The sequence below is a fragment of the Serratia sp. PF-27 genome, from assembly GCF_030053255.1.
Taxonomy (GTDB): Bacteria; Pseudomonadota; Gammaproteobacteria; order Enterobacterales; family Enterobacteriaceae; genus Serratia; species Serratia bockelmannii.
This window is the reverse complement of the sequence record NZ_JASGBT010000018.1, coordinates 42527-157869: the sequence shown is the minus strand read 5'-3', so window position 1 is coordinate 157869 and position 115343 is coordinate 42527. Positions and strand designations below refer to the sequence as shown.

The window sequence follows — 115343 nt, the reverse complement described above, 5'->3', positions numbered from 1 at the left end:
AAATGATCGACGGCGGCAAGGTGCATTACAACGGCCAGCGCGGCAAACCGAGCAAGATTGTCGAACTCAATGCCGAGCTTAAGCTGCGGCAGGGCAACGAAGAACGTACGGTGATCGTGCTGGCGCTGACCAGCCAACGCCGCGGTGCCAACGAGGCGCAGCAAATGTATCAGGAAACCGAAGCCAGCATCGCCAACCGCGAAAAAATGGCGCTGGCGCGCAAGATGAACGCGTTGACCATGCCGCATCCGGACCGTCGTCCGGACAAAAAGGAGCGGCGCGACCTGATGAAATTTAAATTTGGTGAGCCGGAATAACCCCTCACCGTAATGAGAGAAGATTATGTCCAACCATGACCAATTGCACCGTTACCTGTTTGAAAACTACGCGGTGCGCGGCGAGCTGGTTACCGTCAGCGAAACCTATCAGCAGATCCTGAACAACCACGATTACCCGGCACCGGTGCAAAAACTGCTGGGCGAGCTGCTGGTCGCCACCAGTCTGTTGACCGCAACCCTGAAGTTCGACGGCGACATCACCGTGCAGCTGCAGGGCGACGGCCCGCTGAAGCTGGCGGTGATCAACGGCAACAACCGCCAGGAGATGCGTGGCGTTGCGCGCACCCAGGCGCCTATCGCCGACGACAGCACCCTGCATCAGATGATCGGCAACGGCGTCATGGTCATCACCATTTCCCCGACGGAAGGCGAGCGCTATCAGGGCGTGGTCGGCCTGGAAGGTGAAACCCTGGCAGAATGCCTGGAAGCCTACTTCCGCCAGTCCGAGCAGCTGCCAACCCGCCTGTTCATCCGCACCGGCGAAGTGGAAGGCAATGCCGCAGCGGCCGGTATGCTGCTGCAGGTGCTGCCGGCGCAGGACGGCAACCTCGATGATTTCGATCATCTGGTGCAACTGACCAACACGGTCAAAAGCGAAGAGCTGTTCGGCCTGCCGGCCAACGAAGTGTTGTACCGCCTGTACCATCAGGAAGAGGTCACCTTGTACGAACCGCAGGACGTGCAGTTCCGCTGCACCTGTTCGCGCCAGCGTTGCGCCGACGCGCTGATGACCCTGCCGACCGATGAAGTGGCGGACATGCTGGAGCAGGACGGCAACATCGACATGCACTGCGACTACTGCGGAAGCCACTATGTCTTTGACCCGGTTGATGTTGCCGCGTTGTATGCGGGTAACACCGGCGAAAGCGACCAGTTGCACTAAGTAACACCTTTTCGGCGGGCGCCCCCGGCGCCCGCCAACGCCCGCCGTTTGCACGTTTGCTTTTTTCCGTGTGCTATCTCTCAGATCGTAACGAAATACCGCCTAAAACGTTAAATATTTGATACCCATCGCGGTTACTCACCGTTAGATCCCTACAATTGCCGCCAGAAATTCTGTGACCAAGGAGTAGTAACATGCGCGTTAAAGGTATAACCCCTCAGGATCTGGCCGCTTACGGCATTCACGACGTTAGCGAAATCGTTCACAACCCGAGCTATGAACTGCTGTTTAAGGAAGAAACAGACCCATCTCTGGAAGGTTTTGAGCGTGGGGTAGTCACCAAGCTGGGTGCCGTCTCCGTCGATACCGGCATCTTCACCGGTCGTTCGCCGAAAGACAAATACATCGTCCGCGACGACATCACCCGCGATACCGTGTGGTGGGCCGATCAGGGCAAAGGCAAAAACGACAACAAACCTCTCAGCCCGGAAGTGTGGGCCGATCTGAAACACCTGGTCACCGAGCAGCTTTCCGGCAAACGTCTGTTCGTGGTGGATACCTTCTGCGGCGCCAACGCTGACTCGCGCCTGAAAGTGCGTTTCATCACCGAGGTGGCCTGGCAGGCGCACTTCGTGAAAAACATGTTCATCCGCCCGAGCGACGACGAGCTGGCTGACTTCGAGCCGGACTTCGTGGTGATGAACGGCGCCAAATGCACCAACCCGAACTGGCAGCAGCAAGGCCTGAACTCGGAGAACTTCGTCGCCTTCAACCTGACCGAGCGCATGCAGCTAATCGGCGGCACCTGGTACGGCGGCGAAATGAAGAAAGGCATGTTCTCGATGATGAACTACCTGCTGCCGCTGAAAGGCATCGCTTCGATGCACTGCTCGGCCAACGTGGGCGAGAAAGGCGACGTGGCGGTGTTCTTCGGCCTGTCCGGTACCGGCAAGACCACCCTTTCCACCGATCCTAAGCGTCAGCTGATCGGCGATGACGAGCACGGCTGGGACGACGACGGCGTGTTTAACTTCGAAGGCGGCTGCTACGCCAAGACCATCAAGCTCTCTGAAGAAGCCGAGCCGGACATCTATCACGCCATCAAACGCGACGCGCTGCTGGAAAACGTCACCGTGCTGGCCGACGGCAGCATCGACTTCAACGACGGTTCGAAAACCGAGAACACCCGCGTTTCTTACCCGATCTACCATATCCAAAACATCGTCAAGCCGGTGTCCAAAGCGGGTCACGCCACCAAAGTGATCTTCCTGACCGCCGACGCCTTCGGCGTGTTGCCGCCGGTATCGCGTCTGACCGCCAACCAGACTCAGTATCACTTCCTGTCCGGTTTCACCGCCAAATTGGCCGGCACCGAACGCGGCGTAACCGAGCCAACGCCAACCTTCTCCGCCTGCTTCGGCGCTGCGTTCCTGTCACTGCACCCGACGCAGTACGCCGAAGTGTTGGTGAAACGCATGCAGGCCGCCGGCGCCCAGGCTTACCTGGTCAACACCGGCTGGAACGGCACCGGCAAACGCATCTCGATCAAAGATACGCGCGGCATCATCGACGCCATCCTGAGCGGTGAAATCGACAAGGCGGAAACCGTTACCCTGCCAATCTTCGATCTGGCGATGCCGACCGCGCTGCCGGGCGTGAACCCAGAGATCCTCGATCCGCGCAATACCTACGCCAGCCTCGAGCAGTGGCAGGAAAAAGCGCAGGATCTGGCCGAGCGCTTCATCACCAACTTCGACAAATACACCGACACGCCTGCGGGCGCCGCGCTGGTTAGCGCCGGCCCGAAGCTGTAATTCGGTAGCGTTACCTCTTCAGCTAAGGCGCGGATCCCGCGCCTTTTTTTATTTTCATCGATTGCTTTTTAACCAGCAAGGCGAGAAAATAAGTCAATGCAATCATTGATAGCAAAGGAGGTTTAAATGGCGACTATCACCGTCAGAAATCTGGACGACGAAATCAAAGAGCTGCTGCGTATCTCAGCGGCGAAAAACGGCCATTCTATGGAAGAGGAAGCGCGCATGATCCTGAAACAGGCGCTGGTGAAAAAGCCGCCGCGCTATGGATTGGGTACCTGGATGCATCAGCACTTCGCCGAATTCGGCGGCGTTGAGCTGGAGATCCCACCGCGTGACGCCGTGCCGCCACGCATCGTCACCTTTGATGATGAAGATGACAACGCATGATCATTATCGACACCAACGTCATTTCAGAAACGCTGCGTCCCAGCCCGTACTACAACGTCATTAACTGGTTAAATGAAAAGGACAATGACGAGCTCTATCTCAGCGCCATTGTCCTCGCCGAACTGTTCAGCGGTGTCGCCTGCATGCCTGACGGCAAGCGCCAGCGGGATCTCAAGCTGAAATTGGCGGACGCCATTGAATTGAAGTTCGAGGGGCAGATATTGCCGTTTGATGGGCTGTGCGCGATGCAATACGCGGAATTGACGGCAAGGAATCGGCTGCTGGGTAAAGCGATGAGCGTGCCGGATATCCAAATCGCCGCCACCTGCCTGCATTACGGCGCCGCCCTGGCCACCCGCAATACCAAAGACTTCCTCCACTGCGGCATCGAGTTAATCGACCCGTGGCAGGCGCCGACCGGCCGTCGGTTGCATGAAGATGCGGCGGAATACTACGTGATGAGCAGGAAGTCCTGACGGGGCCGCAGCGGCGCGGCCCGCGCCAGGAGCGTCAGGCGTTGTCCCTGGCCGTCTGATGGCCGTTGGCCGACTCTTTTTTCTCCATCGGCAACGGAATATACGCGCGGATCAATAGCCCGCCGCGCTCGCTGGTGCCGATATCGAGTTCGCCGTCGTGCGCGTCGATAATACGCTGCACGATAGCCAGCCCCAGACCGGTGCCGCTGGTACTGCGCGCGCTGTCGCCACGTACGAACGGCTGCAACAGGTGCTTCAACTCTTCCGGCTTGATGCCCGGGCCGTCATCTTCCACCTGGAACCAGCCGCGCTGCAGCTCGCGGCCGCTGCTGACCTTGATCCAGCCGTTGCCGTAACGCGCCGCATTCACCACCATGTTCACCGCCGCCCGCTTAATCGACAGCGGATGCACGTTCATCATCAGTTCGCCCGGCGACAGCGCAGTTTCAATCACCCGCTCATAGCCGCTCTCCGCCGCGACCACCTCACCCAAAATAGCGTTCAGATCGCTGCTTTCTGTCGGCATCTCCTGCCCGGTGCGCAAATAATCGATGAACTGCTCGATGATGGCGTTGCACTCTTCGATGTCTTTATTGATCGACTCTGCCAGATAGCCGTCTTCGGCGCTCATCATCTCCGTCGCCAGCCGGATGCGCGTCAACGGCGTACGCAGGTCGTGGCTGACCCCGGCCATCAGCAAGGTGCGATCGTCCGCCAGTTGCTTGACGCCCGACGCCATCTGATTGAATGCGCGCGTCACCGACCGCACTTCGGAAGCGCCATACTCGCGCAGCGGCGGCGGAATAATGCCCTTGCCCACCTGCAGCGCCGCATGTTCCAGCTCCACCAGCGGGCGGTTTTGAATACGGATAAACAGCCAGGCGCCGCCGATCGCCAGCAGCATAATCGCCAGCGTATAGCGGAACAGCGGCGAGAAATCGCCCTGGTGGATTTCCGTCAGCGGCACGCGCACCCAGATATCGGGCTGCAGCCAGGTTTTCAGCCACACCACCGGGGAGTTCTTGTTCACCTCCACCCGCACATCGGTCGGCCCGCCGAGCTGCTGCGCCATCTGCTGGCTGAGGAACTGGTAGTGCTGCGCCCAGCGCAGGCCGCTCTCCTCCGCCGCCGAGTTGGTGTAGAGAGAAATGCCCAACTCGCGGTAGATCTCACGACGGAACGCCGGCGGCACTTCCAACAGCGTGCCGTCCTCCAGCTGCAGCCGATCGGTCATCAGCATACGCACTTCGTAAGCCAGTACCTTGTTGAACTGCTGCAGGCTGGGCAGGATGGCGAAGTTCAGCACCACCAGATAGGTCGTCACCAGGCTGACGAACAGCAAAGTGACGATCAACAACAGGGTTCGGGCAAACGAGCTACGCGGTGAAAAGCGCAATCGCCTCATGCCTTGCTGCCGTCCGGGACGAAGACGTAGCCGAGACCCCACACGGTCTGGATATAACGCGGATGCGCCGGATCTTCTTCAACCATGCGGCGCAGACGAGAGATCTGCACGTCGATGGAGCGCTCCATGGCGCTGTATTCGCGGCCACGCGCCAGATTCATCAGCTTATCGCGCGACAGCGGTTCACGCGGGTGGCTGACCAGCGCCTTCAGTACCGCGAATTCGCCGCTGGTCAACGGCATCGGCTCGTCTTCGCGGAACATCTCGCGGGTGCCGAGGTTCAGTTTGAATTTGCCGAAAGCGATCACCGCCTCTTCCTGCGAAGGCGCGCCCGGCAGTTCGTTCGCCTGGCGGCGCAGCACCGCGCGGATACGAGCCAACAGCTCACGCGGGTTGAACGGTTTAGGAATGTAGTCGTCGGCGCCGATTTCCAGCCCCACGATGCGATCGACCTCTTCGCCTTTCGCGGTGACCATAATGATCGGCATCGGGTTGCTCTGGCTACGCAGACGGCGGCAGATGGACAGGCCGTCTTCGCCCGGCAACATCAGATCGAGCACCATCAAATGGAAGGATTCACGGGTCAGCAAGCGATCCATTTGCTCAGCGTTGGCAACGCTGCGAACCTGGAAGCCCTGTTCGGTTAAATAACGTTCTAAAAGCGCGCGCAGGCGCATGTCATCATCGACAACCAGGATCTTATGATTCTCTTGCATGGTATTACTCCCAAAGGCTTTATTGCCTGACTCGAATATTGTTAGAAAACCTTGCCATTTGAGACAGCGTTTAATGGTATGTATTCTAGACGAAATTGTTACAAAGCTTATTCTTTTCCCCATTTATCAACAATTTTCAGTGAATGTCGACGGGGGTTCGTCAAAATTTCGCCCTTTATCGGCGCAATGTGGGGCAGCGGCCCAATTTTGTGCAATTTCGCCACCGGGGAAGCGCCCGGTGGCGTTCAGCTGTCGGGTCAGGAAGTCTGCAGGAAACGTGCCAGCTGCCTACGCAGCTGCCGGTTCTCTTGCTGTAGCGCATCAACCCGATCGAGCAGCGTCAGCGCCATGGCGATCCCCGGCCAGTCCAGATCCAGCTCGGCCCGCAGCCTGCGCGCGCGCTGCAGATGGCTCAGCGCCGGATAATCAAACTCCCAGCGCGGCTGCGCCGGCTCCAGCGGCACGATAACGCCCAGGCCGACGATCTCGACCAGCTCGTCCTCTGAAATCTCCACTCGCTGACACAACTCCACCACGGTGAAAGTGATCTCTTTTTTCATCATCTGCTTTACTCCCATTCCGCGCGCGGGTTGAACGCCGCCTGTTCAGCCAGTTCCCGCCACAGGGCGCTGGCCTTCTCGTTCGGCTTCGGCGGCATCACCACCTTGAGAATAACGTACAGGTCACCGGGCTCTTTCTTGCCCGCCAACCCTTTGCCTTTGACCCGCAGCCGTTTGCCGCTCTGGCTGCCGGCCGGCACAGTCAGCGCGATTTTGCCGGTCAGCGTCGGCACCTCAATGCTGGCGCCGAGCGCCGCTTCCCACGGAGCGAGCGGCGCCACGATGCTCAGGTTGTGGCCATCTATCTCAAACAGCGGGTGCGGCGCGAGGCGGATGACCAGATACAGATCGCCGTTTTGGCCGCCGCCCACGCCGGCAACGCCCTGCCCCTTGAGGCGAATGCGCTCGCCATCGCCCACGCCGGCCGGGATTTTCACGTTCAACGTTTTGTTGGCTTCGCTCACCTGCCGCCCCAGCTCGTCATACACCGGCAGCGTATAGGAGATCTCGCGGCTTTGGCCATGCAGCGTTTCCTCGAGGAACAGCGGCACCTCCATCTCCAGATCCTGGCCGCGGAAGCCATGCCCGCCGTGCGAGTGCGAAGCGGAGCGGTGCCCGCCCGCCGCACGCCCGCCGAACATGCTCTCGAAGAAGTCGGAGAAGTCTTGCGCGTCGGCGCCGCCGCCGTGCCATGAAGCGCTCTGCTGATAGCCGCCGTGATCGCCGCGCGCCTGGCGGCCAAAGTTCGGATCGTTGCGGTGCAGCCGGATCTGATCGTACTCGGCGCGGCGCTCGTCGTCCTTCAGCACCTCATAGGCTTCGGCCAGCTCCTTGAACTTGCTCTCGGCGTCGTCTTCAGTGCTCACGTCAGGGTGATATTTACGCGCCAGCCGGCGGTAGGCCGTTTTGATGGTTTTCAGATCGGCGTTGGGCTCAACGCCCATCGTGGCGTAGTAATCTTTAAATTCCATGCGGTAATACCTTCAATGTGTTGGGTTGTGCGCCAAAATTCCTTGTCTCTCTCGCCAGATATCCTCCTTTCGTCACATTCCTTTTCCGCTATCGCTAAGCATACTCCCGATTGTTAAAAGCTGCGCAAACTGAATAAAAACCGTGCGACAAGGCGCAGGCCCGCGCGCCATTTCTAAAGCCCCCCGCATTCACGTACACTGTGGCGGTGGCCCCATAAAGATAAATCACGATGAGAACTCAACTGATAACCCGTGAAGGGTATGACAAGCTCAAACAAGAGCTGGATTACCTCTGGCGTGAAGAACGCCCCGAGGTGACCAAAAAAGTGACCTGGGCCGCCAGCCTGGGCGACAGAAGCGAAAACGCCGACTACCAGTACAACAAGAAGCGGCTGCGCGAAATTGACCGCCGCGTCCGCTATCTGACCAAATGCCTGGAGCAGTTGAAGATCGTCGATTACTCCCCGCAGCAGGAAGGCAAGGTGTTCTTCGGTGCCTGGGTGGAGGTGGAGAATGACGACGGCGAGACCAAACGCTTTCGCATCGTCGGTTACGACGAGATTTTCGGCCGCAAGGATTACATCTCCATCGATGCGCCGATGGCGCGCGCCCTGCTGAAAAAAGAGGTCGGGGACATCGCCACCGTCAATACGCCGCTGGGCGAGGCACAGTGGTACGTAAATGAGATAAACTACCCGAAGTAAGCTTTCAGCTTTTTCCGAACCGCCGCCAACGCCGCCGCCTGAGCTGTTCTCCACGCCGCGGCCGCGCGGCGGCGGCCCGCCCCACTGGCATTTTCCGCGATCAATCCGTATAACTGTCCCCTGTTTATTCACCGTTCTCAATACAGATACCAGACCTATGAATGACCCACTGAGCCGCATTATTGCAACAGAACTGCAGGCCCGGCCGGAGCAAGTCGACTCCGCCATCCGTCTGCTGGATGAAGGTAATACCGTGCCCTTTATTGCACGCTATCGTAAGGAAGTCACCGGGGGCCTGGACGACACCCAACTGCGCCAGCTGGAAACCCGCCTGGGTTATCTGCGTGAACTGGAAGATCGTCGTCAGACCATCCTGAAGTCGATCGATGAACAGGGCAAACTGACCGAACAGCTGGCGGGGGCGATCAACGCCACGCTGAGCAAGACCGAACTCGAAGACCTCTACCTGCCGTACAAACCGAAGCGCCGCACCCGTGGCCAGATCGCCATCGAAGCCGGTCTGGAACCGCTGGCGGACACGCTGTGGCAGGATCCGCAACAGCAGCCGGAACAGCTGGCTGAACGCTACGTCGACGCCGACAAGGGCGTGGCGGACGTGAAAGCCGCCCTCGACGGCGCGCGCTATATCCTGATGGAGCGCTTCGCCGAAGACGCCACGCTGCTGGCCAAGGTGCGCGACTACCTGTGGAAAAACGCCCATCTGGTGTCCAAAGTGGTCGAGGGCAAGGAAGACGAAGGCGCCAAGTTCCGCGACTACTTCGATCACCACGAACCGATTTCCCAGGTGCCTTCGCACCGCGCGCTGGCGATGTTCCGCGGCCGCAACGAAGGTGTGCTGCAGCTGGCGCTGAACGCCGATCCGCAATTTGAGGAAGCGCCGCGCGAAAGCCAGGCGGAGCTGATCATCATCAATCACCTCAACCTGCGCCTGAACAACGCCCCGGCCGACGCCTGGCGCAAGGCGGTGGTCAACTGGACCTGGCGTATCAAAGTGCTGCTGCACCTGGAAACCGAGCTGATGGGCACGGTGCGCGAGCGCGCGGAAGACGAAGCGATCAACGTATTCGCCCGCAACATGCATGATCTGCTGATGGCCGCGCCGGCCGGCATGCGCGCCACCATGGGCCTCGATCCAGGCCTGCGCACCGGGGTGAAAGTCGCCGTGGTCGACGCGACCGGTAAACTGGTGGCCACCGACACCGTTTACCCGCACACCGGGCAAGCGGCCAAAGCCGCCGCCATCGTCGCGGCACTGTGCATCAAACACAATGTAGAGCTGGTGGCCATCGGCAACGGCACCGCTTCGCGTGAGACCGAGCGTTTCTATCTCGACCTGCAAAAGCAGTTCAGCGACGTCCGAGCGCAGAAAGTGATCGTCAGCGAAGCGGGCGCATCGGTGTACTCCGCGTCAGAACTGGCGGCGCTGGAATTCCCGGATCTCGACGTGTCGCTGCGCGGCGCGGTATCCATTGCCCGTCGCCTGCAGGATCCGCTGGCGGAGCTGGTGAAGATCGATCCGAAATCCATCGGCGTCGGCCAGTATCAGCACGACGTCAGCCAGAGCCAGTTGGCGAAGAAGCTGGATTCGGTGGTGGAAGACTGCGTGAACGCCGTCGGCGTCGATCTGAACACCGCATCGGTACCATTGCTGACCCGCGTGGCCGGCCTGACACGCATGATGGCGCAGAACATCGTCAACTGGCGCGACGAGAACGGCCGCTTCAGCAACCGTGAACAGCTGCTGAAAGTCAGCCGTCTGGGGCCGAAGGCCTTCGAACAGTGCGCCGGCTTCCTGCGCATCAACCACGGCGACAACCCGCTGGATGCCTCCACCGTTCACCCGGAAGCCTACCCGGTGGTGCAGCGCATCCTGGCCGCCACCGAGCAGGCGCTGCAGGACCTGATGGGCAACGCCTCGGCGGTGCGCAGCCTGAAAGCGGTCGATTTCACCGACGACAAGTTCGGCGTGCCGACGGTCACCGACATTCTGAAAGAGCTGGAGAAGCCGGGCCGCGACCCGCGTCCTGAGTTCAAAACCGCCACCTTTGCCGAAGGCGTGGAAACCCTCAACGATCTGCAGCCGGGGATGATCCTGGAAGGGTCGGTCACTAACGTCACCAACTTCGGCGCCTTCGTGGATATCGGCGTGCATCAGGATGGCCTGGTGCACATCTCCTCGCTGGCGGACAAGTTCGTCGAAGATCCGCACACCGTGGTGAAGGCCGGCGACATCGTCAAAGTGAAGGTGATGGAAGTCGATCTGCAGCGTAAACGCATCGCGCTGAGCATGCGCCTGGATGAGCAACCGGGCGAAGGTTCACCGCGCCGCGGCGGCAACGCGCCGGCACAGGCACGCGACAACGCCAACCGTTCGGCAGGCGGCAACAAGGCCAAACCGCGCAATGCGGCGCCGGCCGGCAACAGCGCCATGGGCGACGCGCTGGCGGCGGCATTCGGCAAGAAACGCTAAGTCAGAGCCAATAGGGCGGAGCCTGCTCCGCCCTTTCTGATGAATAAAACTTGCTGCATTTCTTGACCCGTCTCAATAAACCATCATCTTTTTATTTCCCGTTCCTGCGTGACCGCCCTCCCATTATTCAGGCAACAAAAATGCCTTCTGCAGCCATTTATTAACAACTCCGTTAACACGCATTTTTCATCTCGCGAATTGTGAGAGAAACACAAATGGTTACCGCTCGCATTACGGTGGAATAATGTTATCGAATTGCCTTTCAGCGGAAATAAATAAAGGGAAAAAGCCATCGATATTTGCAAACGAGAAAACTCGGCTACAAATACGTAACTGATTTAACTCGCCATTCTCATTTGTTCCCAAGTGCAAGCAGTGATAAAACATCGTTAATCAAGACAACGCCATTAAAAACTGCCGTCACCATAATAATTGGTTACAATACCCTTACTTTTTGTATTGAACGCGATAATGATAATTACTATTATTTGCGCTCACTTTATTGCATGACCTTATGGATGAATACCGCCGACGGCGTGGCATTTTCGCCGGCAACGTCCAATTATCATCAGCCCGATGTTCATCGGCACCCGGAAGGTTAATCACATGCAGCTTCAACCTAAACGCACGTATAAGATTGTCGGCTTTTCCGGTGAAATTGCGCCGGCCTACCGCCAGAAATTGTTATCGCTCGGCATGCTGCCTGGCTCTTCATTCGACGTAGTGCGCGTCGCGCCACTGGGCGATCCGATAGAAATTAAAACTCGCCGCGTCAGCCTGGTGCTGCGCAAGAAGGATCTGGCGCTGCTGCAGCTCGACGGCCAGCCCTGACCTCCGTTTGCCGACGCGCTCTTGCGCCGGCGCTGTTCTCCTTGAAGACGACACGCTGAACTATGAAAAAACTCACCATCGGCTTAATCGGTAACCCGAACTCCGGCAAAACCACGCTGTTCAACCAGCTGACCGGCGCACGCCAACGGGTCGGCAACTGGGCGGGCGTGACGGTCGAACGCAAAGAAGGCCATTTCACCACCCCGCAGTCCGACGTGCGGCTAGTCGATTTGCCCGGCACCTACTCCCTGACCACCATTTCAGAGCAAACGTCGCTCGATGAGCAGATCGCCTGCCATTACATTTTGAGCGGCGACGCCGATCTGCTGATCAACGTGGTCGACGCCTCCAACCTGGAGCGCAACCTCTACCTGACGCTGCAATTGCTGGAGCTGGGCATCCCCTGCATCGTGGCGCTGAACATGCTCGACATCGCCAAAAGCCAGCATATCGATATCGACGTCGCCGCGCTGTCGGCGCGCCTCGGCTGCCCGGTAGTACCGATGATCTCCACCCGCGCCGACGGCATCGGCGTGCTGAAACAGATGATCGACAATCATCGCATCAACGAACAGCAGGCGCTGGTGAACTACCCGCCGTTGCTGCTGAAAGCGGTCGCCACGCTGAGCAACGCCATGCCGCAAACGCTGCCGGCAGTGCAACGCCGCTGGCTGGCATTGCAGATGCTGGAGGGCGACATCTACAGCCACCGGCTGGCCGGTCCCGCCGTCGCGCTGCTGCCTGCGGCCATTCAGACGTTGCAACAGCAGGAGCAAGAAGACCCGGCGCTGGTGATCGCCGACGCGCGCTACCAGTCTATCGCCACCCTGAGCGACGCGGTCAGCAACTCGCAGCAGGCGATGCCCAACCGCCTGACCGATATGCTGGATAAAGTGATCCTCAACCGCTGGCTGGGCGTGCCGATCTTCCTGTTGGTGATGTACCTGATGTTCCTGCTGGCGATCAATATCGGCGGCGCGCTGCAGCCGATCTTCGATATCGGCTCGGCGGCGATCTTCATTCAGGGCATTCAGTGGCTCGGCTACACCCTGCACTTCCCCGGCTGGCTGACCGTATTCCTGGCGCAGGGCGTCGGCGGCGGCATCAACACCGTGCTGCCGCTGGTGCCGCAGATCGGCATGATGTACCTGTTCCTGTCATTCCTGGAAGACTCCGGCTACATGGCGCGCGCGGCGTTCGTGATGGATCGCCTGATGCAGGCGCTCGGGCTGCCGGGCAAATCCTTCGTGCCGCTGATCGTCGGCTTCGGTTGCAACGTGCCGTCCATCATGGGCGCCCGTACGCTGGACGCCCAGCGCGAGCGCCTGATCACCATCATGATGGCGCCGTTCATGTCGTGCGGCGCCCGTCTGGCGATCTTCGCGGTGTTCGCCGCCGCCTTCTTCGGCCAGGACGGTGCTGGGGTGGTGTTCTCGCTATACATGCTCGGCATCGCGGTGGCGATCCTGACCGGCCTGGTACTCAAATATACCCTCATGCGCGGCGAAGCCTCACCGTTCGTCATGGAGCTGCCGGTTTACCACGTGCCGCACCTGAAAAGCCTGCTGCTGCAAACCTGGCAGCGGTTGAAAGGCTTCGTGTTGCGCGCCGGTAAGGTGATCGTGGTGGCCAGCATATTCATTGGCGGCCTGAACAGCTTCTCGTTCAGCGGCAAAACGGTCGACAACATCAACGACTCCGCGCTGGCCTCGGTCTCCAAGGTGTTGACGCCGCTGCTGCAGCCGATGGGCGTCCACAGCGATAACTGGCAGGCCACCGTCGGCCTGGTGACCGGCGCGATGGCGAAAGAAGTGGTGGTCGGCACGCTGAATACGCTGTATACCGCCGAGCACATCAACAAAGAGGCGTTCGACGCCGCCAACTTCAACCTGCTCGATGAGCTGGGCGGCGCGCTGCAGGAAACCTGGGACGGCCTGAAAAACACCTTCAGCCTGAGCGTGCTGTCCAACCCGATCGAAGCCAGCAAGGGCGACGGCGAGATGGGCGTCGGTTCGATGGGCGTGATGAGCAGCAAATTCGGCTCCGGCATTTCCGCCTACAGCTACCTGATCTTCGTGCTGCTGTATGTGCCTTGCGTTTCGGTGATGGGCGCCATCGCCCGTGAATCTAGCCGCGGCTGGATGACCTTCTCTATCCTGTGGGGGCTGAACGTCGCCTACTCGCTGGCGACGCTGTTCTATCAGGCGGCGACCTTCAACCAACACCCGCAGTACAGCCTGACGGCGATCCTGGCGGTGGTGGTGGTGAACCTGCTGGTGCTGTTCGGACTGCGCCGGGCGCGCAGCCGCGTCACGGTGCGCCTGGGCAACGCCACGCCGGCGGCCTGTTGCCAGAGCGCCAAAGGGAGCTGTCACTGATGGCCAGGCTGCTGCAGGTGCGCGATGCGCTGGCGCTGCGCGGCAGCGCCCAGGCGCAGCAGCTCAGCCAATCGCTGGCGACGCCGTTGCCGCTGGTGCAGGCGATGCTGGATCGTTTGACGGCAATGGGGAAAGTGGAACGTATCGAACAGGATGGCGGCGCCTGTCTGAGCGGCAGTTGCAAAAGCTGCCCGCAGGGCCAGGGATGCAGCACGGTGTTCTACCGGCTGAAGGCCTGACGATCAGGGGCGCCGCAGCGGCGCCCCTTGCCGTTCAAGGCTTATTGCTTGTCTTTGTAAACTTCGGCGATGGCGCTGAATTTACCGTGTTCGCGGCCCGCCAGGATCACGTAGTATTGACCGCCCTTTTCGTCTGCCAGTTTGGACAGCTCTTCCTTGGCATCCATCGGTGACGTGGTTTCCGCCGTCGTGGTGACGGTGCCGATCTTCTCGTATTTACCCGGATTCTTATCCAGATCTTCCTTGGTCAGCAGGGTTGCCGCCATGGAGCCGAAAGACACCGAACCCAGCACTGCCGCTGCAATAATCATCTTCAATGATTTCATGACACTAACCTCTCAATGGATAATTTATCTGTTATGAAAGCCGTCAAGGATCCATGCGTAGTACCGCAGGCTGCCGCGACATCCTCAGGCCTCGTTGCTTTCCCTGACGGGGCCTGTTTCCCAGAGACGAAACGCCAAAATGAAAATCGCCGCACGCGGTCTTTTCATTTTGCAGCCAACGCATTGACTCACTAAGTATTGAACAGCTTTGTCTTTTATCCACCCGGCGGCGTTTTTTTTCGCGCTCTATCGTGCGTTTTCACGCTGCATTCAATGTGCTGCAATAAACGCTTCGATCATCGTCACAAATTCATCGGGATGAGAGATAAATGGCGCATGGGCGGCTTTGGCCACGATCTGCGACGTAGAGTTCGGCCAGTCGGCGTCGAGCAGCTCGGCGACCTTGCGCGGCACCAGCCCGTCCAGATAGCCGTAGATCCGCAGCAGCGGCAGCGTCAACTCCGCCAGCGGTGCACGCAGATCGGCTGTGCGCAAGATCTCCAGCCCACCGTTCAGCACCTCGACGCTCGGCGTCGGTTGGTTGAGCACCACCGCTTTCAGTTGGCGCGCATCCTGACGCGCGCTCTCGGTGCCCAGCGTCTGCAGCGCCAGAAAACGCTCGACGGTGCGCTGGAAATCCAGGCTCAGCTGATGCTGGAAACCGCTCAGCACGTCCGGGCGGATCCCCGGCCACTCATCGCGGGCGGCAAAGCACGGCGAGGAGGCTACGGTGATAAGCCCCTTGACTCGCTCGGGCTGCATCAGCGCCGCCTGGCTGGCCACCAGCCCACCGAGCGACCAGCCAAGCCACCAGGACTGCGGCGGGGCAGCCGCCAGCACGATTTCCGTCATCTGCTCCAGCGACAGGGCACCGAACCCCTGGCTACGGCCGTACCCCGGCAGATCGACCAGGTGCAGGCGAAAATGCGGCGTCAGTCGCGCCTGAATGCAACTCCACACTTCGGCGTTCAATCCCCAGCCGTGCAGCAGCACAAGATCGCGTTTGCCTTCGCCTATTGTTTGCCAGTACAGCGCTGTCATTGGTTATTGTCCTTTCATACTTATCCGTCACGGAGACGCTATGCTATCAATCCGCAGCCGTTGTTGGCTATGCCGACAACCGTTGAGCCTGATCCGTCATGGCATCTGCAGCTGTTGCCTGCGTCATCTGCCGGCCCACCCGCCGTGTTGCCCGCGCTGCGGATTGCCCGCCGGGAAGACGCGAACGCCCTGCGGCCGCTGCCTGCAACGGCCACCGCCCTGGCAACGGCTGGTGTTCGTCGGCGACTACGTTGCGCCCCTCAGCCAACTGGTAAAAAGGTTCAAGTTCCACCGCGCGCCCGAGCTGGCGCCGACGCTAGCGCGCCTGATGTTGTTGCGGTGGCAGCAGGCGCGCAGAGAGCAGTATCTGAACAGACCCGACCTGATTTTAGCGGTACCCTTGTATGCAACACGCTGCTGGCACCGTGGTTATAACCAGAGCGATCTGTTGGCCCGGCCGCTGGCGCGCTGGCTGGGCTGCACCTATCAGCCCGCCGCCTTGCGCCGGGTGCGCAAAACCGCCCCGCAACAGCGGCTGAGCGCCGGGGTACGCAGGCGCAATCTGCAACGCGCGTTCGTTTGCGTGGCATCGGTCGCCGGCCGGCATATCGCCCTGGTGGATGACGTGGTGACCACCGGCAGCACCGTCGCGCAGATAGCGGCGCTGCTGCAGCGGCAAGGCGCCGCCTCGGTGCAGATATGGTGCATTTGCCGCACGTTGTAGTGCCACGGCAATGGGCGTATTATAACCGACTATAGAAGTCAACTATTGAGCTAATGCTATGATCCGTATAACAGATACTGCACAGGAACACTTTGCCAAACTGCTGGCAAATCAAGAAGAAGGCACCCAAATCCGCGTATTCGTGATCAACCCGGGCACGCCGACGGCCGAATGCGGTGTCTCTTATTGCCCGCCGGACGCGGTAGAAGCGACGGATACCGAACTAAAGTTCGACAAACTGTCCGCCTATGTCGATGAGCTGAGCGCGCCGTATCTGGAAGACGCCGAAATCGACTTCGTGACCGACCAACTGGGTTCCCAGCTGACGCTGAAAGCGCCAAACGCCAAAATGCGCAAGGTCGATGACGACGCGCCGCTGATGGAGCGCGTGGAATACGTGCTGCAGTCGCAGATCAACCCACAGCTGGCGGGCCACGGCGGCCGCGTAACGCTGATGGAGATCACCGACGACAACATGGCAATCCTGCAGTTCGGCGGCGGTTGCAACGGTTGTTCGATGGTCGACGTCACGCTGAAAGAAGGCATCGAGAAAGAGCTGCTGCAGAAATTCCCGGAGCTGAAAGGCGTGCGTGATTTGACCGAGCACCAACGCGGCGAGCACTCCTACTACTAATCTCCGGCGCTCGCGCCGCGGTAGAGAACACAATGCCGGAAGGGGGAATCCGTTCCGGCATTGTCGTTTTCACCCCACCGACACCTTGCGGCGCCGCTTGTCCAAATCCTTCAGTAAGCGGTTTATGTGCGGGTCGGCAAACATCTCCTCCAGCGTCTGGGTCAGCTTGCGCCGCCAGTTAGGGTACTGATCGCTGGTACCGGGAATATTGACCGGATCGGCCATATCCAGCCAGTCTTCCGGCTGCAGGCCGAGCAAGGCGCTGGCGCTGTCGGCGACATAACGCTGCAGGCCGCGGTTGAGCAGCGGGCTCATGCCGAGCAGCGTCGCCTTCTTGCCCACCTTCTGCGGCACGCAGCCATAGCGATGCAATCCGTCCAGCAATCCCTGCTTGGCGCGTTCCCGATCGGCGAACAGCGTCCGCAGGATCTCCGCGTCCGGGTAAAGACCCAGCCGGTTGCCGAGCGTCAGGTCGTCGCTTTGCCAGTAGCCGCGCAGCGTCGGCAGATCGTGGGTAGTGATGGTCGCCATCGCCTGCACCGGATAGGCCTGCGGCGCGCGGAAATGGTGTTCGCCGTCGCTTTCGAAATAGAGCACTTTGTAGGAATAGACGCCGCTGTCGCGCAGCTTGCCGACGATTTCCACCGGCACCGTGCCGAGATCCTCACCGATCACCATGCAGCGGTGGCGCTGGCTTTCCAGCGCCAGCACCGCCAGCAGATCGTCCACCGGGTATTTGACGTAGGCGCCGCGATCGGCGGTTTCGCCATACGGGATCCACCACAGCCGCAACAGCGCCATGACGTGATCGATGCGCAGCGCGCCGCAGCTGGTCATGTTGGCGCGCAAAAGATCGATGAACGGCTGATACCCGCGCGCCGCCATCACGTGCGGATCCATCGGCGGCAGGCCCCAGTTTTGCCCCAGCGGCCCCAGAATATCCGGCGGCGCCCCGACCGACGCTTTCAGGCAGTACAGCTCACGGTCACACCAGGTTTCCGCCCCGCCTTCCGCCACCCCGACCGCCAGATCGCGATACAGGCCAATCGGCATCTGCTGCTGTTGACTCTGGTCAAAACACTGCGCGAACTGCGTGCCCGCCAACCATTGCAGCCACAGGTAAAAGCGAACCGCGTCCTGATGTTCAGCGCAGAACTGCCGCACCGCTTCGCTCTGCCCCTGCCGATAACGTTCGGGCCAGGCCGGCCAGCCCCACTGGCTGGCGTCTTTGGCCGCCAGATGGGCGTGCAGCGCATCAAACGCCGCCTGCTGATACAGGCTGTCGCCGCCCTCAGCCACAAACAGCTCGAACGCCTGACGCTGCGCGTCGTTCGGCTGGCGCGCCTGAAACAGCGGGAACGCCAGCTTCAGCGCCGCCAGCTTCAGCTGCATCACGGCGGTGTAATCCACCCACTCCGCGGCGCGCGCCTTGGCCAGCTGCTTCTGCGTCGCCGGCTTCTGCCACCAGCGCTGTGCCGCGTCGCTGCGCTGGAAATCCTCCACCGCGTTGACGTCGATATACGCCAGATTCAGCCAGCGGCGCGACGAGGGGCTGTAAGGGCTGGCGCTCTCCGGATTAGCCGGATACAGCGCATGGATCGGGTTGAGGCCAACGAAGGCGCCGCCGCGCTCCCCGACCTGCTCCACCATCAGACGCAGATCGCCGAAATCGCCGATGCCCCAGTTGCGATCGGAGCGCAACGTATACAGCTGAACGCAAGCGCCCCACAGCTTCTTACCGGTCAGCAAGGCGTCCGGCTCGAAGCAGCGTCTCGGCGCGACGATCACGCGGCATGGCCACTGCTGCTCGCCCTGGCTCAGCGTCAATTGGTGGTAACCCACCGGCAGATCGCCGGGCAGCGTCAGGGTCTTGCGCGCGCCGATGCGCCCCTGCAGGCATTCGCCGTCTTCACGTTGCAACGCCCACAGGTACTCGCCTTCACCCGCCGGGGTCAGCGCCAGCGGCGCGCCCTGATAGAACACCTTGACCGCCGGTAACGGCGGCGCCGCTCCTTCCTGCTCGGCATCGGTTCGGTTCATGGCCGCCAGCAGCTTGCGCTTGGTCTGCGGTTCAATCGCCTGCCGCTTGCCGTGGGCATTGATGAAATCGGCGGCGATCCCCGCCTGCGCTGCCGCCTGATCGATACGCTTGCGATCCATTCGCTCTCCTTAACGTTTGGCTTGCCAGATACGCTGCTGGTAATCGCGGATCGAGCGATCCGAGCTGAACATGCCGACGCGCGCGGTGTTAAGGATAGTCCGCCGCGTCCATTCGTCCCGATCGCGATACAGCTCGTCGACCCGGCGCTGCGCCTGGCAGTACGAGGCAAAGTCCGCCAGCACCAGGTAGGGATCGCCGCCTTCCAGCAGGCTGTGCAGCATCATGTCGAACGCGTGCTTGTCGCCGTGGCTGAAGGTGCCGCTCGCCAGCTCGTCCAGAATCGCCTTCAGGTGCTTGTCTTTCTTGCGGTAGCTGAGCGGATCGTAACCCTTCGCCACTATCGCCTTCACCTGCTCCACGGTATTGCCGAAGATAAAGATATTGTCTTCGCCCACCTGCTCGGCGATTTCGACGTTGGCGCCGTCCAGCGTGCCGACCGTCAGCGCGCCGTTCAACGCCAGCTTCATGTTGCCGGTGCCGGAGGCCTCTTTGCCGGCGGTGGAGATCTGTTCGGAGATATCCGCCGCCGGGATCATCAGTTCGGCCACCGACACGCGGTAGTCAGGGATGAACGCCACTTTCAGGCGATCTTTCACCAACGGATCGTTATTGATCTTCTCGGCCGCCTGATTGATGGCGTAGATGATGTTCTTCGCCAGGTAGTAGCCCGGCGCCGCCTTGGCGCCGAACAGGAAGACGCGCGGCACGATGTCCAGGTTGGGGTTGTCGCGCAGCTGACGATACAGCGACAGGATGTGCAGCAGGTTCAGGTGCTGGCGTTTGTACTCGTGCAGACGCTTGATCTGCACGTCGAAGATCGCGTCCGGGTCAAGTGTCAGCCCCATTACGCCGTGTACGTAATGGGCCAGCGCCACCTTGTTGTCGCGTTTGATCTGCTGATAACGCTGGCGGAACGCCGCGTCGTCGGCGAATTTTTCCAGCCCGCGCAGCGCGTCGAGATCGCTCGCCCACTCCACCTTCAGCGTCTCGTCGATCAGGCCCGACAGCGCCGGGTTGCACTGTTTCAGCCAGCGGCGCGGCGTGATGCCGTTGGTGACGTTATGGAATTTGTTCGGCCACAGCTGGTGATATTCCGGGAACAGATCTTTCACCACCAGATCCGAATGCAGCTGCGCCACGCCATTGACCGCAAAGCCACTGACCACGCACAGGTTGGCCATGCGCACCTGCTTGTCATGGTGCACCGCCAGTTTGGCCCACACCGCCTCGTCGCCCGGCCAGTGCTTATCCACCAATTTTTTAAACCTGGCGTTGATCTGTTTGATGATGGAGAAATGGCGCGGCAGCAGGCTGCGCACCAGTTTTTCATCCCAGCACTCCAGCGCTTCCGGCATCAGGGTGTGGTTGGTATAGGCGAAGGTGTTGCTGGTGATCGCCCAGGCCGCCTCCCATTCCAGCTGGTGCTCGTCCAGCAGAATGCGCAGCATTTCCGGAATGGCGATGGTCGGGTGGGTGTCGTTCAGCTGGATCACTTCGTACTTCGGCAGCTCTTCAATCTTGCGGCCGGCCTGATGGTGCTTGCGCAAAATGTCCGCCACCGAGCAGGCGCACTGGAAATACTGCTGCATCAGGCGCAGGCGCTTGCCGGCCTGATGGTTGTCGTTCGGGTAAAGCACCTTGGTCAGCTTGTCGGCTTCTACGCCCTGCTTCTCCGCCTGCAAGAATTTGCCGTCGTTGAAATCGCTCAGGTTGAACGGATGCTGATGGGTCGCCTGCCACAGGCGCAGCGGCTGCGCCACGCCGTTGCGATACCCCAGCACCGGCAGATCCCAGGCTTCGCCGCGCAGGGTGAAGGCCGGGCGCCACCGTTCGCGGCCGTCGGCCTGCTTTTCCAGCTTGCCGCCGATGCCCACGTCCACCGCCAGCGCGGCGTTGTGGCGGAACCACGGGTAGCTCTCGCGTTGCCAGTTATCCGGCGCCTCTTGCTGTTGCCCTTCGCGGAACGACTGGCGGAACAGCCCGTACTGGTAATTCAGCCCATAGCCGGTGGCCGGTTGTTCCACCGTCGCCATCGAGTCGAGGAAACAGGCCGCCAGACGCCCCAGCCCGCCGTTGCCCAGCGCCGGATCGGTTTCCTGCTCCAGCAAATCCGCCAGCTTGACGTTCTGCTCGGCCAGCGCCTGCTCGACGGTGTCGTACCAGCCCAGGTTGATCAGGTTGTTCGCCGTCAGCCGGCCGATCAGAAACTCCATCGAGATGTAGTTCACGTGGCGCAGCGGTTTGGCGCTTTTGCGCGGCGCCGGCTGTGCGGCCAACTGCTCGGCCAGCGCCGCACTGACGGCTTCCCACCATTGATGTTGCGTCATCTGCTGTGCGGAACTGAGGCCGAACCGTTGCCACTGACGGGCGAGCGCCGCCAGAAAAGCATCCTTCTTGAGCGTAGGCTGTGACATAAGGAAAACTCTCTATCCAGTAAGTGGGTCAAATTGCCGCTATCGTGCCGGTGAGAAAGTCTGACGGCATCATCCCGCCTGGGGATTAGCTGGGGAGGAGGATTGGGGCGTAGCTGGAATTGTGATCTCAGGCACTGTTTGACTCCCTTGCAACGATGCAAAAAAGCCCGCCAACGCGTGCGGCGAGCACTGAGAACGTTAACCATGACGTTAGCACAAGTATTCGCGCTGCTGAAGTTTTGTCCATGGCCGGAAATGCGATCCGCGACCGCATCGCCGCGCGCCGGCGCCAAACGTAAAAAAGTGTGATCGATAGCAACTTAACTCCAAGCCGATGCGGAAGCTTGTTGCAATACGTTTAGGGTTGGCAGAAGTTAGGGGGAGCTATTAATTACGAACCATAAAATAATTAGCGCCACTCCAATCCCGGCGGGAACCGCGATTTATACCCTGGAATACTATGCTGATCCCATCAAAACTGAGCCGCCCGGTACGGCTGCAAAATACCGTGATCCGCGATCGCCTGCTGGCCAAACTGGCCAGCGCGGGCAACTATCGCCTGACACTGGTCAATTGCCCGGCGGGATACGGGAAAACCACGCTGATCGCCCAATGGGCGGCCGGCAAGGCCGATCTGGGCTGGTATTCGCTGGATGAGAGCGACAACCAGCCGGAGCGCTTCGCCAGCTACCTGATTGCCGCGCTGCAGCAGGCCAGCGGCGGCCGCTGCGTCAAGAGCGAGGTGCTGAGCCAGAAACACCAGTACGCCAGCCTGTCGGCGTTGTTCGCCCAGCTGTTTATCGAGCTGGCCGACTGGCACCAGCCGCTGTACCTGGTGATCGACGACTACCACCTGATCACCAACGACGCCATCCACGAAGCCATGCGCTTCTTCCTGCGCCATCAGCCGGAAAACCTGACGCTGATCCTGCTCTCACGCACCCTGCCGCCGCTCGGCATCGCCAATTTGCGGGTGCGCGATCAGCTGCTGGAAATGGGCACGCAGCAGCTGGCGTTCACCCACCAGGAAGCCAAACAGTTCTTCGACTGCCGCCTGGAGGCGCCGATGGAACAGCAGGACAGCAGCCGCCTGTGCGACGAAGTCGAAGGCTGGGCCACCGCGCTGCAGCTGATCGCGCTGTCGGCCCGCCAGTCCGCCTCGTCGGCTCAGCTGTCGGCCAAGCGCCTGGCGGGGCTGAACGCCAGTCACCTGTCCGACTACCTGGTAGACGAAGTGCTGGACCACGTCGATGCCGATGCGCGCGCTTTCCTTCTGCGCTGTTCGGTGCTGCGTTCGATGAACGATGCGCTGATCGTGCGACTGACCGGCGAAGACAACGGCCAGCAGCGGCTGGAGGAGCTGGAGCGCCAGGGGCTGTTTATCCACCGCATGGACGACACCGGCGAATGGTTCAACTTCCACCCGCTGTTCGCCTCTTTCCTGCGCCAGCGTTGCCAGTGGGAACTGGCGCTGGAGCTGCCGGGGTTGCACCGCGCCGCCGCCGAGGGCTGGCTGGCGCTGGGGTATCCGGCGGAGGCCATTCACCACGCGTTGGCGGCCAGCGACGTCAGCATGCTGCGCGACATCCTGCTGCAACACGCCTGGTCGCTGTTCCACCACAGCGAACTGGCCTTGCTGGAGGAGTGCCTCAACGCGCTGCCCTATGAGCGCCTGATCCAAAACCCCAAGCTGGCGCTGCTGCAGGCCTGGCTGGCGCAGAGCCAGCACCGCTACAGCGAGGTCAATACCCTGCTGGAGCGCGCCGAGCGCACCATGCGCGAACAGAAAATCGAGATAGACCAAACGCTGCACGCCGAGTTCGACGCCCTGCGCGCCCAGGTGGCGATCAACGCCGGCAAACCGGAAGAAGCCGAGCGGCTGGCGACCGAAGCGTTAAAATTCCTGCCGCTGTCCAGCTACTACAGCCGCATCGTCGCCACCTCGGTGACCGGCGAAGTGCACCACTGCAAGGGCGAGCTGGCGCGCGCGCTGCCGATGATGCAGCAAACCGAACAGATGGCGCGTCGTCATCAGGCCAACCATTACGCGCTCTGGGCGCTGCTGCAGCAGAGCGAAATTCTTATCGCCCAAGGCTACCTGCAGGCCGCTTACGAAACCCAGGATAAGGCCTTCGAACTGATCCGCGAACAGCACCTGGAACAGCTGCCGATGCACGAATTCCTGCTGCGCATTCGCGCGCAGATCCTGTGGTCGTGGTCGCGGCTGGACGAAGCGGAAGACGCGGCGCGCACCGGGCTGAAAATTCTGGCGAACTACCAACCGCAACAGCAGCTGCAGTGCATCGCCATGTTAGCAAAATGCTCGCTGGCGCGCGGCGACCTGGACAACGCCAATACCCATCTGCAGCGGTGCGAAGCCCTTCTGCACGGCGCCCACTACCATCGCGACTGGCTGACCAACACCGACAAATCGCGGGTGATCCACTGGCAGATGACCGGCGATACCGCCGCCGCCGCCCAGTGGCTGCGCCATACCGAAAAACCCGGCATGGCGGACAACCACTTCACACAGGGCCAATGGCGCAACATCGCGCGGGTGCAGATCCTACTCGGCCAGTATGAAGAGGCCGGCGTAGTGCTGGATGAACTGAACGAAAATGCCCGCCGCCTGCGGCTGGTGAGCGATCTCAACCGCAATCTGCTGCTCAGCAACCAGCTGTACTGGCTGCAAGAGCGCAAGGGCGAAGCGCAGCAGGCGCTGATCGAAGCACTGTCGCTGGCTAACCGCACCGGCTTTATCAGCCACTTCGTCATCGAAGGCGAAGCGATGGCGCAGCAGCTGCGCCAGCTGATCCAGCTCAACACGCTGCCGGAGCTGGAGCAGCATCGCGCCCAGCGTATCCTGCGCGACATCAACCAGCATCATCGGCACAAATTCGCGCATTTCGACGAGAACTTCGTCGATAAGTTGCTGACCCACCCGCAGGTGCCGGAGCTGATCCGCACCAGCCCGCTCACCCAGCGCGAATGGCAGGTGCTGGGGCTGATCTATTCCGGTTACAGCAACGACCAGATCGCCGGCGAGCTGGACGTGGCGGCCACCACCATCAAGACGCACATCCGCAACCTGTACCAGAAGCTCGGCGTGGCCCATCGCCAGGAGGCGGTGCAGCAGGCGCAGCAGCTGCTGAAGATGATGGGGTACGGCGCGTAAAAACCCTGATATCCCTCTGGTCTTAAACGCCGCCGAGTTGGTTACAATAGCGGCGTCCCCCAATAACGAGGCAGTCAGCAGTATGGAACAGTTCGAAGCGATCAACGTTGAGCAGGCGTACACCCGCTGGAAAGAGGGCAGCGCCGCCCTGGTCGACATCCGCGATCCGCAAAGTTTTGAAGCCGGGCATACGCCGGGCGCCTTTCACCTCACCAACGCCACCCTGTCGGCCTTTATGCAGCAAAACGACTTCGAGCGGCCGGTGATGGTGATGTGCTACCACGGCAACAGCAGCCGCAGCGCGGCGCAATACCTGCTGCACCAGGGGTTCGACGCGGTCTACAGCATCGACGGCGGTTTCGAAGCCTGGGCCCGCCAGTACCCGCAAGACGTGGAAACCTCTGCCTGATCCCCGCCGCCCGCTGCGCATCGGCGGGCTTTCCCTTCGATTTTATGCGCGTTTTCGCGGGTTTTTCGCAGATCCGTTTGCCAGCGCTCAGGATTTCGACGTTATAATCGGCCGTCAGGGTCATCGGCGAGCAAGCCGCGGCCAAAATCATTCACTTACGACGGAAGAGCAATGGTTAGAGTAATCGCCATATCCAACCCGCGCTTGGCGCTGGCCTTTGTCGACTATATGGCGACCCAGGGCATCCGGCTTGAGCTGCGCAACAGCGGCGAGGCGGCGGAAATCTGGCTGGCCGACGACAGCCACCTCGAGCAGGTGCAACACGAGCTGCAGCAGTTTCTGGTCGATCCGCTCAACCGCCGTTATCAGGCCGCCAGTTGGCAGACCGGCCATACCGACGCCGGCCTGCACTATCAGAGCGAATCCTACCTGCACACCCTGCGCAGCAAGGCCGGGCCGCTGACGCTCGGCGTGATGGTACTGTGCATCGCGGTCTACATCCTGATGCAGGTGCTGGGTGACGATACCGTGATGTACTGGCTCTCCTGGCCGCAAGACAGCAGCCAATACACGCAGCTGTGGCGCTGGGTCAGCCATGCGTTCCTGCACTTCTCCCTGCTGCATATTCTGTTCAACCTGATGTGGTGGTGGTATCTCGGCGGCCAGATGGAAAAACGCCTCGGCGCCGGCAAGCTGTTCGTGCTGGCGGTAGTGTCGGCCTTCTTCAGCGGCTGGGCGCAATCGCTGTTCAGCGGCGCGCTGTTCGGCGGACTTTCCGGCGTGGTCTATGCGCTGATGGGCTATGTGTGGCTGACGGGGGAACGGGCGCCGGAGCGCGGCCTGATGCTGCCGCGCGGCCTGATGGTGTTCTCGGTGCTGTGGCTGGTGGCCGGATATTTCGATATTTTAGGAATGTCGATCGCCAACGCGGCACACGTAGCCGGTTTAGTGTTAGGGTTATTGATGGCATTTTGGGATACGCGTCATCGCGCACACAACGAACAATAACAGCCGGGAGCTGTGCCCAGCGGGCATGGCGGGCGTTTTAGGGGATTATCGTGAAGCAAACACAGCGTCATGACGCAATTATCGAGCTGGTGCGCCTGCAGGGTTACGTCAGCACGGAAGAGCTGGTGGAACATTTTGACGTCAGCCCGCAAACGATTCGCCGCGATTTGAATGACCTGGCCGACCAGAACAAGATCCAGCGTCACCACGGCGGCGCGGCGCTGCCTTCCAGCTCGGTCAACGCTGCCTATAACGATCGCAAGGTGATGTGGTCGGAAGAGAAAGCCCGCATCGCGCAGCGCGTCGCCAGCCAGATCCCGGACGGCGCCACGCTGTTCATCGATATCGGCACCACGCCGGAAGCGGTGGCCCATGCGCTGATGAACCACAAGAACCTGCGCGTGGTCACCAACAACCTCAACGTCGCCACCCTGCTGACCGCCAAGGAAGACTTCCGCCTGATCCTGGCCGGCGGCGAAGTGCGCACCCGTGACGGCGGCATCATGGGCGAAGCCACCCTGGACTTTATCTCTCAATTCCGCCTCGATTACGGCATTCTCGGCATCAGCGGCATCGATATGGACGGCTCGCTGCTCGAATTCGACTATCACGAAGTGCGCACCAAACGCGCGATTATCGAAAATTCCCGCTGCGTGATGCTGGTCACCGACCACTCTAAATTCGGCCGCAACGCCATGGTCAACCTGGGCAACATGAACCTGATCGACTACCTGTTTACCGACCAGCTGCCGCCGCCGAGCGTGATGAAAATCATCGAGCAGTACGACGTGCAACTGGAGCTGTGCTGATCCGCTGTTAACCTGCGGGGCGCGCCGCCGCCCCGTTTCCTACTCCCCGCCCTCTTCATCGACAGCCGTTTGCGCGCTCGCGCCATATCCACATCATTTATGTGACTATCATCACCAAACTGTTACCTCTATCACGCCTAAATGTTTTTGTTTGGTTAAGTCTTGGCTTGCTTGTTGGTTTTTGATTACAATCATGAGCGAAAACGAACATGAAAGAGCTATTTCGAACATCTGGAGGAAGATGACGTGGAAACCAAAGACTTGATCGTTATCGGTGGCGGCATCAACGGTGCCGGCATCGCGGCGGATGCTGCCGGGCGCGGGCTGTCGGTACTGCTACTGGAAGCGCAAGACTTGGCCTGTGCTACGTCTTCCGCCAGTTCCAAACTGATCCACGGTGGCCTGCGCTACCTGGAACACTACGAATTCCGTCTGGTGAGCGAAGCGCTGGCCGAGCGTGAAGTGCTGCTGAAGCTGGCACCGCACATCGCGTTCCCGATGCGTTTCCGCCTGCCGCACCAGCCGCATCTGCGTCCGGCCTGGATGATCCGTATCGGCCTGTTCCTGTACGATCACTTGGGCAAACGCACCAGCCTGCCGGGCAGCAAGGGGTTGCGCTTTGGACCAGAGTCGGTGCTGAAGCCTGAACTGAAGCGCGGTTTCGAATATTCCGACTGCTGGGTTGACGATGCTCGCCTGGTGGTGCTGAACGCGCAGGAAGTGGAAAAACGCGGCGGCGAAGTGCGCACCCGCACCAAAGTGACCCGCGCATGGCGTGAAAACGGCCTGTGGATGGTGGAAGCGGTCGATATCGACAGCGGCAAAACCTTCACCTGGCGCGCCAAAGGCCTGGTGAACGCCACCGGCCCGTGGGTGAAAAACTTCTTCGACGACGGCCTGAAGCTGAAATCGCCTTACGGCATCCGTCTGATCAAAGGCAGCCACATCGTGGTGCCGCGCGTGCACGATCAGCCGCAGTCTTACATTCTGCAGAACGAAGACCACCGCATCGTGTTCGTGATCCCGTGGAATGACGAGTTCTCCATCATCGGCACCACCGACGTGGAGTACAAAGGCGATCCGAAGGACGTGAAGATCGACGAGAACGAAATCGCTTATCTGCTGAAAGTGTACAACGATCACTTCAAGAAGCAGCTGGGCCGCGACGACATCGTCTGGACTTACTCCGGCGTGCGTCCGCTGTGCGACGACGAGTCCGATTCACCGCAGGCGATCACCCGCGATTACACGCTGGACGTGCACGATGAGCAGGGCAAAGCGCCGCTGCTGTCGGTCTTCGGCGGCAAGCTGACCACCTACCGCAAGCTGGCCGAGCATGCGATGGAAAAACTGGCCCACTACTACCCAGGCTGCGGCCCGGCGTGGACCAAAAACGCCACGCTGCCGGGCGGTGACATCGACGGCGACCGCGACGGCTACGCGGCCAAACTGCGCCGTGCGCACGGCTGGTTGCCGGAAGCTCTCGCGCGCCGCTATGCCCGCACCTACGGCAGCCAGAGCGAGCTGATCCTGGCCGGCGCCAACGGCCTCGCCGATCTGGGCGAAGATTTCGGCCACGGTCTGTATGAAGCCGAGCTGCGCTACCTGACCGAGAAAGAGTGGGTCGTAGAACTGGCCGACGCCATCTGGCGCCGTACCAAGCTGGGTATGTGGCTGGACGAGGCGCAGCAGGCGCGAGTGAAAGCCTGGCTGGCAGAACACGCGAAAACGAAAGCGCTGTCTCTGGCTTCCTGAGCCGCAGCGTAACGAAAAAGGGCCGGTTATCCGGCCCTTTGCTTTTTTCCTGTCCCGCTTTACAGCTTCACCGGCTGAATGTGCCAGATTTCGTCCGCGTATTCCTGAATGGTGCGATCGGAGGAGAAGTAGCCCATGTTGGCGATGTTCAGCACCGCACGCCGCGTCCATTCGTCCTGATTGAGATAGACCTCGTCCACCTTGTCCTGCGTGTCCACATAGCTGCGGTAATCCGCCAACAGCTGATAGTGGTCGCCGAGGTTGACCAGCGAGTCGAACAGATTGCCATAGCGTTTCGGCTCTTCCGGGCTGAACACGCCGGTAGCGATCTGCGTCAGCGCCTGATGCAGCTCCGGGTCTTGCTCATAGTACTGGCGCGGGTTGTAACCGTTGCGGCGCAGCTCCTCGACCTGCTCGGCGGTATTGCCGAAGATAAAGATGTTCTCCTCCCCCACATGCTCGCGCATCTCGACGTTGGCGCCGTCCAGCGTGCCGATGGTCAGCGCGCCGTTCAGCGCGAACTTCATATTGCTGGTGCCCGAGGCCTCGGTGCCCGCCAGCGAGATCTGTTCGGACAGATCCGCCGCCGGGATGATGATCTGCGCCAGGCTGACGCCGTAGTTCGGAATGAACACCACCTTCAGTTGGGTATGCACGCGCGGATCGTTGTTGATCACTTTGGCCACGTCGTTGATCAAGCGGATGATCTGCTTGGCGGCATAGTAGGCCGAGGCCGCCTTGCCGGCGAAGATCACCACCCGCGGCACGCGCTCGATCTCCGGATCGTCCAGCAAACGGTTATACAGCGTGATGACGTGCAGCACGTTGAGCAGCTGCCGTTTGTACTCGTGGATGCGCTTGATCTGCACGTCGAACAACGCATCCGGGTTAACCACCACGTTGAGCGTTTTGGCGATATACAGCGCCAGCCGCTCCTTGTTCTGCCGCTTGGCACGCTGTACCGCCTGCAGGAAGCTCGGGTAGTCGATATTGGCCTGGATCTCACTCAGCTGGCTGAGATCGGTGCGCCAGGTTTGGCCGATGCAGTCGTCCAGCACCGCCGCCAGCGGCGGGTTGGCCAGCGCCAGCCAACGACGCGGCGTTACCCCGTTGGTTTTGTTGCAGAAACGAGTCGGGAACAGCCGGGCGAAGTCGGCGAACAACGACTGCACCATCAGTTCGGAATGCAGAGCGGAAACGCCGTTGACCTTGTGGCTGGCCACCACCGCCAGCCACGCCATGCGCACCCGGCGGCCGTTGGTTTCGTCGATGATCGAGACCCGCGCCAGCAGATCGTTGTCGCCCGGCGCCACTTCCTGCACCATCTTGAGGAAGTGATCGTTGATTTCGAAAATCAGCTGCAGGTGGCGCGGCAAGATGCGGCCTATCATGTCCAGCGGCCAGGTTTCCAGCGCTTCGCTCATCAGCGTGTGGTTAGTGTAAGAGAACACCTGCTCCACCACTTCCCAGGCGTCGAGCCACTTGAATTTGTGCTCGTCGATCAGCCGGTGCATCAGCTCGGGAATCGACAAGACCGGGTGGGTGTCGTTGAGGTGAATGGCGATCTTGTCCGCCAGGTTGTCGAAGGTTTTGTGCATCAGCCAATGGCGATTGAGGATATCCTGTACCGTGGCCGACACCAGGAAATACTCCTGCCGCAGCCGCAGTTCGCGCCCGGAGGAGGTCGAATCGTCCGGATACAGCACGCGCGACACGTTCTCCGAATGGTTTTTATCTTCCACCGCCGCGAAGTAATCGCCCTGGTTGAACTTGCCGAGGTTGATCTCGTTACTGGCCTGCGCGCCCCATAACCGCAGCGTGTTGGTGGCGTCGGTGTCAAAACCGGGGATCACCTGATCGTAGGCGATGGCCACGACCTCTTCGGTCTCCAGCCAACGCGCCTTGGCGCCCTCCTGCTGCACGCGGCCGCCGAAGCGCACCTTGTAGCGGGTGTTATGGCGCGGAAACTCCCACGGATTGCCGTACTCCAGCCAGTAGTCCGGCGATTCCATCTGTTGGCCGTTGACGATGTTCTGCTTGAACATGCCGTATTCATAGCGAATGCCGTAGCCGCGCCCCGGCAGCGCCAGCGTGGCCAGCGAGTCGAGGAAGCAGGCCGCCAGCCGGCCCAGACCGCCGTTACCGAGCCCGGGGTCGTTCTCTTCCTCCAGCAGCTCCGCCAGGTTCAGCCCCATCTCATTCAGCGCATTGTCGATATCCTGATAGATGCCCATCGACAGCAGCGCGTTAGACAGAGTGCGGCCGATCAGGAACTCCATCGACAGGTAATACACCTGCCGCACGTCTTGAGACAGCTGGGCGCGGTTGGAACGCAGCCAGCGCTCCACCATGCGATCGCGCACCGCGAACAGCACGGCGTTCAGCCAATCGTGCCGGTTGGCGATAGCCGGATCCTTGCCGACGATAAACATCAGCTTATAGGCGATGGAGTGTTTCAGCGCTTCCACACTGACCGTAGGTGAGGTGTAACTAAACGGTGAAGTCATGGCTTTTTAATCCCTTGTAGGGAGCCCCGCCATTCGCCGCGGAATAGCGGGCTCCGCTGAACATGGACGCGGTACACCGCGCCCCGACAATCTACCCTTACGGCTGCCCGCCGTGCGTCAACCCGAGACGCGAAACGCGGGCTACAAGCGTTGATAAAGCGATAAATACTCTTTCGCCGCCACCGGCCAGCCGAAGTCCACACTCATGGCGTGGCGCTGAACGTGGCGCCAGTGTTTCGGCCGGCTCCACAGCACCATGGCGCGGCGGATGGCGTTGCCCAGCGCGACGGCGTCGCAATCGTCGAACACGAAGCCGCTGGCGGTGCCGTCGGCCAGGTTCTCTAGGGCGCAGTCCACGACCGTGTCCGCCAGCCCGCCGGTACGGCGCACCAGCGGCAGCGTGCCGTATTTCAGGCCGTAGAGCTGCGTCAGGCCGCAGGGCTCGAAGCGGCTCGGCACCAGAATGACGTCGGCGCCGCCGATGATGCGGTGGGAGAAGGATTCGTGATAACCGATCTGCACGCCGACCTGCTCAGGGTAGTCGGCGGCGGCGGCCAGAAACGCCTGCTGCAGCACCGCGTCGCCGGCGCCCAGCAGCGCCAACTGCCCGCCCTGCGCCAGCAATTCGGGCAACGCCTGCAGCACCAGATCGAGGCCTTTCTGGTTGGTCAATCGGCTCACCACCGCGAACACCGGCAGCGATTCGTCCACCTTCAGCCCCATGGCCTTTTGCAGATGCAGCTTGTTTTTGACCTTGCTTTTCAGATCGTCGGCGTCATAGCGGGCGCTCAGCCGCGGGTCGTGGGCCGGATCCCAAATCTTGTCGTCCACGCCGTTGAGGATGCCGCTCAGCCTGCCCTGCCGCTGCCGCTCCTGCAGCAGCCCCTCCATGCCGTAGCCGAACTCCGGCCGGGTGATCTCGCGCGCATAGGTCGGGCTGACGGCGGTCACGTGGTCGGCATAAAACAACCCGGCCTTGAGGAACGACATCTGGCCGTAGAACTCCAGGCCATAGACGTTGTAAAACGACGCCGGCAGCCACAGCTCGGTCACGTGATGGGCGGAGAACAGCCCCTGGTAGGCCAGGTTGTGCACCGTGAACACCGAACGCGCCGGGTGGCCGTTGGCGGCCAGATAGGCGCAGCTGAGACCGGCGTGCCAGTCGTGGGCGTGCACCAGCTGCGGGCGCCAGTAGCGATCCAGCCCCTTGGCCAGCTCGCAGGCCATCCAGCCCAGCAGCGCAAAGCGCCGGTGGTTGTCGGGGTAGGCGTACATGGACTGATCGTGGTACGGGCTGCCCGGCCGGTCATACAGCCAGGGCGCATCGATCAGGTAAATGCCCACGCCATGATAGGTGCCGTAACGCAGGCCCACCCGGCCGGCGAACGAATCGATTTCCGCCACCAGCACGGTGTCCGGAATGCCGTTGCGTACGTCAGGGAAAGCGGGCAATAGCACCCGAACATCGGCGCCTTCGGCGATTTGCGCCGCCGGCAGTGCGCCAACCACGTCTGCGAGTCCGCCCGTTTTCAGCAGGGGGAACATTTCAGAACATACGTGTAAGACCTGCATTATCACTCCTGAAAGTCGGCCGAAGGCCTCTGGATAAGAAATAAAGCAGGCTTGCCGCTGTTATGTGTGCCGCGTTGCGCAAGCCATCGAACCGTTCATCGGGCGGCAGGCTATCGTTCTGCCGCCCACGTTAACTCACAATTTTGACAACATTTCGCGCGTCACCAGCACGATGCCGCCTTCCGAGCGATAAAAACGCTTGCTGTCCTCATCGGCGTTTTCCCCGATCACCATGCCCTCCGGAATGTGGCAGGCGCGGTCGATGATGCAGCGCCGCAGGCGGCAGGAACGGCCGACGTTCACGTCCGGCAACAATACGGTAGAGTCGATGGTGCAAAACGAGTTCACTCGCACGCGCGGGAACAGCACCGAATGCACCACCACCGAGCCCGAGACGATACAGCCACCGGACACCAGCGAGTTCATGGTCATGCCGTGGCTGCCGGAGCGATCCTGCACAAACTTGGCCGGCGGCAGCGGTTCCATGTGGGTGCGGATCGGCCAGGCGCGGTCGTACATGTCCAGCTCCGGCGTCACCGACGCCAGATCGAGATTGGCGCGCCAGTAGGCGTCCAGCGTGCCCACGTCGCGCCAGTACGGCGGCAAGTCGGGGTTGGACGTCACGCAGGATAAGGTAAACGGATGTGCCCACGCCGCCTGCTGCGCGGTGATTTTCGGGATCAGATCCTTGCCGAAGTCGTGGCTGGAGCCGGGGGTCGACATATCCTCCTCCAATAGCTGGAACAGGTAGGCGGCATTAAAAATATAGATGCCCATGCTGGCCAGCGACATATCCGGGTTGCCCGGCATCGCCGGCGGATCGGTGGGTTTTTCCAGAAACTCGATGATGCGATCGCTTTCATCCACCTTCATCACGCCGAATTCACCGGCCTCGCTGCGCGGCACCGGCAGGCAAGCCACAGTGCACTGAGCGCCCTTCTCGACGTGGTCGATCAGCATGCGCGAATAATCCATCTTGTAGATGTGATCGCCCGCCAGGATCACCACGTATTCGGCCTCGTAGCGGCGGATGATATCCAGGTTCTGGTACACCGCGTCGGCGGTGCCCTTGTACCAATGCTCGGTGCTGAGGCGCTGCTGGGCCGGCAGCAGATCGACGAACTCATTCATCTCCTCGTTGAGGAACGACCAGCCGCGCTGAATGTGCTGCACCAGCGTGTGCGACTGGTATTGGGTGATCACGCCGATGCGGCGGATGCCGGAGTTCAGGCAGTTCGACAAGGCGAAGTCGATGATGCGGAATTTGCCGCCAAAGTGGACGGCGGGCTTGGCGCGGGTGGAGGTCAAATCTTTCAGACGTGAACCGCGGCCGCCGGCCAGGATCAGCGCTACGGATTTAATCGGCAACTGGCGCGCCAACATCAGGGGGTCTTTATTTTCAAACCTAACCATAGCGGACTCCTTTTATTATTTCCGTACCAGTACGCAAAGCGAGCGCGCGGCCTGGTGCCAGGCGGGCAATACCGCCCGTGAGTCTTCCTGAGTGAACGGGGCGACAACCTGCCAATCGCCTTCCGGCAACCTCATCTCCGTCGTTTGCGGCGTGGCGTTGATCAGCAGCAGCCAGCGCTGCGACAGCAGGATCTGCATGAGCGGCTCGCCCTGCTCCCACTGCTGCGCGTCGAGCGCCTGCCCTTGCGCGTTCAGCCACTGCACGCTGCCGTCATCCTGCTGCCACCAGCGGTCCTGCTGCAGCGCGGGGATCTGGCGGCGCAGCGCGATCAGCGCCGCGACGTAATCGGTTAGCGCATCGTCCGCCGTGGCCCAATCGAGCCAGGTGGTGGCGTTGTCCTGACAATAGGCATTGTTGTTCCCCTGCTGGCTGTGTCCCTGTTCATCGCCGGCCAGCAGCATCGGCGTTCCCTGGGACAGCAACAGCGTAGCGAGCATCGCCCGCTGGCTGGCCCTGCGGCGTTGCACAATGGCGTCGTCGGCGACCAGGCCTTCCACGCCGTGGTTGTTGCTGAAATTGCGATCGCTGCCGTCGCGGTTGCCTTCACCGTTCGGCTGATTGTGTTTCTCGTTGAAGCTGACCACGTCCTGCAGGGTAAAACCGTCATGAGCGGTCAGCATGTTGACGGTGGCGTAAGGCGCCCGCCCGCGCTGGTTATACAGATCGCTGGAGGCGGCAAAACGCCGGGCGAACTGGCCGAGCGACACGCCGCTCTGCAGCCAGAAACGGCGCATGTCGTCGCGATAATGGTCGTTCCATTCGGCGAAGCGGCCGGGGAACGCCCCCACCTGATAGCCGCCGGGGCCAACGTCCCAAGGTTCGGCGATCAGCTTGCAGCGCGACAGCACATCGTCCGCCAGCATCGCCTGGAACAGCGGCGCATCACGATCGAACCCCGGCGTGCGGCCGAGCACGCTGCCCAGATCGAAACGGAAGCCGTCGACGTGGCACTCCCGCACCCAAAAACGCAGGCAATCCATCACCCAGGCCACGCCCTGCGGCTGATCCAATCGCAGGGTGTTGCCGCAGCCGGTGTCGTTGACGTAGTCCCCTTCGGGCGTCAGCCAGTAGTAGCTCAGGTTATCGATGCCGCTCAGCGACAGCATCGGTCCGTCCCTGTCCAGCTCGGCGCTGTGGTTAAACACCACGTCGAGGATCACCTCGATGCCGGCTTGGTGCAGCGCCTTGACCGCATCGCGAAATTCGTTCAGCGGCGTGCCCTCGGTGCTCAGGCTGGCGTAGCGGTTGTCCGGCGCATAGGGCGCCAGCACGTTATAGCCCCAGTAGTTGATCAGCCCCAGCCGCTGCAGGCGCGGTTCGGAGGTATGTTGCTGCACCGGCAGCAGTTCCAGCGCGGTGATGCCGAGGCGTTTGAAGTGGGCGATCATCGCCGGGTGCCCCAATGCGGCGAAGCTGCCGCGCAGCGCCGGGGGGATCTTCGGGTGCAGCAGCGTCAGGCCGCGCACGTGCGCTTCGTAAATCACCGTCTGCCCCCAGGGCGTGGCAGGCGGGCGATCGTCCTGCCAGTCGTACCGTTCGTCCACCACCACACATTTCGGCATCAGTTCGGCGCTGTCATGCGGGTCCGGCTGCTCGTAACCGCCGTGCAGATGCGGGTGGTCCCCCACCGGCCCTTCCACCGCGCGCGCGGCCGGATCGAGCGCCAGCTTGTTGGGGTTGAAACGCTGTCCATTTGCCGGGTCGAACGGGCCGTAGACCCGGTAACCGTAACGTTGTCCCGGCTTACCGCCCGGCAAATAGCCATGCCAGATATCGCCGCTGCGCGCCGGCAGCGGCAGGCGCACCTCACGCTGCTGGCCGTCGAACAGGCACAGCTCCACCCGCTCGGCGTGCGCCGAGTACAGGGTAAAGTTGATGCCTTCGCCGTCGTAATGCGCGCCCAGCGGCGCGGCGAGGCCGGCTGTCAGCTCCGTCATGACGCCTCCCGCAGCAAATAAATGGTCGCCAGCGGCGGCAGCGTCACGCAGATGGAAAAGTCGCGGCCGTGGCTGCCGACCGCTTCGGAAGAGACCTGCCCCTGATTGCCGGCGTTGCTGCCGTGATAGTGGTGCGAATCGGTATTGAGGATCTCGCGGTAGTCGCCGGCGCGCGAGAGGCCGATGCGGTAGCGGTAGCGCGGCACCGGGGTAAAGTTGCTGATGGCGATCAGCTCATTGCCCTGCGAATCGTAGCGCGCGAAAGCGAACACCGAGTTGTCGTGATCGTCAACCACCAGCCACTCGAAGCCATCCGGGCGATAGTCCCGCTCGTACAGCGGCGCCTGCTGCCGGTAGCAATGGTTCAGATCGCGCACCAGCCGCTGCACGCCGTTGTGCCAATTATCCAACCCCTCCAGCAAATGCCAGTCGAGGCTGGTATCGAAATTCCACTCGCGCCCCTGCGCGAACTCGCAGCCCATAAACAGCAGCTTTTTGCCCGGATGCGCCCACATAAACCCGTAATAGGCGCGCAGGTTGGCGAACTTTTGCCAGGCGTCGCCCGGCATGCGGTCGAGGACCGATTTTTTGCCGTGCACCACTTCATCGTGCGAGATAGGTAACACGAAGTTCTCGGTATAGGCATACAGCATGCCGAAGGTCATCTGGTTGTGGTGATATTTGCGGTGCACCGGATCGCACTTCATATAATTGAGCGTGTCGTGCATCCAGCCGAGGTTCCATTTGTAGTGGAACCCCAGGCCGTTGGCGTCCGGCGGCAGAGTGACGCCAGGATAGTCGGTGGACTCCTCCGCCAGCGTCACCGCGCCCGGCTGCGCCTGGCCAATAGTTTGGTTGGTATAACGCAGGAAGGCGATGGCCTCCAGGTTCTCGTTGCCACCGTAGTAATTCGGCACCCACTCGCCGTCAGCGCGGCTGTAGTCGCGATAAATCATCGACGCCACCGCATCGACCCGCAGCGCATCGATACCGAAACGCTCCAGCCAATACAGCGCGTTGCCCGCCAGGTAGTTGCGCACCTCGTGACGGCCGTAGTTGTAGATCAGCGTATTCCAGTCCTGGTGGTAGCCCTCACGCGGATCGGCGTATTCGTACAGCGCGGTGCCGTCGAAATTCGCCAGGCCGTAGGCGTCGCTCGGGAAGTGCCCCGGCACCCAGTCAAGGATCACGTTGATGCCCGCCTCATGCGCCGCCGCCACGAACGCCCTGAAATCGGCCGGCGTGCCGAAGCGACGGGTCGGCGCATACAGCCCCAGCGGCTGATAGCCCCAGCTGCCGTCGAACGGGTGCTCGTTGATCGGCAACAGCTCGATATGGGTGAATCCCATGTCCTTCACATAGTCGATAAGCTGCACCGCCAGCTCGCCATAGCTAAGCCAGAAGTGATTATCGGTGTGGCGGCGCCATGAGCCAAGATGCACCTCGTAGATGGCGATCGGCTGGTCAAAATCGTTGGCGCGGCGGCGCGCCGGCGTCGACGGCACCCCCTCCGGCAGCGGCGCCACCAGCGAGGCGGTATCCGGGCGCATCTGCGCCTCAAAGGCGTAAGGATCGGCTTTCAGCTGGGTATTGCCGTAGCAATCGACGATTTCATATTTGTACAGCTGGCCGGCCCGCACGCCGGGCAGGAACAGCTCCCAAATGCCGTTCTCACGCCGCAGACGCATCGGATGGCGGCGGCCGTCCCAGAAGTTGAACTCCCCCACCACCGAGACGCGCTGGGCGTTGGGCGCCCAGACCGCAAAACTGACGCCGTCGATGCCATCCAGCGTAACGAGGTGGGCGCCCAGCCGTTCATAGGGACGCAAATGCGTGCCCTCGGCCAATAGCCAACTGTCGATATCCTGCAGCAGCGGGCCAAACCGGTAGGGATCGTCGACAGTCTGTTGGTGATCGCGCCAGCTGACCTGCAGCTGATAGCGGAAAGGATTTTTTCGCCGCGGCACCACGGCGCTGAAGAAACCGCGCGGATCGTCGCAGTTCAGCTGCACCAGCCGCCGGCCGGTTTGCTGTTCTACCAGCCAGACTGCGCCGGCGTCCGGCAGCAGCGCGCGCACCTGCAGACCGTTATCGGTCGCATGCATGCCAAGCAGAGCAAAAGGGTCGGCGTAATGGCCGGAGATGATCTGATCAATCACGTCACGATCGGGAAGTACAGGCATAGTCTTCTTCCTTAGATTAACAGCATGATCTAAGCACGGCTTGTTGGTTATTCCTTGGCCGTTTTGGTCATCATGCAATGCATTCGGACTCTAAAGCGTGATTGCGGTCGGTTATTGACCAATCTTTACTCTGCCGACCTGAATTTCGCTCTTTATGCTTATTTTTTGAAATATTTCAGTCATGGTGAAAAAGTGTTCACCCATGCGTTAAGCATAGCCAATGTCTGTTAAAAACTGCTCAGCATTGCTCAGGAAAATTCTTCATTAAGAAAACTGCCAGCCCGGCGGCGTCTGAATGCGGCGGCCGACGAGGCGATATGCGGGGTGGAGCCCAGTGAAACGAGGCTTGCGGTGACGTTGTCCGACGCGGTGCGCGGCGAACAAAAAGGCGGAAAATAAGGCTTTAGGGGGCTGAAATCAGCCAGCCCCCAGGAAGTGCGGGTTTACAACAGGATGCGCAGCATGCGGCGCAGCGGCTCGGCCGCACCCCACAGCAGCTGGTCGCCCACGGTGAACGCCGACAGGTACTCCGGCCCCATGTTCAGCTTGCGCAGACGGCCGACCGGCGTATTCAGCGTGCCGGTCACCGCCGCCGGCGTCAGTTCGCGCATGGTCAGCTCGCGGTCGTTCGGGATCACGCGCACCCAGTCGTTGTGCGTCGCCAGCATCTGCTCGATGTCTGGCAGCGACACGTCTTTTTTCAGCTTCAGGGTGAACGCCTGGCTGTGGCAGCGCAGCGCGCCGACGCGCACGCACAGGCCATCGACCGGGATCACGCTGCCGGTATTCAGAATCTTGTTGGTTTCCGCCTGGCCTTTCCACTCTTCACGGCTCTGGCCGTTGTCGAGCTGCTTGTCGATCCATGGGATCAGGCTGCCGGCCAGCGGCACGCCGAAGTTATCGGTCGGCAGTTTGCCGCTGCGGGTGGCTTCGGTCACCTTGCGCTCGATATCCAGAATGGCGGAAGCCGGGTCCTGTAGCTCTTTCGCCACGTCGGCGTGCAGCATACCCATTTGGGTCAACAGTTCGCGCATGTGGCGCGCGCCGCCGCCGGAGGCCGCCTGGTAGGTGGCGACCGACGCCCACTCCACCAGATCGTTGGCGAACAGGCCGCCGAGGGACATCAGCATCAGGCTGACGGTGCAGTTGCCGCCGACGAAGGTTTTGATGCCTTTGTCCAGGCCCTGCTGGATCACCGCGTGGTTGACCGGATCCAGGATGATAATGGCGTCGTCCTGCATGCGCAGCGACGAGGCCGCGTCGATCCAGTAACCCTGCCAACCGCTGGCGCGCAGCTTAGGATAGACTTCGTTGGTATAATCGCCGCCCTGACAGGTAATAATGATATCGAGCGCGCTCAGTGCGTCGATGTCATACGCATCCTGCAGCGTGCCTTGCTGGCCGCCGAAGGCCGGCGCGGCAGAACCGTGCTGCGAGGTGGAGAAAAAGACCGGGCGAATGGCGTCGAAATCGCGCTCTTCCGTCATGCGTTGCATGAGAACCGAGCCGACCATTCCGCGCCAACCGATGAAACCAACGTTTTTCATAATATCTGTATCCCGCCCGGATAAGGGCTTATGTAGGTGATAACGAGTTGTGTGCAATATCTCCTCACCTTACAAAATGTCGGCGCGGGCGCAAAGTGAATTTATTCGATGGCTGAGGATTTCTCAGCAATCCTTCTTATAGGCAAGGACGCGGCCGAAAAGGCCGAGGCGTTTTCCCGATCACGAGGTCACCATGACAGAGATGATTTCCGCTACGGTATTGCTGTTTTTAATTATGGATCCGCTGGGCAACTTGCCGATTTTCATGTCGGTGCTCAAGCACCTGGAACCGCGCCGCCGCCGGGTGGTGCTGATCCGCGAGCTGCTGATCGCCCTGCTGCTGATGCTGATCTTCCTGTTCGCCGGCGAGAAAATTCTGGCGTTCCTCAATCTGCGCACCGAAACCGTCTCCATTTCCGGCGGCATCATTCTGTTTCTGATCGCCATCAAGATGATTTTCCCCACGCAGGAGGGGAACAGCTCCGGGCTGTCCGCCGGCGAGGAACCGTTCCTGGTGCCGCTGGCGATCCCGCTGGTGGCCGGGCCGTCGATTCTGGCAGCGCTGATGCTGCTGTCGCACCAGTATCCGCATCAGTTGCCCCATCTGGTGGCGGCGCTGTTGATCGCCTGGGGCCTCTCTGCGGCCATTTTGCTGATGTCGAACCTGTTCCTGCGCCTGCTGGGCAGCAAAGGCGTCAGCGCGCTGGAGCGGTTGATGGGGCTGATTCTGGTGATGCTGTCGACCCAGATGTTCCTGGACGGCGTGCGGGCTTACATGAAGCTGTAGGCGCCTGGCGGCGCCGACAACGGCCCGCGCTCAGCGGGCGGTAACGCGGCGAATATAGGCGAGCGTATCGGCGACCACGCCGTCCAGCGGCTGGTTGATGTCAATCGCTTGCACATCCGGCTCCTGCTCGCCCGGCTCTTCCAACGTGGCGAACTGCGAAACCAGCATCTGCGGTTTGAAGAAGTGACCTTTGCGCTGCTTCAGGCGCTCCTCGATCACCGCCTTGTCGCCTTTCAGGTAGAGGAAATGCAGGTTGCTATTCCCTTCGCGCAGGCGGTCACGATAGCTTTTTTTCAACGCCGAGCAGACCAGCAGCGACACGGGATTGGTGCGTTGCATGGCGAAGATGGCGTCGTTCAAGGCCGCCAGCCACGGGGCGCGATCGTTGTCGTCCAGCGCGTGCCCGGCAGCCATTTTGTTAATGTTGGCGCGCGGATGCAGATAATCGCCGTCCAGCATGGCGGCCTCGGCCTCGTGGGCGACAGTGCTGGCTACGGCGGATTTGCCGCTGCCGGATACGCCCATCAGGATAAATACGTGATTCTGCGGATTGCTCATTGTGTCATGCCCCTATGGGAACTGGCGCGAGCGCGCCAAATGCGTCCCAACTGATAAAGATACTCTGGAACGCCGACGCCCCGCAGGGCGCCGGATAAAGATTATACGACCGTCGCCAGCAGCAGACAGCCCACCAGGCCGCACACCGAGATGATGGTTTCCAGCACCGACCAGGATTTGATGGTTTCCATGATGCTCAGGTTGAAATACTCCTTGAACAGCCAGAAGCCCGGATCGTTGACGTGCGAGAAGATGACGCTGCCGGAGCCGACCGCAATCACCATCAGCTCAGGGCTGACGCCGGTGGTGGCGATCAGCGGCGCGACGATGCCGCCGGCGGTGATTGCCGCCACGGTGGCGGAACCCAGCGCCAGACGCAGCGCGGCGGCGATTGACCAGGCCATCAGAATCGGCGAAACGTTGCTGCCCTCCATCAGGCCGGCGATGTACTGCTCGACGCCGCTGTCCACCAGCACCTGTTTAAAGGCGCCGCCACCGCCGATGATCAACAGCATCATCGCGATGATTTTAATCGAGTCGGTGATGGTGCCCATCACTTCATCCATGGTGCGGCCACGGTTCAGGCCGAAGGTGAAGATGGCGATCAGCACGGCGATCAGGGTCGCCATCACCGGGTCGCCGAAGAACTCGGCGAAGCGCAGCAGGCTGTGGCCCTTCGGCAGCACCATTTCAGCCACCGCGCGCAGCGCCATCAGGATCACCGGCACCAGCGACGTGGCAACGCTGACGCCAAAGCTCGGCATCTCCGCGTCGGTAAAGGTTTTCGGGTTGTACAGGCCTTCCGGCACCGGCTTGTCGATGCCTTTCAGGAAGCGGGCATAGACCGGGCCGGCCAGGATCACCGTCGGGATCGCCAGCAGCGTGCCATACAACAGGGTTTTACCCATGTCAGCATGGAAGATGGTGGCGATGGCGGTCGGGCCTGGATGCGGTGGCAGGAAGCCGTGAGTCACCGACAGCGCGGCGGCCATCGGCACGCCGACGTACAGCAGCGGAATGCGTGCGGAGGCGGCGATGGTGAACACCAACGGCAGCAACAGCACGAAGCCCACTTCGTAGAACAGCGCGAAGCCGACGGTGAAACCGGTCAGCACCACCGCCCATTGAATGTGTTTTCTGCCGAACTTGTCGATCAGCGTGGTGGCGATGCGCTGTGCGCCGCCGCAGTCCGCCAGCAGCTTGCCGAGCATGGCGCCGAAGCCCATGATCAGCGCCAGGCTGCCCAGCGTACCGCCCACGCCGGCCTTGATGGAGCCGATGACCTTATCGACCGGCATACCCTGTGCAATCCCGACCGCCAGGGCAACCAGAACCAGAGAGATAAAGCCGTTCAGCTTGAAGCGGATCATCAGCAGCAGCAGCAGCGCTACGCCGCCTGCAACAATCACTAATGGCATAGTTTTTCTCCAACCTTTTATCGCGACTCTCTTTACGATAGGCGTAAAGCGTGCGGTTGTTTTATTTTTAGGCTCTTTCCCGGTGTTTAAGAAGAGCTGTAGGTGTTGTTGAGTCAGAGGTTCAGTCTTGCAGCAAGATGACCGCACACTCGTTGTTACCGGTATCATGATACCGGTAACAACATGAGCGCCGGAACCGGGTAAGCGGCTAAAATTCGCGTTCTGGGACAGAGATCAAACTTATGTCGGCAACGAGCGGCGGGCTTACAGGCGGGATAACCAGCGCGCCTCAGGGCGCGCTGCAAAAAGAAAGGGTGTTAAAACAGAACGTTAAAATGGCTCAGATACTGCCACCGGGGATCACGGTGAAACCGACGTCCACCATGCGTGGGCACACGGTTTCACCGCGCAGCCGGGCCAGCAAGCGCTCGGCGCCGATCTGCCCCATGCGTTCACGCGGCGTCAGCACGCTGGCCAGCTTCGGCACCATCACCTGGCCGATGTCATGGCCGTGGAAGCCGGCGATCGCCATGTCCTGCGGGATCGACAGCCCCTGCCGCTGGCACTCGAAGGCCGCGCCGATCGCCAGGTCATCGTTGGTGCAGAAGATACTGTCGATCTGCGGATAGTCGCGCTGCGCCACGCGCAGCAGTTCACCGCCGGCGGAATAGGAGGAAGATCGCGCGGTCATGATGCTGTACGGCTCCAGGCCGGATTCACGCATCGCCTGCTCATACCCCTGCTGCTTGATGATGGTACGTTCATCCTGACGGGCGCCGAAATAGACCACGTGACGGTGGCCGTGCGCGATGATCTGCTGGGTCATCTGGCGCGCCGCCTCGAAGTTGTTGAAGCCCACCGCCAGATCGATACACGGCGAGACGCAGTCCATCAGCTCTACCACCGGAATGCCCGCCACCTCGATCATTTTCAGGGTGCGCGGCGTGTGATGGCGCTCAGACAGGATCAGGCCGTCGATATTGTAAGACAGCAGCGAGGTCAGACGCTCTTCTTCACGCTCCGGCAGGTAGCCATAGTGCGCCAGCATGGTCTGGTAGTTGTGCGCGTCGGTCACGCTTTCGATGCCGCGCAGCACTTCGGCGAACACCTGGTTGGTCAACGACGGCAACAGCACGCCAATCGCCCGGCTGGTGGCGTTGGAGAGGATGTCCGGCGCGCGGTTGGGGATGTAGCCCAGCTCATCCAGCGCGACGGCGATTTTTTGCTGCAGGGCGGCGGAAACCTGGTCGGGATTGCGCAGATAACGGCTCACCGTCATCTTGGTCACGCCCACCTTGTCCGCCACATCCTGGAGTACCGGCCGTTTTTTCTTCATTATCAATGAACTGACTAACCGTGAATGGGCAGTCATTTTAGCAAAAAAAACGGCGGGCCGATATTGTCGGTTATGCGACGGCCAACGCAAAAAGGGCTCACATCGTGAGCCCTTCATACGCAGACAAAGGGGGAAAAAGCGTGGTTTCTCCCCCTTTGTGACGATCAGCCGAAAATCAATAAATTGATTTTCCTTGTTTTTATATGTTTTGCCGGCGTTAAGTCAGGCAACGTCGGCAGGCGAGTCACTCACCTCAAGGGCTCACACCGTGAGCCCTTGATATTTACCGCTTAATCACACCGGCGGCAGATCGAACAGCAGGATTTCGCTCTCTTCGTCGGCCTGGATCGTCAGCGCCGATTCATCCCACACTGCGAACGCGTCGCTGATGCCGGCGGTCTGGCCGTTGACCGAGACCTTGCCACGCACCACCTGGATCCAAACGCGACGGCCGGCGGCGATCGGGCATTCCCCCTGCTCGCCTTTATTCAGCGCCCAACGCGACAGCGTCATATCCTGGAACACCTTCAGCGAGCCGTCACGCGCATCCGGCGACAGCACCAGCTGACGGCCCTGCGGCGCGTCGAACATGCGCTGCTCGTAGCGTGGCTCAAGCCCGACCTGATCCGGGATGATCCAAATCTGGTACAGGTGCAATGGACGATCCTGATTGGCATTGTACTCGGAGTGACGCACCCCGGTGCCCGCACTCATGATCTGGAATTCACCGGCCTGGATCTGCTCCTTGTTGCCCATGCTGTCCTGATGTTCCACCGTGCCGCTCAGCACGTAGGTCAGGATTTCCATGTCTTTATGCGGGTGAGTACCGAAACCCTGCCCTGCATCGATCACATCTTCGTTGATCACCCGCAGCGCCGAGAATCCCATAAAGTTCGGATCGTAGTAATCGGCAAATGAGAAGGTGTGCCAGCTATCCAGCCAGCCATGATTGGCGTGGCCGCGGTCTTCCGCTTTACGTACATAAATCATATTCAACTCTCCTCAATGTTTTTTTACAGTCTAGTCCTGCCAGCAGAATAAGAAAGCGTAAAAAACTCATGCCTCTGTTCAAAAATTTCGATGGAATGAAACAGCGGATGGGCAGCGGATTTGTTGAAGGCGGAAACGGCTGAAAAAGGGCAAAAAAAAAGCCAGCACCCGAGCTGGCTAAGTAAACACTGGAAGCAATGTGAGCAATGTCGTGCCTTCGCAGCGAGAGTATCAAGGGTTGATGCCCTCCCCGGAACGCATCGCAATAATAATCATTATCATTCGCACCTGTAAAGCGTTTTTTTTGACCCGTTGAAATAATATTGACTCAAGGCAGTAAACGGATAAATTCAGAGGTTATTCAACCGGTAAGCAAAAGGAGCAGCGACATGAGCGAGATCGTGATACGCCACGTGGAAACAACGGATGCGCAAGCCCTGCATCATCTTTATTCGCAGACGCCCGTCTACCGCGATACGCTGCAGCTCCCGCTACCGTCCGTCGAGTCCTGGCAGAAGCGACTCGCCAATCCCGAACCGGGCACGCATAACCTGGCGGCCATCATCGACGGGCAGCTTGCCGGCCAGTTGGTTGTGATGCTGAATCAGCGCGTTCGCCGCCGCCACGTCGCCACCTTCGGCATCGGCGTCGATCCGCGCTACCACGGCAAAGGCGTCGGCAGCCGCCTGATGCAGGCGATGATCGACCTGTGTGACAACTGGGCGGCCATTGAGCGCATCGAACTGACGGTGTTCACCGACAACCCGGCGGCCATCGCGCTATACCGCAAATTCGGCTTCGAGATAGAGGGCACCAGCCGCGGCTATGCCATGCGCGACGGCGTGCTGGTCGACGCCTACCATATGGCGCGTCTGCGCTCCGGGCAGCCACGCGCAGATGCGTGATCTCATCCCCCCGCAGGGGCCGCTACGCCGGCCCCTTAACATCAACCGCCGAACCTTTTTACACGCGCTGGCCGGCCTGACCGCCGCCGTCGGCATATTCTCTCCTCTCACCCCATTAGGTGCCGCTATGCCAACTCCCGCCGCCGGGCGCCCAGGCGCTCGCAACCTGATTACCGATGTGCCGGGCCTGAAGGTCGGCGTGGCGCAGGACAGCCGGGTGCGCACCGGCGCGACGGTTATCCTGCCGGACAGCCCGGCGATTGCCGCCGTGGACGTGCGCGGCGGCGGCCCCGCCACACGGGAAACCGACGCGCTGGGTGAGGACAATTTGGTACAGACCGTCGATGCGCTGACGTTCAGCGGCGGCTCGGTTTACGGCCTGGCGGCGGCGGACGGCGTCGCGGCCTGGCTGGGGCAACAGGGCCGAGGCTACGCGCTGCGCCCGGCCCCCGGCGTGCCGGTCTCCCCTATCGTGCCCACCGCCTGCCTGTACGATCTGGCCAACGGCGGCGACAAAAACTGGCAGCTCACGCCGCCGTATCGCCAGTTGGGCATCGAGGCGGTCGGCAAAGCCGGCCTGGATTTTCCGCTGGGCACCGTCGGGGCCGGCTACGGCGCCATGACCGGCATGGGCAAGCTGAAAGGCGGCCTCGGTTCGGCGTCGATCGTGGCCACCAACGGCGCTACCGTCGGCGCGCTGGTGGCGGTCAACAGTTTGGGTGCGGTGGTCGCACCCGGCACCCGCGCCTTCTGGGCGACGCCTTATGAAATTAACGGTGAATTTGGCAACGGCGGCGCGGCGGCGCTGGCGCAACTGCATGCGCAGGGTGAAGACGGGATGGTGCAAGAGCCGCAGGGCGGCAGAAAGAACACCACCCTGGCCTGCATCGCCACCGACCTGGCGCTGACGCGAGTGGAGTTGAAACGGGTGGCCATCATGGCGCAAGACGGTATGGCGCGCGCTATTCGCCCGCTGCACAGCCCGTTTGACGGCGACGTGGTGTTCGCTCTGTCCACTGGGCAGCGCGAGGTACAGGGCAGCCGCGAACTGGCGGTGCTGCAAATCGGCGCGCTGGCGGCGGATACCCTCGCTCGGGCGATCGCCCGTGGCGTGCATGCCGCTACACCATGGCCAGGCAGCCAGGTCGCAACCTGGCAAACGCTCGGCGGCTAACGCGCCGCCATCAAAAAAGGGGCGCTGGCAGCGCCCCTCGATCTTTATTCACCCTTACCGCTTAAATACCGGCGGTTTCCCGAATATAGCGGCGCGCTTTCACCGCATACTCGAACGGGTTGGCCAGCGCCGGATCCTGCTCGGCCTCCACCACCATCCATCCCTTGTAACCGCGCTCGTCCAGCAGCTTGAACACCGGCCTGAAGTCGATCACGCCATCACCCGGCACGGTGAAGGTGCCCTTCTTCACGCCATCGAGGAAGCTCAGCTTGTTGGCCTTCACTTCCGCCACCACCTCATCGCGCACGTCCTTCAGATGGACGTGGTTGATGCGCGGCAGATACTTCTCCAGGATCGCCATCATCGCCTGCTGGCTGCCTTCCGAATAGTAGGCGTGCCCGGTATCAAACAACAGGTAAACGTCGTCGTTGACCATGCTCATGTAGCGATCGATTTCGGCGGTAGTCTGAATGCCAGTACCCATGTGGTGGTGCAGACACACCTGCATGCCTTTGCCGGCGGCGATCTTCGCCAGCTCGTTGTAACCGTCGGCCACGCGCTGCCACTCTTCATCGCTGAAATACGGCTTCTCTTCGAACACGCCTTTGGTGGTGCCCTGAATGCTCTTGCTCTGCTCGGAGCAGCCAATCACCCTGGCGCCCATGGCATGCAGGAAATTCATGTGGTTGATAAATTCATCGATGGTTTTGTCTTTTTGGCCGTCGGCGAAAAAGGTGCTGAACCAGGCGTTGCAGATCTGAATGCCGCGAATATCCAGCATCGGTTTCAGCACCGCCGGATCGCGCGGGTATTTGCTGCCCACTTCGCTGCCGGTGAAACCGGCCAGCGCCATTTCGCTGACGCACTGCTGGAAGGTGTTTTCCTTGCCCAGATCGGGCATGTCGTCGTTGGTCCAGCCGATTGGCGCGATGGCCAATTTCACGTTGTCTTTATTCATGGTCTGCCTCGGTCCTTGGAGGGCCGCCGGTGCAAACGCCGCCGGCGAGCCAAATAAGATTATTTGCCCAACAGCTCTCTTTCGATGCGCTCTCTGGTCGCCACCGCCTGGCTCGGCATCTTTTCCGGATAGCCGAACAGAGAGGTGCAGATGATCGATTCGCCGCCGGCCTTGAAGCTGCGGTTGGCAAATTCCATGTCGCGCAGCGTCTGGAACAGGGCGTCGAAATTCACCTCACCTTCGCCGATGCCGACGTGCTGATGCACCGCGGCGTCAACGCCCGGCGGATTGACGATATAACGGCAATGCTTGGTGTGATTCATGGTGTCGGCAATCAGCACGTGGGAAAGATCGTCCCCGGCGTACTGCAACATGCCGGCCACATCGCCTTGCCCCTTGTCGTAGTAGAAGGTGTGCGGCACGCTGTAGAGGTATTTGACGTGGTCGCTGCGCAGCGATTTCACCAGATCGGCGGTTTCGTTACTCAGCTCGCAGAAGTCCCACGGGTGCGACTGGATCTCCATACGGATACCTTCACGCTCGATGATCGGCAGCAGCTCCTCCATCGAGCGATACCACAGCTCCTCGCAGATCTCCGGCTCGTTGGGGTTGCCCGCCAGTTCGGTGTTGATCACCTGCACGCCCATTTCCACCGCGATTTCGATCATCCGCCGCCAGTTTTTGACCGCCGCCTGGCGGCGATCTTCCCCCGGCCCGGACCAGCGATACACCACGATAAATGAGGAGATCTCCACGCCGGTCGCTTTCAGGGCGTTTTTATACTCCGCCATGATTTCGCGGCTGGCCTTCGGATGCTTGTAAAACGGGTTGATCTGCGGGTGCGGCGACTGCTCGATGTATTTATAGCCCCAGTCCGCCACCTGCTGAACCATTTTGGTCACGCCCAAATCCCGGATAACGTCGACATCAAAAGCGATCTTCATGGTCACTCCTCTACAATCTTAGGTATGGGGGACAAGCCGATTACTTGTTGTAAAACGCCGGGCGCGCCGGCAGGGTCACCGGCACGATCTCGCCGCTGAGCTGGGCCGCCACGCAGGCGTCGGCGGTCACCGCGGCGGCGTAGCCGTCCCAGGCGGAAGGCCCGGTCAGCTTGCCCGCGGCCACGTCATTGATGAACCCCTGCAGCTCGACGTCATAGGCGTCGATAAAGCGATCTTTCCAGTCGGTCAGGATTTCGGTCGACAGGCGGGCGCCGCTGCGCATCTGCACCGAGGACGGCTCCGGCAGTTTGGCGATGCCGGTTTCCCCCACCACTTCACACTGAATGTCGTAGCCGTACTGGCAGTTGACGAAAATTTCGACGTCGATGCGCGTACCCTTGGCGGTTTCGAACAGCACAATCTGCGGATCTTTCAGGTGCGGGAACGCCTTCGGGCTCTTGCGTGGGAACACCACCTGCACCGACACATAGTCGTCGTCGAGCAGCCAGCGCAGCACGTCGATTTCGTGGATCAGGGTGTCGGTGATCGCCATATCGGTGGTGTAAGCCTCGCCGACCGTCGGGTTGCGGTGCGCGCAGTGCAACATCAGCGGTTCGCCGATCTGGCCGCTGGTCAGCACCTGTTTCAGCGCGCGATAGCCCTGGTCATAGGGGCGCATAAAGCCGACCTGCACCAGCCGCTTGCCGTGCTTCGCTTCGGCATCGACGATGTTCTTGCAGCCCTGCGCGGTCACCGCCAGCGGCTTCTCGCAGAACACCGGTTTGCCGGCGGCGATGGCCGCAAGCACGAATTCTTCGTGGCTTGGCCCCCAGGAGGTGACCAGCACCGCCTGCACGTCGGCGGCCTTGATCAGATCGTGGCCGTTGTCATACACCCGCGCATCCAGCTGCAGATCGCTCACCACCTTGGCGGCGTTGTCGCGATTGATGTCGTTCACCGCCACGACGCGGGCGCCCTGCAAAACTTTGCTGCAGCGACGGATATGATCGCGGCCGATGGCGCCGGTGCCGATAACCCCAATGTTCAATGTCATTTTCGCTACCCTCTGGAAAGTGTGTTGTGTTCGAAAACGAATCAGTAATCGCGCGCCTTATCGATGTTTTCCTGCAGCTTGCGCGCCACTGCGACGATTTTCTCGCTGTCGGCCACCTGAGCGCCGCCCACGCGCCACCAGCTGAGATACTTGTGCACCATGGTCTTCGGCAGCACCTTGATGTCCAGCAGCGTGGACACGGTCTGCCTGCGGGCGTCGGCCAGCGCATCGAGCAGCTGCTGCTCGGTGGTGACGCGATAGGTTTTACAGCCGTAAGCCGCCGCCAGCATGGCGAAATCGACCGGCACCAGTTTGCCGTCGAGCTTGCCGCCCTCTGGATTGCGGAAGCGGAATTCGGTGGTGTAGCTGTCCATGCCGTGTTCCATCTGCAGGTTGTTGATGCAGCCGTTGGTCATGTTGTCGAACAGCACCACGTTGATCTTGCAACCTTCCTGAATCGAGGTGACCAGTTCGGAATGCAGCATCATGAAGGCGCCATCGCCCACCATCGCGTACACCTCACGCTGCGGCTCGGCCAGCTTGACCCCCAATGCGGCGTTCACCTCGTACCCCATGCAGGAGTAGCCGTATTCCACGTGATAACCGTGCTCGCCGCGGTTGTGCCACACCCGCTGCAGATCGCCCGGCAGGCTGCCAGCGGCGGCCACGATCACGCTGTCCGGCGGGAGCTCGCGGTTCAGCACCCCCAGCACCCGGCTTTGCGTCATCGCCGAGTCGGTCTGAGCGATAAATTCGGCGAACACCCGCTCGCGATCGAGGTGATCGTCGATCTCTGGCACAAAGCCTGCGCCGCTGTATTCCACCGCGTAAACCCGCTCGGTCTCTTCATGCTGGGCAGCGCGCGCCGCGGCGATGGCGTCGCCCCAGCCGGCGCGGTACTCGGTTTGCGTCAGCAGCGCGCCCAGTTCGCTCAGGGCCTCGCGGGCGTCCGCCAGCACCTGCACGCCGTCGAGCTTGCCGGCGTCGAAGGCGCTGACGTTGATATTGAGGAAGCTGACGTCCGGGTGTTGAAACAGCCATTTAGACGAGGTGGTGAAATCGGTGTAACGGGTGCCGACGCCAATCACCAGATCGGCCTGACGGGCCAGCGTGTTGGCCGCCAGGCAGCCGGTTTCGCCGATGCCGCCGAGGTTGAATTCATGGTCACTCGGCACCGCGCCTTTGCCGGCCTGGGTCTCGGCGAACGGAATGCCGAAGCGCTCGGCGAATTCGCGCAGCGCCCGCCCGGCCTGCGAGTATTTCACGCCGCCGCCGCACACCAGCAGCGGTTTGCGTTTGGCCGTCAGCAGCGCCAACGCGTCCGCCAACATGCCGTCGGTCGCCGGACGGCGATCGAGCCGGTGCACGCGTTTTTGGAAGAAATAGTCGGGGTAGTCGTAGGCTTCCCCCTGCACGTCCTGCGGCAGACACAGCGTCACCGCGCCGGTTTCCGCCGGATCGGTCAACACGCGCATCGCATTGATGCAGGCGCTCATCAGCTGTTCCGGTCGCACGATGCGGTCCCAGTATTTGCTCACCGCGCGGAACGCGTCGTTGGTGCTGATGCTGAGATCGTAAGACTGTTCGATTTGCTGCAGCACCGGGTCCGGCTGGCGGGAAGCGTAAACGTCGCCCGGCAGCAGCAATAAAGGAATGCGGTTGGCGGTGGCGGTGGCCGCGGCGGTGATCATATTGGCGGCGCCGGGGCCGACCGATGAAGTGCAGGCGTAGATCTGCCGGCGCAGTTTTTGTTTGGCGAAGCCGATCGCCGCATGGGCCATCCCCTGCTCGTTGCGGCCCTGATGCACCCGCAGATCGCCGCTATCCTGTTCCAGCGCTTGCCCCAGCCCCAGCACGTTGCCGTGGCCGAAAATCGCGAAAATGCCCGCGACGAATTTGGTTTCCACCCCGTCGGCCAGCAGATACTGGTTATCGAGAAATCTGACGAGCGCCTGCGCCATGGTTAGCCTGATCTTGCCCATTTACTCACCCTTTAGATTGAGGGCCGCCCCGGAAAGGGCTCGCGCCGAGCCGACAATCCCGTGTTTGTATTACGCGGCGGCAGCTATTATCTTGAGCAGGCGATGCCCGCTGCTCACGAAGTCGACAACCTGAAACGTGAAGCGATTATAAACAAATATATTTTTCATAAAATCACATTACAGAAGAAACATTTCATTTTGCGATAAAGATCGCATATTACATGAAAAGCCCGTTTCATCTCGTGATTCAGCCTTTACTGGCTTCGCGCCGCGCACCGGCCGATAACAACCGTTACCACACGGGCTGACAGCCTTTTATCCTGATCTAATCCCCTTTTCTGCGCGCGCCCGGTCGCCGTCTTATGGCCGCTTCATCGGCTTTTCCCGTTCTCCTGTCGATGTTTTAAACGCATCACATTTTCGGGGTGTAAATTTCATTCTATATTGAAATTGAAATTTTCATTCCCCATACTATCCACATGCTTCCTGCAGGGCGCCACGCTCGGGCCGCCGCCGGAGTTTTGCTTAAACAGAAGGAAACGGGTATGGCTACACAAGAAAAACAGCTTGATGTCATTTGTCTCGGGCGCATCGCCGTCGATTTCTATGCTCAGCAGATCGGCGCGCGGCTGGAAGACGCCGGCACATTCGCCAAGTACCTCGGCGGATCTTCCGGCAACGTGGCCTACGGCACCGCCATTCAGGGGTTAAAATCCGGCATGCTGGCGCGCGTCGGCGATGAACACATGGGCCGCTTTCTGCGCGAAGAGCTGCAGCGCGTCGGGGCCGATACCCGCTGCCTCATCACCGACAAACGTCGGTTAACCGGCCTGGTGATCCTCGGCATCAAGGATCAGGAAACCTTCCCGCTGATCTTCTACCGCGAAAACTGCGCGGACATGGCGCTGACGCCGGACGACATCGACGAGGCCTACATCGCTTCCTCGCGCGCGCTGGCCATCACCGGCACGCACCTGTCGCACCCGAACACCCGCGCCGCGGTACTGAAGGCGCTGGAATACGCGCGCCGCCACGGCCTGCGCACCGCGCTGGACATCGATTACCGCCCGGTGCTGTGGGGGCTGACGTCGCTGGGCGACGGCGAAACCCGCTTTGTGGAATCGGATCAGGTCACGCGCGAGCTGCAAGAGGTGCTGCACCATTTCGATCTGATCGTCGGCACCGAAGAGGAATTTCATATCGCCGGCGGCAGCACCGACACGCTGACGGCGCTGAAAAACGTACGCCGGGCCACGGCGGCCACGCTGGTGTGCAAGCGCGGCGCGCAGGGCTGCTCGGTGTTCGAAGGCGAAATCGCCGACGACTGGGAGCAGGTGAAGCTGCACGCCGGCGTGCGGGTTGAAGTGCTGAACGTACTGGGAGCCGGCGATGCCTTTATGTCCGGCCTGCTGCGCGGCTACCTGAACGATGAGGGCTGGGATCAGGCCTGCCGCTACGCCAACGCCTGCGGCGCATTGGTGGTGTCGCGCCACGGCTGCGCGCCGGCCATGCCGACCAAACGGGAGCTGGACGACTATCTGCTGCGCGAACGGCAGGTTACGCGCCCGGACCGCGACGCGCGTCTGAACCACCTGCATCGGGTCACCACCCGCAAACAGCAGTGGCCGGAACTGTGCGTGTTCGCCTTCGATCACCGCAAGCAGCTGGCGGACATGGCGCGCGAAGCCGGCGTCAGCGAGGAACGCATTCCGCGCCTGAAAACCCTGCTGTTAACGGCGGCGCAACAGGCTGCCGCGCAGGCCGGCCTCAACGGCAACAGCGGCATTCTGGCCGACACCACCTACGGGCAGGCGGCGCTGAACGAAATCACCGGTCAGGGATGGTGGATTGGCCGGCCGGTGGAGCTGCCCAGCTCGCGCCCGCTGCGCCTGGAGCACGGCAACATCGGTTCGCAATTGATCGACTGGCCGCAGGAGCACGTGGTGAAGTGCCTGGTGTTTTATCATCCGCACGACGCGGCAGAACTGCGCCGCGAACAGGATGAGCTGATCGCCGACGTCTACCGCGGCTGCTGCAAATCCGGCCATGAGCTGCTGCTGGAAGTGATCCTGCCGGACGGCAACGCCGACAAGGACGAGCGCTATTACCTGGAGATGATTGAACACTTCTACCGGTTGGGCATTCAGCCGGACTGGTGGAAACTGCCGCCGCTGAGCGCGGAAAACTGGCAGCAGGTCGGCGCGCTGATCGACGCCTACGATCCCGACTGCCGCGGCGTGCTGATCCTGGGGCTCGACTCCCCAGAGGCGGTGCTGAAGGCGGGCTTTGCCGCCGCCGCAGATGCGCGCTGGGTGAAAGGTTTCGCCGTCGGCCGCACTATTTTCGGCCAACCTTCGCGCCGCTGGCTGCAGGGGGAAATCGACGACGCGGCCCTGATCGAGCAGGTGAAACAAAAATACCTGACGCTGATCGGTTTCTGGCGCCAGTACCGTCCACAGGCGGGCGGCACGCACTGACAGCGAGAGCAGGTTCACGTCCCCTTAAGGCCATTTCGCCGCTTTAAGGGGATTTTTTTGCCCATTTTCTGTGAAGTCGCGCAATGTGCGATCGAATAAATCGCTTTTTGAGGAAATGAAATTTCCGCTCCGTCTGTTAAAATACCCTGTCAATATTTCAGGCGTCAGGCCAATGCGCCTTCACCCCACTGCGAGCCGAATGGATGAACAACCCAACTCAACTTTCGCTGTTACAGGACGAGATTCGCCACCGTTATGAAACGCTGAGTAAGCGTTTGAAGCAGGTGGCGCGCTATATTTTGGATAACAGTAACAGCATCGCTTTCGATACCGTTGCCTCCATCGCCGCACAGGCCAGCGTGCCGCCTTCCACCCTGATCCGTTTCGCCAACGCCTTCGGCTTCAGCGGCTTCAACGAAATGAAGCAGGTGTTCCGTCAGCATCTGATGGAAGAGACGGTGAACTATACCGAGCGCGCGCGCCTGTTCCGCCAAACCTCCACCGACGACAACGTCGCGCCGGAGAAACCGGCGGAAATTCTCAACGTATTTACCATGGTCAACGCGCAGGCGCTGCAGCAGCTGGCGATGCAGATCGCTCCCGAGCAGCTGGATCGCGCCGTCGAGCTGCTCAACAACGCCGAAAATATCTACGTGATCGGCCTGCGCCGTTCGTTCAGCGTCGCCTCCTATCTCACCTATGCGCTGCGCCATCTGGAGCGCCGCGCGTTTCTGATCGACGGCCTGGGCGGCATGTTCACCGAACAGCTGAGCATGGTGAAACCGAAGGACGTGGTGATCGCCATCAGCTATTCGCCGTACGCCCGCGAAGCGGTGGAACTGGTGGAACTGGGCGCCAAGCGCGGCGCGCAGCAGATCGCCATCACCGACAGCCAGGTCAGCCCGCTGGCCGCCTTCAGCGACGTCTGTTTCGTGGTGCGCGAAGCGCAGGTGGACGGGTTCCGCTCGCAGGTGGCTTCGATGTGCCTGGCGCAGACGCTGGCGGTCTCGCTGGCGCTGAATAACGCCCGGGACGAGTAAGGCTGACAAAAAAGCCCGGCAAGCCGGGCCTCAGGCGCTTATTGCGCGGCGGGATAGCCGTCGCCGTTAATCCAGGCGTGGTCTTTTTCCCAGGTGAATTTCCACTGCCGCACCGGCCCGGCCATCACGTTGAGGTAATAGTTGTCGTAACCCGCCAGGGTCGCCACCGGGTGATAACCGCGCGGCACTTTCACCACGTCACGATTGTAGACCGGCATGCACTCATCGAGCGTGCGATCGTCGGTATAGACGCGCTGCATGCAGAACCCCTGCTCCGGCTGTATGCGGTGATAGTACGTCTCTTCGAGATAGGTTTCGTGCGGTGAGTCTTCTTGATCGTGCTTGTGGCTCGGGTAGGAGCTGGTATTGCCCTCGTCGGTGTAAACTTCCACCACCAGTAGACTGTCGGCCGGCTCACTGTCCGGCAGAATGTTATGCACCAACCGCTGGTTACGCCCCTTGCCGCGCCGCTCCACGCCGATATCCGCCGGCGTAATCAGCCGTGAAGGCAGGTGGCCGCTGCCGGGCGCGCTGCACACCGCCAGCTCCAGATCGGTTTCTGCCCGCACGTCGATGCGATCGTGGTGCGGCACATACACTGCGTAAGGCGGCGTACGTTCGAACGGGCTCATGCGTTTACCGATATGCGGGTATTCGGCGCGCAGCGTGGCGACGGAGGCGATACCGGCAACCAGCACCAGGCACAGTTCCTGGTCGCCGCATTCCAGCTGCAGCGACTGCCCGGCGGCCAAGCGGTAAACGTCAAAGCCGACATAGCGCCAACCGGCATTTTCCGGCGTCACGTGCTGAATACGCCCCTCGGCATTCGGCGTCTGACATTTGGCAAGCAGTGAAGACATCTCGATTCTCCTGTTAATGACCCGTGCAAAGGCCGCTGCCCCGAAGGAGCAACGGCCTGGCCTGAATATGACAGCGCTTAGCCCAGCGTCGGCATGCTGAATTCGGACACCGTCTGCTGCCCGGCCGGCCAGCGTGCGGTGGCGGTCTTCATGCGCGTGTAGAAGCGCACGCCGTCGGTGCCGTGCACGTTCAGCGCGCCGAACACCGAGCGCTTCCAGCCGCCGAAGCTGTGGAACGCCATCGGCACCGGCACCGGCACGTTGACGCCGACCATCCCGGCCTGCACTTCCTGCACGAACTGACGCGCGTAGTGGCCGCTGCCGGTAAAGATGGCGCTGCCGTTGCCAAACTCATGGCCGTTGACCGTGTCGATGGCGGTGCGATAGTCCGGCACCCGCACGATGCCCAGCACTGGCCCGAAGATCTCTTCGCGGTAGATGCGCATATTCGGCTTCACATGGTCGAACAGCGTGCCGCCGACGTAGTAGCCTTCAGGGTAGCCCGGCACCTGATAATTGCGGCCGTCGGCCACCAGGGTTGCGCCTTCTTCCACGCCCAGATCGATGTAGCCCAGCACCTTTTTCTGGTGGGCAGACGACACCAGCGGCCCCATTTCATTCTCTTCGCCACCCTGCTGCAAGCCCGGCCCGACGCGCAGCTGCGCGATCAGCGGCTTCAGTTTGGCGATCAGTTTGTCGGCGGTATCGTCACCGACCACCACGGCGATCGGCAGCGCCATGCAACGCTCACCGGCGGAGCCGAACGCGCCGCCCATCAACGCGTTGACCGTGGCGTCCAGATCGGCGTCCGGCATGACGATCGCCTGGTTTTTCGCCGCGCCGAAGGCCTGTACCCGCTTGCCGTGCGCGCTGGCAGTGGTATAGATATGTTCCGCCACGGTGGAGGAACCGACGAAGCTCACCGCCTGAATGCGCGGATCGGTGCACAGCTGCGCCGCATCTTCATTGGCGCAGTGCACCACGTTGAACACGCCGTCCGGCAGGCCGGCTTCTTTCAGCAGCTCCGCCAGGCGCACCGAGGCCGAAGGCACCAGCGCCGGCGGCTTGAGGATAAAGGTGTTGCCGCAGGCCAGTGCGATGGGGAACATCCACATCGGCACCATCGCCGGGAAGTTGAACGGGGTAATGCCCGCCACCACACCCAGCGGCTGCATCAGCGAGAAGCTGTCGACGCCGCTGCCGACGTCCGGCGAATACTCTCCCTTGATCAGATGCGGGATACCGCAGGCGAATTCGACCACTTCCATGCCGCGCGTCAGTTCGCCCAGCGCATCCGAATACACTTTGCCGTGCTCGCTGACGATAAGCTCGGCCAGCTCGTCGCGGTGTTGTTCCAACAGCGCCTTGAAATTGAACATGATGCGCGCACGGCGCAGCGGCGTGGTGCGCGACCAGTCGGCGAACGCCCGATGCGCCACGTCGATGGCCTGTTTGACTTCGGCGGCGGTGCTCTGCGTGACGCGCCGCTCAACCTGCCCGCTGGCTGGGTTGTGCACGTCGATGGTTTGATTGCTGCTGCTCAGGCACACCTGCCCGTCAATAAAATTACCCACGGTTTTCATGTCACGCCCTCTTTTCAAGTCCGCTGTCGCCAGGCCACTCACAGGCGGCGCGGCGTTAATCGTCCCGCTCGCCAAACTCCGTCGGCAAGCCGGCTAAATCCTGACCGGATGCAGCAAACTCTATTTCATTGAAAAAAAAGTTTCAAATAAATTGTTTTGAAAAATTTGTTTTTAGTGCGTGAGGTCGCAATTTTGCGGTGTCGATCGGATTGGCGCTTTCATTGCCGTGCCAGGGAAAGCACAACAGCGGCGGAGAAAACAGAGCTAATACACACTGACTTTGCTACAGAAAACCCGCACTGAGCCTGCTCTGCCGTCGTTACCGTCCGCCCCCGAACGCCCAAGGCGCCTGGCGCAGAGGTGACGGTTTTTTTTGAACTGGATCTAAAAATCAATATTCCATTATTCACTAATTATGAAATAAATGTTCTTGTTTGTTCCAGCATTTATCGACGACATCGCCTTGATGACAGGCACGGTTCACACCCTTCCGCTCGCCCTCTTCCCGACACCCCGACCGTGCGGACGGAAGCCAGGATAAAAATCGGAGCAACACATGTCATATCAGCGTAAGCACAATACCGGCTACATATTGCGAATTTGCGGCATCGCCGCCCTGGGCGGCATTCTGTTCGGCTACGATACCGCCGTGATCTCCGGCGCGATCGAAGCGTTGAAAACCTATTTCGATCTCAGCCCGGCCGAAACCGGTTGGGCCGTCTCCAACGTGGTGATCGGCTGCGTGGTCGGCGCCTTCGCCGCCGGGCCGCTGGCGGCGCGCTGGGGCCGCAAAAAGGCGCTGATGCTGGCGGCGCTGCTGTTCACCGTGTCCGCCGTCGGCGCCGCATTGGCCCCGACCTTCACCTGGTTCGTCATCTACCGCATCATCGGCGGGCTGGCGGTCGGCATTGCCGCCACCGTGTCGCCGATGTACATGTCGGAGGTGTCGCCGAAAGACATGCGCGGGCGGGCGCTCAGCATGCAGCAATTCGCCATCGTCTTTGGCCAGATCGTGATTTTCTACGTCAACTTCAAAATCGCCAGCCTCGCCAGCGAAGCCTGGCTGGTGGAAATGGGCTGGCGCTGGATGTTCGCCTCGGGCGTGATCCCCTGCATTCTGTTCTGCATCCTGGTGTTCGTCATTCCTGAATCGCCGCGCTGGAACGTGATGATGGGCCGCGACGATCAGGCGCTGGCGATGTTGACCAAGGTCTCCAACGCCGCCCACGCGCAGAATCTGCTGAAAGAAATCAAAGACTCGCTGCAGCAGGATCAACAGCAGCAGCACCGGAAGCTGAACTACGGCGATGTGCGGGTGCGGTTTATCCTGTTCGTCGGCTGCATGATCGCCATGTTACAGCAGGTCACCGGCGTCAACGTGATGATGTACTACGCGCCCGTAGTGCTGAAAACCGTCACCGAAAACGCGCAGGAAGCGCTGTTCCAGACCATCTGGATCGGCGTGCTGCAGCTGGTCGGTTCGGTCATCGGCGCCATGCTGATGGATCGCATGGGCCGCATTCCGCTGATGCGTTACGGCACGCTGGGCGCCATCGCCGGCCTGCTGCTCACCTCGTACGCGCTCTACACGCAGGCCACCGGCTATTTCGCGCTGTTCGGCATGCTGTTCTTCATGGTGTTCTATGCGCTGTCCTGGGGCGTCGGCGCCTGGGTGCTGGTGTCGGAAATCTTCCCGAACCGCATGCGCGCGCAGGGGATGAGCATCGCCGTCGGCTGCATGTGGGTCGCCAACTTCGCGGTGTCGCAGTCGTTCCCGATGATCAACGACCACCCTTACCTGTTCTCGCATTTCCACGGCGCCTTCCCGATGTGGATCTTCGCCGCCTGCTGTCTGTTCAGCTACTGGTTTATCGGCCGCTATATTCCGGAAACCAAAGGCGTCTCACTGGAAAAAATGGAGCAGGTGGTGATGGCCAAACGCCACCGCCAATCCCTGCCCGACGGCAAGCCGCTGCCGCTGGAAAACGGCAAATCCTGATCTCTCAATCCTGACCGCTGGAGTCATGCCCATGAACATTGCGCTGGACCGCTTCTGCATTAACCGCAAGATCGCGCCGAATCTCAATCTGGACCATTTTTTCCGCCTGGTGAAACGCTGCGGGCTCAGCAAAGTTGAGCTGCGCAACGACATGCCCAGCGGCAAGGTGACCGACGATCTGAGCGACGCGCAGCTCAACGCGCTCGCCGCGCAATACGGCATGGAAATCGTCACGATCAACGCCCTCGGCATGTTCAATCTGATGGATGACCCGGCGGCGCTGCAGCAGCGCGCCGAAGCGTTGCTGGCGCAGGCGCAGGCCATCCACAGCCGGGCGCTGGTGCTGTGCCCGCACTGCAGCGCCGACGACACGCGCAGCGAGCAGCAAAAACGCGACGACACCCTCGCCGCGTTGCGGCTGCTGGCACCGCTGTTTGCGCGCTATGGCGTACAGGGATACGTCGAACCGTTGGGCTTCGGCATCAGCTCGTTGCGATCGTCGCTGCTGACCCAGGCGCTCATCCGCGACTCGGGCGCGCCGTACCGTATCGTGCTCGATACGTTCCACCACTATCTGAGCGGCGTGACGCAAGCCGACTTCGACGCGCAGATCCAGGTGGCGCAGATCGGCCTGGTGCATCTGTCCGGCGTGGAGGACGGGCGGGATAAAGGCACGTTGAGCGACGAAGAGCGCATTATGCTGAGCGAGGGCGATCGGCTAGAGAGCCGCCGCCAGGTACAGAACCTCGAACGCCTGGGCTACACCGGCGTCTATGCCTTCGAGCCCTTCTCTTCACAACTGGACAGCTGGAGCGAGGCGGATATCGAACGGGAAATCCGCCAGAGCATCGCCCTGCTGCAAGGGTAAAAAAACGGCCTCCGCGGAGGCCGTTTTTCATGGCGTTACTTCAGGTTGCCGACCACCAGCTGGTGGCGCTCGTTGTAAAACTTACGGTAGGCCAAATAGCAGGCGATGATGGTTGACAGGCTGGCAGTAGAAAGCAGCATGAAGGTCACCATAATCTGGTATTTGATCGCTTTCACCGGATCGATACCGGCAAAGATCAGCCCGGACATCATGCCCGGCAAGCTGACCAGCCCAACGGTTTTCGCCGAGTCCACGGTCGGGATCAGCGAAGCACGGATGCTGTCGCGGATCAGCGCCGCCGACGCGAACTTGGGCGTCGCCCCCAGGCTGAGCATCTCCTGAATCTTCTGCTGCTCGCCTTTGAAACGCTGGCCGAGGTTGGTGTAGCACAGCCCCACCGCCACCATGGCGTTACCGGCGATCATCCCGGAGATGGGGATCACCTGCATCGGCGTAAATTCGATGGAGCCGGTCAATACCAGCACCGCCAGCGTCAGCACCGCGCCGGTGGTAATGGCGATAAACGACGTCACGAACGCGTGTTCGATGTACTTGCTGCGTTTCTTGGCGTTGTAGGCCGCGTTAAAGCAGATGAACAGCACCATCAACACGGTGAGAACGGCGTTATCCAGGTCGAAAATATACTTCAGCACGTAGCCGACGATGATCAGCTGCACCACCGCGCGGCAGATGCTCCAGATAATGTCCTTTTCCAGCGCCAGTTTTTCCCGGTGGCTGATCAGGATGGCGACCACCACCAGCACCATCGACAAGCCCAAGGATTCGTTGGTGATGTTATGCTGATTCATGCTGTTGCTCCTGTTGCTCCTGTTGCTCGGCGCCATGCGCGCGCAGGGTGATCACCTCGTCCGCATGCGCTATCTCTTCGGTATCGTGCGTCACCCACAGCACCGCCAGCCGGTGTTCCGCCACCAGTTGATGCACTATTTCGTTGACGTTGCGCTTATTTTCCTCGTCCAACGCGCTGGTGATCTCATCGAGCAACAGCACCCGCGGCATAAACTGCAGGTTGCGGATCAGGGACACGCGCTGCTTCTCCCCGCCGGACAGTTCATTGATGCTTTTGGTCAGCATCGCCTCCGGCAGGCCGAAACGCGCCAGATCGGCCTTCATTTTTCGCTCGGCCGGCGGCTGTTGACGGATCTGGTAGGGCAGCGCCAGATTGTCGTAAACCGTATTGCCGAACAGTGACGGCGTCTGGAAGCAGTAAGAGACCTGCTTGCGATACGCCTCCGGCGACATCTCGTCGATCGCCTGGCCGTCGAAATAGAGCTTTCCGCTGGTCGGATCCATTAAGGAAGAGATGATTTTTAGCAGGGTGCTTTTCCCGCAGCCGGAAGGCCCGGTGATCAGTTTGAACTCACCTTCACCCAGCGTGAAAGAGACGGAATCCAGGATCACCTGGCTGTCTATTTGATAATGAATATCATCCAATCTCAGTATGTCTTTCTTTTCCTTCATTACGATGCCGGCTCCCTACACCTGTTCCCGTCTGAGCGATAAGTATATGGCCGCAAAAAACATCTTAGCAATGGCTGTGCGGATGGCAGTGAACGAAGAGGGAGGATTGACGGAGCGAAACGCCCCGTCAAATGATAAATTTAATTAATGATTAGCTGTGGGAATAGTCAAAAGCGACCACCAAGGTCGAATCACTCTTTTTTTATCGCTGCCTGTTCGTCGCAGCTGTACCAACGGAGAGAATTGTTGATGCTGCGGTGGGTGCAGTGAACCTTGCCCTCCTTTTCCAGCGCCAGCAGCAGGGTGCGGGTGGTATAAATATTTTCGCCGCATTTATCCGCCAGCTCGCGCGTCTTCGGCCACTGTTCCGGCGGGGGATGATGGCCCCCGGATCCTTCCACACGCTCTCTGCACAACCCTTGCAACACATTCAGCATCAGCGATTTTCTGCTTTCAAACGTTTTCGGCGCCTTGGCCATAGCATTCCTCCTGAGTGGTTACTGCTGAGCACCCCGCTCACGGCTGCACGTCAGCGATGCGCAGGGTGTAAATCATGGTGGCATTCGGGGGGATCGCCGGCGGGCTGCCCTGTTTGCCGTACGCCAGCGCCGGCGGCACCACCAGCGTGATCGAGCCGTGGCGCTGCAGCTTCTCGATAGCGGCGCGAAACAGCGGCGGATAGCGCGTCAACGGCTGCGAGATCACCGTCCCCGCCAGCTCCATGTCTTTGACCACCCGCCCGTCGGTCAGGCTTTCGCGCACCACGATATCTACCCGATCGTCGGCGCCGATCGCCCCGCTGCCGGCATAGTCCACCCGGTAGTAGAAACCGAGCGCATCCTGCTTGACGCCCTCCTGGCGGGTAAAAGCGGCCAGATAGTCTTTACCGTCCAGAGGCGGAGCCTGCGTCTGCTGCGCCTGCTGCAAGCGCTGATGCGCCGTGCGCAGCGCGCTGTCGATGGCGGCCTCATCCAGCCGCAACCGCCCGGCCAGGGTATCGGCGATGCCCGCCAACAACAGCGGACTCTCCGCCTCCAGCCCCGCGCGCCGGTTCTCCTGCTGCAGATGCAGAATGTCGCGCCCGAGCGACACGCCGGCGGCATATGCCAGCTTGTCCGCCTCACTGGCCAGCACGGGTGGCTTGGCCGCCTGCTGCCGTTCGGCCAGCAAGGTCTCTACCCGCTGCTGCTGCTGTGCCAGTTGCGCCGCCAAACTTGCGCTGCGCTGTTCGGCCCGCGTGAGCGAAGCGGCCAATGCGCCCACCTCTGGCACCGGCGCAACGGCTTGCCGCAATCCCTTCAGGGCATCGGCCAGCGGCCGAATATCGACGACGACCCGCTCCCGTTTCGCCGCCGCCAACTGCCGCTCCAACTGACGGATTTTCTCCGCCTGTTGTTGCAAAGACTGCTTCAGCGACGTTAAACGAACGCTGTCTGCCCCGACGATGGCGGCCGGTTTGGTGGCCGGTTTGGTGACCGGTGCGGGCGCCGATTTACGCACGGTTTCTTCCCTGGGCGCGGCCGGTGGTGCCTGCCGTTGTTCGGCAAACTTCAACAGCGCGGGAATGCCGTCATCGGCGGCGCAAGCGGCCCCGCTCGCCGCTAACAGCAAAAGAACCATCGCCCATCCCTGCGCGCATCGCTTCATGGCTACAGATTCTCAACCCGGCTGGACAGATCGGACATCAGCTCATGCTCGACGTCGGCGCAGAATTTCTCGGTTTTATATTGATAAAGAGCATCTATCGCTTTACGGGTACTCTCATCCACGTTGCCGCGTACCCCGGCATATCCGGAGGCGTTGGAAAGAAGGCCGTTAAAATAGGCGATGCGTTTTTGGTAACTTTGCGGATTAATATTCTTTAATGAATTAACCCGTTGCTGACAAAGTGCGATGCGTTGCTCATCAGATTTATCATTAGGATTATTCTGTGAGATTTTTTTCACGGAATTCAGTTTTGTCTTGCTCCCGCCCGCACAGCCAGAAAGCGCCATAAAAGACAGCAGAAATATAGCCAAACCCATCCAGCGGCGCCCGCTGCAAGCATTAATCATCGTTATCATTCCGTTTATAATCCTTTAATTGTCACTTAGGTCATCATTATGTGGCGAACGGCAGCAGCACATGCCTTAATTTGATTAATCAAAATGGGTTAGAAGGTGAAAAATCCCTATACCGCAATGCGATAGGATAATTCACTACCGGTGTAATTGTTATTTAATTGTTAATCAATTAGGCTTAAACGCGAACTAAACGCGAATAAGAAACCCAATCTCTCGTGAACAAAAAACCATGAAACAACAATAAAAACAATGAATTATGTTTTATATTTTGTTTCTAAAGGGAAATGCATCATCTGCTGCCTAAGGGCGATATTAGCAAAACAATATTGTGAATTGTAGGTATCACCCTATTTTCCCCGATCTAATATCTCGCATATCGTTATTTATATAGTGATTTATACTGGATAATATTTGTATACGATCTATTGATTTTAAAGCAAATATGTTTCTTTTTCCTTTTGGTTTTATATTCTGAATTTGACTTAATTTAATAAAATCTATTTCCAAGCAATACTATTATTTGCAAGAATATTCCCAGCAACACGCCACACGTAAAACTCGTATTTTATTTACCAGAAAATCCATTGTCGATTTTCCAAATCTCGTTATTTCTCATAAATAACGGATGTCGGCGTATTGCCCAGAGCAAAAGGATCTGGCTCCAACCGCACGGACGGCGACATGGCGTTGCCGCCGCCGCGGGGGATTTAGATGTGCTGTTCTTTTATTTAAAAACTCTCTACAGGAACCTGAGAAATGAAACTGAATAAATTAATGCTGGCAACCGTGATTGCTTTCGCTTCCGCCTCTGTTGCTCATGCCGCATCTAATCAGGGCAGCGGTAAAGTCACCTTTACCGGCGAAATTATCGATGCGCCATGCAGCGTCGCGCCGGAATCCGTTGACCAAACCGTGCCGATGGGCCAGATCAGCAGCCGCATCCTGGCCAACCAGGGTAAATCCAGCATGCAGCCTTTCAACATCGAACTGAAAGATTGCTCCATCTCCACCATGAAAAACGTCAAAGTGACCTTTACCGGCACGCCTGATCCGGTCAACAACAAACTGCTGGCCCTGAGCGGCACGGCAACCGGCGCCGGCATCGTGATCTACGACAACCTGCACTCCAAAGAAGTGGAACTGGGCACCGCGACCGACGGCCAGGGCCTGAACGACGGCGACAACTCGCTGAAATTCGCCGCTTACCTGCAGGGCAGCAGCGCCTCAAGCGCCGTGGTACCAGGCGACTTCACCAGCGTGGCGAACTTCACCCTGGCTTACCTGTAATACCCCACAGGGGATGTCTCAGGGCATCCCCCGCTTTATTGCATGCCGCGGATACCGGCAAGGGAACAGGGAAAGACAGGGAGACGCCAGCATGACTATCCGCCTTTGCGGCCTGTTGCTCATCGCGCTCAGCGTCGGCAGCGCGGCGGCGGCAGCGAAAAATCAGGGCCACGGCAAAGTCAGCCTGGGCGGCACCATCGTTGAAACGCCGTGCGGCATCGCCAGCGACAGCCTGGATCAAACCGTCGATTTCGGTCTGATTTCCATGACCGACGCCTCGCAGGACGGGCAATCGGTGCTGATCGGCAGCCGCCGCCATTTCACGATCAAACTGGTGAACTGCGAGCTGGCCAGTCAGGTGAAACCTGACTTCATCTATCGCGCGGCCAACGTCACGTTCGACGGCACCGCCGACAGCGGGGATCCTTCCCTGCTCGGCGTTTACGGCGAGGCGCAGGGCGTGGCTATCGAGCTGTTGACCGATGCCGGCACCCCAATCCCGCTCGGCAGCACGACGGCGGATTACCAGATCGTCGCCGGCGACAACACGCTGCGCTTTGGCGCGCAGTTGCGCCTGCATCCTGACAAGGCGCGGGCAGGCGGCTTCAGCTCTCTGGCCAAATTCACCCTGTCTTATCTCTAGCGCCGGCGGGCGCTGCACAGCATTACGTATTCAGGTCGTACGGATGACCTGCTATTGGGCGCGGACTTGCCATGAGTGATTATGCTATGACGTCATTACTGACACGGAAACACCTACCTCTCCTCGTCATTCTATCTTTCCTCTGGGTACGTCCGGCATTTTCCGCCACGGAATTCAATACCGACGTCCTGGACATCGGTGAGCGCAGCAAAGTGGACCTTTCGCGCTTCTCCGACGCCGACTACGTCATGCCCGGCGCTTATTTGCTGGACATCAAGATCAACCAGAAAACGCTGCCTCAGCGCAGCATTCAGTATTTCCCGTCACCGGATAACAAGAGCGGCAGCCAGGTGTGCCTGCCGCCTGACCTGGTGGAAAAAATGGCGCTGAAAGAAGAGGCGGCCAAAAAAATCACCCTGTGGCACGACAACCAGTGCGCCGACATTCGCGGCATCAAAGGCGCGACCCTCTCCGATCGCATCGGCGGCGGCGTGCTGGCGATCACCATCCCGCAGGCGTGGATGAAATACTCCGATCCCGACTGGACGCCGCCCGAACAGTGGGACGACGGCATTCCCGGTCTGCTACTGGACTACAACCTGAGCGGCCAGTTAGGCAAGCAGAATCACAACAACAACACCGCCCAGAACCTGAGCAGCTACGGCACGCTGGGCGCCAACCTGGGCCCCTGGCGCCTGCGCACGGACTACCAGGCCAATTACAATCAGCAGGCCGGCGATCGCAGCACCGGCTTCGACTGGAACCAGATCTACGCCTACCGCGCGCTGCCGATGCAGGCCGCCAAGCTGACGCTGGGTGAGATTTATCTCGACTCCAGGGTGTTCGACGCCTATCGCTTCACCGGCCTCAATCTGGCCAGCGACGAGCGCATGCTGCCGCCGAACCTGCAGGGCTACGCGCCGGAAGTGCGCGGCATCGCCAAGAGCAACGCCAAGATCACCGTCTCGCAGGAAGGCCGCACGCTGTACGAAACCACCGTGCCCGCCGGGCCGTTCGCCATTCAGGATCTCAACAGCTCGGTGCGCGGCAAGCTGGACGTCAAGGTGGAAGAGCAGGACGGCACCGTCTCGACCTTCCAGGTGGATACCGCCACCATTCCGTACCTGACCCGCCCGGGCTACGTGCGCTACAACGTGGCGCTCGGCAAAACCTCGGCCTACGACCACCGCACCCAGGGCCCGCTGTTTTCCGCCAGCGACTTCTCCTGGGGGCTGAGCAACGCCTGGTCGTTGTATGGCGGGGCGCTGCTCGGCGGCGACTATAACGCCTGGGCGCTCGGCCTCGGCCGCGATCTGAACGTGTTCGGCGCCATGTCGCTGGACGTCACCCAGTCGATCGCCCGTCTGCCCGGCGAGCCGACCGCCAGCGGTATGTCGTTCAAGCTCAACTACGCCAAACGCTTCGACGAGCTGAACAGCCAGATCACCTTCGCCGGCTACCGCTTCTCGCAGCGCAAGTTCATGAACATGTCGCAGTATTTGCAGGAGCGTTACGGCGATTACGACAAGAATTACAACGGCCGCCAGAAAGAGCTGTACACCATCACCGCCAGCAAAACCTTTATGGCGGAAGACAGCGCCAAGGCGATCACCGCCTACCTGACCTACTCGCACCAGACCTATTGGGATGCGCGAACCCAGGACCGTTACGGGCTGTCGGCCAGCAAGCTGTTCAGCGTCGGCGATATCAGCAACATCACCGCCTCGCTGTCGGCTTACCGCACCTATTACCAGGGCCGCACCGACGACAGCGTGATGCTCAACTTCACCGTGCCGATCGGCGACCGTCGGCGCGTCGGTTATGCGCTGCAAACCAACAACGGCGATGTCACGCAGACCGCGTCGTACAACGACTACAGCGATCCGGACAATACCTGGCAGGTCAGCGGCGGCTTTAATCAGTCCGGCAAATCGCTGGCGCGCGGGTACTACACCCACAACGCCTCGTTTGGCTCACTGAACGCCAGCGCCTCTTACCAGCAGGACAGCTACTCGTCGATCGGCGGCTCGTTCCGCGGCGGCCTCACTGCGACCCGGCACGGCATCGCGGCGCACCAGAACTCGAGCAACGGCGGCAGCCGCATGATGCTCGACACCGACGGCATCGCCGGCGTGCCGATCAACAACGGCCGCGCCTACAGCAACCGTTTCGGGCTGGCGGTGATTTCCGACATCACCAGCTACTACAACACCGACACCCGCATCGACGTCAACAAGCTGGCGGACGACGTCGAGGCCACCCGCGCAGTGGTGCAAGGCACGCTGACCGAAGGCGCCATCGGCTACCGCCACTTCGAGGTGGTGAAAGGCAGCAAGCTGCTGGCCACCATTCGCCTCGCGGACGGCAGCGAACCGCCGTTCGGCGCCGCGGTGCTGAGCGAGAAAGGCCGCGAGGTCGCAGTGGTCAACGACGGCGGCTCGGTCTACCTGACCGGCGTGCAGCCGGAGGAAAAACTGGACGTCGCCTGGGAAGGCCAACGCCGCTGCCGCATCGTGATCCCGGGCGCCGCCAAGCCGCTGGACCAGCTGTTGCTGCCGTGCGCCACCCTGTAATCCGTAACGCTGAGAAATAATGACATGAACACACACCCGATAACGCTACTGACCGCCGCCGGCCTGGCCCTGAGCGCCGTACTGCCTACCGCCGACGCGGCGATATCGCTGGATCGCACGCGCGCCGTCTATGTGAGCGACGCCAAATCGATCAGCCTGAATATCGTCAATGAAAACAAAGAGCTGCCCTTCCTGGCGCAGTCCTGGCTGGAGAACGAGCAGCACCAGAAAATCACCTCGCCGCTGGTGGTGCTGCCGCCGTTGCAGCGCGTGGAGCCAAGCGAGCGCAGCGTGGTACGCATCACCAAGACGCCGGAGGCGGATCGCCTGCCGCAGGATCGCGAGTCGGTGTTCTACTTCAACCTGCGCGAAATTCCGCCGAAAAGCACCAAAACCAACGTGATGCAGCTGGCGCTGCAAACGCAGATCAAGCTGTTCTACCGGCCGAAGGCCATCGTCGCGCCCAAGGGCCAGGTGTGGCAGGAAAAGCTGGTGTTCCGTAAAAGCGGCGGCGCTATCTCCGTCGATAACCCGACGCCGTTTTACATCACCCTGACCGGCATGACGCGGCAGACGCAAAAACAGGGCGGCGGCGCGATCGGCGGTTTTCAGCCGCTGATGCTGAAGCCGAAATCCAGCGAAAGCCTCAAGCTGCACGATACCAGCATGAACAGCTTCGTCATCACCTACATCAACGACTACGGCGGCCATCCGGAGCTGCGCTTCGTCTGCAATGGCGGCGTTTGCACCGCCGTGCCCGAGAAAAAATAAGGAGGTCCAGCATGGCTGAATTCACCGATCGACTGCGCCCGCTGCTGCTCGGCGCACTGCTGTGCGGCGGCAGCACGATGGCGGCAACGCCGCTGGGCGTGATCGAAGGCACCACCGGCACCGTCAGCTTTCACGGCGGCCTGCTCAGCTCCCCCTGCAGCCTGACGCCGGACAGCCGGGATCAGTCCGTCGATCTGGGCGACGTCAGCGCACGCGACTTCCGCAACGCCGGCGATCGCAGCACGCCGGTACGTTTTCGCCTCTCGTTCCGCAACTGCCTGCTGGGCGCGCGCGCGCTGGCGGATAACCCGGCCGGCCCACGCAACGGCGACGCCGGCCGCCTCTACCTGCAGGGTGAGCAGGCCGCCACGCTGGTATTTATTGGCGAAAGCGACGTCGACAACCCGTCGTTGCTGAAGCTGAACGGCGGCGTACAGGGCATCGGCCTGCGGCTGCAAGACCAGCAGGGCCAGGTGCTGGAGCTGAATCAGCGCAGCCGCCCTTACATTCTGCAGCCCGGCAGCAACACCCTGTGGTTCAGCGCCAGCGTGGAATCCACCCAGCGGGCGGTGATGGCCGCCGGGTTCGCCGCCGTGGCGCACATTCAGGTGATTTACCTGTGAGGTTCGAGAACGCGATGAAAACTCAACTGACCAAATTCTGCCTGCCGCTGGCGATCGCGCTGGCGGCCCCCGCCGCCTGGGCCAACGGCTACGTCACGCCGGACGGCGGCCCCAAACAGTTCTATATCGATCTGAATGAAAGCAACATCACCAACCAGGTGGGGTTCACCAAACTGTTTCCCTATGATCTGGGCGGCACCTATACCGGCAAGGTGTATTGCGATACCCCTATTCCCACCAGCCCACACTTTTACAAGTCGGATTCGGCGTTGCCCCCCTCCGACTACGGCAACGGCTATTTAAAACTGAATGACTTTTTGGATTTAAAAGCCGAGGTGTGGATCGCCGGCAACAAGAACGCCTACGTCACCGTGCCTTTTTACAACGAATCGAATTTGCTGAGCCAACACCGTTGCCAGCCGCCGTACTTACAGGTCAACAACTACGGCAGCGGTTCCAAAGGCAAGATCACCTTCCGGGTGCGCAAAAAAATCATTAACGGCGTCGAGATTAACGATCGGCAGATCATCGAGATGTACGGCCGCCTCGGCTCGACCGACGGCGGTTTCGGCCCCAATCCGATGGCGCAGGTGTTTATCCAGTCCGCGATCCTCTATGTACCGGATAAATGCGTGGTGAACGAAGGCCAGCTGATCAACGTCGAGTTCGGCGAGATCGGCGGCAGCGATCTCAACGGTTCGAATTATCCGCAGAGCATTCCGGTGCGCTTCCAGTGCGAGGGCGGCAGCTTCGAGGACGGCACGCTGAACATCAAGCTGGCGGTGTCGGGCACGGCGGCTTCCTTCAGCAACGAGGTGTTCAAAACCGACAAGAACGATCTCGGCATCCGGCTGACGCACAACGGCCAGTTGGTTATCCCGAATGAGTTTTACCCGGTGCCGAACATCGGCAACGGCGGCTCCTGGAACCTGGTGGCGGCGCCGTTCGCCAACGGCGGCGCAGAGATCGGCGAAGGGGAATTCAACGCATCGGCCACCATCGTGGCGGCATTCCAGTAACCGAGGGAGGAACGGAAAATGCGTCTACGCGCTTTAGCGCTGCTGAGCTGCGCGCCCTGGTGGGTTGCCATACCGGCGGCGGCGAACACCGAGCTTATCGGCGCGCCGGTGCAGTTCCACGGCACAGTGGTGAGCCGCCCGTGCAATATCGAACCGCAGTCCGCCGATCAACTGGTGGAGATGGGCACGGTGATCGTCAAAACCCTGTACCGCTACGGCCACACCACGCCGGTGCCGTTCAGCATCAAGCTGACCGACTGCAAGACCACGGTGTTCAAATCCGTCAGCGTGACCTTCAGCGGCACCGAAGACGGAGAGCTGCCGGGCAAGCTGGCGATCAACAACGGCGCGAACGGCGCCGCCATCGCCCTGTTCGATCATCAGGGAGCGGACATCGACCTGAATAAGGCCACCAGTGCCGTCGCGCTGCAAAACGGCCCCAACAGCCTGAACTTCACCGCCTATGTGCAGGGGCAGCCGAGCGCGATCCAGAACCAAAGCATTACCGAAGGCGAATTCACGTCCGTCGCCAATTTTGTGCTGGCGTACCAATAAGCCCGCACCACCCCAGGGAAATCAGGAAAACGACCGGCGCGCGAACGCCGGCAATGGGCCGTCACCGTTCGCTCCGGCGCGGTGCCACGGCCCTTTTAAGGAGCCACCCATGCCAGATATTCGCTTCACGCTGTTCGACAGCGATAACTTCTACCAGCAGGGGCTGCGTCTGCTGCTGCAGGACTATCTGCACTCCCTGAACGAATGCCAGCGTCTGTACCCGCAGTTCTCGCCGCTGGCGCTGCAGGCGTTGGATAACATCGAAATCGTGTTTCGCACGCCGGAAGAGCGCTGGGGTTGCGCCTGCTGCTACCAGAGCGCCTACGGCATCCCGCGCCAGCGGCAGCTGACCCTGCTGATCCTCGACGACACGACCCAGCAACAGGTGAAAAACCTGCCGCCGCTGTTCAGCATCCATCGGCGCGATTCGGCCTATGCCATCCGTCTCAAGCTGCAGATGGCGCTGGAAAAGTTCATCCAGCATCCGTGGGTGGCGCTGCACGCCGCCGGCCTGTGGAAATGCCAGGCCTGCCGCATCGCCGCGCTCAGCCACTGCGAAAAAAAGGTGCTGGGTTTGATGAGCAGCGGCATGTCCGCCTGCAGCATCGCCGGCCTGCTGCAGCGCAGCCAGAAAACCATCAGCGCCCATAAGCGTTCGGCGATGCGCAAGCTTAACGTGCGTAAAAACAGCGAGTTGAATAAGGTGCTGCTGAATCAGCGGGGGCTAAGCTGAGCGACAACAGGCTCGCGAGTGATATCAGAGTGGTTTACTCTGAATATTCATTTTTGTACTGCAAAGCGAGCCGGAATACATGCCCAGAACAGCCCAAGTCGTTGACGTCCCCGCCCTCGGCGAGCTCGATCGCCAGGCGGGGCAGCTTAGCCACCAGCTGGCGCAGGCCCTGCGCCAGGCCATCCATCGGGGCGATCTGAAAGCGGGCGATCTGCTGCCTTCGACACGCCGGCTGTCGGCGGCGCTGAATCTGGCGCGCGGCACGGTAATGGAGGCCTTTGCTCAGCTGACGGCGGAAGGTTTTCTCGAACCGCAGCCCGGTTCCGGCACCCGGGTTGCCCACTATCAGGCGCCGCGCCGCACGCCGCACGCCAACGCGCAGGCGAGTTCGGCGGTAGCGGTTCCGCTTTCTTCACAGGCGCAGCATCTGGCGCGCTTCGCCGCCCAGGCGCGGGCGCTGCCGCCGGTGCCGTTCACCGTCTCGGTGCCGATCGGCGATACCGCGCCCGACGATGTCTGGCGGCGGCTCGGCAACCGCATCCGGGCGCGCGGCCCCGGCGCCCCGTCGGGCTACGGCGATCCTCTGGGCGCGTTGCCGCTGCGCGAAGCCATCTGCGACTATGTGCGCCGTTCCCGCTCGGTCAACTGCACGCCGCAACAAATCCTCATCACCGCCGGCACGCAACAAGGGCTCTATTTGGCCGCGCAGATCCTGCTGGACGCCGGCGACAGCGCCTGGGTCGAGGACCCCGCCTACGCCGGCATCACCGCCCTTTTTAACAGCCTGTTTCGCGATCGGCACATGATCAGGGTACCCGTCGCTAACGACGGCATCGACGTCGCCGCCGGCGTGCGCCTGGCCGCCGACGCCCGAGCCGCCTTTGTCACGCCGTCGCATCAATACCCGCTGGGCATGCCGATGAGCATGGCGAAAAGAAGCGCCCTGCTGGCCTGGGCCAAAGAGCGGCAGGCCTGGATCGTGGAAGACGATTACGACAGCGAGATGCGCTACGCCGGCCACCCGTTCCCCTCGCTACAAGGGTTGGCGCCCGAGCGGACGCTTTATCTCGGCACCTTCAGCAAGGTGCTGTTCCCTTCGCTGCGGCTGGGTTACGCCATCGTGCCGCCGCCGCTGGTCGACGCCTTTTGCGGCGCCCGGATCCTGATGGATCGTCACCCGCCCAGCGCGGATCAACACGTACTGGCCGCCTTTATCGCCGAAGGGTATCTCGACCGGCATATCCGCAAAATGCGCGGCGTCTACGCTGAGAAACGCCGGGTGCTGATCGAGGCGATCAACACGCATATCCCCGCCGATTTGGCGGTAGTGCAGCCCTGCGATCAGGGCATGCACATGGTGCTGTGGCTGAGGAAAGATCTCGATGACGTGCGGGTCGCCCAGTGCGCCAACGAAGCCGGGTTGGCGCTGCGGGCGGTGTCGCCGATGTATGCGCCCGGCCACGGTGAGCCGGGTCTGGTGCTGGGATTGGGCGGTTACCATGATCGCCAGGTACAGCAGGCGGTGAAACGGCTCGGCGAAGTGATCCTGGCCTGCGCCGGCAGCGGCGCCTAGCGGGAAAAACGCTTGGCGCCGAACACGCAAACCACCACGCCGGCCATCACGGCGATCATCATCGGCTGAACGGTTTCCTGCAGCAGCCAGGCCGCCAGCATCAGGCCGAAGAACGGCTGCAGCAGCTGCAGCTGCCCGACGGCGGCGATGCCGCCCTGCGCCAGGCCGCGATACCAGAAGATAAACCCAATCCACATGCTGAACACCGAGACGTACACCAGCGACAGCCAGGCGGCACCGCTGATGGCAGGCCAAGTGGCCGGCGCCGCCCACCACGCCGCCACCAGCGTCAACGGCAAGGCGACCACCAGCGCCCAGGAGATCACCTGCCAGCCACCGATCCGGCGCGACAGCACCGCCCCTTCGGCATAACCCAGACCGCACAGCAGCACCGCGCCGATCATCAGCGCATCCCCCTGCCAGGCACCGCCGCTTTCCTGGCTCAGCGCGAACGCCCCCACCAGCGCGGCCCCGATACCGGAAAAGGCCCAAAAAGCGGGCTTGGGCCGCTCTCCGCCGCGCAAGACGCCAAAACCGGCGGTCGCCAGCGGCAGCAGGCCGATATACACCAGCGAATGCGCCGAGGTGGTGTGCTGCAGCGCCAGCGCCGTCAGCAGCGGGAAGCCGATGACCACGCCGAGCGCCACAAACAGCAGCGGCGGCAAATCGGCCCGCGTCGGCCGCGCCTGGCGGGTGATCAGCAACGCGCACAGGGCCAGCAAGGCGGCGATCGCCGCCCTGACTGCCGTCAGAAACAGCGGATCGAGCTCCAGCACCGCCACCCGCGTGGCGGGCAGCGAGCCGCTGAAGATAATCATGCCGAGGAAGCCGTTCATCCAGCCCTGAGCGGAATGTCCGACAACGGGATGAGCGGGGGTAACAACGAGAGTTTTTTCAGACTGACTGTCCATGATGCGAACGCTCCGCACGCCTGAGGCATACCGAAATCGGCAACCCGCGAGGCGAGGTCATAGTGAAAGAGAACAGCATTCCCCGGCGTCGCTTGCCGGGGTTGCGTTCTATTTTTCAGATAAAGCGGCTCACGGACAGGTCCAGATAGCGAGATTTTCACTGTGCCGGTTGCCAAAGCGCATCGCTAACGCCGAAGAAGGGCGTTTTTCGGGCTGTCCTTGGCCGTTTGGCGCCGCCGCCTGCGGGGTATCATGGACTTTTATGCGTTTTTGCAGAACAGGACAAGGTGCGGTGCCGTGGTGAAACCCTTCTTACGCAGTGGCAGTTTGGATGATGTGCTCGCTTTAGGCGAGAACGGGCAACCGATCTACGCCTGCGCGCAGCAGCTGCGGGAAACCCTGCGTCTTCGCCGGCAGCCACAGGCCGCCGACTGTCTGGCGATCCCCCAGCCGAACGAAAGCGGCACCCGCATCGACTGGTATGCGCCCTTTCCAGGCAAGGTGACTTCCTGGCTGGCGGCAAGCGACGCCCAGCGCGCGCAGGCGGTGCGCCACCTGGAACACTGTCTGGCGACCTTCCGCAGCCTGACGGAACAGACCCGGGCGACCGATCATCCCAGCCACCGCCTGTTCGGCGCGCTGCTGGCCAAAGCGATGCATATTCCCGATCCCAACCACGTCTACCTGGTAGACGACCGACCGGTGCTGACCTTTTGGGGCTTTATCAAACCGCAGGCGCAGAGCCCGGACGATCCGTTAGCCTGCCTGCGCCCGCTCGAATCGGAAGTGGAAAAACCGGCGCCGATCGCCGCCGCACCACGCAAGCCAGCCGTTGTTGAACCGGCAAAACCAACACCGGCCGCCGAGCCTGAACCGGTGCTCGCTCCGGCGGCCCCCGTCGAATCCCCTGCCGTCGTGCGCCCGCGTCGGCGCCACGCGCTATGGCTGTTACCGGTACTGCTGTTAGGCAGTGCGGCGCTGGCCGCCTGGCTGCACCGCTCACCGCCGCCGCAACCGGCGATGCCGGCTGAGGTGCACCCTCCGGCACCACCGGAAAAAACCGCCGCGCCATTGCCTAAGCTGCGCTTGCCGCTGGCGCACGCCACGCTGATGCCGCCGCCCCCGGCGCCGACCATCCCGCAACCGCTGGACAAAAATGCGCTGGTGCTGCCACCCGAGGCAGTGAAGGCTGGCTCCACCCGTTTCCTTAACGGCAAATGGCGCGCCACGGTGGCGCTGAAAGATCCGATCACCGGCAAGCGCCCCAGCCTGCAATACCGCCTGAACGCGGGCAAAGGCAGCGCCATCATCGCCTACGGCGACGGCGTCACCTGCCGGGCGGCGGTCGAAGCCGGCCTGATGCAGTCCGGCAATCTGGTGATCAACAGCCGCACCAAGGCGCGCTGCAGCGACGGCAGTCGCTATCAGATCCCGGAAATCGTCTGCCGCCAAGGCGAGACCGGCGCGGCGGAGTGCACCGGCCGCTACGATGCGGACACCACCTATCCCATGACGTTCAAGCGCGAGAGTAAATGATGCTGGCCCCCCTTACTGACTACAAACACGGCGTTACGCTGATTCAGGACAGCGGCATTCAGTTTCTGGACTTTGCCCTGACGCCGCGGCTGGACGCCGAGTTTCCCGGCAAATTCGTACGCAAGACCGCCAGCGGCCCGCTGCTGCGCCTGCAATGGGAAGCCGAGAGCGGCAAATACCAGTTGCCGGCCGTGGGCGACCAGGCCGCCGAAGTGGTGCGGCCGGAGTTCAGCTACCCGCTGCAGCAGTCGCTGCGCCTGCTGGATAAGCTCTGGCTGCCGTTGCCGTTCCTGCGCTACACCACCTCGGGAATGTTTTTATCGGGCCCGGATAACTGGGCACGTCTGCAGGTGGTGCAGTTGGATGAGCCGGATCAGGACGGTAACCTGCTGCGCGTGGTGCTGGCCTTCGACACCCGCGCCGCCGCGCCCGGTCAGGAAGCATTGGCGCCGGGCGAAAGCGATCTCGGCACCGGGCTGAACTTCACGCTGGCGCACCGCAACCACGAGCTGGGCGAGTTCCTCGATCTGACCTGGGTGGACGGCTGGCTGCGCGAGGCGTTCAGCCAGCGCGCCGCCGAGCGGGAACAGCGCGCCGAGGCGGAGATCAACGCCGGGCTGAAAACCTTCGAGTATCAGGCGCACTACCTCAACCTGTTGCACATGCTCGGCCATCAGCTGACGGTGCCGCAGATAAAAATGGTGGCGGCGACGCTGCAACAACCGGCGATCGACGTCGATCTGGTGCTGGACGTCGGCAATTCTCACACCTGCGGCGTGCTGGTCGAGGACCATCCGGAAGAGAGCAACGGCCTGAAGCAAACCTATGAGCTGCAGCTGCGCTCGCTTTCCGAACCGCATCAGGTCTACAACGAACTGTTCGAGAGCCGGGTGGAGTTTTCTCGGGCCGCGTTCGGCAAGCCGCATCTGTCCTTCCAGAGCGGACGCGACGATGCCTTCCAATGGCCGTCCATCACCCGCGTCGGCCATGAAGCCGCGCAATTGGCGCAGCGACGCGAAGGGCATGAAGGCACCACCGGCATCTCCAGCCCACGGCGTTATCTGTGGGACGAGGAGCGCTATGCGCCCGGCTGGCGCTTCAACGAGCGGCACGAGCCGATGGCCGCCGCCGCGCCGTTGACCACCCTGATCAACGATGAGGGCGTGCCGCTGTCCGCCCTGCCGACGGCCGAACGGCTGCCGGTGTTCGCCGCCCATTACAGCCGCAGCGCGGTGATGAGCCTGATGTTGAGCGAGCTGTTGGCGCAGGCGCTGATGCAGATCAACAGCATCGCCCAACGCAGCCGCATGCCGAACGCTGCCGCGCCGCGCCGTTTACGCGCCATCATCCTGACGCTGCCTTCGGCGATGCCGAAGCCGGAGCGCGAGATCTTCCGTCGCCGCATGCAGGAAGCGATTGGGCTGGTATGGAAAGCCCTCGGTTGGCACCCGCAGGATGCGCCATTTGACGGCACGCACACCCGCTTCCCGGCACCGCAGGTGCAGATCGAGTGGGATGAAGCGACCTGCGGCCAAATGGTCTATCTGTACAACGAAACCCAGGTGAACTTCGCCGGCCGCACCGACGCCTTCTTCGCCGCCATGGCGCGGCCCGATCGGCCGCTGGCGCCGGGTGAACAGGCCGGGAAAACGCTGCGCATCGCCTCCATCGACATCGGCGGCGGCACCACCGATCTGGCGATCACGCACTACTCGCTCGACGACGGCGTGGGCAACAACATCAAAATCAACCCGCGCCTGCTGTTCCGCGAAGGTTTTAAGGTCGCCGGCGACGACATCCTGCTGGATATCATCCAGCAATTTGTTCTACCCGCCGTGCAACAGGCGTGCGAGGCCGCCGGCGTGAACGCCGCCGCGGCGCTGATGGACAAACTGTTCGGCAACGAAGGGCGCATGGACGGGCTTTCCACCCTGCGTCAGCAGGCCGCGCTGCAGATCTTCATGCCCGCCGGGCGCGCGCTGCTCGGCGCCTATGAAGAATACGATCCGCTGGACAGCCGAGCGGAAATCGCCGCCAACCTCGGCGATCTGCTGCCGCAGCCGCCAACGCCGCAGGTGCTGGCATTTATCAACGGCGAAGTGCAGCGCGAAGCCGACAGCGACGCCTTCGACATTCTGCACACCCCGCTGGTGATCCGCCTGGCCGATCTGCACGCCGCCTTCTTGTCCGATCGCATCGGCATCGGCCGCTGCCTGCGCCTGCTGGCCGAGGTGGTGGCGCTGTATACCTGCGATGTGCTGCTGCTGACCGGCCGCCCGGCGCGTTTCCCCGGCGTGCAGGCGCTGCTGCGCCATCTGCAGCCGCTGCCCGCCAGCCGCATTCTGCCGCTTGAGGGCTACCACACCCGCAGCTGGTACCCGTTCAACAAACGCGGCCGCATCGACAACCCGAAATCCACCGCCGCAGTGGGCGCCATGCTGTGCCTGCTGGCGATCGATCTGCGGCTGGAGAGCTTTTACTTCAACGTCGGCGATTTCCAGCCCTACTCCACCATTCGCTATCTGGGCATGCTGGACGGCAACAACATGTTGGCGGACGATAACGTCTATTACCGCGATATCGATCTGGATCGCGCCGATTTCGCGCTCGATCCCGCCGGCAGCTTCCAGCTGCGCGGCCCGCTGCGTCTGGGCTTCCGCCAGCTGGACAACGAACGCTGGCCAGCCTCGCCGCTCTATACGCTGACCATCAATGACGCCCAGTTGGCGCGCAAACTGGCCGGCGACGCGGTGATCGGCCTGCGTCTGGCCATCATCGCCAGCGCCGAGCAGGGCGCCGAAAGCGTCAAGATCGCCCAGGCGGTGCTGGCCGACGGCAGCCCCGTCCCGGCTCACCACCTGCAACTGAAACTCAATACCCTGGCTGCCAGCGCCTCCGGTGCGACCCACTACTGGATAGACAGCGGGAGCATTTACCCACGATGAAAACGCACACCTTTGCCCCAGCGGCTCCGAATAACGCGCTCAGCGCCGGCATTGTGCAGGCGATCGACTGGGTGGACGCCACACGCCGACAATCCGCCCGCCTGGAGCGGGAAGCCGATCGCCTGACGCTGCGTCTGCGCGGTTGCCATAACCGCGCCGTCCAGTTGGAAAACACCCGGCCTGCGCAGGTCGCCATCGGTTTGTATGGCCACAATGCCGCCGCCAAGACCCATCTGCTGGCGGCGCTGGCGCCTGGCGCCAAACGCTTCAACGCGGACCTGTCGCTCGCGGTGCGCTACTGCACGGCGGCCGAAACGGGGCCCGCCGATTATCCGATCGCCCTCGCGCTGCTCAACGAAGCGCAGTGGTTGGCCATCACGATCGACGCCGCCGCGATGCGCGGCTTTCGCCCGGACTGGGACGCCCGCGCCATCGCCGGCCATTTGCAAGCGTTGGCGCGCCACCGCCAAGCCGTCGCCCTCGATGGCCTCGATGGCCTCGACGGCAACGCCGTGCTGGCGCTGTGGGACAATCAACGCCGCCACGGCGGCAAAGAGCAACCCACGCTCGACAGGCACTTCTGGCCGCAGGCCGTGGCGCTGGCGCCGCAGCTGAGCATCGACGATCGCGCGCGCCTGTTTGCACCGCTGTGGGGAGAGGAGGCGACGTTGACGGCGCGTTATCGCCAGCTGGCGCACGCGTTGCAGGCGCTCGACGGCAGCCGACAGGTTCATGCCCCGCGCCACGCGTTGGCGCTGCTGACCGCAAGCGCCGCACCGGAAAACGCCACGATCGCCGTCATGACCGAAAACGGCGATGAACGGGAAATCGCACTGAGCGATCTGGCCTGGCTGACCGCAGAAGTGACCACCCTGCTGCCGCAAACGGCGCAGGCAGGCTTGCCCGCCGACGTGGCGCTGATCGACCTGCCCGGCAGCCGCAGCTGTCCGCAGGCGGAGCCGGCGCAGCGTCTGCAGCAGGCGAAGCGCGCCCATTTACTGGCCCGTTGCGCCGACGGCCTGCACGCCAGCCTGCTGCTGGTGACCGATGCCGCCGCCACGCCGCAGGACGCCGCGCGCATCGGCCAGGCGCTCGGCGATTGGGTCAACCACACCCAGGGGGAAACCCCGGCGCTGCGCCAACGCCGCAAGCCCGGTTTAATCTGGGCAATCACGCCGTTCGACTCGCGTCAGGAAGGCAAAGCGCGGCCCGACGACGCCGTCCAGCGTCAGGTCGGCGAGCCCGGCGACAGCTGGGCCACGCTGCTGGCGCTGGATGAACAGGACTGTCGCCGCATGGTGAACTACCTGGCCGCTCAGGCGCGTCCGGCCCACAAGCAAGCGCGCCTGCTCGAACAGCGTGAGGAATTGCAGCGCGAGCTGACGGAAAGCCTGCTCGGCAACTGGCTCACCGCCGCCGATCCGCACGCGACGCAGCAACGCGCGCAACAGCTGCTGCGCGCACTGCAGGCACAGGCCGGCCGCCACGGCGAACTGCTGGAGCGGTTGCTACCCCAGCGCGATACGCTGCGCCAGCTTTATCAGCAACAGCAGCACAGCGCACCACCCCCGACGATGGCGCCTTCACCGTTCGGGCTGGATATCGATCTGTTCGGCGAGCAAGACCCTGCGGCGCCCGGCGAGCAGCCCGCATCGCCTTTTGCCGCACGGATCTTCGCAGACTGGGTCAATCATCTGCGTGCGCTGCCGGACAGCCGCCGGTTGCTGGATCTGCTCGGCGTCGAGAAACCACACCTGGAATTGCTGGTCGATGCGCTGATCGGCGCCGCCTGCCGCCTGCAGCTCGACGACGAACTGGAGCGTGCACTGTGCGCCGGGGGCCTGCCGAAACAGGGTGAAGATCGGCAGATCAGTCAGGCGCTGGCGCTACTGGGCGACTTCGTCGCCTGGCTCGGCTTCCCGCGGCGCGATGTGGCAACGCGCCCCGAAAGCCGCGTCAATCCCGGCCAGCCGATCTTTACCCCGCCGCCGCAGCCGGCGGTGGATTGGAGCGGCCAGCAGCGGCTAACCCGGCTGGCGCCGACGCCGACCAAGAATACCGCGTTTTATATCTATGACTGGCTGATCGGCCTGCAAACCCTGCTGGCGGAGAATGCCGCGCAGGCGCAGCCCGCGCTGGCAGACGAGCAGCGCGCCGACCTGGCGGCGATCGTCGCCACCCTGCGCGCTGTGCCGTAGCGGGCGCAATCCGGGCCGGGCGCCGCCGGCGATCAGTGGCAGGCCGGCCCGGCCGACATCACTTCGCGAAAATGGGTGACCAGCGGGCGCAGGTTGGCCCTGTGCCACACTGCCCACAGCTGCGTGGTGTATTGCATCCAGGGCAGCTCGCGCAGCACCACGCCCTGCGGCGCGTTATGCCGCAGGCTGTGCTGGATCAGCGTCATCCCCAACCCGGCGGCGACCAGCCCCAGCGCGGTCAGCGGCTCGCCCGCTTCCAGCCGAATATCCGGATCAAACCCGGCCTTCACACAGGCCGCCACGAAGTCGTCGCGCGAATGGGCATCCTCTTTGTGGATCACCGAGATCCAGGCCTGATCGGTGAGATCCACCGGCTGCAGCGTCTCCCTTTCAGCCAGCGGATGCGTCTGCGGCAGGGCCAGCAGCATGCGATCGTCCAACACCTGCGTATAGTCCAAATCCTGATCGTCGCGATCCGGCGCCGTATTGACCAGCGCCACGTCCAGGCTACGCTGCCGCAGCCCTTCGAGCTGCATGGAAGAAGGCTGGCTGTAAAGCACGATGTGCACATCCGGCCGGGACACCCGCAGCGCCCGCAATGCGTTCGACAAAACGCCGGAGTGCATCGCATTTTCGATATAGCCGATGCACAGCCCGCCGTCTTCCCCCCGTCCCAGGCGGCGCCCGAGCGACTCAAGCCGGTTGGCGTGCGTCAATAGCGCGCGGGTTTCGGCCAGAAACGTCTGGCCGTCGGCCGTCAGGCGGATGCGCTGCTGATTGCGCTCAAACAGCATCAACCCGAGGCGCTCCTCAAGCTGGGAAATCTGCCTGCTCAGTGGGGACTGGGAAATGTGCAGCCGTTCGGCGGCGCGGCCGACGTGCTCCTCTTCCGCCACCGCGACAAAGTATTTCAACTGACGTAAATCGATCATGTGAGACCTCAAAGGACTTAACTTAGACGAATTATGTCCTATCAAGTCACAACTTGCCACGTTATCTTTAGCCTCGTGACGGGGCAGACAGGTATGAGCCCCATAAGTTTCCCTGAAAAGATAACGTATTGAGGATCGACTATGAGCATCAAAAATATTTTACCCGGCAAGATCGGTTTGGGCGGCGCGCCGCTTGGCAATATGTTCCGCAACATCCCGCAAGAGGACGTGCAAGCCACCGTCAGCGGCACCTGGGATCTGGGCATCCGCTACTTCGACACCGCGCCGCTCTACGGTTCCGGCCTGTCGGAAATCCGCATGGGTGAAGTGCTGTCGCAATACCCACGCGACGAGTATGTGCTGAGCACCAAAGTGGGCCGCATCATGCTGGACGAAGAAGAAGACACCTCCGCCCGCGATCTGGGTGAGAAAGGCGGTTTGTTCGAACACGGTTTGAAGAACAAGATCGTCAACGACTACTCCGCCGACGCCACGCTGCGTTCCATTGAAGACAGCCTGAAGCGCCTGAAAACCGACCGTCTGGACATCGTCTGGATCCACGATCCGGCCCAGGACTTTTACGGCGACAACTGGATTGAGCAGTTCAACATCGCTCGCACCGGCGCTTTCCGCGCGCTGACCCGTCTGCGTGAAGAAGGGGTGATCAAGGCCTGGGGCCTCGGCGTCAACCGCGTCGAGCCTTGCGAATTGGCGCTGGGTCTGAGCGAAACGCAGCCGGACGCCTTCCTGCTGGCCGGCCGTTACAGCCTGCTGGATCATGAACGCGCGCTGCAGCGTTTGATGCCGGAAGCCCTGGCGAGCAACGTCGACATTGTCGTCGGCGGCCCTTACAACTCCGGCGTGCTGGCCGGTGGCGAGCACTACGAATACCAGAAAGCATCCCCGGCGGTGTTGGCGAAAGTGGCGCAAATCAAAGCGATCGCCGCTCGCTTCCAGGTCGACGTCAAAGCCGCCGCGCTGCAGTTCGCGCTGGCTAACCCGGCGGTGGCCGCCGTGATCCCCGGTTCGAGCCGCCCTGGCCGCATGGCCGAAGATCTGGCTGCGCTGGACGCCGTTATCCCGGCTGAATTCTGGGCCGAAATGCGCCGTCAGAAACTGGTGGCCGACAACGCGCCGCTGCCGATTCGTTAAGTTTTATGGGGCCGCATGGCCCCATTACCCCCATTAACTCGATGAGATACATGATGAAACTGGATCTATCAGGCAAAGTCGCCGTCGTCAGCGGCTCCACCTCCGGCATCGGCCTCGGCATCGCGCGCGGGCTCGCCAAAACGGGCGCCACCGTCGTGATCGTCGGCCGTCAGAAAACCGGGGTCGATAACGCTATCGCCGACATCAGCGCCAACGTGCCCGGCGCGCAGGTGCGCGGCGTGGTCGCGGATCTCGGGACGGAACAAGGGGCTGCTACCCTGTTCGCCGCGGAACCGAAAGCCGATGTGCTGATCAATAACCTGGGCATTTTCAACGATAAAGACTTCTTTACCGTGCCCGACAGCGAGTGGATGCACTTCTATAACGTTAACGTCCTCTCGGGCGTGCGTCTGGCGCGCCACTATGCGCAGTGCATGACTGAACAGGGTTGGGGACGCATTATTTTCGTGTCGTCCGAATCCGGCGTCGCCATCCCGGCGGACATGATCAACTACGGCGTCACCAAAAGCGCCAACCTGGCGGTGTCTCACGGCCTGGCGAAACGCCTCGCCGGCACCGGTGTGACGGTCAACGCCATCCTGCCGGGGCCAACCTTTACCGAAGGCCTGCAAGAAATGCTGGCGGATGCGGCGGCCAAATCCGGGCGCAGCGCACGCGATCAGGCCGACGAGTTCGTTAAAACCGAACGCCCAAGCTCCATCATTCAGCGCGCGGCGGACGTCGATGAAGTGGCCAACCTGGCCGTTTACCTCGCCTCTCCGCTGTCTTCGGCCACCACCGGCGCGGCGCTGCGCGTTGACGGCGGCGTCGTAGATACGCTGGCAATGTAACCCTGTATCCGAACCCGATATTAAGAGAGAAAGAAAATGGCTACTACATCCGTCTCTATGGACATCCCGGCATCTGCCGACACCGTATGGCAACTGATCGGCGGCTTCGACGCCTTGCCTGACTGGCTGCCGTTCATCCCGAAAAGCGTCGTTTCTGAAGGCGGCCGCGTGCGTACCTTAACCACCGCCGACGGCGGCACCGTCATCGAGCGGCTGGAAGCGTTCGACAACCGTCAACGCAGCTACAGCTACTCCATCATGCAAGCGCCGTTCCCGGTGGTGAATTACCTGTCCACCCTGTCAGTGCACGCCACCGACGACGCCAACGTGGCGCGCGTGGAATGGTCGGGCAGCTTCACGCCGGTCAACATCAGCGACGACGAGGCCGTCGCCCTGTTCAGCGGCATCTACCAGGGCGGCCTGGATGCGCTGAGCGGCAACTTCCCTCGTTAACGCTTAAACACTTAAGCCCCACGGTCGATGGCTGCACCCATCGGCCGTTTTTTTTTGGGGTTTGGGCGCACGAACGGGAACGCCGCGAAGCAGGATAAATCCGTCATCGCCGCTTATGCTGTAAAGGAGATGTTCATTTTAGGAGATGACCGTGCGCCCCTTCAACTTGCAACGGCTGGATCATGTGGTGCTGCGCGTGCGCGATATGCAGAACAGCCTGCGTTTTTATACCAAGATCGTCGGCTGTGATATCGCCAAACAGCGACCGGATTTGGGGCTGGTGCACCTGCGCGCCGGTGCCTCCATGATTGACCTGGTGGACGTCAACGGCGTACTGGGGAAAAAAGGCGGCGAAACGCCCGATCCTCATCGGCAAAATGTCGATCACGTCTGCCTGCGCATCGATCCATTCAACGAAGACGCGTTGTTGACCTATCTGCGATCGCAGGGGATCGGCGTTGATCCCGCCGAATCGCGCTATGGGGCGGAAGGCGACGGGCCGTCCATTTATTTCAGCGATCCGGACGGTAATCGCGTGGAATTGAAAGGGCCGGCGGGATGAGATTAACGTGCCATAGATAATGGAGCCTTATCGGCCCCATCTGTTTGAACGCCACGGGTAGGTGTTCCACGCACCAACAATAAGCTGCTAGCTTATGGTTCTATCAATGTCATTGGCTATGAGAGGCGCTGCCCCATATGAGAAAACCGATCGCCTCGGTGATTTTTGTCCTGGTATTCGCTGTCTTGCCGAACATCATTCCCTCTCGGCTGCTGCTGACACCGGACATGGCGTTGGAAATGGTTCACAAGTCTAATGAATGGGGTCTCGGCGATCCGCAAGCGCTTTCGACAACCTGCCTGCTAATGCTTTATGCAGCTGTCGCGGGGTTGTGTCTGCGTTTTATGCCAAAAAAATCGGCCTAACCCGTCACTGCTGAACGTTAACGCCCCTGCGCTGCCAGCGCCTGGGCGCAGGCCCAGGCCGAGCTCCAGGCCCACTGGAAGTTGTAACCGCCCAACCACCCGGTCACGTCCACCACTTCGCCGATAAAGTAGAGCCCCGGCGCCTTGTGGGCTTCCATCGTCTTGGAAGAAAGTTCGTTGGTGTCGACGCCGCCGAGCGTCACTTCCGCCGTGCGGTAGCCTTCGGTGCCGTTCGGCTGCACGCGCCAGTTCTGCAACAGATCCACCAGCGCCGCCTGCTGCGGCGCATTCAGCTGCTTCAGCGTCGCCTCCGGCAATTGTCCCAGGGTCTGCAAGCACTCCACCAGCCGCTTCGGCAAGTGCAGCGCCAGGGTGTTTTTCAGGCTTTGGTTCGGGTGCTCCCGGCGTTGATCATCCAGGAAGCCCGCCAGATCCAGCTCAGGAAGTAAGTTAACGCTCACATACTCACCCGGTTGCCAGTAGCTGGACAGCTGCAGCACCGCCGGGCCGGACAGGCCGCGATGGGTAAACAGAATGCTTTCACGGAAGCTGACGCCGTTCTCGGCGGTGATCACCGCCGGCACCGAGACGCCGGACAGCGTCTGTACATGCTCCAACAGCGGTTTATGCAGGGTAAACGGCACCAGCCCGGCGCGCGTCGGCAGCACCTTAAGGCCGAACTGCTCAGCCAGTTTGTAACCGAACGGCGACGCGCCCAACCCCGGCATGGATAATCCGCCGCTGGCCACCACAAGTGAGCGAGCGCTCACTTTTTCACCATTCAGCGCCAGCGCGTAGCCATTCTCGGTTTTCTCTACGTCCAGCACTTCGCTGCGCAGGCGCATCGTCACCTGGCCCAGCTCGCACTCTTTGACCAGCAGATCCACCACCTGCTGCGCCGAATCGTCGCAGAACAGCTGCCCCAGCGTTTTTTCATGGTAGGCGATGCCGTAACGGTTGATCAGATCGATGAAGTCCCACTGGGTGTAGCGCGCCAGCGCCGACTTGCAGAAGTGCGGGTTGTTCGACAGATAGGCCGCCGGTTCGGCGTACATGTTGGTGAAGTTGCAGCGCCCACCGCCGGACATCAGGATCTTGCGGCCCGGTTTTTTGCCGTTGTCGAGCAGCAATACGCGGCAACCGAGTTGCCCCGCCTGCGCGGCGCAAAACATGCCGGCGGCGCCCGCCCCAATCACTACGACATCAAACTGTTCCACCTGAGCCTCACTTATCAAAACCACAATCGCGACAAAAGAGCGCCATATTACGCCGTTTCGCCGCCGGTCACCGCCAAATTCACGGCGGCAGATTGTAAAGCCCCGGCGCCGCCAACGCCATAGTAAGAAAATATTACAGAGGTCAGAGGAGATTAACGCGTTGATATTCCATATTTTTGTTATAGGCGCGTCATCGTTTCGTCATGTCCAAATCAAAAAAACGTCATATTTTCCTTTTCCCCGGCACCGGTTGTCACTGATAATGCGCGGCGTTCATGTCCACAAACTGGCGTAACGCTTATGCTGCATTTGTTCGCTGGCCTGGATTTCCATACCGGCCTGATGTTAATTCTCGCATTGTTGTTCGTGTTGTTTTATGAAGCCATCAACGGTTTTCATGATACGGCCAATGCGGTCGCTACAGTTATTTATACCCGCGCCATGCGCTCGCAACTTGCGGTCGTGATGGCAGGTTTGTTCAACTTTCTTGGCGTAATGCTCGGCGGTTTGAGTGTTGCTTACGCCATCGTCCACTTGTTGCCTACCGATCTGTTGTTGAACGTCAGTTCAGCACACGGATTAGCCATGGTCTTCTCCATGCTGCTGGCGGCAATCATCTGGAACCTCGGCACCTGGTATTTCGGTCTGCCGGCCTCCAGTTCCCATACGCTGATAGGCGCAATCATCGGTGTCGGTTTAACCAACGCCCTGATGACCCACACCTCGGTCGTGGATGCGCTTAACGTCCCGAAAATGATTGGCATTTTCCTTTCTCTGCTGTTCTCGCCGCTGGTCGGCATGATGGTAGCGGGAGTGATGGTGTTCGCCTTGCGCCGCTATTGGAGTGGCACCAAGAAACGCCAGCGTATCCACATGACCCCTGCGGAACGTGAAAAGGTCGACGGCAAACGCAAGCCGCCGTTCTGGACCCGTATCGCGCTGATCCTGTCGGCGATTGGCGTCAGCTTCTCGCACGGCGCCAACGACGGCCAGAAAGGTATCGGCCTTATCATGCTGGTGCTGATCGGCGTTGCGCCGGCTGGCTTCGTGGTCAATATGAATGCAACCGGTTATGACATCACCCGTACGCGTGATGCCGTGACCCACCTGCAGCAATATTACCAGCAGCACGGCGACGCGCTGTCGCATGCGGTGTCGCTGACGCCGCTGGTGCCAAGCCCGGATGACGAAGCCGCGCCTGGCAAGCCTGCCGAGTTCCACTGCGACAGTTCGCGCGCCATGCCGGCGATCGAGCTGGCTCAGGGCATGCTGACCAACCTGCAAAGCTACGATCAGCTGACGGTTGACCAGCGCAGCCACCTGCGCCGCCTGCTGATGTGCGTGACCGACACGGCGGATAAAGTCGCCAAGCTGCCGGAAACCTCATCCGCCGACCAGCGTTTCCTGAAGAACCTGCGTCAGGATCTGCTGCAGACCGTCGAGTACGCGCCGATGTGGATCATCGTCGCCGTCGCGCTGGCGCTGTCGCTCGGTACCATGGTGGGTTGGAAACGCGTGGCCACCACCATCGGCGAGAAGATCGGCAAGAAAGGCATGACCTACGCCCAGGGCGTATCGGCCCAGATGACCGCGGCGCTGTCTATCGGCGTGGCGAGTTATACCGGCATGCCGGTCTCCACCACCCACGTCCTCTCTTCGGCGGTTGCCGGGACGATGATCGTGGACGGCGGCGGCGTGCAGAGCAAAACCGTGAAGAACATCCTGTTGGCCTGGGTACTGACCCTACCAATCTCGATCCTGCTTTCCGGTGCGCTGTATTGGGTTGCGTTGAAGCTGATCTAAGCGATAAGCATCATGAGGAAGGCGGCCCCAGGGCCGCCTTTTTTTTGCCTGCATCAAGGGAAACAGGAAGGAATTAATACCAGATCATCAGCGCTATCAGGCTGATGACCACCAGGCCGCACAGGGCCGAGGTCAGCATAAACTGCCCGCGCACCCGCTCGCAGCGGCGGATAAACTCCGGATCGTGATGCTCGACATAGCGCTGCGCGAAGATATAGCGCACCAGCCTCAGCTGCTTGCTGGGTTGCCCGTGGGCGGTGAAAAAACCGCCGCCGTCGACGTACTGGTACAGCAACGGGTCACAGCCGCGCAATACCACCAGCAGCGCGCGCAGAGAAGAGTAATACCGCACCATGTTTACCACACACACCACACATAAGGCCCAAAACAGCGCGACGGTACTGATCATGATTACCCCCTCAAGGCGTTGTTATCCGCGGCCTTCCGCCGGGTCCAACCGCCCTACCTCATTACCCGATACTCTGCTGGAGCTTACCGCTCTCATCCCCTTTTTTGCCTGCACGGGCCATGCCCATAACCCACCGCCTCCGGAGACGTTACCGCACCGCACAGAGAGATTTGCACGGCGTGGTTCCACTCAGAGGGGAAATGATGAGGCCCATATCCATCATTGTAGGTTAATGAAACGCAAACTGGCCTGAGCAGTGGATAAAATTTACCGCCCTGTGCCGAAAAGTCACCTGCCGGGACGTTATAAGCGATAACCGCCCGTTTTCGATTAGGCGGTTTTTATGGATAGTCTATCCCGCGCTACGCCGCTGATCTTTCCCCCCACGCTGGCTAGACTCAGGTTTCCGTTACGTTCATCCAAGGAAACTGTTATGGCAAACCATTCAATCAAGGGAAAAACCGTCCTCATCGCCGGCGGCGCCAAGAACCTCGGCGGGCTGATCGCGCGCGATTTGGCTGAGCAAGGCGCCAAAGCGGTGGTGATCCACTACAACAGCGCCGCCTCCAAAGCCGAAGCGGAGAAAACCGTCGCCGCCATTCAGGCCGCCGGTGCGCAAGGCGTCGCGCTGCAGGCCGATCTGACCACCGCGGGCGCGGTCGAGAAGCTGTTCGCCGATGCGGTCGCCGCCGTCGGCAAGCCGGATATCGCCATCAATACCGTCGGCAAGGTGCTGAAAAAGCCGATGGTCGACATCAGCGAAGCCGAGTACGACGAGATGACCGCGGTCAACGCCAAAACCGCGTTCTTCTTCCTGAAAGAGGCGGGCAAGCACCTTAACGACAACGGTAAAATCTGCACGCTGGTCACCTCGCTGCTCGGCGCCTTCACGCCGTTTTACGCCGCTTACGCCGGCACCAAAGCGCCGGTGGAGCACTTCACCCGCGCCGCCGCCAAGGAGTTCGGCGAGCGTGGCATCTCCGTGACGGCGGTCGGCCCCGGCCCGATGGACACCCCGTTCTTCTACCCGGCTGAGGGTGCGGACGCCGTGGCCTACCACAAGACGGCGGCGGCGCTGTCGCCGTTCAGCAAAACCGGCCTGACCGATATCGAAGACGTGGTGCCGTTCATCCGCCATCTGGTCAGCGACGGCTGGTGGGTAACCGGCCAAACCATCCTGATCAACGGCGGCTACACCACCAAATAAGTTCGACGGGGGGCGGAGATGCCCCCGCACCTGCTCGCGCGCAACCGCGTCATACGGCTACACTCTCTGTCAGAAACGGCGCCACGGAACAGCAGGTCACGAGATGGACAGATTTAATCAATACCGCGTATTCGTGCAGGTGGCGGAAATGGGCAGCTTTATCCGGGCTGCCCACGCGCTGGAGGTGCCGCGCGCCTCGGTGTCCGCCGCCGTGCAACAACTGGAAACGCAGCTGGGCGTGCGCCTGCTGCACCGCACCACGCGGCAAGTGCGGCTGACCGCCGACGGCGAACAGCTGCTCGAGCGGCTGCGCCCGCTGCTGGCCGAGGTGGAAGACATCGATCAGTCGTTTCAGGCCAGCCAGCGGCAGGCCTCCGGGCGGCTCAGCGTCGACGTGCCGAGCCGCATCGCTCGCCGGTTGATCGCCCCGGCGCTGCCTAGCCTGTTGCGGCGCCACCCTCATCTGCAGCTGGTGCTCGGCTCCGCCGATCGCGCCATCGATCTGGTGCAGGAAGGGGTCGACTGCGCGGTGCGCGTCGGCGATCTGCACGACAGCAGCCTGGTGATGCGCCCGCTCGGCCATATCGCGCTGATCAACTGCGCCAGCCCCGCCTACCTGAGCGAATTCGGCCATCCACGCCAGCCCGGCGATCTCATCGAGGGGCACTGGAGCATCGGTTACGCCTCGCCCAAAACCGGCCGCGAATCCCCCTGGGAATACCTGACCGACGACGGCCATACGCAACGCCTCGAACTGCCCAGCCGGGTGGTGGTCAACAACGCCGAAAGCTATATCGCCTGCTGCCGCGCCGGGCTGGGGCTGATGCAAATCCCGCGCTACGACGTGCAACACCTGCTCGACGCCGGTGAACTGGTGGAAGTCCTGCCCGGTTACCGCGCCGCCTCCATGCCGATCGCCCTGATCTACCCCCATCGCCGCCAGCGATCGCGCCGCCTGGCGGTGTTTCATGAGTGGTTTGAAAGCCTGCTGCAGCCGCATCTGGAGCGCTGATTGCACATTTAGCGCTATACTTTGTTTAATAACGCTTATAATTCAAGCGGTCAGACTGTTAAAGCCCGCATAACCCATAGGCTTTTACGCCGCGCGGGTGTACAACGAAAGGTATCGGGCGGAGAGATTTTCGATGCGGCGCAGTGTGATCGCCCCAACATATCATTGCGTTATCCGAATGATACTATGGAACCAAAAGCGCCAGGCGGGTAAACGGAACGCCTGCTAACCCTTTTTAATCGGCATGTTTATGGAAGGAGTATTCTTATGGCTTACAAACACATACTGATCGCGGTGGACCTATCCCCGGAAAGCAAGATCCTGGTAGAAAAAGCCGTCTCGATGGCGCGGCCGTACAACGCTAAGGTTTCTCTGATCCACGTCGATGTCAACTATTCCGACCTCTATACTGGCCTGATCGACGTCAATCTCGGCGACATGCAAAAACGCATCTCCGAGGAAACCCATCAGGCGCTGACCGAGCTGTCGCAGAACGCCGGCTACCCGATCACCGAGACCCTGAGCGGCAGCGGCGATCTGGCGCAGGTATTGGTCGATGCCATCAAGAAATACGACATGGACCTGGTACTGTGCGGCCACCATCAGGACTTCTGGAGCAAGCTGATGTCTTCCGCTCGCCAGCTGATCAATACCGTGCACATCGATATGCTGATCGTGCCGCTGCGCGACGAAGAAGACGAATAAAGTAAGCGCTTGCTAACTTAACTACCCAACGCCCGCGCCCTGCGGGCGTTTTTCATGCCGCCACGCCGATTAATCGCTTGATAATCAACCGCCCTCCGATGATATAGTCGCTAAAGACACAACATCCTCCCCCGGGCATCATCGACACCCAAATCTATAAGAAATAGCGGGGGAAATTTAATGCGAAAAGGAGTTATCCATGGAATATGCCGTATCGGTAGAGTCTTTCCTGTCCTCGTTACAACGCCATAACCCCCACCAGCCGGAATATCTGCAGGCGGTGCGCGAAGTGTTCACCTCGCTGTGGCCGTTTATCGAGCGCAACCCGCGCTATCGCGAACAGGCGCTGCTGGAACGCCTGGTAGAGCCCGAGCGCATCATTCAGTTCCGCGTCAGCTGGGTGGACGATCGCGGCCAGGTGCAGGTCAACCGCGCCTTCCGCGTGCAGTTCAACTCGGCCATCGGCCCCTACAAGGGCGGCATGCGCTTCCACCCGTCGGTAAACCTGTCGATCCTGAAGTTCCTCGGCTTTGAGCAGACCTTCAAGAATGCGCTGACTACCCTGCCGATGGGCGGCGGCAAAGGCGGCTCCGATTTCGATCCGAAGGGCAAAAGCCAGGGCGAGATCATGCGCTTCTGCCAGGCGCTGATGACCGAGCTGTACCGCCATCTGGGGCCGGACACCGACGTGCCGGCCGGCGACATCGGCGTCGGCGGCCGTGAAGTCGGCTTTATGGCCGGCATGATGAAGAAACTGTCCAACAACACCGCCTGCGTATTTACCGGCAAAGGGCTCTCCTTCGGCGGCAGCCTGATCCGCCCCGAGGCGACCGGCTACGGCCTGGTGTACTTTACCGACGCCATGCTGCAGCGCCACGGCCTGGGCTTTGAGGGCATGCGGGTGGCGGTGTCCGGTTCCGGCAACGTGGCGCAGTACACCATCGAGAAAGCGCTGGAGCTGGATGCGCGCGTGATCACCGTGTCGGATTCCGGTGGCACCCTGGTGGACGAAGACGGCTTCACCACCGAGAAGCTGGCGCACCTGGCGGAGATCAAAAACCAGCGTTACGGCCGGGTGGCGGACTACGCCCGCGAACGCGGTCTGACCTACCTGGCGGGCCAGCAGCCGTGGAACGTGCCGGTGGATATCGCCCTGCCGTGCGCCACCCAGAACGAACTGGATCTCGAGGCGGCGCAGACGCTGATCCGCAACGGGGTGAAGGCGGTAGCGGAAGGCGCCAACATGCCGACCACCATCCAGGCCACCGACGCCTTCCTCGACGCCGGCGTGCTGTTCGCGCCCGGCAAGGCGGCCAACGCCGGCGGCGTGGCCACGTCGGGGCTGGAGATGGCGCAAAACGCCGCGCGCATCGGCTGGCGGGCGGAAAAAGTGGATGTACGTTTACAACATATCATGGCGGATATTCACCATGCCTGCGTGGAATACGGCGGCGAGGGCAAGCAAACCCACTATGTACACGGCGCGAATATCGCCGGTTTCGTCAAGGTCGCGGAGGCGATGCTGGCCCAAGGCGTGCTGTAATCCGTCGTAAAGGTGATCTTGTTCACACATCGATTAAATGCTTCAATGCCGGCCTCTGCGCCGGCATTTTTTTATGCCTTCACGCCATCAGAATGATGCAAATTAGTTAAATAAAAGTTAATAAATAGTTATTTATTACCATTTGATTGGTAGTAAATTTACCACCATCAAATAATTAAACATTTATTTAACACTAAATACGCCAATATTTTACTTAAATGTGCGCAGATCACATTTCATTAACTTCAGCTACGCCCCCTCTTCCATTCCTTTGTAATCTGCAGCGGTGGAAAAACCGCCACCCCTACAGATAAAAAAAGGTACAGCTAATGAAATTTAACCTCGCATTATTAAATGCATGTGTGGTTTCTGCGTGCATGTTATCGACAACACCTGTGTTCGCCGCTGATAAGTATGAGATTGCCGTAGTCGCTAAAGTGACCGGCATCCCGTGGTTCAACCGCATGGAAGTGGGCGTCAACGAAGCGGCGAAAAAACTCGACGTCAACGCCTACCAGACCGGCCCTTCTACGCCGGATCCGGCCGCGCAGGTCAAGGTGATTGAGGATCTGATCGCCAAGAACGTCAACGCCATCATCGTGGTGCCGAACGACGCCAAGGTGCTGGAACCGGTGCTGAAAAAAGCGCGCGACAAAGGCATTGTGGTGCTGACCCATGAATCCCCGGACCAGCAGATCGGCCAGTGGGACATCGAGACCATCGACAGCGAGAAATACGCGCAGGCCAACGTCGATGAGCTGGCGAAAGACATGGGCGGCAAAGGCGGCTATGCGATCTACGTCGGTTCGCTGACCGTGCCGCTGCACAACGCCTGGGCCGACTTCGCCATCAAATACCAGAAAGAAAAATACCCGGACATGTTTGAAGTCACCTCGCGCTTGCCGGTGGCGGAAAGCATCGACAAATCCTACGCCACCACGCTGGATCTGATGAAAACCTATCCGCAGATGAAGGGCATCATCGGCTTCGGTTCGCTCGGCCCGATCGGCGCCGGCCAGGCGGTGGCCAAGAAACGCGCCAAGGACAAAATCGCGGTGGTGGGCATCGCCATGCCGGCGCAGGCCGCCCCTTACCTGATGCGTGGCGACATCAAGAAAGCGCTGCTGTGGGATCCGAAAGACGCCGGTTATGCGCTGGTGACGGTGGCCGACCAGCTGTTGCAGGGCAAGGAAGTGAATAAGGACCTGTCGATTGAGGGCCTCGGTAAGGCCGACGTCGATATGGAACACAAAGTGATTCGGTTTAATAAGATTTTGGAAGTGACCAAAGACAACGCCAAATCGCTCGGATTCTGATTTTTCGCGTAATTTCGCCACACCGGGAAAGAAGTTAAACCCTCGTAGGGGCGCAGCGTTGCTGCGCCCAGGGCTTCGGCCGCTACGCAAGCACAGGTTAACGTTATGACAGCCTCCCCCGCATTTATCACCCTGGAGAATATCAGCAAGCGATTCCCAGGCGTGCTGGCATTAGACCAGATCAACCTGACGCTGAATAAAGGCGAAGTGCACTGCCTGGCCGGGCAAAACGGCTGCGGCAAAAGCACCATTATTAAAATCATCTCCGGCGTCTATCAGCCGGAAAAAGGCGCCAACATTTCGCTGGAAGGCAAACTCTTCCACGCCCTGACGCCGCAGCTGTCCGGTTATTACGGCATACAGGTGATCTACCAGGACCTGTCGCTGTTCCCTAACCTGACGGTGGCGGAAAACATCGCTATCCACCGTTACCTGCCCGGCGGCCACTTCTGGGTGCGCAAGCGGGTGATGCGCCAGACGGCGCTGGACGCCATGGCACGGGTCGGCGTACACATCGATCCCGATAAAAAGGTGGAAAAATTGTCGATCGCCGATCGGCAGCTGGTGGCGATTTGCCGCGCCATCGCCGCCGAAGCGCGGTTGGTTATCATGGACGAACCGACCGCCTCGCTGACCCGCCAGGAAGTCGACGGCCTGCTGCGGGTGGTTAACGAACTGAAGGCGGCCGGCATCTGCGTGGTGTTCGTCAGCCACAGATTGGATGAAGTGATGGAAGTCGCCGATCGCATCAGCGTAATGCGCGACGGCAAGCTGGTGGGCACCTGGCCGGCCAGCGAACTGGACAGCCATGAACTGGCGTTCCTGATGACCGGCCAACGCTTCCATTACAGCCCGCTGCCCCCGCTGCCGCCGGCTGAACAAGCGCCGCTGCTCGAGGTGCGCAACCTCAGCCGCGGCGAAAAATACCGCAACGTCAATCTGGCGCTGCGCGGCGGCGAGATCGTCTCGATCGTCGGCCTGCTCGGCGCCGGCCGCACCGAACTGTGCCTCAGCCTGTTCGGCATGACGCGGCCGGACAGCGGCGAGATCCGCATCGAGGGCCGCACGGTGCAGCTGCACAGCAACCGCGAAGCGGTGCGCCACGGCATCGGCTATGTGTCGGAAGATCGCCTGACGCAGGGGTTGATCATGGAGCAATCGATCTACGACAACACCATCGTCACCGTCTTCGATCGGCTGCATACCTCGCTCGGGCTGCTGGATCACGCCAAGGCGACCGAGCTGGTCAACCGGCTGATCCGCGATTTGAACATCAAGGTGTCCGACAGCGCATTGCCGGTGAAAACCCTGTCCGGCGGCAACGCCCAACGTATCGCCATCGCCAAATGGGTGGCGACCCAGCCGAAGATCCTGATCCTCGACTCGCCTACCGTCGGCGTGGACATCGCCAACAAAGAGGGGATCTACCAGATCGCTCGCGATCTGGCGCAGCTGGGCATGGCGGTGCTGATGATCTGCGACGAGATCCCGGAAGCCTATTACAACAGCCATCGGGTGATGGTGATGCGCAAGGGCGAACTGATCGCCGAATTCGCGCCGCACCAGAGTACCGAACAACAGATCGCCGAGGTGGTGAATGGATAAGTCATTATTGGCCCGCCTGGCCGGGCGGCACGAGTTTTATCTCGGCCTGTTGGTGCTGCTGCTGGCGATCGGCCTAAGCGCCGGCACCGATGAGTTTCTGACGCTCGGCAACCTGACCGACGTCGCCACCAGCTACGCCATTCTCGGCATTCTGGCCTGCGGGCTGTTCGTGGTGCTGATCGCCGGCGGCATCGACATTTCGTTCCCGGCGGTCACCGCCATCGCCCAGTATGTGATGGCCAGTTGGGTGATCCAGCACGGCGGCAGCTTCCCGCTGGCGTTCGCCCTGGCGATCGGCGTCGGCCTGCTGCTCGGGCTGGTGAACGGTTTCCTGGTGTACTGGCTGAAGGTGCCGGCGATCATCATCACCATCGCTACCCTTAACCTGTTCTACGGCCTGCTGGTGTACGCCACCAACGGCACCTGGCTGTACGGCTTCCCGGACTGGTTCATGAACGGCATCAACTGGTTCTCGTTCCAGGGCGCCGACGGTTACGACTACGGCCTGACGCTGCCGCTGCTGTGCCTGCTGGCGACCATCGTCGTCACCGGCGTGCTGATGAACCGCACCCGGCTGGGGCGCCAGATCTACGCCATGGGCGGCAACCGCGACGCGGCGTCGCGCCTGGGGTTGAACCTGCTGCGGCTGCACTTCTGCGTCTACGGCTATATGGGCATTCTGGCCGGCGTCGCGGCGGTAGTGCAGGCGCAGATCACCCAGTCGGTGGCGCCCAACTCGCTGCTCGGCTTCGAGCTGACGGTATTGGCGGCGGTGGTGCTGGGCGGCACCAGCATGAGCGGCGGCCGCGGATCGTTGACCGGCACCCTGCTCGGCGTGGTGCTGCTGGCCTTCCTGCAAAATGGGCTGACGCTGCTCAGCGTCTCGGCCTATTGGCACCAGGTGTTCAGCGGCGCGATCATTTTGATCAGCATCAGCACCACCGCCTGGAACGAAAAACGCAAGCTGCTCAAGGAGATCTGACATGACGCAGTTAACTCGGTTGATCCCAAGCGATCGGATCATTCGTCTGCAGGGCGCGATCATCATCGCGGTGGCGCTGCTGTTCGCCGGTCTGCTCGGATCGCGCTTCTTCAGCCTCGGCAACTTCCAGTCGATCGCCTCGCAGCTGCCGATCCTCGGCCTGCTGGCGCTCGGCATGGGCATCACCATGCTGACCGGCGGCATCAATCTGTCGATCATCGCCGGCGCCAACGCCTGTTCGCTGGTGATGGCGGCGATCATCGTCAGCCATCCCGACCAGCCGCTGTTCCTGGTGCTGGCGCTGCTGGCCGGCCTGCTGGTGGCGGTGGCGATCGGCGCACTGAACGGAGTACTGGTGGCCTGGATCGGCGTTTCGCCCATCCTCGCCTCGCTCGGCACCATGACCCTGATCACCGGCCTGAATATCCTGCTGTCCAACGGCGCGGTGATCTCCGGCTTCCCGGCGGCGATTCAATTTCTTGGCAATGGCGCCGTACTCGGCGTGCCGGTGGCGCTGATCCTGTTCCTGCTGGTAGCGGTCGGGCTGTGGCTGCTGCTGGAGCACACCACGCTGGGCCGCAGCCTGTACCTGATCGGCTCCAACGAGCAGGCCACCCGCTTCAGCGGCGTGAACACCGCGCGGGTGCAGATCGCGGTGTATATCCTGTCGGCGCTGCTCGGCTGGGGCGCCGCCCTGCTGATGATGGCCAAGTTCAACTCGGCCAAGGCCGGCTACGGCGAATCTTATCTGCTGGTGACCATTCTGGCCTCGGTGCTGGGCGGCATTAACCCGGACGGCGGTTTCGGCCGTATTCTGGGGCTGGTGCTGGCGCTGATCGTGCTGCAAATGTTGGAAAGCGGCCTCAATCTGCTGGGGGTCAGCAGCTACCTGACCATGGCCCTGTGGGGCGGCGTGCTGATCCTGTTTATCGCGTTACAGAATCGAAAAGCCTGAGGAGAAAATAATGGCAAGCTATTTTATTGGCGTAGATGTGGGCACCGGAAGCGCGCGCGCAGGCGTATTCGATCTCAACGGCCGCATGGTAGGCCAGGCCAGCCGGGCCATCGATCTGTACCGGCCGAAGGCGGATTTCGTCGAGCAGTCGTCGGATAACATCTGGCAGGCGGTGTGCAATGCGGTGCGCGACGCGGTCAACCAGGCCGACATCAACCCGATCCAGGTCAAGGGGTTGGGCTTCGACGCCACCTGTTCGCTGGTGGTGCTGGATAAAGAGGGCAAGCCGCTGACCGTCAGCCCCTCCGGCCGTACCGAACAGAACATCATCGTGTGGATGGATCACCGGGCGATCGCCCAGGCCGAGCGCATCAACGCCACCAAACACCGGGTGCTGGACTTCGTCGGCGGCATTATCTCGCCGGAGATGCAGACGCCGAAACTGCTGTGGCTGAAACAGCACATGCCCACCACCTGGGCCAACGCCGGCTACCTGTTCGATCTGCCGGACTTCCTCACCTGGCGCGCCACCCAGGACGCCACCCGTTCGCTGTGCTCGACGGTGTGCAAGTGGACCTATCTCGGCCACGAGCAGCGTTGGGACAAGAGCTACTTCCAGCAGATCGGGCTGGAAGACGTGCTGGAACACGACGCGGCCAAGATCGGCAGCGACGTTAAAATGATGGGCGAGCCGCTGGGCCACGGCCTGACTCAGCGCGCCGCCAGCGAGATGGGGCTGATCGCCGGCACGGCGGTGAGCGTATCGATAATCGATGCCCACGCCGGCACCCTCGGCACGCTGGGCGCCACCGGCGTCTCCGGCGAGGTGGCCGACTTCAACCGCCGCGTCGCGCTGATCGGCGGCACCTCCACCGGTCATATGGCGATGTCGCGCACCGCGCGCTTTATCGGCGGCGTCTGGGGGCCGTATTACTCGGCGATCCTGCCGGAATACTGGCTGAACGAGGGCGGCCAGTCTGCCACCGGCGCGCTGATCGACCACGTCATCCAGTCGCACCCGTGCTACCCGGAGCTGCTGGCGCAGGCGAAAACCCAGGGGCAGACCATCTATGAGGTGCTGAACGCCATTCTGCGCCGCATGGCCGGCGAGCCGGAGAATATCGCCTTCCTGACGCAGGACATTCACATGCTGCCGTACTTCCACGGCAACCGCTCGCCGCGCGCCAACCCGACGCTGACCGGCATCCTGACCGGGCTGAAGCTGTCGCGCACGCCGGAGGATATGGCGCTGCACTACCTGGCCACCATTCAGGCCATCGCGCTCGGCACCCGCCACATCATCGAAACCATGAACCACAGCGGCTACAGCATCGACACCATCATGGCCAGCGGCGGCGGCACCAAGAACCCGATCTTCGTGCAGGAGCACGCCAACGCCACCGGCTGCGCCATGCTGCTGCCGGAGGAAAGCGAAGCGATGCTGCTCGGCGGTGCGATGATGGGCACCGTGGCGGCGGGCGTGTTCGACACCTTGCCGGAGGCGATGAGCGCCATGAGCCGCATCGGCAAGACGGTGACGCCGCAGACCAACCAGATAAAAAGCTACTACGACCGCAAATACCGGGTGTTCCATGAGCTGTACAACGACCACATGAAATACCGCCAGCTGATGCAGGAGGAGGCGTGATGCAGCAGGAGTGGCGGCAGGCCGTGCAGGGTTGGCAAACCTACAGCCAGGAGCTGGCGCAGCTGGGCGAGCGCCTCGACGCGCGCACCTGGCAACGGCTGCTGGCGCTGCTGACCGACTGCCGCGGTAAAATCGCCGTCACCGGCGTCGGCACCTCGGGGATTGCGGCGCGCAAGATAGCCCACATGCTGGCCTGCGTGGAACGGCCGGCGGTCTACCTCGACGCCACCGGCGCGGCGCACGGCGATCTGGGTTTTCTGCGCGCCGACGATCTGCTGATCCTGATCTCGCGCGGCGGCAATTCCGACGAGCTGACCCGCCTGCTGCCGACGCTGCAGGCCAAGGGGGTGACGCTGATCGCGGTGACGGAAAACCCGCACTCCGCCATCGCGCAGGCGGCGCAGCTAACGATCGCCACCGGGGTGCAAAAGGAGATAGATCCGCTGAACATGCTGGCCACCACCTCAATTGTGCTGGTGCTGGCGATCTTCGACGCCGCCTGCGCCTGCCTGATGGCGCGCAGCGGTTACGACAAGGAGACCCTGCTGGCGGTGCATCCGGGCGGCGGCGTGGGGAAAAGCTTGCGGGAGGAAAACTGAGGGCCCGACACGGCGGGCCCGGCTGACATTACAGCGGCATGTAGATATCGAAACGGTGGCTTTTGGTCAGCGTGGCGGCGTGCGCCGGCACGTCGGCCAGCGGCGGCGCGTAGTCCGGGCGTTTCACCACCACGCGCTTGGTCGCCAGGCGGCGCGCCGGCTCCAGCAGGCCGTCGGCGTCATCGTCGCTGCCCACCAGCGATTGAAACACCCGCATCTCTTTCTTCACCAGCGCGCTTTTTTGCTTGTGCGGGAACATCGGATCGAGATACACCACCTCGGGGCGCGGGCTGAGATCCGCCAGCGCCGTCAGGCTGGAGGCGTGCAACAGCGTCAGGCGCTCGCGCAGCCACGGGCCGATTTCCGCATCCTGATAGCCGCGCTGCAGTCCGTCGTCCAGCAACGCCGCCACCACCGGATTGCGCTCCAGCATCCGCACCCGGCAGCCCAGCGCCGCCAGCACGAAGGCGTCGCGCCCCAGCCCGGCAGTAGCGTCCACCACGTCCGGCAGGTAGCTGCCCTTGATGCCGACCGCCTTGGCCACCGCCTCGCCGCGGCCGCCGCCGAAACGGCGCCGGTGCGCCATGGTGCCGGTGACGAAGTCGACATAGATCCCGCCGAGCTTCGGCTCGTCGCGCTTACGCAGCTCCAGCCGCTGCGGGGTCAGTACCAGCGCCATCGGCGCGTCGTCGTCGGACGTCAGCTGCCAGCGCTGCGCCAAAACAGACAAGGCGCCGGGATCGGCGCCTGCTTCACACAATAAACACACGCTCACGTGTCGGGTTATCCTTTAATGCCGTAATGGCGCAGCATAGCATCCAGCTGCGGCTCGCGGCCACGGAAGCGTTTGAACAGCGTCATCGGCTCTTCCGACCCGCCGCGCGACAGGATGTTGTCGAGGAAGGATTTGCCGGTTTCGGCGTTGAAAATCCCCTCTTCTTCGAAGCGCGAGTAGGCGTCAGCCGACAGCACTTCCGCCCACAGATAGCTGTAGTAACCCGCCGCGTAGCCGCCGGCGAAGATGTGGCTGAAGGCGTGCGGGAAGCGGCCCCAGCTCGGCGAAGGCACCACCGCCACCATTTTCTTCACTTCCGCCAGCGTCGGCAGGATCTGCGCGCCTTTTTCCGGGCTGTATTCGAAGTGCATGCGGAAATCGAACAGGCCGAACTCCAGCTGGCGCAGGATGAACAGCGCCGCCTGGTAATTCTTGGCCGCCAGCAGCTTGTCGAGCATGGCCTTCGGCAGCGGCTCGCCGCTCTGGTAATGGCCCGAGATAAACGCCAGCGCTTCCGGCTCCCAGCACCAGTTTTCCATAAACTGGCTCGGCAGTTCGACCGCATCCCACGGCACCCCGTTGATACCGGAGACGCCGGCGGTATCGATCTGCGTCAGCATGTGGTGCAGACCGTGGCCGAACTCGTGGAACAGCGTGGTCACTTCGTTATGGGTGAACAGCGCCGGCTGGTCGCCCAGCGGACGGTTGAAGTTGCAGGTCAGGTAAGCGACCGGTTTTTGCAGCGTGCCGTCGGCCTTGCGCAGGCTGCCGACGCAGTCGTCCATCCAGGCGCCGCCGCGTTTGTTTTCGCGGGCGTACAGATCGAGGTAGAAGCTGCCGCGCAGCTCGCCGTCGGCGTCGAACAGATCGAAGAAGCGCACGTCCGGATGCCAGGTCTCCACGTCTTTACGCTCTTTGGCGGTGATGCCGTAGATGCGTTTCACCACTTCGAACAGCCCTTCCACCACCCGCTGTTCCGGGAAGTACGGGCGCAGCTGCTCGTCGCTGATGGAGAACAGGTGCTGCTTCTGTTTTTCGCCGTAGTAGGTGATGTCCCAGGCTTCAAGCTCGTCCACGCCATAGTGCTGTTTGGCGAAGGCGCGCAGCTGTGCCAGCTCCTGCTCGGCCTGCGGGCGGGCGCGTTTGGCCAGATCGCTCAGGAAGCCGATCACCTGCTCCGGGCTTTCCGCCATCTTGGTCGCCAGCGACTTGTCGGCGTAGGTGTCAAAGCCCAGCAGCTGAGCCAGCTCATGGCGCAGCGCCAGCGTTTCCGCCATCACTTCGCTGTTGTCCCATTTGCCGGCGTTCGGCCCCTGATCGGAGGCGCGCGTGGCGAAGGCGCGGTACATCTCTTCGCGCAGCGCGCGGTTGTCGGCGTAGGTCAACACCGGCAGGTAGCTCGGCATGTCCAACGTCAGCAGCCAGCCGTCCTGCTCTTTGGCCTGCGCCATCGCCTGTGCCTGCGCCAGGGCGCTCTCCGGCAGGCCGCTCAGCTCGGCTTCGTCGGTAATCAGCTTGCTCCAGCCCATGGTGGCGTCGAGCACGTTGTTGCTGTAGGTGGAACCCAGTTCGGACAGGCGCGCGACGATCTCGCCGTAGCGCTGCTGCTTATCCGCCGACAGGCCGATGCCCGACAGCTCGAAGTCGCGCAGCGCGTTGTCCACCGCCTTGCGCTGCGGCACGCTCAGCGCCTCGAACGCCGCGCCGTCTTTCAGGCTGCGGTAGGCCTGGTACAGCCCTTCGTGCTGGCCAACCCAGGTGCCGTACTCGGACAGCAACGGCAGCGCCTGCTCATAGGCGGCGCGCAGCTCCGGGCTGTTTTTCACCGAGTTCAGGTGCCCGATCGGCGACCAGATGCGCGACAGGCGATCGTCCGACTCCGCCAACGGCTGACACAAATTGTCCCAGGTGAACGGCCCCGGCTGCGCGACCACGCGCTCTACCGCGGCGCGGCAGTCCGCCAGCGCGGATTGCACCGCAGGCACGATATCTTCAGGGCGGATCGCCGAGAACGGCGGCAGGGAAAACGGGGTCAGCAACGGATTTGTCATAGGGCAGTCCTGATTAGCGTTGGGGCCCGCCACGGGGGCGAGCCTTAAAATGCGTATGAATCTCTAACATGGAGCCAGGCAACAGGAAAATCAATGCCCGGCGTTGATCGTTCGTGCCTTAAACGGCGCGTTGGCGAATGCGTACGGCCAGCGCCGCCAGCTGTTCGTCGTCGGCGCGCGCGGCGTCGTGGGAGGAAATGTAGCCTTCGTAACGCGCGAAAAACTTCGGCGAGGTCGATTCGATCGGCCGCCACTGATCCAGCGACGCGGTGCCGTGCAGCGGGATCAGTTTGGCATGCACATGGTCAACGCCGTAGCCCTCGAACACCATGCCGCAGCGACCGACGTCGTCGAATGCGCGATCCAGCTGCTTTGCCACACGCTTGGTCGCCAGCATCAACGCGCTCAGCACCTCGTCCGGCAGGTCAAAGGCGTAGCTCGGGTGGTGCGCCTTGGGGATCACCACGCTGAAGCCGTCGGTGTTGGGAAAGATGGACAGGAACGCCAGATGGTCGTCGTCTTCCCAGATTTTATGGCACGGCGCCTTGCCCGCCACGATGTCGCAAAAAATGCAGCTCATCCTTTCTCCTTGTGATTCACAGCGTTTCAACCCGTTCGAATTCTTCGAACACCAGCCACATGTCCGGCGCAAAGCGCCCCTCGCGGGTAAAGAATGCCTGATGCCCCTCGCGCCAAAACGCCAGGCTTTTGTCGCCTTCGCCCTCTTTGGCCGCCATCTCGGCGGTCACCTGGTCGTAGCGCACCAGGCGCAGCGCCAGCGTTCTGATCACGCAGGCCGGTTCGCCGCGGCCATCGAGAACGATGTTGTAATCGCCGATGCTCGGGGTTTGTTCCCGACGATAGCTCGCATAGGAACTGCAGGTGGCGGTTTTATCCCCGCTCAGCACCAATCCCAGCAGTTCGTCGGCTAACGCGGGGCCGTCGCCGAACGCCCAGCGCGCCGCGTCGGGGTAATTCGCCAAAATCGCCTGTTTGCTCATCGTCCTGTCCCTTTCTGTTAACGTCTGCGGCAACGGAGTCCGGTTTTTCCCGGCCAGACAGTTTATACTGTGCAGATTATAAGCCTTATTGCATTGAATGCTCCGTCTGTGGAGCACAAGGAACCGCCACCCGCCATGTTAAGTTATCGCCACAGTTTCCACGCCGGCAACCACGCCGACGTGCTCAAACACACCGTTCAGAGCCTGATCATCGAGTCGCTGAAGGAAAAAGAGAAGCCGTTCCTGTATCTGGATACCCACTCGGGCGCGGGCCGTTATCAGCTCAGCGGCGAACACGCCGAGCGCACCGGCGAATACCTGGAAGGCATCGGCTTGCTGTGGCAGCGCGACGATCTGCCGGAAGAGCTGGCGGCCTACATGAGCGTGGTGCACAACTTCAACCGTTCCGGCACGCTGCGCTACTATCCCGGTTCGCCGCTGATCGCCCGCCAGCTGCTGCGCCCGCAGGACAAAATCCACCTGACCGAGCTGCACCCGAGCGACTACCCGCTGCTGCGCAGCGAGTTCCAGAAAGACGAACGCGCCAAAGTGCAGCGCGCCGACGGCTATCAGCAGCTGAAATCCCAGCTGCCGCCCCTGTCGCGCCGCGGCCTGATCCTGATGGATCCGCCGTATGAAATGAAGACCGATTACCAGGACGTGGTGAAAGGCATTCAGGAAGGCTACAAGCGCTTTGCCACCGGCACCTACGCGCTGTGGTACCCAGTGGTGATGCGCCAGCAGATCAAACGCATGCTGCGCGATCTGGAAGCCACCGGCATTCGCCGCATTCTGCAGATCGAACTGGCGGTGAAACCCGACAGCGATCAGCGTGGCATGACCGCTTCCGGCATGATCGTCATCAACCCGCCGTGGAAGCTGGAACAGCAGATGAAAAACGTGCTGCCGTGGCTGCACAAGGTGCTGGTGCCGTCGGGCATCGGTCACCATCTGGTGAACTGGGTGGTACCGGAATAATCCCCAGCAGGGCGCGGTTTGCCGCGCCCTGCGTCCACCTATCGCAGCCATCGACGCAATCTTTGCGACAAACCCCGGTCAGGCGTTAAACTCTTACCCTCTTCAAATTCACAACTCATGGAAATCCCAGATGACGAAACATTACGATTATCTAGCAATTGGCGGCGGCAGCGGCGGTATCGCATCGATCAACCGGGCAGCCATGTACGGCCAAAAGTGTGCGCTGATTGAAGCCAAAGAGCTGGGCGGCACCTGTGTAAACGTGGGTTGTGTACCGAAAAAAGTCATGTGGCACGCGGCGCAGATCGCCGAGGCCATCCATCAGTACGGCCCGGACTACGGCTTCGACACCACCGTCAACGCCTTCGACTGGAAGAAGCTGGTCGCCAACCGCACCGCCTATATCGACCGCATTCACAACTCCTACGATAACGTGCTGGGCAAGAACAAGGTCGACGTGATCAAAGGCTTCGCGCGCTTCGTGGATGCGCACACCGTGGAGGTGAACGGCGAGACCATCACCGCCGACCACATCCTGATCGCCACCGGCGGCCGCCCGAGCCATCCGGCTATTCCGGGTGCGGAATACGGCATCGACTCCGACGGCTTCTTTGAGCTGGACGCCATGCCGAAACGCGTCGCCGTAGTCGGCGCCGGCTATATCGCCGTGGAGATCGCCGGCGTGCTGAACGCGCTCGGCGCGGAAACGCACCTGTTCGTGCGCAAGCACGCGCCGCTGCGCAGCTTCGATCCGATGATCGTCGAAACCCTGGTGGAAGTAATGAACACCGAAGGGCCGAGCCTGCACACCGAATCGGTGCCGAAAGCGATCGTCAAGAACGCCGACGGCAGCCTGACGCTGCAGCTGGAAAACGGCAAAGCATTCACCGTCGACTGCCTGATTTGGGCCATCGGCCGCGAACCGGCGACCGACAACCTGAACCTCGGCGTCACCGGGGTGAAAACCAACGAGCAAGGCTACATTGACGTCGATAAGTTCCAGAACACCAACGTCAAAGGCATCTACGCCGTGGGCGACAACACCGGCGCGGTAGAGCTGACCCCGGTCGCCGTGGCCGCCGGCCGCCGCCTGTCCGAGCGCCTGTTCAACAACAAGCCGGACGAGCACCTGGATTACAGCAACATCGCCACCGTGGTATTCAGCCACCCGCCGATCGGCACCGTCGGCCTGACCGAGCCGGAAGCCATCGAGAAATTCGGCGCGGACAACGTGAAGGTGTACAAATCCTCCTTCACCGCCATGTACAGCGCCGTGACGCAGCACCGTCAGCCGTGCCGCATGAAGCTGGTGTGCGCGGGTAAAGAAGAGAAGATCGTCGGCCTGCACGGCATCGGCTTCGGCATGGATGAAATCCTGCAGGGCTTCGCGGTGGCAGTGAAGATGGGCGCCACCAAGAAGGACTTCGACAACACCGTAGCGATCCACCCGACCGCGGCGGAAGAGTTCGTCACCATGCGCTGAGGCGCAACCTCGCCGGGTTTCGGCGCGTAACAGGCCAGGCGCGAAAGCGTCTGGCTTTTTTTATTTATCTCGCTCGCCTCACGGCGCCCGGCGGTAATGATCGCGAAGAAACACCGGCAAATCGTTCGCCGGCGAGGCGAAGGGTACTTGATAGAGCATATCGCCGACAAAACCGCGATGATAGGTCGCGTGGTTGACGACATGCAGCACGATTTCCTGGCGCGTCATCCGGCCTTCCCCCCCGCCGACGAACTCGAAATGTACCACCTGCGCCAGCGCCTCGGGTGACCAGCTGTCCACCTGTTCGATATACCAGCGGTCCATTTCCTCCACCGCGCACCGCAAGTCGTCAAGCGCAGGCGTTTGCTCGGTGTTGCGCGCCGTGTAGCCGTGCTTGCGACCTTGCAGATGGTGCCTGAAGATATCGTCCACCACATACACATGATTCAAGGTATGCACCATATTGCCGAAACGGGTCGGGCGCTGCCGTAAGGCTTCACCGGCCGGCAAGGACATCACGGTGTCAAAGGTCAGCGCATTCGCCCACGCTTTGTAACGTACCAGCATTTTCAACGTTTCGGTGACCGTCGTCGGCTGCGTAATATCAGCTTCGACGGGGGTATCGTTTGGTGGCATCGCAGACATACTGTTCACTCCTTATCATCGGATGAAAATCGATATTCCGTTCAGCCGCACACAGTGCGGCGACGCGTTCTACGCCGTGCCAATCCCTTGCAGCCGCCCTTCGACCTGAGTGCGCGTATTGCCGCCCACCCAAATCCGGCCGCTCTCGTCGCGGGTGATATGCACGCGCCCGTTGCGCCCACGGCAGCGGCCCTGGGCGGCGATATAGCCACCGCTGACCACGCCGCTTGCGAACAACCACTGGGCCAGCGAGGCATTGAGGCTGCCGGTGACCGGATCTTCGACGATAGCGCCAAGATGATCGCTCAAAAAGGCGCGAACTTCGAAGGCTGCGTCACCATCGGCATGTGGGCCGACGACACCAATGTCCACTCTGCGCGGCCAGCTTCTCGCCGGCGTCAGGGAAAGTACCCGCTCAGCGCTGGCCAGCCGGATCCCCAGCCACCCCGGACCGTTATCGATCCAGGCGGCATCGAGCGCCTCCTCAGGCGCGATACCTAAAAACTGCAGCGCGTCGGCCAACGTCTCTTCTGAGGGCGCCCCGGAGCGAATCAACGGCGGCGCGGCAAAACACAGCCGTCCTGCCTCGCGGCGAATGCTCACCAAGCCCGCCCCGCATTCCTGGATGATCTCCGCCCTATTGCGCGGCATCCCCTCCGCAGTGAGCCAGGCATGACAACTGCCCAGCGTCGGGTGTCCGGCAAACGGCATTTCACGATCCAGGGTGAATATCCGCACCCGGTAATCCGCCTGGGGGTGCGTCGGCGGCAGCAAAAAGGCCGTCTCCGACAGGTTGAACCAACGCGTCAAACACTGCATGTCTTCCGTCGACAACGCTCCGGCGCCCGTGATCACCGCCAACGGATTGCCGGCAAGCGGCCCGGCGCCAAAGACATCCACCATCTGCATGCCAAAAACCATCGCTTCTCTCCTCAGGTTAACGCCGGGCGTTCATTACCCCCGCGATATCAACAGCTGCAGGCCCGCCAAAGCGAACAGCAGCGCAAGCGTTCCTTCAATCCAGCGCCTCACCCGGGTGTAAAACGCGATCATCGGCGCCGTTGAGAACAGCAGGGCATACCCCCCGAAAATCGTCACGCCGAGCAGCGCGCAACCGCCAATAATTGCCGGTAAAACCTGCTCAGGCGCGCCTTGCCGCAATCCCAGCGACATGATCGCCATCCAGGACATGATGGCCTTGGGATTGCCGAGGTGCATCAGCACGCCCTGCCGATAAAGCGCCCGATAAGGCCGCGCATCGCGCCCTGCGGCCATGCCCGGCGCCGCAGCGGACGTCCGTAACGCGGACTTTCCAGCGCGCAGCGCCAGATACAGCATATACACGCCGCCAACGATTTTGATGGTCCACAGCGCCTGCGCATACGTGGCCAACACGGCGGAAAGGCCGGTCGCGGCCAACATCGCCCAGCACAGCGATCCGGTCATCACGCCGGCGGCCAGCACCAATGCGGGCCTGCGGCCGTCACGCATCGCCACGCCCATGATCGCCATGTTGCTGGGGCCGGGGCTGGCGGTAGCGAGGAGATAGGCACCGTAAACCAATGCAAGCTGACTGACCATCATGGAAAAACTCCGCTGGCCCGCCTTACGGCCGAGCCGTTGTTGAAAACGCCGGGACTCCTCACCAACATAGTATGTGTTACACTTTTCGCCTATTTAAATAGTGTCACGTGACACTATATTCTTTCTCCGGAGAGCGACCATGCGGCTTCAATCCCCCTGGCAACCCCGCCTGGCCAACGTGGAAGCCACTACCGTCGAACGGCTGGTGCTGGCGTTGGCTGACGACATTATCGAGGGCAAGCTGCAAGGAGGCGATCGTTTGCCGGCACACCGCCCCCTCGCCTGGCAATTGGCGATCGGTCTGGGCACGGTGACCAAAGCCTACGCCATCCTGGAACGACGCGGGCTGGTCCGCAGCGTGAAGGGGCGCGGGATGTTCGTGGCGATCCGCCGCGCCCGTGAAGAACGTGAAATCGATCTCTCGTCCAATGCGCCGCCGGCGATGCTGACTGACCGTTTGCTGGCACGCACGCTGGCCGGCATCGCACGGAAAATGGATGCAGATCATCTGAACCTCTATTCCCCTCCGACCGGGCACTTGGAACATCGGCGTCTGTTGGCCCGCTGGCTGGAAAACGCCGGCGTCACGATCGAACCGTCGCACCTGGCGCTGACCAGCAATGCCCGTCAGGCGATTTCGTTGGCATTTGACCTGGCCTGCGGGCCACGCGGGACGATACTGACCGAGAGGCTGACCTACCCCGGCGCGATCGCGCTGGCCCGACGTAAAGGCCATCGCCTGATCGGCGTGGAGATCGATGCGCAAGGCATGGTGCCGCAGGCGCTGGCGAGCGCGCTCGAGCGCGTCTCCTCCGGCCATCTTGCGGTCTATCTGACACCGACGCTGCATAACCCGACGACCGCCACCATGAGCGCCGAGCGCAGGCGGGCTATCGTCGAGATATGCCGGCAGACGAATGTCTGGATCATCGAGGATGGCGTGTATGCCCTAGGGCATTCAGCAGTGCCTGCGCTCGCGACGTTGGCACCCGAGCGGGTGTTCCATGTCAATGGCCTGTCGAAAACGCTCGGCCCGGGGTTGCGGATCGGTATGCTGACTCTACCGCCCGACATGCAAACCGCGGCGGAAGAAGCCTTGCAAGATATTCCCTTCGCACCTTCGCCACTGTCTTGCGCCGTGGTGGGGGAGTGGTTGTCCAGCGGCGCAATCGAGGCGATACCGCAAGCGTTGCGCCATGAGGCTCAGCGAAGAGTGCATCTGGCTACCTCGATATTCGATGCCGACGAATGCGTATCGCATCCCGACGCTTACCATGTCTGGCTGCCGATGCCGCGCGAAACCGCCGAGTCTGTGGCCGCCGCCGCCGCGTTGGCGGGCGTTAAAGTCACGCCGCCGGCCGCGGTCATGGTCAATGACGGCGAAAGTGAATCGGGCATTCGCCTGTGCCTGGGTTCCCCCTCACTGGACGAGCTAACGGCAGGCCTGACGCAGCTGGCCCAGCTGTTGAAAGCACATCGGAACGGCTGACAAACGGAAGGGAAAGGTTACGCGCACGGGCCGACCGACCCAGACCTGTTCTTTTTGTGCGGTTTACTATTCCCTTCGCACCCGCCTGCTTTTTCTGCCATTATTCTGCCTGATAAATTAGCGGGACTGATACAACCTCCCCGCGCCTCTGGAGAACACCGATGCTGTTCAAACTATGCAAAACCCTTGCGATAGCCTGCGTGGCCCTGATTATCGCCCAGAGCAGCGCCCTCAGCTTTACCCTGGAAGTGGCGGGCAAGATCGACAACGTGACCGACCCGGTCAACAAAAGCTATCTGTTCACCGATAAACAACTGTTGGCGATGCCGGTGCGCAGCATCACCACCTCCACGTCCTGGACGCCGCAGAGAAAATTCGAAGGGATTTCGGTGGCCGATATCCTGGAGCGCGTCGGCGCCAAGGGCGAGACGCTGACCTTCTACGCGCTGAACGATTATTACATCGACGTGCCGCTGTCCGACGTCACGAAATACAACATGATCCTGGCCTACAAGATGGACGGGGAAATGCTGAAGCTCAGAAACTTCGGCCCGCTGTTCCTGGTGTACCCGCGTGACGCCGCCGGGCCTGAACTGAACTCGCCGTTGTACAATTCACGCTTTATCTGGCAAGTCGACAGGATCGTGATCAAATGAAGCTGACGACCTTTAAGAACGGCAGCAGGCTGGCGATCCCGGCTATCTTTGCCGCGCTGTTTTTAGTGGCTTCGACCGTCACGCTCTATTACTACAGCGCCACCCTGTCGAAGAAAGGGCTGTATGCCATCGCCGGCACGCAGGAGAACTACTCCTGGTCGATCGCCAAGTTCTCCATCAAGCTGGCGGAGTTCGACACGCTGGTCGAACAGCAAAGTCACGCGCCGCAGGTGGACAACGACAACCTGCGGCTGCGGTTCGAAATCCTCTATTCGCGTTTTTACGTGCTGGAAACCGTCTCCGAATCGACCCAGCCGCTGTACGCCGAGCCGGGCTACCCGGAAGTGGTCAAACAGATGCGCCTGCAGATGGATCGCATCGATAAGCTGCTGGACAGCCCGAAAATCGACTTCGACCAGGTTTTCGCGGCCATGAAGGCCATCAAGCCTTACTCCATCGAAATGGCCAACCTGACCGACCATGCCGAGGTGAAGCAGCGCACCGCCGCCTATGAGGACTACATCGAGAAGCGGCACATTATTTTCTATGGGCTGGTGATCGTCATGTTCTCGGTGATCGCGCTGATCGCCATCACCCTGATCGTGTTCCGCCAGCAGCGGCTGACCATTCGCCAACAGGCCAAGGCGATTGAGGCGGAGAAAGCGACGCGCACCAAAAACGCCTTCCTCGGCGCTATTGGCCACGAGCTGCGCACCTCATTGCAGAGCGTGATGTCGGCCATCGACGTGCTGGTGAATACCCGGGTGTCGGCAGAGCATGCGGACACCTTCCAGCGGCTGGAGACCGCCGCGCAGCAAATCGAAAGCCAGATGAAAGATCTGACCGACTACGCGCACCTCGACAGCGGCATGATGGAATTGCGCATCGTACCGTTCGACGCGCAGAAGCTGATCGCGGAGACCGCCAACGAAATCGCCACCCTGACCCGCAAAGAACAGGTCAAACTCAGCTGTGAAGTGGAATGCAGCCACCTGCTGGTGCACTCCGATCCGCTGCGCATCCGGCAGATTATCGTCAACCTGCTGACCAACGCCTACAAGTACACCGAAAGCGGCAGCATTACGCTGCACAGCTGCCTGCGCCGCCAACCGGGCGGCAGTTCGTTGATTATCGAAGTGACTGACACCGGCATCGGTATCGAAAAAGACCAGCTCGATCAGATCTTCAAGCCCTTTACCCAGTTGGATCAGTCGCATACCAAGCAGTACGCCGGCGTGGGGATGGGGTTGGCGATCGTGCACGGCCTGGTGACGTTGCTTAACGGCACCATCACGGTGTACAGCGAAATCAAGAAGGGCAGCACCTTTATCGTCAGCATTCCGGTGCAGATCAGTGAAGACGAACGTGCCGACGAGCCCGCCGCCGCCAATGCCTCTCTGCAGCATAAGCCGCAGCAGGTTCTGGTGGTGGATGACAACAAGTCGGTGGGTGACGCCTTTGCGGCGCTGCTGGACAAGCTGGGTTACCAGCACGAACTGTGCGACTCGCCGGAACGCGCACTGCAGAAGCTGCTCAGACGTCCTTACGATGCGCTGTTGCTGGATTTGCAGATGCCGGGCATCGACGGCGCTGCTCTGGCCAGGCAGCTGCGCAACCGTCGCGGCCCCAACCGCCATGTGCCGATCATCGGCATCAGCGCCTACACGCCGGAGCAGTTAACGGCGGATCAGCGCGCCCTGTTCGATAACTACCTGATGAAGCCGGTTCGACTGGATGCGCTGTCGAGCGCGCTGGCCGAGGTGTTCCCCGCTAAAGATTAAAACAGCGTTGCAGTGCGGCTTCGATCACATGGAGCCGCACCGGTTTTTCATAAGGGCCGAGCACGTCGTACTCGCGCATCGCCTGAGCGATTTCCGATTCGCGTCGGTCGGTGCCCAGTTCACCGGTCAGCACCAGTACCGGCGCGTCCGGATTGTCGGAGGCGCGGATGGTAGCGATACAGCGATCCGCCGTTTCCTCACCGATCAACCAGTCCACCACGTAACCGTCGAACAGGCTTTGCTGCAACGCCTGACAGAAACTGTCGACGTCGTAAAACGCCACCGCGTTGAACCCGCAGCCACCCAGATACTTGGCCAGTTCATCGGCCGCCTGATGCGAATCGTCCAATACCGCGATGCTCAGCCGCTCGTCGTCGCCGAAGCCGGGCCGGATTTCGATCAGATCGACGCCGTAACGCGGGCCTGCCGGCGCCTCATCGGTGCGATAGATATGCCACTGCCCTTCCACGCGCAGCGCCACAAATTCCGCCGGCCGCCCGGCAGGAAGCTCGTCGCCGATGTGCCCGACGCAAGGTATCGCCACCCCCGCCACGACAAAGATGGCATCGCGCGCCATGTTTGGCTCGGGAGTCTCGTGTTCGGCGCTCAAATCGGCGATCGCCGCCGGCGTTTCTCCGAGCGCGGCCGCGACGCTGTTGATCTGTTCCAGCGTCCAGGGGCTTTGCCCTTTCAGTTTGCGGTGCGCATGTGAAAAACTCAGATCCAAGATGCGGCTGAGCTCGCGGGCATGCTGACGTTTTCCAATCCCGTAATGTAAAAACAGCTCCCTGACCCGATTGGCAATCGACTGTGAATCGAATTTTTGGTGATTGTTATCCATTTGTTCCTTCGATTTTTTTTACTGATTTATCAGTCGTTTTGATTATTTCTGCTGAAAAAGCCACATCTAAAACTAGCATCTCATGCAATTATGCGTTAAAAACGTTGCTTGACATACCATGTTGCATCGTCAAACATGGTATCAAAAGAGACATACAGCAATACACTATAAAAAATAACACCAGCACGTTTTTTAATAATAACCATAGTAACACCAGGGAAAATTTGTTCCGTTGCCGCTACTGAGACGATGTCCACATCGCTCGGACTGCGCAAATCAAACGGGGCTTGAGCCTTTAGCGCTAATCTGTTTTACCCACTTTTAAGCCGGGATCCGTCAGGGTCCCGGTTTTTTATTGCCCTGGCGCCGCGCCATCATACGGACTCACCCCACAGCCGCAAATAAAAACGGAGCCGGCATGCCGGCTCCGTTGTCCTTGAGATCGCTGCTGAACGTCAGAAGCGCCAGGTGAAGCCGGCGTTGACGCTGTTGTCCTGATGGTTTTGCGACAGCAGTCCGCCGTAGCCCAGCGACAGCGTGGCATTCTCGTTCACCGCCACTTCCGCCCCTGCCTTCAACACCATGCCGTCACGCGACACCGGCACGCTGTCCACCACGAACGGCGCATTGCCGCCGTTGAACCGCAGCCCGGTGCCACGGTCCAGACCGCCGTACTGGTGCTGCCACCCCAGCTCGCTGCGCAGCGCCACCGTCGTGCCCGGGCTCACCTGCCACGCGGTGTCTGCACGCAGCCCCAGCGTCGACACCGTCGCGTCGGTATGCTGCTTGTCGCCGCGCAGTGCCGCCGCGCCGCCGCTTTCCGCGATGCCGTTGTTTTCGAAGTTCACGTACGCCAGGTTGACGAACGGCTCCAGGTTCAGCCATTCACCCTGCACGCCGTAGCCCGCTTCCGCGAACAGCTGTTCGGTGCGCGCGCTGTACTTCGCCGTGTCACGGTCCGACTGCATCCCGTAGTTCACCGACCGCTTGGTGTCGATGCGGTGCCAGGTGTAGCCCGCCCCGCCG

Annotated in this window: 99 protein-coding genes (1 of these 99 cut by a window edge); 57 read left to right on the top strand and 42 right to left on the bottom strand. The window is 61.3% G+C overall.

The genetic code is table 11. The features are described from left to right. From hslR to QMZ29_RS11135, 5 genes are all read left to right on the top strand, one after another. On the top strand, window positions 1-317 hold the 3' portion of the coding sequence (gene hslR, locus QMZ29_RS11155; protein WP_025304547.1) for a ribosome-associated heat shock protein Hsp15. The gene continues 91 nt to the left of window position 1, outside the view; 317 of the gene's 408 nt are visible here — the last part of the coding sequence; the start codon falls outside the window, past its left edge; the stop codon is at window positions 315-317. Between the two features lie 25 nt (window positions 318-342). Next, window positions 343-1221 carry an Hsp33 family molecular chaperone HslO gene (hslO, locus tag QMZ29_RS11150; RefSeq protein WP_025304548.1) on the top strand — a complete coding sequence of 293 codons (879 nt, stop codon included), beginning with the start codon at window positions 343-345 and terminating at the stop codon, window positions 1219-1221. 194 nt (window positions 1222-1415) lie between these two features. Continuing rightward, a complete protein-coding gene (gene pckA, locus QMZ29_RS11145) occupies window positions 1416-3035 on the top strand; it encodes a phosphoenolpyruvate carboxykinase (ATP) (RefSeq protein WP_043138920.1) in 1620 nt (539 codons plus the stop codon). A gap of 126 nt (window positions 3036-3161) precedes the next feature. Continuing rightward, on the top strand, window positions 3162-3425 hold the full coding sequence (locus tag QMZ29_RS11140) for a FitA-like ribbon-helix-helix domain-containing protein (protein ID WP_004930730.1): 264 nt from the start codon (window positions 3162-3164) through the stop codon (window positions 3423-3425). Beyond that, a complete protein-coding gene (locus QMZ29_RS11135) occupies window positions 3422-3901 on the top strand; it encodes a type II toxin-antitoxin system VapC family toxin (protein ID WP_261427242.1) in 480 nt (159 codons plus the stop codon). The genes QMZ29_RS11140 and QMZ29_RS11135 overlap by 4 nt, the downstream gene beginning before the upstream one ends. 34 nt (window positions 3902-3935) lie before the next feature. Here the strand turns inward: QMZ29_RS11135 and envZ are convergent, their stop codons facing one another. From envZ to cbpA, 4 genes are all read right to left on the bottom strand, one after another. Continuing rightward, window positions 3936-5306 (bottom strand): two-component system sensor histidine kinase EnvZ, encoded by a 1371-nt coding sequence (gene envZ / locus QMZ29_RS11130; RefSeq protein WP_141972135.1) that lies wholly within the window; start codon window positions 5304-5306, stop codon window positions 3936-3938. After that, window positions 5303-6022 carry an osmolarity response regulator transcription factor OmpR gene (gene ompR / locus QMZ29_RS11125; RefSeq protein ID WP_004709363.1) on the bottom strand — a complete coding sequence of 240 codons (720 nt, stop codon included), beginning with the start codon at window positions 6020-6022 and terminating at the stop codon, window positions 5303-5305. Before ompR ends, envZ begins: the two co-directional genes overlap by 4 nt. Window positions 6023-6279: 257 nt before the next feature. Continuing rightward, the gene (locus tag QMZ29_RS11120; RefSeq protein WP_004930739.1) at window positions 6280-6585 is read right to left on the bottom strand and encodes a chaperone modulator CbpM; all 306 of its coding nucleotides are present in this window, start codon (window positions 6583-6585) and stop codon (window positions 6280-6282) included. Between the two features lie 5 nt (window positions 6586-6590). Continuing rightward, on the bottom strand, window positions 6591-7553 hold the full coding sequence (gene cbpA / locus QMZ29_RS11115) for a curved DNA-binding protein (protein ID WP_025304550.1): 963 nt from the start codon (window positions 7551-7553) through the stop codon (window positions 6591-6593). 230 nt (window positions 7554-7783) lie between these two features. On the opposite strand from cbpA, the gene greB reads away from it, so the two are divergent. The 5 genes from greB to QMZ29_RS11090 all read left to right on the top strand — a co-directional run bounded on the left by greB (window position 7784) and on the right by QMZ29_RS11090 (window position 14196). Next, window positions 7784-8257: a transcription elongation factor GreB gene (greB, locus tag QMZ29_RS11110; RefSeq protein WP_025304551.1), complete on the top strand. Its 474-nt coding sequence runs from the start codon at window positions 7784-7786 to the stop codon at window positions 8255-8257. A 157-nt stretch (window positions 8258-8414) separates the two neighbouring features. Next, window positions 8415-10748, top strand: coding sequence for a Tex family protein (locus QMZ29_RS11105; RefSeq protein WP_197811520.1), 2334 nt, complete (start codon window positions 8415-8417; stop codon window positions 10746-10748). A gap of 606 nt (window positions 10749-11354) precedes the next feature. After that, a complete protein-coding gene (gene feoA, locus QMZ29_RS11100) occupies window positions 11355-11579 on the top strand; it encodes a ferrous iron transporter A (RefSeq protein ID WP_043139125.1) in 225 nt (74 codons plus the stop codon). Between the two features lie 62 nt (window positions 11580-11641). Next, on the top strand, window positions 11642-13957 hold the full coding sequence (gene feoB, locus QMZ29_RS11095) for a Fe(2+) transporter permease subunit FeoB (RefSeq protein WP_197770984.1): 2316 nt from the start codon (window positions 11642-11644) through the stop codon (window positions 13955-13957). Then, complete coding sequence (locus tag QMZ29_RS11090) at window positions 13957-14196, top strand: FeoC-like transcriptional regulator (protein ID WP_025304555.1); 240 nt, start codon at window positions 13957-13959, stop codon at window positions 14194-14196. The genes feoB and QMZ29_RS11090 overlap by 1 nt, the downstream gene beginning before the upstream one ends. A 41-nt stretch (window positions 14197-14237) precedes the next feature. On the opposite strand, the gene QMZ29_RS11085 is transcribed toward QMZ29_RS11090, so the two are convergent. After that, window positions 14238-14522, bottom strand: a complete 285-nt coding sequence (locus QMZ29_RS11085; protein WP_004930765.1) for a YdgH/BhsA/McbA-like domain containing protein — start codon at window positions 14520-14522, stop codon at window positions 14238-14240. 270 nt (window positions 14523-14792) lie between these two features. Continuing rightward, window positions 14793-15563: a pimeloyl-ACP methyl ester esterase BioH gene (gene bioH, locus QMZ29_RS11080; RefSeq protein WP_197769806.1), complete on the bottom strand. Its 771-nt coding sequence runs from the start codon at window positions 15561-15563 to the stop codon at window positions 14793-14795. 40 nt (window positions 15564-15603) lie between these two features. On the opposite strand from bioH, the gene gntX reads away from it, so the two are divergent. Beyond that, a complete protein-coding gene (gene gntX, locus QMZ29_RS11075) occupies window positions 15604-16287 on the top strand; it encodes a DNA utilization protein GntX (protein WP_025304557.1) in 684 nt (227 codons plus the stop codon). Window positions 16288-16345: 58 nt separating this feature from the next. Further along, window positions 16346-16921: a Fe-S biogenesis protein NfuA gene (gene nfuA, locus QMZ29_RS11070; protein WP_025304558.1), complete on the top strand. Its 576-nt coding sequence runs from the start codon at window positions 16346-16348 to the stop codon at window positions 16919-16921. Window positions 16922-16990: 69 nt separating this feature from the next. Here nfuA and malQ read toward each other — a convergent pair whose 3' ends face one another. Together malQ and malP are read right to left on the bottom strand one after the other, a co-directional pair. After that, complete coding sequence (gene malQ / locus QMZ29_RS11065; RefSeq protein ID WP_261427252.1) at window positions 16991-19081, bottom strand: 4-alpha-glucanotransferase; 2091 nt, start codon at window positions 19079-19081, stop codon at window positions 16991-16993. Window positions 19082-19090: 9 nt separating this feature from the next. Next, window positions 19091-21496, bottom strand: coding sequence for a maltodextrin phosphorylase (malP, locus tag QMZ29_RS11060; protein WP_049205569.1), 2406 nt, complete (start codon window positions 21494-21496; stop codon window positions 19091-19093). A 460-nt stretch (window positions 21497-21956) separates the two neighbouring features. On the opposite strand from malP, the gene malT reads away from it, so the two are divergent. The 5 genes from malT to glpD all read left to right on the top strand — a co-directional run bounded on the left by malT (window position 21957) and on the right by glpD (window position 28652). After that, on the top strand, window positions 21957-24671 hold the full coding sequence (gene malT / locus QMZ29_RS11055; protein ID WP_261427255.1) for an HTH-type transcriptional regulator MalT: 2715 nt from the start codon (window positions 21957-21959) through the stop codon (window positions 24669-24671). A gap of 82 nt (window positions 24672-24753) precedes the next feature. Beyond that, window positions 24754-25080, top strand: a complete 327-nt coding sequence (glpE, locus tag QMZ29_RS11050) for a thiosulfate sulfurtransferase GlpE (protein ID WP_004930790.1) — start codon at window positions 24754-24756, stop codon at window positions 25078-25080. A 171-nt stretch (window positions 25081-25251) separates the two neighbouring features. After that, window positions 25252-26088, top strand: a complete 837-nt coding sequence (gene glpG, locus QMZ29_RS11045; protein ID WP_043138958.1) for a rhomboid family intramembrane serine protease GlpG — start codon at window positions 25252-25254, stop codon at window positions 26086-26088. Window positions 26089-26138: 50 nt separating this feature from the next. Next, complete coding sequence (locus QMZ29_RS11040; protein WP_004930797.1) at window positions 26139-26897, top strand: DeoR/GlpR family transcriptional regulator; 759 nt, start codon at window positions 26139-26141, stop codon at window positions 26895-26897. A 246-nt stretch (window positions 26898-27143) separates the two neighbouring features. Then, entirely contained in the window at window positions 27144-28652 is a 1509-nt protein-coding gene (glpD, locus tag QMZ29_RS11035) for a glycerol-3-phosphate dehydrogenase (protein WP_043138961.1), read from the top strand. Window positions 28653-28711: 59 nt separating this feature from the next. Here glpD and glgP read toward each other — a convergent pair whose 3' ends face one another. From glgP to asd, 6 genes are all read right to left on the bottom strand, one after another. Continuing rightward, window positions 28712-31159: a glycogen phosphorylase gene (glgP, locus tag QMZ29_RS11030; protein WP_025304564.1), complete on the bottom strand. Its 2448-nt coding sequence runs from the start codon at window positions 31157-31159 to the stop codon at window positions 28712-28714. Between the two features lie 141 nt (window positions 31160-31300). Continuing rightward, complete coding sequence (glgA, locus tag QMZ29_RS11025; RefSeq protein WP_025304565.1) at window positions 31301-32731, bottom strand: glycogen synthase GlgA; 1431 nt, start codon at window positions 32729-32731, stop codon at window positions 31301-31303. A 135-nt stretch (window positions 32732-32866) separates the two neighbouring features. Further along, window positions 32867-34144, bottom strand: a complete 1278-nt coding sequence (gene glgC, locus QMZ29_RS11020; RefSeq protein WP_025304566.1) for a glucose-1-phosphate adenylyltransferase — start codon at window positions 34142-34144, stop codon at window positions 32867-32869. Window positions 34145-34159: 15 nt separating this feature from the next. Next, window positions 34160-36142, bottom strand: a complete 1983-nt coding sequence (gene glgX / locus QMZ29_RS11015) for a glycogen debranching protein GlgX (RefSeq protein ID WP_261427259.1) — start codon at window positions 36140-36142, stop codon at window positions 34160-34162. Next, the gene (gene glgB, locus QMZ29_RS11010) at window positions 36139-38325 is read right to left on the bottom strand and encodes a 1,4-alpha-glucan branching enzyme (protein WP_261427261.1); all 2187 of its coding nucleotides are present in this window, start codon (window positions 38323-38325) and stop codon (window positions 36139-36141) included. The genes glgX and glgB overlap by 4 nt, the downstream gene beginning before the upstream one ends. Before the next feature lie 443 nt (window positions 38326-38768). Next, window positions 38769-39872 carry an aspartate-semialdehyde dehydrogenase gene (asd, locus tag QMZ29_RS11005; protein WP_049205578.1) on the bottom strand — a complete coding sequence of 368 codons (1104 nt, stop codon included), beginning with the start codon at window positions 39870-39872 and terminating at the stop codon, window positions 38769-38771. A 193-nt stretch (window positions 39873-40065) separates the two neighbouring features. On the opposite strand from asd, the gene QMZ29_RS11000 reads away from it, so the two are divergent. After that, the gene (locus QMZ29_RS11000; RefSeq protein ID WP_004930825.1) at window positions 40066-40659 is read left to right on the top strand and encodes a YhgN family NAAT transporter; all 594 of its coding nucleotides are present in this window, start codon (window positions 40066-40068) and stop codon (window positions 40657-40659) included. A gap of 30 nt (window positions 40660-40689) precedes the next feature. Here QMZ29_RS11000 and gntK read toward each other — a convergent pair whose 3' ends face one another. The 4 genes from gntK to QMZ29_RS10980 all read right to left on the bottom strand — a co-directional run bounded on the left by gntK (window position 40690) and on the right by QMZ29_RS10980 (window position 44961). Next, the gene (gene gntK, locus QMZ29_RS10995; RefSeq protein WP_016930399.1) at window positions 40690-41217 is read right to left on the bottom strand and encodes a gluconokinase; all 528 of its coding nucleotides are present in this window, start codon (window positions 41215-41217) and stop codon (window positions 40690-40692) included. Between the two features lie 101 nt (window positions 41218-41318). After that, window positions 41319-42635, bottom strand: coding sequence for a gluconate transporter (gene gntT, locus QMZ29_RS10990; protein ID WP_016930400.1), 1317 nt, complete (start codon window positions 42633-42635; stop codon window positions 41319-41321). A 340-nt stretch (window positions 42636-42975) separates the two neighbouring features. Further along, on the bottom strand, window positions 42976-43971 hold the full coding sequence (gene gntR, locus QMZ29_RS10985; RefSeq protein WP_043138978.1) for a gluconate operon transcriptional repressor GntR: 996 nt from the start codon (window positions 43969-43971) through the stop codon (window positions 42976-42978). Window positions 43972-44265: 294 nt separating this feature from the next. Beyond that, complete coding sequence (locus tag QMZ29_RS10980; RefSeq protein WP_004930835.1) at window positions 44266-44961, bottom strand: pirin family protein; 696 nt, start codon at window positions 44959-44961, stop codon at window positions 44266-44268. Between the two features lie 389 nt (window positions 44962-45350). Here QMZ29_RS10980 and QMZ29_RS10975 point away from each other — a divergent pair, with 389 nt between their 5' ends. Further along, window positions 45351-45866, top strand: a complete 516-nt coding sequence (locus tag QMZ29_RS10975; RefSeq protein ID WP_060435150.1) for a GNAT family N-acetyltransferase — start codon at window positions 45351-45353, stop codon at window positions 45864-45866. After that, window positions 45859-47040: a P1 family peptidase gene (locus QMZ29_RS10970; RefSeq protein WP_148123804.1), complete on the top strand. Its 1182-nt coding sequence runs from the start codon at window positions 45859-45861 to the stop codon at window positions 47038-47040. The genes QMZ29_RS10975 and QMZ29_RS10970 overlap by 8 nt, the downstream gene beginning before the upstream one ends. Window positions 47041-47101: 61 nt before the next feature. On the opposite strand, the gene iolE is transcribed toward QMZ29_RS10970, so the two are convergent. Genes iolE through iolD form a run of 4 tightly spaced genes read right to left on the bottom strand, consistent with a single transcriptional unit; the run spans window position 47102 to window position 51978 of the window. Then, a complete protein-coding gene (gene iolE, locus QMZ29_RS10965) occupies window positions 47102-47998 on the bottom strand; it encodes a myo-inosose-2 dehydratase (protein ID WP_019455194.1) in 897 nt (298 codons plus the stop codon). A 59-nt stretch (window positions 47999-48057) separates the two neighbouring features. Next, a complete protein-coding gene (locus QMZ29_RS10960; RefSeq protein ID WP_049205585.1) occupies window positions 48058-48942 on the bottom strand; it encodes a sugar phosphate isomerase/epimerase family protein in 885 nt (294 codons plus the stop codon). A 40-nt stretch (window positions 48943-48982) separates the two neighbouring features. After that, complete coding sequence (iolG, locus tag QMZ29_RS10955; RefSeq protein WP_033649354.1) at window positions 48983-49996, bottom strand: bifunctional inositol 2-dehydrogenase/D-chiro-inositol 1-dehydrogenase; 1014 nt, start codon at window positions 49994-49996, stop codon at window positions 48983-48985. A gap of 41 nt (window positions 49997-50037) precedes the next feature. Then, entirely contained in the window at window positions 50038-51978 is a 1941-nt protein-coding gene (gene iolD, locus QMZ29_RS10950; RefSeq protein WP_025304576.1) for a 3D-(3,5/4)-trihydroxycyclohexane-1,2-dione acylhydrolase (decyclizing), read from the bottom strand. A gap of 545 nt (window positions 51979-52523) precedes the next feature. On the opposite strand from iolD, the gene QMZ29_RS10945 reads away from it, so the two are divergent. Continuing rightward, window positions 52524-54455, top strand: a complete 1932-nt coding sequence (locus QMZ29_RS10945) for a bifunctional 5-dehydro-2-deoxygluconokinase/5-dehydro-2-deoxyphosphogluconate aldolase (protein ID WP_261427269.1) — start codon at window positions 52524-52526, stop codon at window positions 54453-54455. 203 nt (window positions 54456-54658) lie between these two features. After that, entirely contained in the window at window positions 54659-55495 is an 837-nt protein-coding gene (locus QMZ29_RS10940) for a MurR/RpiR family transcriptional regulator (RefSeq protein ID WP_004930856.1), read from the top strand. A gap of 38 nt (window positions 55496-55533) precedes the next feature. On the opposite strand, the gene iolB is transcribed toward QMZ29_RS10940, so the two are convergent. Both iolB and QMZ29_RS10930 read right to left on the bottom strand, forming a co-directional pair. After that, window positions 55534-56355, bottom strand: a complete 822-nt coding sequence (gene iolB, locus QMZ29_RS10935) for a 5-deoxy-glucuronate isomerase (protein ID WP_025304578.1) — start codon at window positions 56353-56355, stop codon at window positions 55534-55536. Between the two features lie 77 nt (window positions 56356-56432). Beyond that, window positions 56433-57938: a CoA-acylating methylmalonate-semialdehyde dehydrogenase gene (locus QMZ29_RS10930; RefSeq protein WP_025304579.1), complete on the bottom strand. Its 1506-nt coding sequence runs from the start codon at window positions 57936-57938 to the stop codon at window positions 56433-56435. Window positions 57939-58494: 556 nt separating this feature from the next. On the opposite strand from QMZ29_RS10930, the gene QMZ29_RS10925 reads away from it, so the two are divergent. Beyond that, the gene (locus QMZ29_RS10925) at window positions 58495-59937 is read left to right on the top strand and encodes a sugar porter family MFS transporter (protein ID WP_197769818.1); all 1443 of its coding nucleotides are present in this window, start codon (window positions 58495-58497) and stop codon (window positions 59935-59937) included. A gap of 31 nt (window positions 59938-59968) precedes the next feature. Then, entirely contained in the window at window positions 59969-60805 is an 837-nt protein-coding gene (locus QMZ29_RS10920; protein WP_261427272.1) for a TIM barrel protein, read from the top strand. A gap of 35 nt (window positions 60806-60840) precedes the next feature. Here the strand turns inward: QMZ29_RS10920 and fetB are convergent, their stop codons facing one another. The 5 genes from fetB to QMZ29_RS10895 all read right to left on the bottom strand — a co-directional run bounded on the left by fetB (window position 60841) and on the right by QMZ29_RS10895 (window position 64311). After that, the gene (gene fetB / locus QMZ29_RS10915; protein ID WP_025304582.1) at window positions 60841-61614 is read right to left on the bottom strand and encodes an iron efflux ABC transporter permease subunit FetB; all 774 of its coding nucleotides are present in this window, start codon (window positions 61612-61614) and stop codon (window positions 60841-60843) included. Beyond that, window positions 61601-62287, bottom strand: coding sequence for an iron efflux ABC transporter ATP-binding subunit FetA (gene fetA / locus QMZ29_RS10910; protein WP_060435162.1), 687 nt, complete (start codon window positions 62285-62287; stop codon window positions 61601-61603). Before fetA ends, fetB begins: the two co-directional genes overlap by 14 nt. 191 nt (window positions 62288-62478) lie before the next feature. After that, window positions 62479-62766, bottom strand: a complete 288-nt coding sequence (locus QMZ29_RS10905; protein WP_004930885.1) for a FaeA/PapI family transcriptional regulator — start codon at window positions 62764-62766, stop codon at window positions 62479-62481. 37 nt (window positions 62767-62803) lie between these two features. Further along, window positions 62804-63907: an FKBP-type peptidyl-prolyl cis-trans isomerase N-terminal domain-containing protein gene (locus QMZ29_RS10900; protein ID WP_261427276.1), complete on the bottom strand. Its 1104-nt coding sequence runs from the start codon at window positions 63905-63907 to the stop codon at window positions 62804-62806. A gap of 29 nt (window positions 63908-63936) precedes the next feature. Further along, complete coding sequence (locus tag QMZ29_RS10895) at window positions 63937-64311, bottom strand: YuaE family lipoprotein (protein WP_373275267.1); 375 nt, start codon at window positions 64309-64311, stop codon at window positions 63937-63939. A 795-nt stretch (window positions 64312-65106) separates the two neighbouring features. Between QMZ29_RS10895 and QMZ29_RS10890 the strand changes: the two genes are divergently transcribed. The 9 genes from QMZ29_RS10890 (at window position 65107) to pdxR (ending at window position 74127) form a co-directional block, all read left to right on the top strand. Next, window positions 65107-65637 (top strand): fimbrial protein, encoded by a 531-nt coding sequence (locus QMZ29_RS10890; RefSeq protein ID WP_015379342.1) that lies wholly within the window; start codon window positions 65107-65109, stop codon window positions 65635-65637. Window positions 65638-65728: 91 nt separating this feature from the next. Next, window positions 65729-66280 (top strand): fimbrial protein, encoded by a 552-nt coding sequence (locus QMZ29_RS10885; RefSeq protein WP_025304586.1) that lies wholly within the window; start codon window positions 65729-65731, stop codon window positions 66278-66280. A gap of 71 nt (window positions 66281-66351) precedes the next feature. Next, a complete protein-coding gene (locus QMZ29_RS10880) occupies window positions 66352-68853 on the top strand; it encodes a fimbria/pilus outer membrane usher protein (RefSeq protein ID WP_392396800.1) in 2502 nt (833 codons plus the stop codon). Window positions 68854-68877: 24 nt separating this feature from the next. Beyond that, window positions 68878-69624: a fimbrial biogenesis chaperone gene (locus QMZ29_RS10875; protein WP_261127990.1), complete on the top strand. Its 747-nt coding sequence runs from the start codon at window positions 68878-68880 to the stop codon at window positions 69622-69624. Window positions 69625-69635: 11 nt separating this feature from the next. Beyond that, window positions 69636-70247 (top strand): fimbrial protein, encoded by a 612-nt coding sequence (locus QMZ29_RS10870; RefSeq protein WP_261427279.1) that lies wholly within the window; start codon window positions 69636-69638, stop codon window positions 70245-70247. Window positions 70248-70261: 14 nt separating this feature from the next. Further along, a complete protein-coding gene (locus tag QMZ29_RS10865; protein ID WP_049205605.1) occupies window positions 70262-71266 on the top strand; it encodes a fimbrial protein in 1005 nt (334 codons plus the stop codon). Between the two features lie 18 nt (window positions 71267-71284). Next, a complete protein-coding gene (locus tag QMZ29_RS10860; protein ID WP_025304591.1) occupies window positions 71285-71821 on the top strand; it encodes a fimbrial protein in 537 nt (178 codons plus the stop codon). 109 nt (window positions 71822-71930) lie between these two features. Then, the gene (locus QMZ29_RS10855; RefSeq protein WP_043139025.1) at window positions 71931-72554 is read left to right on the top strand and encodes a helix-turn-helix transcriptional regulator; all 624 of its coding nucleotides are present in this window, start codon (window positions 71931-71933) and stop codon (window positions 72552-72554) included. A gap of 79 nt (window positions 72555-72633) precedes the next feature. Next, complete coding sequence (gene pdxR / locus QMZ29_RS10850) at window positions 72634-74127, top strand: MocR-like pyridoxine biosynthesis transcription factor PdxR (protein ID WP_147823707.1); 1494 nt, start codon at window positions 72634-72636, stop codon at window positions 74125-74127. Here the strand turns inward: pdxR and QMZ29_RS10845 are convergent. Next, window positions 74124-75038 (bottom strand): DMT family transporter, encoded by a 915-nt coding sequence (locus QMZ29_RS10845; RefSeq protein ID WP_261127988.1) that lies wholly within the window; start codon window positions 75036-75038, stop codon window positions 74124-74126. The genes pdxR and QMZ29_RS10845 overlap by 4 nt on opposite strands. Window positions 75039-75335: 297 nt before the next feature. On the opposite strand from QMZ29_RS10845, the gene QMZ29_RS10840 reads away from it, so the two are divergent. Genes QMZ29_RS10840 through QMZ29_RS10830 form a run of 3 tightly spaced genes read left to right on the top strand, consistent with a single transcriptional unit; the run spans window position 75336 to window position 81717 of the window. After that, window positions 75336-76574 (top strand): SrfA family protein, encoded by a 1239-nt coding sequence (locus QMZ29_RS10840; RefSeq protein WP_049294964.1) that lies wholly within the window; start codon window positions 75336-75338, stop codon window positions 76572-76574. After that, on the top strand, window positions 76574-79519 hold the full coding sequence (locus tag QMZ29_RS10835) for a virulence factor SrfB (protein ID WP_197829885.1): 2946 nt from the start codon (window positions 76574-76576) through the stop codon (window positions 79517-79519). Before QMZ29_RS10840 ends, QMZ29_RS10835 begins: the two co-directional genes overlap by 1 nt. Further along, window positions 79516-81717 carry a virulence factor SrfC family protein gene (locus tag QMZ29_RS10830; RefSeq protein WP_197829874.1) on the top strand — a complete coding sequence of 734 codons (2202 nt, stop codon included), beginning with the start codon at window positions 79516-79518 and terminating at the stop codon, window positions 81715-81717. Before QMZ29_RS10835 ends, QMZ29_RS10830 begins: the two co-directional genes overlap by 4 nt. Window positions 81718-81749: 32 nt before the next feature. On the opposite strand, the gene QMZ29_RS10825 is transcribed toward QMZ29_RS10830, so the two are convergent. After that, complete coding sequence (locus QMZ29_RS10825) at window positions 81750-82649, bottom strand: LysR substrate-binding domain-containing protein (RefSeq protein WP_197829875.1); 900 nt, start codon at window positions 82647-82649, stop codon at window positions 81750-81752. A gap of 141 nt (window positions 82650-82790) precedes the next feature. Here QMZ29_RS10825 and QMZ29_RS10820 point away from each other — a divergent pair, with 141 nt between their 5' ends. From QMZ29_RS10820 to QMZ29_RS10800, 5 genes are all read left to right on the top strand, one after another. Continuing rightward, window positions 82791-83801, top strand: a complete 1011-nt coding sequence (locus QMZ29_RS10820) for an aldo/keto reductase (protein ID WP_261427282.1) — start codon at window positions 82791-82793, stop codon at window positions 83799-83801. Window positions 83802-83854: 53 nt separating this feature from the next. Continuing rightward, on the top strand, window positions 83855-84652 hold the full coding sequence (locus QMZ29_RS10815) for an SDR family NAD(P)-dependent oxidoreductase (protein WP_049209141.1): 798 nt from the start codon (window positions 83855-83857) through the stop codon (window positions 84650-84652). Window positions 84653-84688: 36 nt separating this feature from the next. Next, window positions 84689-85105: an SRPBCC family protein gene (locus QMZ29_RS10810; protein WP_142591573.1), complete on the top strand. Its 417-nt coding sequence runs from the start codon at window positions 84689-84691 to the stop codon at window positions 85103-85105. Window positions 85106-85250: 145 nt separating this feature from the next. Then, window positions 85251-85667 carry a VOC family protein gene (locus tag QMZ29_RS10805; RefSeq protein ID WP_261427286.1) on the top strand — a complete coding sequence of 139 codons (417 nt, stop codon included), beginning with the start codon at window positions 85251-85253 and terminating at the stop codon, window positions 85665-85667. A 137-nt stretch (window positions 85668-85804) separates the two neighbouring features. Continuing rightward, on the top strand, window positions 85805-86032 hold the full coding sequence (locus QMZ29_RS10800) for a hypothetical protein (RefSeq protein ID WP_025304603.1): 228 nt from the start codon (window positions 85805-85807) through the stop codon (window positions 86030-86032). 17 nt (window positions 86033-86049) lie between these two features. Here the strand turns inward: QMZ29_RS10800 and QMZ29_RS10795 are convergent, their stop codons facing one another. Then, the gene (locus tag QMZ29_RS10795; RefSeq protein ID WP_060435186.1) at window positions 86050-87249 is read right to left on the bottom strand and encodes a BaiN/RdsA family NAD(P)/FAD-dependent oxidoreductase; all 1200 of its coding nucleotides are present in this window, start codon (window positions 87247-87249) and stop codon (window positions 86050-86052) included. Between the two features lie 300 nt (window positions 87250-87549). Here QMZ29_RS10795 and pitA point away from each other — a divergent pair, with 300 nt between their 5' ends. Next, window positions 87550-89052 (top strand): inorganic phosphate transporter PitA, encoded by a 1503-nt coding sequence (pitA, locus tag QMZ29_RS10790; protein ID WP_025304605.1) that lies wholly within the window; start codon window positions 87550-87552, stop codon window positions 89050-89052. Between the two features lie 73 nt (window positions 89053-89125). Here pitA and uspB read toward each other — a convergent pair whose 3' ends face one another. After that, the gene (gene uspB / locus QMZ29_RS10785; protein ID WP_016930435.1) at window positions 89126-89461 is read right to left on the bottom strand and encodes a universal stress protein UspB; all 336 of its coding nucleotides are present in this window, start codon (window positions 89459-89461) and stop codon (window positions 89126-89128) included. A 433-nt stretch (window positions 89462-89894) separates the two neighbouring features. Here uspB and QMZ29_RS10780 point away from each other — a divergent pair, with 433 nt between their 5' ends. The 10 genes from QMZ29_RS10780 to QMZ29_RS10735 all read left to right on the top strand — a co-directional run bounded on the left by QMZ29_RS10780 (window position 89895) and on the right by QMZ29_RS10735 (window position 101033). Next, window positions 89895-90668: an SDR family oxidoreductase gene (locus QMZ29_RS10780; RefSeq protein WP_025304606.1), complete on the top strand. Its 774-nt coding sequence runs from the start codon at window positions 89895-89897 to the stop codon at window positions 90666-90668. Window positions 90669-90771: 103 nt separating this feature from the next. Then, the gene (locus QMZ29_RS10775) at window positions 90772-91680 is read left to right on the top strand and encodes a LysR family transcriptional regulator (protein ID WP_049209143.1); all 909 of its coding nucleotides are present in this window, start codon (window positions 90772-90774) and stop codon (window positions 91678-91680) included. A 267-nt stretch (window positions 91681-91947) separates the two neighbouring features. Then, on the top strand, window positions 91948-92385 hold the full coding sequence (uspA, locus tag QMZ29_RS10770) for a universal stress protein UspA (protein ID WP_004930988.1): 438 nt from the start codon (window positions 91948-91950) through the stop codon (window positions 92383-92385). Window positions 92386-92584: 199 nt separating this feature from the next. Beyond that, entirely contained in the window at window positions 92585-93928 is a 1344-nt protein-coding gene (gene gdhA, locus QMZ29_RS10765; RefSeq protein ID WP_021505207.1) for an NADP-specific glutamate dehydrogenase, read from the top strand. A 329-nt stretch (window positions 93929-94257) separates the two neighbouring features. After that, window positions 94258-95244, top strand: coding sequence for an autoinducer 2 ABC transporter substrate-binding protein (locus QMZ29_RS10760; RefSeq protein ID WP_025304608.1), 987 nt, complete (start codon window positions 94258-94260; stop codon window positions 95242-95244). Between the two features lie 105 nt (window positions 95245-95349). After that, the gene (locus QMZ29_RS10755) at window positions 95350-96849 is read left to right on the top strand and encodes a sugar ABC transporter ATP-binding protein (RefSeq protein WP_261427292.1); all 1500 of its coding nucleotides are present in this window, start codon (window positions 95350-95352) and stop codon (window positions 96847-96849) included. Beyond that, window positions 96842-97831, top strand: a complete 990-nt coding sequence (locus QMZ29_RS10750; protein WP_015379367.1) for an ABC transporter permease — start codon at window positions 96842-96844, stop codon at window positions 97829-97831. The genes QMZ29_RS10755 and QMZ29_RS10750 overlap by 8 nt, the downstream gene beginning before the upstream one ends. A gap of 1 nt (window position 97832) precedes the next feature. Continuing rightward, the gene (locus QMZ29_RS10745; RefSeq protein WP_025304610.1) at window positions 97833-98786 is read left to right on the top strand and encodes an ABC transporter permease; all 954 of its coding nucleotides are present in this window, start codon (window positions 97833-97835) and stop codon (window positions 98784-98786) included. Between the two features lie 10 nt (window positions 98787-98796). After that, the gene (locus tag QMZ29_RS10740; RefSeq protein WP_025304611.1) at window positions 98797-100434 is read left to right on the top strand and encodes an FGGY-family carbohydrate kinase; all 1638 of its coding nucleotides are present in this window, start codon (window positions 98797-98799) and stop codon (window positions 100432-100434) included. Next, window positions 100434-101033 carry a KpsF/GutQ family sugar-phosphate isomerase gene (locus QMZ29_RS10735; protein ID WP_049294970.1) on the top strand — a complete coding sequence of 200 codons (600 nt, stop codon included), beginning with the start codon at window positions 100434-100436 and terminating at the stop codon, window positions 101031-101033. Before QMZ29_RS10740 ends, QMZ29_RS10735 begins: the two co-directional genes overlap by 1 nt. 28 nt (window positions 101034-101061) lie before the next feature. Here the strand turns inward: QMZ29_RS10735 and rsmJ are convergent, their stop codons facing one another. The 4 genes from rsmJ to QMZ29_RS10715 form a co-directional block, all read right to left on the bottom strand. Continuing rightward, entirely contained in the window at window positions 101062-101808 is a 747-nt protein-coding gene (gene rsmJ, locus QMZ29_RS10730; RefSeq protein WP_049273186.1) for a 16S rRNA (guanine(1516)-N(2))-methyltransferase RsmJ, read from the bottom strand. Between the two features lie 8 nt (window positions 101809-101816). Next, window positions 101817-103859 carry an oligopeptidase A gene (prlC, locus tag QMZ29_RS10725; protein ID WP_147823702.1) on the bottom strand — a complete coding sequence of 681 codons (2043 nt, stop codon included), beginning with the start codon at window positions 103857-103859 and terminating at the stop codon, window positions 101817-101819. A gap of 118 nt (window positions 103860-103977) precedes the next feature. Further along, window positions 103978-104439 carry an HIT family protein gene (locus QMZ29_RS10720; protein ID WP_122004533.1) on the bottom strand — a complete coding sequence of 154 codons (462 nt, stop codon included), beginning with the start codon at window positions 104437-104439 and terminating at the stop codon, window positions 103978-103980. 16 nt (window positions 104440-104455) lie between these two features. Further along, window positions 104456-104860 (bottom strand): ASCH domain-containing protein, encoded by a 405-nt coding sequence (locus tag QMZ29_RS10715; RefSeq protein WP_261427297.1) that lies wholly within the window; start codon window positions 104858-104860, stop codon window positions 104456-104458. Window positions 104861-104995: 135 nt separating this feature from the next. Between QMZ29_RS10715 and QMZ29_RS10710 the strand changes: the two genes are divergently transcribed. Further along, the gene (locus tag QMZ29_RS10710; protein WP_004931012.1) at window positions 104996-105838 is read left to right on the top strand and encodes a 23S rRNA (adenine(2030)-N(6))-methyltransferase RlmJ; all 843 of its coding nucleotides are present in this window, start codon (window positions 104996-104998) and stop codon (window positions 105836-105838) included. A gap of 130 nt (window positions 105839-105968) precedes the next feature. Beyond that, window positions 105969-107321 carry a glutathione-disulfide reductase gene (gene gorA, locus QMZ29_RS10705; protein ID WP_025304617.1) on the top strand — a complete coding sequence of 451 codons (1353 nt, stop codon included), beginning with the start codon at window positions 105969-105971 and terminating at the stop codon, window positions 107319-107321. A 78-nt stretch (window positions 107322-107399) separates the two neighbouring features. Here gorA and QMZ29_RS10700 read toward each other — a convergent pair whose 3' ends face one another. The 3 genes from QMZ29_RS10700 to QMZ29_RS10690 all read right to left on the bottom strand — a co-directional run bounded on the left by QMZ29_RS10700 (window position 107400) and on the right by QMZ29_RS10690 (window position 109550). Then, complete coding sequence (locus QMZ29_RS10700; protein ID WP_261427298.1) at window positions 107400-107966, bottom strand: DinB family protein; 567 nt, start codon at window positions 107964-107966, stop codon at window positions 107400-107402. A 69-nt stretch (window positions 107967-108035) separates the two neighbouring features. Beyond that, the gene (locus tag QMZ29_RS10695) at window positions 108036-108887 is read right to left on the bottom strand and encodes a PhzF family phenazine biosynthesis protein (protein ID WP_060435210.1); all 852 of its coding nucleotides are present in this window, start codon (window positions 108885-108887) and stop codon (window positions 108036-108038) included. A gap of 33 nt (window positions 108888-108920) precedes the next feature. Beyond that, complete coding sequence (locus QMZ29_RS10690; RefSeq protein WP_173889066.1) at window positions 108921-109550, bottom strand: LysE family translocator; 630 nt, start codon at window positions 109548-109550, stop codon at window positions 108921-108923. 139 nt (window positions 109551-109689) lie between these two features. Here QMZ29_RS10690 and QMZ29_RS10685 point away from each other — a divergent pair, with 139 nt between their 5' ends. From QMZ29_RS10685 to QMZ29_RS10675, 3 genes are all read left to right on the top strand, one after another. Beyond that, a complete protein-coding gene (locus tag QMZ29_RS10685; RefSeq protein WP_282980883.1) occupies window positions 109690-111039 on the top strand; it encodes an aminotransferase-like domain-containing protein in 1350 nt (449 codons plus the stop codon). Window positions 111040-111200: 161 nt separating this feature from the next. Next, entirely contained in the window at window positions 111201-111695 is a 495-nt protein-coding gene (locus QMZ29_RS10680) for a putative pterin-binding protein (RefSeq protein ID WP_049205620.1), read from the top strand. Beyond that, window positions 111692-113476 (top strand): ATP-binding response regulator, encoded by a 1785-nt coding sequence (locus QMZ29_RS10675; protein ID WP_025304623.1) that lies wholly within the window; start codon window positions 111692-111694, stop codon window positions 113474-113476. Before QMZ29_RS10680 ends, QMZ29_RS10675 begins: the two co-directional genes overlap by 4 nt. On the opposite strand, the gene QMZ29_RS10670 is transcribed toward QMZ29_RS10675, so the two are convergent. After that, window positions 113466-114317 carry a helix-turn-helix domain-containing protein gene (locus QMZ29_RS10670; RefSeq protein WP_025304624.1) on the bottom strand — a complete coding sequence of 284 codons (852 nt, stop codon included), beginning with the start codon at window positions 114315-114317 and terminating at the stop codon, window positions 113466-113468. The two genes, QMZ29_RS10675 and QMZ29_RS10670, sit on opposite strands and share 11 nt — an antisense overlap. Window positions 114318-114772: 455 nt before the next feature. Next, the coding region (locus tag QMZ29_RS10665; protein WP_283225774.1) for an autotransporter outer membrane beta-barrel domain-containing protein at window positions 114773-115343 on the bottom strand (571 nt) is incomplete at its 5' end.

What these genes read in the sequence shown, in the direction of transcription:
- QMZ29_RS10975 (WP_060435150.1), top strand. Translation starts at nt 45,351, where the DNA reads ATGAGCGAGATCGTGATACGCCACGTGGAAACAACGGATGCGCAAGCC.
- prlC (WP_147823702.1), bottom strand. Translation starts at nt 103,859, where the DNA reads ATGACAAATCCGTTGCTGACCCCGTTTTCCCTGCCGCCGTTCTCGGCG.
- QMZ29_RS10925 (WP_197769818.1), top strand. Translation starts at nt 58,495, where the DNA reads ATGTCATATCAGCGTAAGCACAATACCGGCTACATATTGCGAATTTGC.
- glgP (WP_025304564.1), bottom strand. Translation starts at nt 31,159, where the DNA reads ATGACTTCACCGTTTAGTTACACCTCACCTACGGTCAGTGTGGAAGCG.
- glgX (WP_261427259.1), bottom strand. Translation starts at nt 36,142, where the DNA reads ATGACGGAGCTGACAGCCGGCCTCGCCGCGCCGCTGGGCGCGCATTAC.
- pitA (WP_025304605.1), top strand. Translation starts at nt 87,550, where the DNA reads ATGCTGCATTTGTTCGCTGGCCTGGATTTCCATACCGGCCTGATGTTA.
- envZ (WP_141972135.1), bottom strand. Translation starts at nt 5,306, where the DNA reads ATGAGGCGATTGCGCTTTTCACCGCGTAGCTCGTTTGCCCGAACCCTG.
- QMZ29_RS10820 (WP_261427282.1), top strand. Translation starts at nt 82,791, where the DNA reads ATGAGCATCAAAAATATTTTACCCGGCAAGATCGGTTTGGGCGGCGCG.
- glgA (WP_025304565.1), bottom strand. Translation starts at nt 32,731, where the DNA reads ATGCAGGTCTTACACGTATGTTCTGAAATGTTCCCCCTGCTGAAAACG.
- QMZ29_RS10680 (WP_049205620.1), top strand. Translation starts at nt 111,201, where the DNA reads ATGCTGTTCAAACTATGCAAAACCCTTGCGATAGCCTGCGTGGCCCTG.
- QMZ29_RS11090 (WP_025304555.1), top strand. Translation starts at nt 13,957, where the DNA reads ATGGCCAGGCTGCTGCAGGTGCGCGATGCGCTGGCGCTGCGCGGCAGC.
- QMZ29_RS10875 (WP_261127990.1), top strand. Translation starts at nt 68,878, where the DNA reads ATGAACACACACCCGATAACGCTACTGACCGCCGCCGGCCTGGCCCTG.
- pckA (WP_043138920.1), top strand. Translation starts at nt 1,416, where the DNA reads ATGCGCGTTAAAGGTATAACCCCTCAGGATCTGGCCGCTTACGGCATT.
- nfuA (WP_025304558.1), top strand. Translation starts at nt 16,346, where the DNA reads ATGATCCGTATAACAGATACTGCACAGGAACACTTTGCCAAACTGCTG.
- pdxR (WP_147823707.1), top strand. Translation starts at nt 72,634, where the DNA reads ATGCCCAGAACAGCCCAAGTCGTTGACGTCCCCGCCCTCGGCGAGCTC.
- QMZ29_RS10775 (WP_049209143.1), top strand. Translation starts at nt 90,772, where the DNA reads ATGGACAGATTTAATCAATACCGCGTATTCGTGCAGGTGGCGGAAATG.
- QMZ29_RS10890 (WP_015379342.1), top strand. Translation starts at nt 65,107, where the DNA reads ATGAAACTGAATAAATTAATGCTGGCAACCGTGATTGCTTTCGCTTCC.
- feoB (WP_197770984.1), top strand. Translation starts at nt 11,642, where the DNA reads ATGAAAAAACTCACCATCGGCTTAATCGGTAACCCGAACTCCGGCAAA.
- iolE (WP_019455194.1), bottom strand. Translation starts at nt 47,998, where the DNA reads ATGAATAAAGACAACGTGAAATTGGCCATCGCGCCAATCGGCTGGACC.
- cbpA (WP_025304550.1), bottom strand. Translation starts at nt 7,553, where the DNA reads ATGGAATTTAAAGATTACTACGCCACGATGGGCGTTGAGCCCAACGCC.
- malP (WP_049205569.1), bottom strand. Translation starts at nt 21,496, where the DNA reads ATGTCACAGCCTACGCTCAAGAAGGATGCTTTTCTGGCGGCGCTCGCC.
- hslO (WP_025304548.1), top strand. Translation starts at nt 343, where the DNA reads ATGTCCAACCATGACCAATTGCACCGTTACCTGTTTGAAAACTACGCG.
- malQ (WP_261427252.1), bottom strand. Translation starts at nt 19,081, where the DNA reads ATGGATCGCAAGCGTATCGATCAGGCGGCAGCGCAGGCGGGGATCGCC.
- QMZ29_RS10715 (WP_261427297.1), bottom strand. Translation starts at nt 104,860, where the DNA reads ATGAGCAAACAGGCGATTTTGGCGAATTACCCCGACGCGGCGCGCTGG.
- ompR (WP_004709363.1), bottom strand. Translation starts at nt 6,022, where the DNA reads ATGCAAGAGAATCATAAGATCCTGGTTGTCGATGATGACATGCGCCTG.
- QMZ29_RS10810 (WP_142591573.1), top strand. Translation starts at nt 84,689, where the DNA reads ATGGCTACTACATCCGTCTCTATGGACATCCCGGCATCTGCCGACACC.
- QMZ29_RS10685 (WP_282980883.1), top strand. Translation starts at nt 109,690, where the DNA reads ATGCGGCTTCAATCCCCCTGGCAACCCCGCCTGGCCAACGTGGAAGCC.
- bioH (WP_197769806.1), bottom strand. Translation starts at nt 15,563, where the DNA reads ATGACAGCGCTGTACTGGCAAACAATAGGCGAAGGCAAACGCGATCTT.
- QMZ29_RS10815 (WP_049209141.1), top strand. Translation starts at nt 83,855, where the DNA reads ATGAAACTGGATCTATCAGGCAAAGTCGCCGTCGTCAGCGGCTCCACC.
- QMZ29_RS10860 (WP_025304591.1), top strand. Translation starts at nt 71,285, where the DNA reads ATGCGTCTACGCGCTTTAGCGCTGCTGAGCTGCGCGCCCTGGTGGGTT.
- QMZ29_RS10670 (WP_025304624.1), bottom strand. Translation starts at nt 114,317, where the DNA reads ATGGATAACAATCACCAAAAATTCGATTCACAGTCGATTGCCAATCGG.
- QMZ29_RS10895 (WP_373275267.1), bottom strand. Translation starts at nt 64,311, where the DNA reads ATGGGTTTGGCTATATTTCTGCTGTCTTTTATGGCGCTTTCTGGCTGT.
- QMZ29_RS10720 (WP_122004533.1), bottom strand. Translation starts at nt 104,439, where the DNA reads ATGAGCTGCATTTTTTGCGACATCGTGGCGGGCAAGGCGCCGTGCCAT.
- QMZ29_RS11135 (WP_261427242.1), top strand. Translation starts at nt 3,422, where the DNA reads ATGATCATTATCGACACCAACGTCATTTCAGAAACGCTGCGTCCCAGC.
- gntR (WP_043138978.1), bottom strand. Translation starts at nt 43,971, where the DNA reads ATGAAGAAAAAACGGCCGGTACTCCAGGATGTGGCGGACAAGGTGGGC.
- gntX (WP_025304557.1), top strand. Translation starts at nt 15,604, where the DNA reads ATGCTATCAATCCGCAGCCGTTGTTGGCTATGCCGACAACCGTTGAGC.
- QMZ29_RS10970 (WP_148123804.1), top strand. Translation starts at nt 45,859, where the DNA reads ATGCGTGATCTCATCCCCCCGCAGGGGCCGCTACGCCGGCCCCTTAAC.
- QMZ29_RS10945 (WP_261427269.1), top strand. Translation starts at nt 52,524, where the DNA reads ATGGCTACACAAGAAAAACAGCTTGATGTCATTTGTCTCGGGCGCATC.
- iolB (WP_025304578.1), bottom strand. Translation starts at nt 56,355, where the DNA reads ATGTCTTCACTGCTTGCCAAATGTCAGACGCCGAATGCCGAGGGGCGT.
- QMZ29_RS10865 (WP_049205605.1), top strand. Translation starts at nt 70,262, where the DNA reads ATGAAAACTCAACTGACCAAATTCTGCCTGCCGCTGGCGATCGCGCTG.
- QMZ29_RS10690 (WP_173889066.1), bottom strand. Translation starts at nt 109,550, where the DNA reads ATGATGGTCAGTCAGCTTGCATTGGTTTACGGTGCCTATCTCCTCGCT.
- QMZ29_RS10780 (WP_025304606.1), top strand. Translation starts at nt 89,895, where the DNA reads ATGGCAAACCATTCAATCAAGGGAAAAACCGTCCTCATCGCCGGCGGC.
- QMZ29_RS11120 (WP_004930739.1), bottom strand. Translation starts at nt 6,585, where the DNA reads ATGATGAAAAAAGAGATCACTTTCACCGTGGTGGAGTTGTGTCAGCGA.
- QMZ29_RS10880 (WP_392396800.1), top strand. Translation starts at nt 66,352, where the DNA reads ATGAGTGATTATGCTATGACGTCATTACTGACACGGAAACACCTACCT.
- QMZ29_RS10700 (WP_261427298.1), bottom strand. Translation starts at nt 107,966, where the DNA reads ATGTCTGCGATGCCACCAAACGATACCCCCGTCGAAGCTGATATTACG.
- QMZ29_RS11085 (WP_004930765.1), bottom strand. Translation starts at nt 14,522, where the DNA reads ATGAAATCATTGAAGATGATTATTGCAGCGGCAGTGCTGGGTTCGGTG.
- QMZ29_RS10835 (WP_197829885.1), top strand. Translation starts at nt 76,574, where the DNA reads ATGCTGGCCCCCCTTACTGACTACAAACACGGCGTTACGCTGATTCAG.
- glgC (WP_025304566.1), bottom strand. Translation starts at nt 34,144, where the DNA reads ATGGTTAGGTTTGAAAATAAAGACCCCCTGATGTTGGCGCGCCAGTTG.
- glgB (WP_261427261.1), bottom strand. Translation starts at nt 38,325, where the DNA reads ATGCCTGTACTTCCCGATCGTGACGTGATTGATCAGATCATCTCCGGC.
- QMZ29_RS10960 (WP_049205585.1), bottom strand. Translation starts at nt 48,942, where the DNA reads ATGAAGATCGCTTTTGATGTCGACGTTATCCGGGATTTGGGCGTGACC.
- greB (WP_025304551.1), top strand. Translation starts at nt 7,784, where the DNA reads ATGAGAACTCAACTGATAACCCGTGAAGGGTATGACAAGCTCAAACAA.
- QMZ29_RS10800 (WP_025304603.1), top strand. Translation starts at nt 85,805, where the DNA reads ATGAGAAAACCGATCGCCTCGGTGATTTTTGTCCTGGTATTCGCTGTC.
- QMZ29_RS10675 (WP_025304623.1), top strand. Translation starts at nt 111,692, where the DNA reads ATGAAGCTGACGACCTTTAAGAACGGCAGCAGGCTGGCGATCCCGGCT.
- QMZ29_RS10805 (WP_261427286.1), top strand. Translation starts at nt 85,251, where the DNA reads ATGACCGTGCGCCCCTTCAACTTGCAACGGCTGGATCATGTGGTGCTG.
- QMZ29_RS10830 (WP_197829874.1), top strand. Translation starts at nt 79,516, where the DNA reads ATGAAAACGCACACCTTTGCCCCAGCGGCTCCGAATAACGCGCTCAGC.
- QMZ29_RS10735 (WP_049294970.1), top strand. Translation starts at nt 100,434, where the DNA reads ATGCAGCAGGAGTGGCGGCAGGCCGTGCAGGGTTGGCAAACCTACAGC.
- QMZ29_RS10870 (WP_261427279.1), top strand. Translation starts at nt 69,636, where the DNA reads ATGGCTGAATTCACCGATCGACTGCGCCCGCTGCTGCTCGGCGCACTG.
- fetB (WP_025304582.1), bottom strand. Translation starts at nt 61,614, where the DNA reads ATGAATCAGCATAACATCACCAACGAATCCTTGGGCTTGTCGATGGTG.
- QMZ29_RS10750 (WP_015379367.1), top strand. Translation starts at nt 96,842, where the DNA reads ATGGATAAGTCATTATTGGCCCGCCTGGCCGGGCGGCACGAGTTTTAT.
- QMZ29_RS11000 (WP_004930825.1), top strand. Translation starts at nt 40,066, where the DNA reads ATGACAGAGATGATTTCCGCTACGGTATTGCTGTTTTTAATTATGGAT.
- uspB (WP_016930435.1), bottom strand. Translation starts at nt 89,461, where the DNA reads ATGATCAGTACCGTCGCGCTGTTTTGGGCCTTATGTGTGGTGTGTGTG.
- gntT (WP_016930400.1), bottom strand. Translation starts at nt 42,635, where the DNA reads ATGCCATTAGTGATTGTTGCAGGCGGCGTAGCGCTGCTGCTGCTGCTG.
- QMZ29_RS10885 (WP_025304586.1), top strand. Translation starts at nt 65,729, where the DNA reads ATGACTATCCGCCTTTGCGGCCTGTTGCTCATCGCGCTCAGCGTCGGC.
- QMZ29_RS11105 (WP_197811520.1), top strand. Translation starts at nt 8,415, where the DNA reads ATGAATGACCCACTGAGCCGCATTATTGCAACAGAACTGCAGGCCCGG.
- glpE (WP_004930790.1), top strand. Translation starts at nt 24,754, where the DNA reads ATGGAACAGTTCGAAGCGATCAACGTTGAGCAGGCGTACACCCGCTGG.
- QMZ29_RS10825 (WP_197829875.1), bottom strand. Translation starts at nt 82,649, where the DNA reads ATGATCGATTTACGTCAGTTGAAATACTTTGTCGCGGTGGCGGAAGAG.
- QMZ29_RS10740 (WP_025304611.1), top strand. Translation starts at nt 98,797, where the DNA reads ATGGCAAGCTATTTTATTGGCGTAGATGTGGGCACCGGAAGCGCGCGC.
- QMZ29_RS10755 (WP_261427292.1), top strand. Translation starts at nt 95,350, where the DNA reads ATGACAGCCTCCCCCGCATTTATCACCCTGGAGAATATCAGCAAGCGA.
- QMZ29_RS10940 (WP_004930856.1), top strand. Translation starts at nt 54,659, where the DNA reads ATGAACAACCCAACTCAACTTTCGCTGTTACAGGACGAGATTCGCCAC.
- QMZ29_RS10855 (WP_043139025.1), top strand. Translation starts at nt 71,931, where the DNA reads ATGCCAGATATTCGCTTCACGCTGTTCGACAGCGATAACTTCTACCAG.
- gorA (WP_025304617.1), top strand. Translation starts at nt 105,969, where the DNA reads ATGACGAAACATTACGATTATCTAGCAATTGGCGGCGGCAGCGGCGGT.
- uspA (WP_004930988.1), top strand. Translation starts at nt 91,948, where the DNA reads ATGGCTTACAAACACATACTGATCGCGGTGGACCTATCCCCGGAAAGC.
- QMZ29_RS11140 (WP_004930730.1), top strand. Translation starts at nt 3,162, where the DNA reads ATGGCGACTATCACCGTCAGAAATCTGGACGACGAAATCAAAGAGCTG.
- fetA (WP_060435162.1), bottom strand. Translation starts at nt 62,287, where the DNA reads ATGAAGGAAAAGAAAGACATACTGAGATTGGATGATATTCATTATCAA.
- malT (WP_261427255.1), top strand. Translation starts at nt 21,957, where the DNA reads ATGCTGATCCCATCAAAACTGAGCCGCCCGGTACGGCTGCAAAATACC.
- QMZ29_RS10695 (WP_060435210.1), bottom strand. Translation starts at nt 108,887, where the DNA reads ATGGTTTTTGGCATGCAGATGGTGGATGTCTTTGGCGCCGGGCCGCTT.
- QMZ29_RS10900 (WP_261427276.1), bottom strand. Translation starts at nt 63,907, where the DNA reads ATGGTTCTTTTGCTGTTAGCGGCGAGCGGGGCCGCTTGCGCCGCCGAT.
- QMZ29_RS10710 (WP_004931012.1), top strand. Translation starts at nt 104,996, where the DNA reads ATGTTAAGTTATCGCCACAGTTTCCACGCCGGCAACCACGCCGACGTG.
- QMZ29_RS10845 (WP_261127988.1), bottom strand. Translation starts at nt 75,038, where the DNA reads ATGGACAGTCAGTCTGAAAAAACTCTCGTTGTTACCCCCGCTCATCCC.
- QMZ29_RS10930 (WP_025304579.1), bottom strand. Translation starts at nt 57,938, where the DNA reads ATGAAAACCGTGGGTAATTTTATTGACGGGCAGGTGTGCCTGAGCAGC.
- QMZ29_RS10980 (WP_004930835.1), bottom strand. Translation starts at nt 44,961, where the DNA reads ATGATTTATGTACGTAAAGCGGAAGACCGCGGCCACGCCAATCATGGC.
- gntK (WP_016930399.1), bottom strand. Translation starts at nt 41,217, where the DNA reads ATGAGCAATCCGCAGAATCACGTATTTATCCTGATGGGCGTATCCGGC.
- QMZ29_RS10760 (WP_025304608.1), top strand. Translation starts at nt 94,258, where the DNA reads ATGAAATTTAACCTCGCATTATTAAATGCATGTGTGGTTTCTGCGTGC.
- iolD (WP_025304576.1), bottom strand. Translation starts at nt 51,978, where the DNA reads ATGGGCAAGATCAGGCTAACCATGGCGCAGGCGCTCGTCAGATTTCTC.
- QMZ29_RS10905 (WP_004930885.1), bottom strand. Translation starts at nt 62,766, where the DNA reads ATGGCCAAGGCGCCGAAAACGTTTGAAAGCAGAAAATCGCTGATGCTG.
- feoA (WP_043139125.1), top strand. Translation starts at nt 11,355, where the DNA reads ATGCAGCTTCAACCTAAACGCACGTATAAGATTGTCGGCTTTTCCGGT.
- gdhA (WP_021505207.1), top strand. Translation starts at nt 92,585, where the DNA reads ATGGAATATGCCGTATCGGTAGAGTCTTTCCTGTCCTCGTTACAACGC.
- QMZ29_RS10920 (WP_261427272.1), top strand. Translation starts at nt 59,969, where the DNA reads ATGAACATTGCGCTGGACCGCTTCTGCATTAACCGCAAGATCGCGCCG.
- asd (WP_049205578.1), bottom strand. Translation starts at nt 39,872, where the DNA reads ATGAAAAACGTTGGTTTCATCGGTTGGCGCGGAATGGTCGGCTCGGTT.
- QMZ29_RS10745 (WP_025304610.1), top strand. Translation starts at nt 97,833, where the DNA reads ATGACGCAGTTAACTCGGTTGATCCCAAGCGATCGGATCATTCGTCTG.
- glpG (WP_043138958.1), top strand. Translation starts at nt 25,252, where the DNA reads ATGGTTAGAGTAATCGCCATATCCAACCCGCGCTTGGCGCTGGCCTTT.
- iolG (WP_033649354.1), bottom strand. Translation starts at nt 49,996, where the DNA reads ATGACATTGAACATTGGGGTTATCGGCACCGGCGCCATCGGCCGCGAT.